The sequence below is a fragment of the Mycobacterium sp. NGS41 genome (assembly GCF_059812725.1).
Genome location: NZ_JCALDF010000003.1, coordinates 1 through 111,408, shown reverse-complemented (window position 1 = coordinate 111,408; position 111,408 = coordinate 1). Strand labels below are relative to the sequence as shown.

Annotated in this window: 114 protein-coding genes, 1 tRNA gene and 3 pseudogenes (1 of these 118 only partly in view); 54 read left to right on the top strand and 64 right to left on the bottom strand. The window is 66.5% G+C overall.

Features of this window, described 5'->3' with window-relative positions:
- The 3 genes from AC5Y21_RS04390 to AC5Y21_RS04380 all read left to right on the top strand — a co-directional run.
- On the top strand, nt 1-1,109 hold the 3' portion of the coding sequence (locus AC5Y21_RS04390; protein ID WP_499909788.1) for a lysylphosphatidylglycerol synthase domain-containing protein. 1,267 nt of this gene lie to the left of the window's left edge; the window shows 1,109 of its 2,376 coding nt (coding positions 1,268-2,376); the start codon falls outside the window, past its left edge; the stop codon is at nt 1,107-1,109.
- A gap of 445 nt (nt 1,110-1,554) precedes the next feature.
- Nucleotides 1,555-2,241 carry an envelope biogenesis lipoprotein LpqN gene (lpqN, locus tag AC5Y21_RS04385; protein WP_499909786.1) on the top strand — a complete coding sequence of 229 codons (687 nt, stop codon included), beginning with the start codon at nt 1,555-1,557 and terminating at the stop codon, nt 2,239-2,241.
- 78 nt (nt 2,242-2,319) lie between these two features.
- On the top strand, nt 2,320-2,811 hold the full coding sequence (locus AC5Y21_RS04380) for a hypothetical protein (protein ID WP_499909784.1): 492 nt from the start codon (nt 2,320-2,322) through the stop codon (nt 2,809-2,811).
- On the opposite strand, the gene AC5Y21_RS04375 is transcribed toward AC5Y21_RS04380, so the two are convergent.
- Genes AC5Y21_RS04375 through galT form a run of 4 tightly spaced genes read right to left on the bottom strand, consistent with a single transcriptional unit; the run spans nt 2,789 to nt 6,549 of the window.
- Nucleotides 2,789-3,544, bottom strand: coding sequence for a class I SAM-dependent methyltransferase (locus AC5Y21_RS04375; protein ID WP_499909782.1), 756 nt, complete (start codon nt 3,542-3,544; stop codon nt 2,789-2,791). The two genes, AC5Y21_RS04380 and AC5Y21_RS04375, sit on opposite strands and share 23 nt — an antisense overlap.
- Before the next feature lie 59 nt (nt 3,545-3,603).
- Nucleotides 3,604-4,359, bottom strand: a complete 756-nt coding sequence (locus AC5Y21_RS04370) for a Mut7-C RNAse domain-containing protein (RefSeq protein WP_499909780.1) — start codon at nt 4,357-4,359, stop codon at nt 3,604-3,606.
- Nucleotides 4,352-5,458: a galactokinase gene (locus AC5Y21_RS04365; protein ID WP_499909778.1), complete on the bottom strand. Its 1,107-nt coding sequence runs from the start codon at nt 5,456-5,458 to the stop codon at nt 4,352-4,354. The genes AC5Y21_RS04370 and AC5Y21_RS04365 overlap by 8 nt, the downstream gene beginning before the upstream one ends.
- Nucleotides 5,455-6,549: a galactose-1-phosphate uridylyltransferase gene (gene galT, locus AC5Y21_RS04360; protein ID WP_499910172.1), complete on the bottom strand. Its 1,095-nt coding sequence runs from the start codon at nt 6,547-6,549 to the stop codon at nt 5,455-5,457. Before galT ends, AC5Y21_RS04365 begins: the two co-directional genes overlap by 4 nt.
- A gap of 413 nt (nt 6,550-6,962) precedes the next feature.
- Here galT and AC5Y21_RS04355 point away from each other — a divergent pair, with 413 nt between their 5' ends.
- Nucleotides 6,963-8,477, top strand: coding sequence for a wax ester/triacylglycerol synthase domain-containing protein (locus AC5Y21_RS04355; RefSeq protein ID WP_499909777.1), 1,515 nt, complete (start codon nt 6,963-6,965; stop codon nt 8,475-8,477).
- A gap of 63 nt (nt 8,478-8,540) precedes the next feature.
- On the opposite strand, the gene AC5Y21_RS04350 is transcribed toward AC5Y21_RS04355, so the two are convergent.
- A complete protein-coding gene (locus AC5Y21_RS04350; RefSeq protein ID WP_499909775.1) occupies nt 8,541-8,996 on the bottom strand; it encodes a DUF5994 family protein in 456 nt (151 codons plus the stop codon).
- Between the two features lie 346 nt (nt 8,997-9,342).
- Nucleotides 9,343-9,546: a cold-shock protein gene (locus AC5Y21_RS04345; RefSeq protein ID WP_499910170.1), complete on the bottom strand. Its 204-nt coding sequence runs from the start codon at nt 9,544-9,546 to the stop codon at nt 9,343-9,345.
- Nucleotides 9,547-10,059: 513 nt separating this feature from the next.
- Between AC5Y21_RS04345 and AC5Y21_RS04340 the strand changes: the two genes are divergently transcribed.
- Complete coding sequence (locus AC5Y21_RS04340; RefSeq protein WP_499910169.1) at nt 10,060-10,524, top strand: DUF5994 family protein; 465 nt, start codon at nt 10,060-10,062, stop codon at nt 10,522-10,524.
- Between the two features lie 75 nt (nt 10,525-10,599).
- Here AC5Y21_RS04340 and AC5Y21_RS04335 read toward each other — a convergent pair whose 3' ends face one another.
- The gene (locus AC5Y21_RS04335) at nt 10,600-11,148 is read right to left on the bottom strand and encodes a hypothetical protein (protein WP_499909773.1); all 549 of its coding nucleotides are present in this window, start codon (nt 11,146-11,148) and stop codon (nt 10,600-10,602) included.
- Between the two features lie 60 nt (nt 11,149-11,208).
- Here AC5Y21_RS04335 and AC5Y21_RS04330 point away from each other — a divergent pair, with 60 nt between their 5' ends.
- Nucleotides 11,209-12,471 (top strand): cytochrome P450, encoded by a 1,263-nt coding sequence (locus tag AC5Y21_RS04330; protein ID WP_499909771.1) that lies wholly within the window; start codon nt 11,209-11,211, stop codon nt 12,469-12,471.
- A gap of 39 nt (nt 12,472-12,510) precedes the next feature.
- Nucleotides 12,511-13,677, top strand: coding sequence for an FAD-binding domain (locus tag AC5Y21_RS04325; protein ID WP_499909769.1), 1,167 nt, complete (start codon nt 12,511-12,513; stop codon nt 13,675-13,677).
- Nucleotides 13,678-13,695: 18 nt separating this feature from the next.
- Here AC5Y21_RS04325 and AC5Y21_RS04320 read toward each other — a convergent pair whose 3' ends face one another.
- Both AC5Y21_RS04320 and AC5Y21_RS04315 read right to left on the bottom strand, forming a co-directional pair.
- Complete coding sequence (locus AC5Y21_RS04320; RefSeq protein ID WP_499909768.1) at nt 13,696-15,069, bottom strand: cytochrome P450; 1,374 nt, start codon at nt 15,067-15,069, stop codon at nt 13,696-13,698.
- Between the two features lie 96 nt (nt 15,070-15,165).
- A complete protein-coding gene (locus AC5Y21_RS04315; protein ID WP_499909766.1) occupies nt 15,166-15,966 on the bottom strand; it encodes an adenylate/guanylate cyclase domain-containing protein in 801 nt (266 codons plus the stop codon).
- Between the two features lie 195 nt (nt 15,967-16,161).
- On the opposite strand from AC5Y21_RS04315, the gene AC5Y21_RS04310 reads away from it, so the two are divergent.
- Together AC5Y21_RS04310 and AC5Y21_RS04305 are read left to right on the top strand one after the other, a co-directional pair.
- Nucleotides 16,162-17,622: an HD domain-containing phosphohydrolase gene (locus tag AC5Y21_RS04310; protein WP_499910167.1), complete on the top strand. Its 1,461-nt coding sequence runs from the start codon at nt 16,162-16,164 to the stop codon at nt 17,620-17,622.
- Nucleotides 17,623-17,784: 162 nt separating this feature from the next.
- The gene (locus AC5Y21_RS04305) at nt 17,785-19,482 is read left to right on the top strand and encodes an ATP-binding cassette domain-containing protein (RefSeq protein ID WP_499909764.1); all 1,698 of its coding nucleotides are present in this window, start codon (nt 17,785-17,787) and stop codon (nt 19,480-19,482) included.
- A 66-nt stretch (nt 19,483-19,548) separates the two neighbouring features.
- Here AC5Y21_RS04305 and AC5Y21_RS04300 read toward each other — a convergent pair whose 3' ends face one another.
- Nucleotides 19,549-20,988 carry an amidase gene (locus tag AC5Y21_RS04300; RefSeq protein ID WP_499909762.1) on the bottom strand — a complete coding sequence of 480 codons (1,440 nt, stop codon included), beginning with the start codon at nt 20,986-20,988 and terminating at the stop codon, nt 19,549-19,551.
- A gap of 129 nt (nt 20,989-21,117) precedes the next feature.
- Here AC5Y21_RS04300 and AC5Y21_RS04295 point away from each other — a divergent pair, with 129 nt between their 5' ends.
- From AC5Y21_RS04295 to AC5Y21_RS04280, 4 genes are all read left to right on the top strand, one after another.
- Entirely contained in the window at nt 21,118-22,431 is a 1,314-nt protein-coding gene (locus AC5Y21_RS04295; RefSeq protein ID WP_499909761.1) for a hypothetical protein, read from the top strand.
- A gap of 78 nt (nt 22,432-22,509) precedes the next feature.
- Nucleotides 22,510-22,761 (top strand): DUF2510 domain-containing protein, encoded by a 252-nt coding sequence (locus tag AC5Y21_RS04290; RefSeq protein ID WP_499910165.1) that lies wholly within the window; start codon nt 22,510-22,512, stop codon nt 22,759-22,761.
- A 132-nt stretch (nt 22,762-22,893) separates the two neighbouring features.
- The gene (locus AC5Y21_RS04285; RefSeq protein ID WP_499909760.1) at nt 22,894-23,697 is read left to right on the top strand and encodes a mycofactocin-coupled SDR family oxidoreductase; all 804 of its coding nucleotides are present in this window, start codon (nt 22,894-22,896) and stop codon (nt 23,695-23,697) included.
- A gap of 126 nt (nt 23,698-23,823) precedes the next feature.
- The gene (locus AC5Y21_RS04280) at nt 23,824-24,024 is read left to right on the top strand and encodes a hypothetical protein (RefSeq protein ID WP_499909759.1); all 201 of its coding nucleotides are present in this window, start codon (nt 23,824-23,826) and stop codon (nt 24,022-24,024) included.
- A 4-nt stretch (nt 24,025-24,028) separates the two neighbouring features.
- Here the strand turns inward: AC5Y21_RS04280 and AC5Y21_RS04275 are convergent, their stop codons facing one another.
- Both AC5Y21_RS04275 and AC5Y21_RS04270 read right to left on the bottom strand, forming a co-directional pair.
- On the bottom strand, nt 24,029-24,454 hold the full coding sequence (locus AC5Y21_RS04275) for a DUF2784 domain-containing protein (RefSeq protein WP_499909757.1): 426 nt from the start codon (nt 24,452-24,454) through the stop codon (nt 24,029-24,031).
- Between the two features lie 187 nt (nt 24,455-24,641).
- Complete coding sequence (locus AC5Y21_RS04270; protein WP_499909755.1) at nt 24,642-25,004, bottom strand: hypothetical protein; 363 nt, start codon at nt 25,002-25,004, stop codon at nt 24,642-24,644.
- 179 nt (nt 25,005-25,183) lie between these two features.
- On the opposite strand from AC5Y21_RS04270, the gene AC5Y21_RS04265 reads away from it, so the two are divergent.
- Nucleotides 25,184-25,504: a CDGP domain-containing protein gene (locus tag AC5Y21_RS04265; protein ID WP_499909753.1), complete on the top strand. Its 321-nt coding sequence runs from the start codon at nt 25,184-25,186 to the stop codon at nt 25,502-25,504.
- 463 nt (nt 25,505-25,967) lie between these two features.
- Here AC5Y21_RS04265 and AC5Y21_RS04260 read toward each other — a convergent pair.
- Nucleotides 25,968-26,048: transfer RNA gene (locus AC5Y21_RS04260), tRNA-Tyr, on the bottom strand.
- An 81-nt stretch (nt 26,049-26,129) separates the two neighbouring features.
- Between AC5Y21_RS04260 and AC5Y21_RS04255 the strand changes: the two genes are divergently transcribed.
- The 3 genes from AC5Y21_RS04255 to AC5Y21_RS04245 all read left to right on the top strand — a co-directional run bounded on the left by AC5Y21_RS04255 (nt 26,130) and on the right by AC5Y21_RS04245 (nt 29,267).
- Nucleotides 26,130-26,621: a YajQ family cyclic di-GMP-binding protein gene (locus AC5Y21_RS04255; RefSeq protein WP_499909751.1), complete on the top strand. Its 492-nt coding sequence runs from the start codon at nt 26,130-26,132 to the stop codon at nt 26,619-26,621.
- 140 nt (nt 26,622-26,761) lie between these two features.
- On the top strand, nt 26,762-28,252 hold the full coding sequence (locus tag AC5Y21_RS04250) for a flavin-containing monooxygenase (RefSeq protein WP_499909749.1): 1,491 nt from the start codon (nt 26,762-26,764) through the stop codon (nt 28,250-28,252).
- Entirely contained in the window at nt 28,242-29,267 is a 1,026-nt protein-coding gene (locus AC5Y21_RS04245) for an NAD(P)H-dependent glycerol-3-phosphate dehydrogenase (RefSeq protein WP_499909747.1), read from the top strand. Before AC5Y21_RS04250 ends, AC5Y21_RS04245 begins: the two co-directional genes overlap by 11 nt.
- Nucleotides 29,268-29,270: 3 nt before the next feature.
- Here the strand turns inward: AC5Y21_RS04245 and AC5Y21_RS04240 are convergent, their stop codons facing one another.
- From AC5Y21_RS04240 to grcC1, 4 genes are all read right to left on the bottom strand, one after another.
- A complete protein-coding gene (locus tag AC5Y21_RS04240; protein WP_499909745.1) occupies nt 29,271-29,663 on the bottom strand; it encodes a type II toxin-antitoxin system HicB family antitoxin in 393 nt (130 codons plus the stop codon).
- 114 nt (nt 29,664-29,777) lie between these two features.
- Complete coding sequence (locus AC5Y21_RS04235; protein WP_499909743.1) at nt 29,778-30,038, bottom strand: helix-turn-helix transcriptional regulator; 261 nt, start codon at nt 30,036-30,038, stop codon at nt 29,778-29,780.
- A gap of 50 nt (nt 30,039-30,088) precedes the next feature.
- Nucleotides 30,089-30,946 (bottom strand): zinc metalloprotease HtpX, encoded by an 858-nt coding sequence (htpX, locus tag AC5Y21_RS04230; protein WP_499909741.1) that lies wholly within the window; start codon nt 30,944-30,946, stop codon nt 30,089-30,091.
- Between the two features lie 101 nt (nt 30,947-31,047).
- Entirely contained in the window at nt 31,048-32,055 is a 1,008-nt protein-coding gene (gene grcC1, locus AC5Y21_RS04225; protein WP_499909739.1) for a nonaprenyl/(2E,6E)-farnesyl/geranylgeranyl diphosphat synthase, read from the bottom strand.
- A 21-nt stretch (nt 32,056-32,076) separates the two neighbouring features.
- On the opposite strand from grcC1, the gene menJ reads away from it, so the two are divergent.
- The 3 genes from menJ (at nt 32,077) to AC5Y21_RS04210 (ending at nt 34,477) form a co-directional block, all read left to right on the top strand.
- A complete protein-coding gene (gene menJ, locus AC5Y21_RS04220; RefSeq protein ID WP_499909737.1) occupies nt 32,077-33,306 on the top strand; it encodes a menaquinone reductase MenJ in 1,230 nt (409 codons plus the stop codon).
- Nucleotides 33,307-33,431: 125 nt separating this feature from the next.
- Entirely contained in the window at nt 33,432-34,118 is a 687-nt protein-coding gene (locus AC5Y21_RS04215; protein WP_499909735.1) for a class I SAM-dependent methyltransferase, read from the top strand.
- Between the two features lie 23 nt (nt 34,119-34,141).
- On the top strand, nt 34,142-34,477 hold the full coding sequence (locus AC5Y21_RS04210; RefSeq protein ID WP_499909733.1) for a DUF732 domain-containing protein: 336 nt from the start codon (nt 34,142-34,144) through the stop codon (nt 34,475-34,477).
- Between the two features lie 25 nt (nt 34,478-34,502).
- On the opposite strand, the gene AC5Y21_RS04205 is transcribed toward AC5Y21_RS04210, so the two are convergent.
- The gene (locus AC5Y21_RS04205; protein ID WP_499909732.1) at nt 34,503-34,631 is read right to left on the bottom strand and encodes a hypothetical protein; all 129 of its coding nucleotides are present in this window, start codon (nt 34,629-34,631) and stop codon (nt 34,503-34,505) included.
- A gap of 59 nt (nt 34,632-34,690) precedes the next feature.
- On the opposite strand from AC5Y21_RS04205, the pseudogene AC5Y21_RS04200 reads away from it, so the two are divergent.
- Nucleotides 34,691-35,020: pseudogene (locus AC5Y21_RS04200) on the top strand (oxygenase MpaB family protein); the annotation flags it as partial.
- A 13-nt stretch (nt 35,021-35,033) separates the two neighbouring features.
- On the opposite strand, the gene AC5Y21_RS04195 reads toward AC5Y21_RS04200, so the two are convergent.
- From AC5Y21_RS04195 to menD, 4 genes are all read right to left on the bottom strand, one after another.
- Nucleotides 35,034-35,726, bottom strand: a complete 693-nt coding sequence (locus AC5Y21_RS04195; protein WP_499909730.1) for a demethylmenaquinone methyltransferase — start codon at nt 35,724-35,726, stop codon at nt 35,034-35,036.
- A gap of 205 nt (nt 35,727-35,931) precedes the next feature.
- Nucleotides 35,932-37,086 carry a glycosyltransferase family 4 protein gene (locus AC5Y21_RS04190; RefSeq protein ID WP_499909728.1) on the bottom strand — a complete coding sequence of 385 codons (1,155 nt, stop codon included), beginning with the start codon at nt 37,084-37,086 and terminating at the stop codon, nt 35,932-35,934.
- A 64-nt stretch (nt 37,087-37,150) separates the two neighbouring features.
- Nucleotides 37,151-37,675, bottom strand: a complete 525-nt coding sequence (locus tag AC5Y21_RS04185; RefSeq protein ID WP_499909726.1) for a DUF3592 domain-containing protein — start codon at nt 37,673-37,675, stop codon at nt 37,151-37,153.
- Between the two features lie 7 nt (nt 37,676-37,682).
- Complete coding sequence (gene menD, locus AC5Y21_RS04180; RefSeq protein WP_499909724.1) at nt 37,683-39,344, bottom strand: 2-succinyl-5-enolpyruvyl-6-hydroxy-3-cyclohexene-1-carboxylic-acid synthase; 1,662 nt, start codon at nt 39,342-39,344, stop codon at nt 37,683-37,685.
- Between the two features lie 227 nt (nt 39,345-39,571).
- On the opposite strand from menD, the gene AC5Y21_RS04175 reads away from it, so the two are divergent.
- Nucleotides 39,572-41,026 carry a serine/threonine-protein kinase gene (locus AC5Y21_RS04175; protein WP_499909722.1) on the top strand — a complete coding sequence of 485 codons (1,455 nt, stop codon included), beginning with the start codon at nt 39,572-39,574 and terminating at the stop codon, nt 41,024-41,026.
- Nucleotides 41,023-41,532 carry a hypothetical protein gene (locus AC5Y21_RS04170; protein WP_499909720.1) on the top strand — a complete coding sequence of 170 codons (510 nt, stop codon included), beginning with the start codon at nt 41,023-41,025 and terminating at the stop codon, nt 41,530-41,532. Before AC5Y21_RS04175 ends, AC5Y21_RS04170 begins: the two co-directional genes overlap by 4 nt.
- A 21-nt stretch (nt 41,533-41,553) precedes the next feature.
- Here the strand turns inward: AC5Y21_RS04170 and AC5Y21_RS04165 are convergent, their stop codons facing one another.
- The 3 genes from AC5Y21_RS04165 to AC5Y21_RS04155 all read right to left on the bottom strand — a co-directional run bounded on the left by AC5Y21_RS04165 (nt 41,554) and on the right by AC5Y21_RS04155 (nt 44,923).
- A complete protein-coding gene (locus tag AC5Y21_RS04165; RefSeq protein WP_499909718.1) occupies nt 41,554-42,342 on the bottom strand; it encodes an alpha/beta fold hydrolase in 789 nt (262 codons plus the stop codon).
- A complete protein-coding gene (locus AC5Y21_RS04160) occupies nt 42,339-43,256 on the bottom strand; it encodes an o-succinylbenzoate synthase (RefSeq protein ID WP_499910163.1) in 918 nt (305 codons plus the stop codon). Before AC5Y21_RS04160 ends, AC5Y21_RS04165 begins: the two co-directional genes overlap by 4 nt.
- A gap of 62 nt (nt 43,257-43,318) precedes the next feature.
- Nucleotides 43,319-44,923 carry an amidohydrolase gene (locus AC5Y21_RS04155; protein WP_499909716.1) on the bottom strand — a complete coding sequence of 535 codons (1,605 nt, stop codon included), beginning with the start codon at nt 44,921-44,923 and terminating at the stop codon, nt 43,319-43,321.
- Nucleotides 44,924-45,070: 147 nt separating this feature from the next.
- Between AC5Y21_RS04155 and fadD8 the strand changes: the two genes are divergently transcribed.
- From fadD8 to AC5Y21_RS04105, 10 genes are all read left to right on the top strand, one after another.
- Nucleotides 45,071-46,669 (top strand): fatty-acid--CoA ligase FadD8, encoded by a 1,599-nt coding sequence (fadD8, locus tag AC5Y21_RS04150; RefSeq protein WP_499909714.1) that lies wholly within the window; start codon nt 45,071-45,073, stop codon nt 46,667-46,669.
- A gap of 105 nt (nt 46,670-46,774) precedes the next feature.
- Complete coding sequence (locus AC5Y21_RS04145; RefSeq protein ID WP_499909712.1) at nt 46,775-47,242, top strand: nitroreductase family deazaflavin-dependent oxidoreductase; 468 nt, start codon at nt 46,775-46,777, stop codon at nt 47,240-47,242.
- Nucleotides 47,239-48,141 carry a 1,4-dihydroxy-2-naphthoyl-CoA synthase gene (locus AC5Y21_RS04140; protein ID WP_499909709.1) on the top strand — a complete coding sequence of 301 codons (903 nt, stop codon included), beginning with the start codon at nt 47,239-47,241 and terminating at the stop codon, nt 48,139-48,141. Before AC5Y21_RS04145 ends, AC5Y21_RS04140 begins: the two co-directional genes overlap by 4 nt.
- A gap of 99 nt (nt 48,142-48,240) precedes the next feature.
- Entirely contained in the window at nt 48,241-49,122 is an 882-nt protein-coding gene (locus AC5Y21_RS04135; RefSeq protein WP_499909707.1) for an SDR family oxidoreductase, read from the top strand.
- 57 nt (nt 49,123-49,179) lie between these two features.
- Nucleotides 49,180-49,587 carry a VOC family protein gene (locus tag AC5Y21_RS04130; protein ID WP_499909705.1) on the top strand — a complete coding sequence of 136 codons (408 nt, stop codon included), beginning with the start codon at nt 49,180-49,182 and terminating at the stop codon, nt 49,585-49,587.
- Nucleotides 49,588-49,684: 97 nt separating this feature from the next.
- Entirely contained in the window at nt 49,685-50,944 is a 1,260-nt protein-coding gene (locus tag AC5Y21_RS04125) for an inorganic phosphate transporter (protein ID WP_499909703.1), read from the top strand.
- A complete protein-coding gene (locus tag AC5Y21_RS04120) occupies nt 50,941-51,231 on the top strand; it encodes a hypothetical protein (RefSeq protein ID WP_499909701.1) in 291 nt (96 codons plus the stop codon). Before AC5Y21_RS04125 ends, AC5Y21_RS04120 begins: the two co-directional genes overlap by 4 nt.
- 54 nt (nt 51,232-51,285) lie before the next feature.
- Nucleotides 51,286-51,597, top strand: coding sequence for a DUF3349 domain-containing protein (locus AC5Y21_RS04115; protein WP_499909699.1), 312 nt, complete (start codon nt 51,286-51,288; stop codon nt 51,595-51,597).
- Between the two features lie 68 nt (nt 51,598-51,665).
- Entirely contained in the window at nt 51,666-52,739 is a 1,074-nt protein-coding gene (menE, locus tag AC5Y21_RS04110; protein WP_499910162.1) for an o-succinylbenzoate--CoA ligase, read from the top strand.
- Nucleotides 52,740-52,750: 11 nt separating this feature from the next.
- On the top strand, nt 52,751-54,103 hold the full coding sequence (locus tag AC5Y21_RS04105) for a hypothetical protein (RefSeq protein ID WP_499909697.1): 1,353 nt from the start codon (nt 52,751-52,753) through the stop codon (nt 54,101-54,103).
- A gap of 294 nt (nt 54,104-54,397) precedes the next feature.
- Here AC5Y21_RS04105 and AC5Y21_RS04100 read toward each other — a convergent pair whose 3' ends face one another.
- Nucleotides 54,398-55,060: a TIGR04282 family arsenosugar biosynthesis glycosyltransferase gene (locus tag AC5Y21_RS04100; protein ID WP_499909695.1), complete on the bottom strand. Its 663-nt coding sequence runs from the start codon at nt 55,058-55,060 to the stop codon at nt 54,398-54,400.
- Nucleotides 55,057-55,713 (bottom strand): glycosyltransferase family 2 protein, encoded by a 657-nt coding sequence (locus AC5Y21_RS04095; RefSeq protein ID WP_499909693.1) that lies wholly within the window; start codon nt 55,711-55,713, stop codon nt 55,057-55,059. The genes AC5Y21_RS04100 and AC5Y21_RS04095 overlap by 4 nt, the downstream gene beginning before the upstream one ends.
- 484 nt (nt 55,714-56,197) lie before the next feature.
- Here AC5Y21_RS04095 and AC5Y21_RS04090 point away from each other — a divergent pair.
- Both AC5Y21_RS04090 and AC5Y21_RS04085 read left to right on the top strand, forming a co-directional pair.
- Nucleotides 56,198-56,254: pseudogene (locus AC5Y21_RS04090) on the top strand (DUF4190 domain-containing protein); the annotation flags it as partial.
- 33 nt (nt 56,255-56,287) lie between these two features.
- A complete protein-coding gene (locus AC5Y21_RS04085; protein WP_499909691.1) occupies nt 56,288-56,668 on the top strand; it encodes an LppU/SCO3897 family protein in 381 nt (126 codons plus the stop codon).
- 25 nt (nt 56,669-56,693) lie between these two features.
- Here AC5Y21_RS04085 and AC5Y21_RS04080 read toward each other — a convergent pair whose 3' ends face one another.
- Entirely contained in the window at nt 56,694-58,649 is a 1,956-nt protein-coding gene (locus AC5Y21_RS04080; RefSeq protein WP_499909689.1) for a DUF7159 family protein, read from the bottom strand.
- Nucleotides 58,650-58,989: 340 nt separating this feature from the next.
- Between AC5Y21_RS04080 and AC5Y21_RS04075 the strand changes: the two genes are divergently transcribed.
- Nucleotides 58,990-60,612, top strand: a complete 1,623-nt coding sequence (locus tag AC5Y21_RS04075; protein ID WP_499910161.1) for a DUF7937 domain-containing protein — start codon at nt 58,990-58,992, stop codon at nt 60,610-60,612.
- Between the two features lie 8 nt (nt 60,613-60,620).
- Here AC5Y21_RS04075 and AC5Y21_RS04070 read toward each other — a convergent pair whose 3' ends face one another.
- Together AC5Y21_RS04070 and AC5Y21_RS04065 are read right to left on the bottom strand one after the other, a co-directional pair.
- On the bottom strand, nt 60,621-61,652 hold the full coding sequence (locus AC5Y21_RS04070) for an NAD-dependent epimerase/dehydratase family protein (protein WP_499909687.1): 1,032 nt from the start codon (nt 61,650-61,652) through the stop codon (nt 60,621-60,623).
- Nucleotides 61,649-62,434, bottom strand: a complete 786-nt coding sequence (locus tag AC5Y21_RS04065) for an S-methyl-5'-thioadenosine phosphorylase (RefSeq protein WP_499909685.1) — start codon at nt 62,432-62,434, stop codon at nt 61,649-61,651. The genes AC5Y21_RS04070 and AC5Y21_RS04065 overlap by 4 nt, the downstream gene beginning before the upstream one ends.
- Before the next feature lie 44 nt (nt 62,435-62,478).
- Between AC5Y21_RS04065 and AC5Y21_RS04060 the strand changes: the two genes are divergently transcribed.
- Both AC5Y21_RS04060 and fabH read left to right on the top strand, forming a co-directional pair.
- The gene (locus tag AC5Y21_RS04060) at nt 62,479-63,345 is read left to right on the top strand and encodes a 1,4-dihydroxy-2-naphthoate polyprenyltransferase (protein ID WP_499909683.1); all 867 of its coding nucleotides are present in this window, start codon (nt 62,479-62,481) and stop codon (nt 63,343-63,345) included.
- Nucleotides 63,346-63,467: 122 nt separating this feature from the next.
- Entirely contained in the window at nt 63,468-64,484 is a 1,017-nt protein-coding gene (gene fabH / locus AC5Y21_RS04055) for a beta-ketoacyl-ACP synthase III (RefSeq protein ID WP_499909681.1), read from the top strand.
- 1 nt (nt 64,485) lies between these two features.
- Here the strand turns inward: fabH and AC5Y21_RS04050 are convergent, their stop codons facing one another.
- Nucleotides 64,486-64,863, bottom strand: a complete 378-nt coding sequence (locus tag AC5Y21_RS04050) for a DUF4229 domain-containing protein (protein ID WP_499909679.1) — start codon at nt 64,861-64,863, stop codon at nt 64,486-64,488.
- 46 nt (nt 64,864-64,909) lie between these two features.
- Between AC5Y21_RS04050 and AC5Y21_RS04045 the strand changes: the two genes are divergently transcribed.
- Complete coding sequence (locus AC5Y21_RS04045; RefSeq protein WP_499909677.1) at nt 64,910-65,071, top strand: hypothetical protein; 162 nt, start codon at nt 64,910-64,912, stop codon at nt 65,069-65,071.
- Here AC5Y21_RS04045 and AC5Y21_RS04040 read toward each other — a convergent pair.
- The 7 genes from AC5Y21_RS04040 to hemL all read right to left on the bottom strand — a co-directional run bounded on the left by AC5Y21_RS04040 (nt 65,068) and on the right by hemL (nt 72,473).
- Complete coding sequence (locus AC5Y21_RS04040; protein ID WP_499909675.1) at nt 65,068-66,378, bottom strand: MinD/ParA family ATP-binding protein; 1,311 nt, start codon at nt 66,376-66,378, stop codon at nt 65,068-65,070. The two genes, AC5Y21_RS04045 and AC5Y21_RS04040, sit on opposite strands and share 4 nt — an antisense overlap.
- A 70-nt stretch (nt 66,379-66,448) precedes the next feature.
- Nucleotides 66,449-67,435, bottom strand: coding sequence for a c-type cytochrome biogenesis protein CcsB (gene ccsB, locus AC5Y21_RS04035; RefSeq protein WP_499909673.1), 987 nt, complete (start codon nt 67,433-67,435; stop codon nt 66,449-66,451).
- The gene (gene resB / locus AC5Y21_RS04030) at nt 67,432-69,048 is read right to left on the bottom strand and encodes a cytochrome c biogenesis protein ResB (protein ID WP_499909671.1); all 1,617 of its coding nucleotides are present in this window, start codon (nt 69,046-69,048) and stop codon (nt 67,432-67,434) included. Before resB ends, ccsB begins: the two co-directional genes overlap by 4 nt.
- A gap of 92 nt (nt 69,049-69,140) precedes the next feature.
- Nucleotides 69,141-69,929, bottom strand: a complete 789-nt coding sequence (locus AC5Y21_RS04025; protein WP_499909669.1) for a cytochrome c biogenesis CcdA family protein — start codon at nt 69,927-69,929, stop codon at nt 69,141-69,143.
- Nucleotides 69,926-70,537, bottom strand: a complete 612-nt coding sequence (locus AC5Y21_RS04020) for a TlpA disulfide reductase family protein (protein ID WP_499909667.1) — start codon at nt 70,535-70,537, stop codon at nt 69,926-69,928. Before AC5Y21_RS04020 ends, AC5Y21_RS04025 begins: the two co-directional genes overlap by 4 nt.
- On the bottom strand, nt 70,534-71,142 hold the full coding sequence (locus tag AC5Y21_RS04015) for a histidine phosphatase family protein (protein WP_499909665.1): 609 nt from the start codon (nt 71,140-71,142) through the stop codon (nt 70,534-70,536). The genes AC5Y21_RS04020 and AC5Y21_RS04015 overlap by 4 nt, the downstream gene beginning before the upstream one ends.
- Complete coding sequence (gene hemL / locus AC5Y21_RS04010) at nt 71,142-72,473, bottom strand: glutamate-1-semialdehyde 2,1-aminomutase (protein ID WP_499909663.1); 1,332 nt, start codon at nt 72,471-72,473, stop codon at nt 71,142-71,144. The genes AC5Y21_RS04015 and hemL overlap by 1 nt, the downstream gene beginning before the upstream one ends.
- 298 nt (nt 72,474-72,771) lie before the next feature.
- Here hemL and AC5Y21_RS04005 point away from each other — a divergent pair, with 298 nt between their 5' ends.
- From AC5Y21_RS04005 to AC5Y21_RS03995, 3 genes are read left to right on the top strand one after another with little or no spacing between them, the layout of a single operon-like run.
- Nucleotides 72,772-73,164: a nitroreductase family deazaflavin-dependent oxidoreductase gene (locus AC5Y21_RS04005; protein ID WP_499909661.1), complete on the top strand. Its 393-nt coding sequence runs from the start codon at nt 72,772-72,774 to the stop codon at nt 73,162-73,164.
- A complete protein-coding gene (locus tag AC5Y21_RS04000) occupies nt 73,164-74,336 on the top strand; it encodes an enolase C-terminal domain-like protein (protein WP_499909659.1) in 1,173 nt (390 codons plus the stop codon). The genes AC5Y21_RS04005 and AC5Y21_RS04000 overlap by 1 nt, the downstream gene beginning before the upstream one ends.
- On the top strand, nt 74,333-75,250 hold the full coding sequence (locus AC5Y21_RS03995; protein WP_499909657.1) for a ketopantoate reductase family protein: 918 nt from the start codon (nt 74,333-74,335) through the stop codon (nt 75,248-75,250). The genes AC5Y21_RS04000 and AC5Y21_RS03995 overlap by 4 nt, the downstream gene beginning before the upstream one ends.
- 237 nt (nt 75,251-75,487) lie before the next feature.
- Here AC5Y21_RS03995 and AC5Y21_RS03990 read toward each other — a convergent pair whose 3' ends face one another.
- The 4 genes and pseudogenes from AC5Y21_RS03990 to AC5Y21_RS03975 all read right to left on the bottom strand — a co-directional run bounded on the left by AC5Y21_RS03990 (nt 75,488) and on the right by AC5Y21_RS03975 (nt 80,333).
- Nucleotides 75,488-76,846, bottom strand: a complete 1,359-nt coding sequence (locus tag AC5Y21_RS03990) for an amino acid permease (RefSeq protein WP_499909655.1) — start codon at nt 76,844-76,846, stop codon at nt 75,488-75,490.
- Between the two features lie 55 nt (nt 76,847-76,901).
- A pseudogene (locus tag AC5Y21_RS03985) lies at nt 76,902-78,250 on the bottom strand (MFS transporter).
- 2 nt (nt 78,251-78,252) lie between these two features.
- Nucleotides 78,253-79,401 carry an LLM class flavin-dependent oxidoreductase gene (locus AC5Y21_RS03980; protein ID WP_499909653.1) on the bottom strand — a complete coding sequence of 383 codons (1,149 nt, stop codon included), beginning with the start codon at nt 79,399-79,401 and terminating at the stop codon, nt 78,253-78,255.
- Between the two features lie 191 nt (nt 79,402-79,592).
- Nucleotides 79,593-80,333, bottom strand: a complete 741-nt coding sequence (locus AC5Y21_RS03975; protein ID WP_499909651.1) for a class I SAM-dependent methyltransferase — start codon at nt 80,331-80,333, stop codon at nt 79,593-79,595.
- Between the two features lie 369 nt (nt 80,334-80,702).
- On the opposite strand from AC5Y21_RS03975, the gene AC5Y21_RS03970 reads away from it, so the two are divergent.
- Both AC5Y21_RS03970 and AC5Y21_RS03965 read left to right on the top strand, forming a co-directional pair.
- Nucleotides 80,703-81,590, top strand: a complete 888-nt coding sequence (locus AC5Y21_RS03970; RefSeq protein ID WP_499910159.1) for an alpha/beta hydrolase — start codon at nt 80,703-80,705, stop codon at nt 81,588-81,590.
- Between the two features lie 10 nt (nt 81,591-81,600).
- Nucleotides 81,601-83,799: an acyltransferase family protein gene (locus tag AC5Y21_RS03965; RefSeq protein WP_499909649.1), complete on the top strand. Its 2,199-nt coding sequence runs from the start codon at nt 81,601-81,603 to the stop codon at nt 83,797-83,799.
- A gap of 237 nt (nt 83,800-84,036) precedes the next feature.
- Here AC5Y21_RS03965 and AC5Y21_RS03960 read toward each other — a convergent pair whose 3' ends face one another.
- Complete coding sequence (locus AC5Y21_RS03960) at nt 84,037-84,729, bottom strand: Rv0518 family GDSL lipase (protein WP_499909647.1); 693 nt, start codon at nt 84,727-84,729, stop codon at nt 84,037-84,039.
- A 27-nt stretch (nt 84,730-84,756) separates the two neighbouring features.
- Nucleotides 84,757-86,004 carry an acyltransferase family protein gene (locus AC5Y21_RS03955; protein ID WP_499909645.1) on the bottom strand — a complete coding sequence of 416 codons (1,248 nt, stop codon included), beginning with the start codon at nt 86,002-86,004 and terminating at the stop codon, nt 84,757-84,759.
- Nucleotides 86,005-86,395: 391 nt separating this feature from the next.
- On the opposite strand from AC5Y21_RS03955, the gene AC5Y21_RS03950 reads away from it, so the two are divergent.
- Nucleotides 86,396-86,836, top strand: a complete 441-nt coding sequence (locus AC5Y21_RS03950; RefSeq protein ID WP_499909643.1) for an STAS domain-containing protein — start codon at nt 86,396-86,398, stop codon at nt 86,834-86,836.
- A 77-nt stretch (nt 86,837-86,913) separates the two neighbouring features.
- Here the strand turns inward: AC5Y21_RS03950 and AC5Y21_RS03945 are convergent, their stop codons facing one another.
- The 9 genes from AC5Y21_RS03945 to AC5Y21_RS03905 form a co-directional block, all read right to left on the bottom strand.
- On the bottom strand, nt 86,914-87,273 hold the full coding sequence (locus AC5Y21_RS03945; RefSeq protein ID WP_499910158.1) for a DUF5615 family PIN-like protein: 360 nt from the start codon (nt 87,271-87,273) through the stop codon (nt 86,914-86,916).
- A gap of 2 nt (nt 87,274-87,275) precedes the next feature.
- The gene (locus tag AC5Y21_RS03940; RefSeq protein ID WP_499909641.1) at nt 87,276-87,665 is read right to left on the bottom strand and encodes a hypothetical protein; all 390 of its coding nucleotides are present in this window, start codon (nt 87,663-87,665) and stop codon (nt 87,276-87,278) included.
- Nucleotides 87,666-87,725: 60 nt separating this feature from the next.
- Nucleotides 87,726-87,986 (bottom strand): hypothetical protein, encoded by a 261-nt coding sequence (locus AC5Y21_RS03935; protein ID WP_499910157.1) that lies wholly within the window; start codon nt 87,984-87,986, stop codon nt 87,726-87,728.
- On the bottom strand, nt 87,983-88,549 hold the full coding sequence (gene mce1N / locus AC5Y21_RS03930) for a transport-regulating membrane protein Mce1N (protein WP_499910155.1): 567 nt from the start codon (nt 88,547-88,549) through the stop codon (nt 87,983-87,985). Before mce1N ends, AC5Y21_RS03935 begins: the two co-directional genes overlap by 4 nt.
- A gap of 41 nt (nt 88,550-88,590) precedes the next feature.
- Nucleotides 88,591-89,571, bottom strand: coding sequence for a porphobilinogen synthase (gene hemB / locus AC5Y21_RS03925; RefSeq protein WP_499909639.1), 981 nt, complete (start codon nt 89,569-89,571; stop codon nt 88,591-88,593).
- Nucleotides 89,572-89,657: 86 nt separating this feature from the next.
- Nucleotides 89,658-91,352: a bifunctional uroporphyrinogen-III C-methyltransferase/uroporphyrinogen-III synthase gene (locus tag AC5Y21_RS03920; protein ID WP_499910154.1), complete on the bottom strand. Its 1,695-nt coding sequence runs from the start codon at nt 91,350-91,352 to the stop codon at nt 89,658-89,660.
- A 44-nt stretch (nt 91,353-91,396) separates the two neighbouring features.
- Nucleotides 91,397-92,344, bottom strand: coding sequence for a hydroxymethylbilane synthase (hemC, locus tag AC5Y21_RS03915; protein ID WP_499909637.1), 948 nt, complete (start codon nt 92,342-92,344; stop codon nt 91,397-91,399).
- Nucleotides 92,345-92,357: 13 nt separating this feature from the next.
- Entirely contained in the window at nt 92,358-93,764 is a 1,407-nt protein-coding gene (locus tag AC5Y21_RS03910) for a glutamyl-tRNA reductase (protein ID WP_499909635.1), read from the bottom strand.
- A gap of 112 nt (nt 93,765-93,876) precedes the next feature.
- Nucleotides 93,877-94,134: a glutaredoxin family protein gene (locus tag AC5Y21_RS03905; RefSeq protein WP_499909633.1), complete on the bottom strand. Its 258-nt coding sequence runs from the start codon at nt 94,132-94,134 to the stop codon at nt 93,877-93,879.
- Nucleotides 94,135-94,291: 157 nt separating this feature from the next.
- On the opposite strand from AC5Y21_RS03905, the gene AC5Y21_RS03900 reads away from it, so the two are divergent.
- The 3 genes from AC5Y21_RS03900 to AC5Y21_RS03890 are packed head-to-tail and all read left to right on the top strand — an operon-like array spanning nt 94,292 to nt 96,689.
- Nucleotides 94,292-95,203, top strand: coding sequence for an HAD family hydrolase (locus AC5Y21_RS03900; protein WP_499909631.1), 912 nt, complete (start codon nt 94,292-94,294; stop codon nt 95,201-95,203).
- A gap of 54 nt (nt 95,204-95,257) precedes the next feature.
- On the top strand, nt 95,258-95,770 hold the full coding sequence (locus AC5Y21_RS03895) for an FAS1-like dehydratase domain-containing protein (protein WP_499909630.1): 513 nt from the start codon (nt 95,258-95,260) through the stop codon (nt 95,768-95,770).
- A 10-nt stretch (nt 95,771-95,780) separates the two neighbouring features.
- Nucleotides 95,781-96,689 carry a cyclopropane mycolic acid synthase family methyltransferase gene (locus AC5Y21_RS03890; RefSeq protein ID WP_499909628.1) on the top strand — a complete coding sequence of 303 codons (909 nt, stop codon included), beginning with the start codon at nt 95,781-95,783 and terminating at the stop codon, nt 96,687-96,689.
- 49 nt (nt 96,690-96,738) lie between these two features.
- On the opposite strand, the gene AC5Y21_RS03885 is transcribed toward AC5Y21_RS03890, so the two are convergent.
- The 9 genes from AC5Y21_RS03885 to AC5Y21_RS03845 all read right to left on the bottom strand — a co-directional run bounded on the left by AC5Y21_RS03885 (nt 96,739) and on the right by AC5Y21_RS03845 (nt 104,254).
- Nucleotides 96,739-97,815, bottom strand: coding sequence for a lysophospholipid acyltransferase family protein (locus tag AC5Y21_RS03885; RefSeq protein ID WP_499910152.1), 1,077 nt, complete (start codon nt 97,813-97,815; stop codon nt 96,739-96,741).
- 6 nt (nt 97,816-97,821) lie between these two features.
- Nucleotides 97,822-98,937, bottom strand: a complete 1,116-nt coding sequence (locus tag AC5Y21_RS03880) for an SDR family oxidoreductase (RefSeq protein ID WP_499909626.1) — start codon at nt 98,935-98,937, stop codon at nt 97,822-97,824.
- Between the two features lie 68 nt (nt 98,938-99,005).
- Nucleotides 99,006-99,107 (bottom strand): 30S ribosomal protein bS22, encoded by a 102-nt coding sequence (locus AC5Y21_RS03875; RefSeq protein WP_003402602.1) that lies wholly within the window; start codon nt 99,105-99,107, stop codon nt 99,006-99,008.
- A gap of 179 nt (nt 99,108-99,286) precedes the next feature.
- Entirely contained in the window at nt 99,287-99,538 is a 252-nt protein-coding gene (locus AC5Y21_RS03870) for a cell division/environmental response transcriptional regulator (RefSeq protein ID WP_067239818.1), read from the bottom strand.
- A 139-nt stretch (nt 99,539-99,677) separates the two neighbouring features.
- Nucleotides 99,678-100,547 (bottom strand): pyrroline-5-carboxylate reductase, encoded by an 870-nt coding sequence (gene proC / locus AC5Y21_RS03865; RefSeq protein WP_499909624.1) that lies wholly within the window; start codon nt 100,545-100,547, stop codon nt 99,678-99,680.
- Between the two features lie 46 nt (nt 100,548-100,593).
- Complete coding sequence (locus AC5Y21_RS03860; RefSeq protein WP_499909622.1) at nt 100,594-101,409, bottom strand: thioesterase family protein; 816 nt, start codon at nt 101,407-101,409, stop codon at nt 100,594-100,596.
- A 14-nt stretch (nt 101,410-101,423) separates the two neighbouring features.
- Nucleotides 101,424-102,266 carry a sugar phosphate isomerase/epimerase family protein gene (locus AC5Y21_RS03855; RefSeq protein WP_499909620.1) on the bottom strand — a complete coding sequence of 281 codons (843 nt, stop codon included), beginning with the start codon at nt 102,264-102,266 and terminating at the stop codon, nt 101,424-101,426.
- Nucleotides 102,267-102,284: 18 nt separating this feature from the next.
- Nucleotides 102,285-103,238, bottom strand: a complete 954-nt coding sequence (locus AC5Y21_RS03850) for an Rv0497 family membrane protein (protein ID WP_499909618.1) — start codon at nt 103,236-103,238, stop codon at nt 102,285-102,287.
- Nucleotides 103,235-104,254: a Ppx/GppA family phosphatase gene (locus AC5Y21_RS03845; RefSeq protein WP_499909616.1), complete on the bottom strand. Its 1,020-nt coding sequence runs from the start codon at nt 104,252-104,254 to the stop codon at nt 103,235-103,237. Before AC5Y21_RS03845 ends, AC5Y21_RS03850 begins: the two co-directional genes overlap by 4 nt.
- Before the next feature lie 106 nt (nt 104,255-104,360).
- Between AC5Y21_RS03845 and AC5Y21_RS03840 the strand changes: the two genes are divergently transcribed.
- Nucleotides 104,361-105,131, top strand: coding sequence for a DUF3109 family protein (locus AC5Y21_RS03840; protein ID WP_499909614.1), 771 nt, complete (start codon nt 104,361-104,363; stop codon nt 105,129-105,131).
- An 18-nt stretch (nt 105,132-105,149) separates the two neighbouring features.
- Here AC5Y21_RS03840 and AC5Y21_RS03835 read toward each other — a convergent pair whose 3' ends face one another.
- Both AC5Y21_RS03835 and AC5Y21_RS03830 read right to left on the bottom strand, forming a co-directional pair.
- On the bottom strand, nt 105,150-106,085 hold the full coding sequence (locus tag AC5Y21_RS03835; protein ID WP_499909612.1) for a phosphatase PAP2 family protein: 936 nt from the start codon (nt 106,083-106,085) through the stop codon (nt 105,150-105,152).
- 55 nt (nt 106,086-106,140) lie between these two features.
- Complete coding sequence (locus AC5Y21_RS03830; protein WP_499909610.1) at nt 106,141-106,866, bottom strand: FadR/GntR family transcriptional regulator; 726 nt, start codon at nt 106,864-106,866, stop codon at nt 106,141-106,143.
- Nucleotides 106,867-107,035: 169 nt separating this feature from the next.
- On the opposite strand from AC5Y21_RS03830, the gene AC5Y21_RS03825 reads away from it, so the two are divergent.
- The 5 genes from AC5Y21_RS03825 to AC5Y21_RS03805 form a co-directional block, all read left to right on the top strand.
- Nucleotides 107,036-107,986, top strand: a complete 951-nt coding sequence (locus AC5Y21_RS03825) for a tocopherol cyclase family protein (protein WP_499909608.1) — start codon at nt 107,036-107,038, stop codon at nt 107,984-107,986.
- A complete protein-coding gene (locus tag AC5Y21_RS03820; protein ID WP_499909607.1) occupies nt 107,983-108,324 on the top strand; it encodes a hypothetical protein in 342 nt (113 codons plus the stop codon). Before AC5Y21_RS03825 ends, AC5Y21_RS03820 begins: the two co-directional genes overlap by 4 nt.
- Complete coding sequence (locus tag AC5Y21_RS03815; protein WP_499909605.1) at nt 108,321-110,192, top strand: GMC family oxidoreductase; 1,872 nt, start codon at nt 108,321-108,323, stop codon at nt 110,190-110,192. Before AC5Y21_RS03820 ends, AC5Y21_RS03815 begins: the two co-directional genes overlap by 4 nt.
- 69 nt (nt 110,193-110,261) lie before the next feature.
- Nucleotides 110,262-110,759: an NUDIX hydrolase gene (locus tag AC5Y21_RS03810; RefSeq protein ID WP_499909603.1), complete on the top strand. Its 498-nt coding sequence runs from the start codon at nt 110,262-110,264 to the stop codon at nt 110,757-110,759.
- Between the two features lie 88 nt (nt 110,760-110,847).
- Nucleotides 110,848-111,408, top strand: a 561-nt coding sequence (locus AC5Y21_RS03805; protein WP_499909601.1) for a DUF222 domain-containing protein, incomplete at its 3' end; no start/stop codon positions are given.

The following is a 111,408-nucleotide window of genomic DNA, read 5'->3' as shown; positions in this document are numbered from 1 at the left end:
CGGCGATCGACGTGTTCGGCAGGAACACCATCCTGACCGCCTCCCGTCGGCTCACCAAATCGGCTGTGCCGAAAAGGATCCGGGAATCAATTTCCGACGCGGGCACCGTCATCTCCAACACCCGAGCGGAAGTCAAGCGCCAATCGGGCGCCGACGAGATCAAGACCGAAACCATCACGCGGTTCACCCGCAGCCAGGTCATCCAACTGGTGCTGCTGGGAGCGCTGGTCTATGTGGCGTACCCATTCATCAGCACCGTGCCGACCTTCTTCTCCGAGCTGAGTAAAGCGAACTGGTGGTGGGCGCTGCTGGGCCTGGCGGTGTCAGCGTTGACCTATGTCGGTGCAGCGGGTGCGTTGTGGGCCTGTGCCGACGGCCTGGTGAGCTTCTGGAAGCTGTCAATCATGCAGATAGCCAACACTTTTGCGGCGACCACCACTCCGGCCGGGGTCGGCGGGCTCGCGCTCAGCACCCGGTTCCTGCAAAAGGGCGGTCTGAACACACTGCGCGCCACCGCGGCGGTCGCGCTGCAACAGTCGGTGCAGGTGATCGTTCACGTCGTGTTGCTCATCTTGTTCAGCACCGCCGCGGGCGCGTCCACCGACCTGCGGCATTTCGTCCCTGGCGCAACGGTTCTGTACCTGATTGCGGGCGTGACACTGGGCATTGTCGGCACCTTCCTGTTGGTGCCCAAACTGCGGCAATGGCTGGCGACGGCGGTACGGCCGAAGCTGCAGGAGGTGACGCAGGACCTGCTCGCACTCGCACGCGAGCCGAAGCGACTCGCTCTGATCCTGCTTGGTTGTGCGGGAACGACTCTCGGTGCGGCGCTGGCACTGTGGGCCAGCGTCGAAGCGTTCGGTGGCGGCACGACGTTCGTCACCGTCACCGTGGTGACGATGGTCGGCGGAACACTTGCCTCGGCCGCCCCGACGCCCGGCGGGGTCGGGGCGGTGGAGGCGGCGCTGATCGGTGGTCTGGCCGCCTTCGGCGTACCTGCGGCCGTCGGCGTGCCGTCGGTGCTGCTTTATCGGGTGCTCACCTGCTGGATACCGGTATTCGTCGGCTGGCCGGTCATGCGCTGGCTGACCCGCAACGAGATGATTTAAACGCTCGCTTTGTGTGAAATGGGCGCTTTCGGGCTGCACCAAAATTGGCGCGGTCCGCATCAAAACGGCGGTATCGCTGGCACGGCCCCACCGGTTAGGCGCGTGTTCACCGTAAGTCCCACTAGTCACAGCGGGTCCGCGTATGTCGGCCATATTGCGACAACCGTTGCACGGCAGCGCATTTGTCGCTGATAGCTGGACAAGAGGTCACATCCTCCCCCGCGGCATTCAAGTGCCGGGCGGAGCTGGCGACACACCGGCCTCCACACATTCCGCGACCTCCGGCGCACGGCTGAATGCGCCTATTTTGGAACCCCCCTTTTACACCTGCTCGGCGCCGGAATTAATTGCACGAGAATTGTAATAATGCCGCGCCGACTGTTGAGTTACTCTCAGTTCCGACCCGGCCAAGCAGGTGCCGGCTCCTTATTTGGAGATGCAATTGATGAAGTACTTCACGGCGGCTGTCGCGACTGTGGCGCTGAGTCTGATGCTTGCTGGTTGCGGTTCTGACAACAAGCCCGAAACGAAGACATCAACGTCCACATCCACGTCGACCTCGACGTCAACGACGACGGTAACCACGTCGGCAACCAGCACCGCACCGGCGGGCGCCAAGTACACCATCGCCGATTACGTCAGAGACAACAAAATTACCGAGACCCCGGTCCATCACGGCGATCCCGGCTCTCCCACCATCAACCTGCCGGTACCCGCGGGTTGGCAGTTGCTCAACGAAAGCGCCGACGCGCCCTACGGCGGCATCGTTTTCGGCCAGCCCGCGGAGCCCAACGACCCACCCACCATCGTGGCGCTCGTTGCCAAGCTCACCGGTAACGTCGACCAGGCCAAGATCATCGAATACGCCCCGGGCGAATTGCAGAATCTGCCGGGATACCAAGGCTCCGACACCGGACGCGCGTCCACCCTCAGCGGATTCCAGGCGTGGCAGCTGGGCGGAACCTACGAGAAGAACGGGAAGAAGCGGTCCATCGCGCAGAAGACTGTAGTAATTCCCAGCGGGGATGCGGTGTTCGTGCTGCAGTTGAACGCCGACTCCCTGGAAAGTGAACAAGGGCCGTTGATGGATGCCACCAACGTGATCGACGAACAAACGACGATCAGCCTTTGATCTAGCCGCAGGAGCGCCGCTTTTCGCCGAAGTTCCCAATCCCCTGCTACCGAAGCCGGTTGGCCTTACGGTGTGGGCATGGCAGAACAGTCGTATGCGATCGATGTCGGGCATCCACCGTCGGCTCTACTCCGTCTGGTCAACCCGATCCTGAGCGCGCTGCTGCGTACCCCGCTGGCGGGGCCGCTCGGCAAGCAGTTGATGGTGCTGAATTTCAGCGGACGAAAGACAGGCCGCCAGTTCACAATTCCGGTGAGCGCCCACGTGATCGACGGCGATCTCTACGCATTGGCCGGCGCGCCGTGGAAGCACAACTTCCGCGACGGCGCGCCTGCCCAGGTCGTCTACGACGGAAAGACCACCGCGATGCGCGGCGAACTCGTCCGTGACAGCGCCACGGTGCCCGGCCTTTACCTGAAGTGCGCGCAAGGCTACGGCGTCAAGCGTGCGCAGCGGATGATGGGATTGAAATTCCGCGAGCAACGGATACCGACGCTCAACGAATTCGCCGAGGCGATCGACCGGATGCAACTGGCAGCCATCCGGTTCACGCCGGCGCAGCAGGTTTGACGCACTCCATCAGGGCGAGGATGGGGTACTTGAGGAAATCGTCCCAATAGCCAGTCTGTTCGTCTGGGACAGGCGACAGTTCGGGCATGTGCACCGCGAATTCCCCGAAACCCACCTGCGCGAAAGCGGACTCGTAGGCCGCGATCGGAAGATAATAGTTTTTGATGTCCAGCGTTGAATCCTCAAGCAGCAGAGTAAAGTTGATCGGCGCACCATCGTATGCTCGGTCGCCGAGCGCCATTTCGAAGCCGTACTTGCGGTAGTCCGGCAGCGGGTTGAAGTCGTACACGCCGGGGTTGGTGGTTACGGTGACAAACCGACCGCCCTGCCGGACCCGGCTGGCCAGACCCCGGCACATTTGGGCGAGTTCGGCGCGGGAGCGTGCGTGCACTAGTACAAAGCCGCCGACCACGAGGTCGAATTCCGCTTGCTCGGCCACCGTTTGGGCGTCTTCGACGCGATATTCGATACCCAGTGGCTGAGCTGCTTCCTGCTCGCGAGCCAACTCGATCATCCGCTCGGAGATGTCGATTCCCACCACTGACGCCGCCCCGGCTTCACGCAGCATTCGGGTGAAATGGCCTTCGCCACAAGCGACGTCAAGCACTCTGCGGCCTCGGACATCGCCAATGAGCTTCAGGAAGGAGTAGCTCTCGATGCGCGAGCGCCAAGCCTGAGCTTTAGCCTGTTGATACTGCTCGGCGATGCGGCCTTGGTTGTAATCGGTGACCATGATGTGCCGGCTTTCGGTAGCGGACCTCGGCTGTGATCGTATTCGCGTCAGAGCCGAGATCAGAGCACATCGCGCAGTCGCTCGACGAAGCTGACCATCCTTGCGTGATGTGACCCGGCCCAGTAGATGCGCCCGCACCCTGAGCAGCGGCTGAAGTCCTGGTAGTAGCGGCGGGTCAGGGGCTCTAGCTGGTCGATCACCTCGTCTTTGGAGACGGCGGTCAGCGTGCCGTTGCACCGCAAGCATCGGGTGAACGGCGCCAACCGCTGCTTCAGGTCCAGTCGTCTGATCACCTCGAGCGCCTGCTGCTCGGGATGCTGAGAGTGCACAAACAGGCCATGCGTGATGGCCCTGCGCTTCAGCAGTCCGCGGTCGCGGGTCAGCAGGATCCGCTGCTCGGTCAGGCTGATATCGGCCAGGGTCGGGTCATCAGCATGGCTCGACCACCACACGTCGAGGCCGAGCACGCGCAGCAGCCGCGCGAGCCTGCCGAGGTTCACGTCGACGACGAACCGTGGATCGCGCAACGGTACCGGACGCAGGCGGGCCGTCGGCCCGATGTCCAGCGATTCGAACATCGGATAGGCAGCGATGCGGTCGCCGGCGCTCGGGCGGTGGCCGAAGCCTTGCGGGGATCCGTTTACCAGAATCAGGTCAACCTCGGTGTGCGGAATTCCCATCGCTTCCAACACATCCTTGACCGTCTGATGGCTCCGGAACGGGCGGCGCACCATGACACCGCGCGACTCGGGTGCCAGGAAGTCGTTGAGTTCGGCGTATGCCCGAACCTCCACATACGAGCCCGGCTCATTCACCGCACAGTCCCGCGCCCGCGGCTGCGCGGGTTCGGGTGATCACCGGCTGCTCAAACCCCGCATCACACACTGCCTGCCGCACTACCTCACCCACCACATCCGCTCGGTCGCGCGGCACCAGGGCGATCACACAGCCACCGAATCCGCCGCCGGTCATCCGCGCGCCCACAGCACCCGCGTGGACCGCGGTGTCGACAATCAGATCGATGTGTTCCGTAGTGATTTCGAAATCGTCACGCATGGATGTGTGCGAGGCGATCATGATGTGTCCGGCTTCGGTGAAGTCCGAATCACTCAGCGCGGCAACAAAATCGAGCACCCGCCGGTTCTCGGTCAGCACATGACGGGCACGACGGGCGTCGACGGGGTCGGTCACCGCAGCCAAGTTCGAGGGTCCGCGATCTTGAACCTCCCGCAGTGACGACGCCCCGAGATCGGCGGCCGCTCGCTCGCACGATGCGCGTCGAGCCGCATATTCGCCGCCGGCATGACGGTGGCGGGCCCGCGAGTCGATCAGCAGCAGCACAACACCACAACCGTCCGGATCGAACGCCACCGGCTGCACACTGAGGTCGCGGAAGTCGATCAGCATTGCCGTCGACGGCTCGGCGAACAACGAGGCCAGCTGGTCAAGCAAACCCGTTGGGGCGCCGACGTAGTCGTTTTCGGCACGCTGGGCGAGCCGCGCCTGTTCGATGAGGTCGATCCGGACACCGGCGGCCGACGCGATCGCGCCCAGCACAGCGCATTCCAGCGCAGCCGAGGAAGACAGGCCTGACCCCATCTCCACATCGCTGGTGATCGACATCGCGCCGCCGGAAACCGGGTAGCCGGCTTTACCCAGTGACCACATCACCCCGGCCACGTAGCCTGCCCAGCCGTCTATGCGGCTGGGGTCATCGGGAGCGGTGCCGAGCGCAATGCGCACCGCGTCGTTCGCGCGATCGCTGCGTACTGTGATCGCATCGCTGCGGTCGGGGGTGAAAGTCACCACGGTGCGTTGCGGTAGCGCGATCGGCAATGCGAACCCGAGGTTGTAGTCGGTGTGCTCGCCGATCAGGTTGATCCGCCCCGGAGCGGCGTATCGGATGCTCGTCATGGTCCGAGCTCCCCTAGCCGCTGAGCCACACTCTCGGGCGTGACGTCGCTGATGAACGCTTCCATCGCAGATTCGGAGGCCGCCAAATACTTCAGCTTGGTGGCGCTGCGTCGGATCGACATCAACTCGACGTGGAAATAGCCGTCGGCCTGGGCGCCGGTCGCGGCGAACTGGTGCAGCGCCGAAATATACGGCAGCGGACCAAAAGCGGGGGCATACATCCGGTCGAACCGCCTCAGCACGTCGAGATAGATCTGCGCGAATCCGTCCAACTCGTCGTCGTCCAAATCGATGAGGTTGTGCACGAACCTGTTTGGGTAGATGTGTACCTCGACGGGCCAGCGCGCCGCGAACGGCACGAACGCAGTGAAGTGCTCGGTGCGCGCCACAACGCGCCGGCCGTCGGCGATCTCGCGTGCCAACAGTTCGGCAAAGAGGTTGTCGCCGTGGCACAGTCGATGTTCACGCGCCCGCCCCAACATGGTCGCGGTTCGCGGCGTCAGATAGGGGTAACCGTAGATCTGTCCGTGCGGGTGAGTCAGCGTCACCCCTATTTCCTCGCCGCGGTTTTCGAAACAGAACACCTGCTCGATGCCCGGTGCGGCCATCAGGTCGGCAGTGCGGTGCCGCCACGCGTCGACGACCAACCGGGCCTGCGCCGGCTTCAAATCCGCGAACGACCCGGAGTGGTCGCTGGAAAAGCAGATCACCTCGCACCGGCCGCGGCCCGGGGCGGACACGAAGCCGTCACCGGCCGGCAGCGGGTTGGGCGCGGTTGCCGGTTCGAAGGCCCCGGACAAGCTCGGGAACCGGTTCTCGAAGACGACCACGTCGTAGTCGGGGGCGGGCACCTCGCTGGTAAGCCCGGTCGGACCGGGACACAGCGGGCACTGGTCGGCAGGCGGCTTGTAGGTGCGGTCTTGGCGCAACGCGGCGACGATCACCCACTGTCCCGTCGACCGGTCGAACCGCAACTGTGACTGGTCCGGGTCGCGCTCCGGCAGCGGCCTGCGGTCCGCGACCGGCGCTGGACAGTGCCCGGGCAACGCAAAGAACAGCAGGTCACGGCCATCGGCCAGCTTTGCCCGCATTGGTTCTTTCACGACGTCGAAGACTAGCTTGGCCGCCGCGACGCTACTGGAGTAACCATGTGATTTTTTAGCATACGAGAAAGGACCGGTTGCAGCGTTGACGGGCTCATCGTCCCCCGCACCGGCCGCCGAAGGCGTAGGCTCACCATGTCGGCGGTACTTCCTGCGTTATCGGTTTGTCGCGTCGTCGCCGATTCGAATACTTGGCGATCGGGTGAAGACGGGAGCGCCATGGTGACGTTAAGTGATGTCTGTTACCGCATCTGTTCATGCGCCAAGCGCAATGACACGTGATGACCCAATCTTGATGAGATTCAGAACTTTTGGACTAACACACATGAAACTATGAGGCGACCTTTGCCGAGCGGCAACTATCGTCCCGCACTGCCTGAAAACTGCGAGGCGGCAAGCCGATGATTACCCGTCTGTCTAAGCCCGACACGGCATCGCTGCATGCTGAGTCTTCGAAAACATCGGCGCATGCTGTCGCATTGATCATTCTCGAGGCGTCCGATCGGCTCACTCATGAGCGGCTCCATCAACTGATAACGGCATCGCTTCCGCAGCTGGCGCGCTTCCGCAGCCGACTGGTGGGCAAGCCACTCGGTTTGGGCCAGCCCGTGTGGGCGGAGATCGATGATTACGATCCGACTGCGCAAACTCATCGCGCAGCGGTTCGCCCTCCGGGCGGTCCGCGTGAGTTCTCTGCTCTGATCGCGCAGTTGAGCATGCAGCGTCGACCTCGACATCAACCGTTGTGGGAAGCCTGGAGCATCCAAGGGCTTGCCGGCGGGCGTTGGGCGTTGGCTATCAAGATGTCGCCCGTGCTGAGCGAGCGGAGCGACGCCGCGTTGTCCGTCTGGTCGAGTCTGCTGACCGAAGGTCCGTACGAGAAAGCGCCCGGCGAAACGCCAGCCGAGACGACCCTGGGCTCAGCACCGTCTGTTAGCGAGCTCGTCAGAGACTTGGTGGTCGAGATTGTCGAAATTCACGCCACAGGCGCATGGTTGATAGCCGGCGCTGCGGTAGGCGCCCTGCGGGCGTTTCGGCGTCGTGCGCGCAGCAACGACCGCCTCGACAGGGTTCCGTCAGCCGTGACGTCGATGACCAGGCCCGTGCCGCGGACTATGTTCAATGCACCCCTAACTCGGCGTCGGGCTTTGGCCTTTGCCTCAGTTTCAGGGACAGATGTGAACGCGGTCAGCACCGCCTTCGGGGGCAGCGCCGTGAATGTCTTGCTGGCTGCTTGTACGCTTTCTCTGCGCGCTTGGCTGCAGCATTACGACTCGGTACCAGCGGATCCTCTGCTGGTCCGGGTGCCGTTGTCGCCGCTGGCCCCTGGCCCGGTCACGGCCGCAAACCCGTTGATTATCGGACTACTTCGCCTTCCGGTGCAGCTCGACGATCCCGTACAGATTCTCACCAACCTCCATACCGCGACCGAAAGGCTGGCTACAGCCCGCAGGGAGGAACTCGAAACAGACGATGTGCTAACCGATTTCGCGACGCTGATGTCGCTGGCACGTGCTCGTGCCACCAACACGGCTACGCAGCCGTACGCCCGAAATGGACTGGGCGGATTGAACGCATCTAACTGCCACGGAAGTGTGTCGTACCAATCCGGCCTTTCCGGTAACACGGCGGACTTCTGTGCCGGCGCCAGAGTCGTCGGTACGCACACCGTCACGCCCCTACTGGAAGGGGGGTTCAGCATCACCTTTACCTCCCGCACGGATGTGATAGATCTGTGCCTGTGCGTTTGCCCCGACAATGTCCCCGGGGTCGACGACCTGGCCACCGGCATCGCCGACTCAATCAATCTACTGGTGGCCGCCGCACAAAAGTCCCCCCGCGGCCAAGGCCGTTCCGTGGTCACAGAGATGACATCACACGTCGAGAAACGCTCACATACCCGACGCTATCGGTGACGCTGAATGCCGATCCTGAACCATGCCAACACTATTCGACGACAACGACGCTGGTGGGGCTTCTCACGTTTGCGCTCTCGTCGCGAGTAGGCCGTTGACCGTCGAGGCGTCATCTCGAGTTGCCGCGGCCATCATGGCATCGTGTGCGCTTTTTGGATCGGACTCAGCGGGTATTACCAGCAGGACGATCCTGTCGCCGTTCACGCCGCATACTTCGATCGTGCTGACGGGTTGCCGGTAGTAGCCGGCGAGTCGCACCGCGGGCCGGTCACCCGACAGTCTTTTCGGGGCTTGCGCCCATTCGGCCAGGTTGTACATCACCTGGTCAATAGGGCCGAGCCGTACCGACAACACTGCCAACAGGTCCGGCAGTTCAGTTAGCAGGTCATTACTGTGCGGCCACCATGCCCCGTCGACATACCCAGTGGTAGGCGCCTTGGGCTTTAGCCGCAGACGTGGTGTGTGCTCCGGCCCTGACTGGTTGCTGCCAGCGGCAGTTCTGTCTCTTTGTGTCGTCATCTGACGCTCCTGTCCTCAGCCGCGAGTGGGCCAAAATCACATGGACGGCGGAATTACTCAGCGCCGCTTGGCCTTCGGCGTTTCGGCGACCCACGTTGCGGCCTCGGATTGGGCGCGCATAGTCGCACGTTTCTGTTTGAGCGTCTGACTGGACTTCTTGCTCAGAGCTTGTCGCGGGGAATTCTCGGACATCACCGACCCCTTACCTACGGGGCCTAGTTAGTCCCGGTTCCCCGAGCATACTCTCGTCGTTACGCATTGGCGGCCGTAAATGAAGCTCGCTGCGCCGAACGCAGTGTGGGCTGGCAGGACGCTGCCTGCCAGCCCACATTCGACAGTGAGGTCGCTAGACGGGGGTCACGCCGACCGCCTGAGGACCCTTAGTCCCTTGGCCAACGGCGAATTGAACCCGTTGGTTTTCATCGAGTGATCGGAAACCGCTCCCCTGGATTTCACTGTAGTGAACGAACAGATCTTCTGCGCCGTCATCAGGAGCGATGAACCCAAAGCCCTTTTCGCTGTTAAACCACTTCACAATTCCCTGTGCCATACCTTCAACTTCTCTCATTCTGAAAGGATGTATCAAACATCCCGGAGCGAGCCTAGCACGAGATTCGAGGCCTAACGTCATCGCGAGCGTCGGGTGCTGCTCAGCGCAATCCGCTTTGACGAGGCGGTTTTTCGGTCCACTCACCAGTGATGTCCGCAAAATGACGGCCGCCGAACTTCATTGTTTCGCTGCACCCCTAGCCCTCGCGGGTGTAACATCGATGGTGAACCGCGTCGTAACCAACGGTAATTCTCAGGCCGAGAGCTTCACCTGCGTCCGATCCGTTTCTCGATTCCCGGAATCATGTGCCGGGTCGAACGAGTGAAGGAATTGTCATGGATTTCAAGGAATCACGCGCTCACTACTGTGGACGAGATCGGTTCGTCTGATGGTGTTCTGCTCAAAGCCTTTGTCTTACTTTGATTTTCGTGCGACCCCGACTGCGCTGGACCCGACGGCGGACACACAGTGAACAACACGGTGCGCGGTCGACGTTTGGCCAGCCCCGTCAGGATGACTCTAGCGTTCGAACTGGGCGCCGATCTTGACGGAGCATGGTGGCCGCACACGGCGTCGTTGGGCGCCGAGCTTCCGGAGCTGACCGAATCCCTGTTTCCACGATTGGGTCGGCTCCTCGATATCAGCCTCAACTGGTCATCCTTGGCCGGTTCGCCTGATCTGGACGCGCTGTCTTGTCCGTTAATGGTGCGTCCGTGTCGACCGGTCAGCCAACGCATTATGACCATCGACGGCGCAAAAGCGCGGGCAACGCTCATTGTGATTCCCAGCCGGACGTCGGCCCCCTTGGCTGTAATGCTCTTGCGTCGAGCCGCCGGTAGGCACATTACTGCCGCAGAACAGATTAATGAACCTTTCCTCACTGCCGACCAAATTGTGCGCTCGGCAGCGGCCGAAGGTGCACGGTGCGCGCGACGCCTGCCGGAGTTGGATCTTAGCGCCATGGCACCAAAGGTTTAGTCGTAATCGTTCGCTACCAAGCAGCGCAACGTTTTCACCGCTTCTGACAAGCTGCGATTCGCGGAGGGTCTGGCGCTAGCCAGTCCAGCGGCAGGCTGACTGCTCGGTGCGCTCGGCATTGGCGAGCAGACGATCCTGTATCCGCGGCCACCAGAAGATTTCGACTGCGAAGAAGACGACGAAGACCCACGACACCGCAGCGAGCCGGGTGGACGCGGTCCAGGTGTCGATCACCGCGAGAACCAAAACCGCTGCACCGCAGAGCCATACCAGCCATCGGAGGCGGCGGGATTGGTCGCGGGCTGCGCGCAGCGCACCGACGTAAGCGACCGCCGCTGGGGCCAAACGGGGTTCGTCGATGCGAAGGCCACCCCGGACCGCGGCACTCACCGCGACACGCTCGGCCGGGCTGAGTTCGTCGGCCGCCGGCCATGCCTTGCTCATCCGCCGCGCCACCGTGATTCCGGTGAATACGCTGATCACCACGAACGCGACCAGCGCGCCGAGCAATACTCCGGACTCCGCGAATACCAATGCGGCAAGAAAGATACCGACCGGAACACCGACGCATATCGCCCGGGACACCGGACCGCCTCGCCATACCCACGCCGGAATCAGGAGCATGGTGCGATTGTTGCGTCAATTCGTAGCTGGAGTCGAGGCCCGCGGATCTACCATCCCTGTATGGCTCCCCCGAACCTGCCGCCGAGGTTCGACTTCACCGACCCCGACATCTATGCCCAGCGGTTGCCGGTCCAGGAGTTCGCGGAGCTGCGCGCTACGGCCCCGGTCTGGTGGAATGAGCAGCCGCTGGATCAAGGCGGGTTCGGCGACGGCGGCTACTGGGTGGTGAGCAAGCTCCGCGACGTGCGTGAGGTCTCGCTGCGTAGCGACGTCTTCTCGTCGGCCGAGAAGTCGATCGTGCCGCGCTATCGGGAAGATCAGGCGCAGGGCCAGATTGCGGCCGGGCGGGCGTCGATGATCATGATGGACGATCCCGAACACAGCCGGCTGCGCAAAATCGTCGCGCGCGGCTTCACGCCCCGCGCCGTCGAGCGGCTACGCGCCGACCTTGCCGAACGCGCCCGGAGGATCGCCAGACAAGCCGCAGCCGAGGGATCGGGCGACTTTGTCCGCCAGGTCGCCTGCGAATTGCCGCTGCAGGCGATCGCCGGACTGCTCGGCGTGCCGGCGGATGAGCGTGAAAAGCTGTTCGCCTGGTCCAACCAGATGATCGGCAGCGACGATCCAGAATTCGCCGACCACGACTCACTGACGTCGGCGGGCGAAATGATGTGGTATGCCATGCAATTGGCGGCCCGCAGAGCCGAAGATCCCACTCCCGGCGAGGATATTGTCACCACCCTGATGCACGCCGACGCCGACGGCCAACTCTCGGAAGCCGAATTCGGCATGTTCGTGGTCACGCTGGCCATCGCGGGCAACGAGACGAGCCGTAACTCGATCACCCAGGGCATGATGGCCTTCACCGACTACCCGGATCAGTGGGAGCTGTTCAAAGCGCAGCGACCGAAGACCGCGGCCGACGAGATCATCCGCTGGGCCACCCCGATTACGGCGTTCCAGCGCACGGCTCTGGCGGACACCGAGCTCGGCGGAGTGCGGATCAACAAAGGCCAGCGGGTGGTGATGTTTTACCGCTCGGCCAACTTCGACGAAGAGGTCTTCGAGGACCCGTTCACCTTCAACATCTTGCGCAGCCCCAATCCGCATGTTGGATTCGGCGGCACCGGAGCGCATTACTGCATCGGCGCCAACTTGGCGCGCATGACCGGCGACCTGATGTTCAACGCGATCGCCGACGAGATACCCGATCTGGCCCCGCTCGGAGCTCCCGAACGGCTGCGGTCCTCGTTCATCACCGGCATCAAACACTGGCAGGTCGACTACGGATCCGAGGCCGCAACGGCCACCTCCAAGCTGTAGGTAACTGCAGACTCGGTCTCGCCCCGGCAGAATCGACGTATGCGAATAGCAATCAGCGGCGCCGGTGTTGCCGGAGCTGCGCTGGCCCACTGGCTGCACCGCACCGGCCACACCCCGACGCTGATCGAGCAGGCACCTGAATTCCGCACCGGCGGCTACGTCATCGACTTCTGGGGCGTCGGTTACCAAGTGGCCAAACGGATGGGCATCGAGGGTCCGGTCCGCGAAGCCGGATATCAGATCGAACGCCTCCGCTCCGTCGGGTCCGGCGGGAAGGTCAAAGCGGACCTGAACGTCGCCGTCTTTCGCCGCATTTTCGGCGATGACTTCACCAGCCTGCCGCGCGGCGAATTGGCCGCCGAGATGTACGCCACCATCGAAAACAAGGTCGAAACGATCTTCGGCGACAGCATCGCCGCCGTCGACGAGCACGATGACGGCGTGCGTCTGACCTTCGAAAAGTGCCCGCCGCGCGATTTCGATTTGGCGATCGGCGCCGACGGTCTGCACTCCAACGTGCGTCGCATCGTCTTCGGCCCAGAGCGCAACTTCGAGCACTACCTTGGCTGCAAGGTCGCGGCTTTCGTGGTCGACGGTTACCGGCCGCGCGACGAGTTGGTATATGTCACCTACAACGTTCCCGGCCGACAGGTGGGGCGTTTCGCGCTGCGCGGCGGTCGCACAATGTTCTTGTTCATCTTCCGCGACCAGCATGAAAGCGCAGGAATGACGCCGAAGGAGCAGCTGCACAACCAGTTTCGCGACGCAGGCTGGGAATGCCCGGACATTCTGGCAGCACTCGACGACGTCGACGATCTCTACTTCGACGTCGTCAGCCAGATCCGCATGGAGCATTGGTCGCGCGGTCGGGTAGTGCTGGTCGGCGACGCGGCCGGGTGCATCTCGCTGCTCGGTGGTGAAGGCACCGGTCTGGCTATCACCGAGGCGTACGTGCTGGCGGGCGAACTCGCGAGCGCCGGAGACGACTACCGCCGCGCATTCGACGCCTATGAAGAGCGCCTGCATCCCTTCATCCGGACCAAGCAAACGAATGCGGCCAAGTACATTCCGTATTTCGCCACACGAACCCGGCTCGGCCTGTGGTTCCGCGACGTGGCGATGCGCGCGATGAACTTCTGGCCGCTCACAACGCTTTTCGCGGGCAGCATAGGCGATGACTTCGATTTACCCGACTACCGCATATAGGGCTTTTAGGACGGGTAACTACTGCGCCGGCGAATGGGTCATCGGCTGCGACGCCACGCGGACGTCCCTGATCGCGCGAACGCTGATACGAGCGCCGCGGTGCGGCACCAGAATGACGTGCTTGAGCCGCTGTTTTTCGTCGGCGGCAGTGGTGGTGCTCAGGTCGGCCCGACGCAAGATCTCACGCAGCACGACCCGCATCTCGACCATGGCGAACGTCGCACCCAGGCAGCGGCGGTGGCCTCCGCCGAACGGCAGCCAGGTGGTCGGGCTCAGGGTGGCGCCGAGCATTCGATCGGGGTCGAACCGGCCCGGATCGGGGTATAGGGCGGCGCTCGCGTGCACCAGCCCCATTGCCGGCACCACCATCGCCCGGGCCGGGAGCCGGTAGCCGGCAACGTCGACGGGCTCGGTCAGCACCCGGCCCACGTCGAACACCACCGGCCGAATCCGCAGCGTCTCTTTCGCAACAGCGTCGAGATACTCGTCGCCGGCTGGATCGCCGGCCGCGCTGGCCTCCGCCGCCCGCACGGCCTTGGCCAGGGTGGCCGGGTTGCGGGTGAGACGTTCCAGCGCCCACGACAGTGCAGTGGCCGTGGTGTCGTGGCCTGCCACCAGCAACGTCATCAGTTGATCACGCAGTTCGCGGTCGCTCATCGCGCGTCCGTCGTGGTCGTCGGCGCGTACCAGCATGGCCAGCGTGTCGGTGCGTGCGGCAAGGTCATGATCGGCGCGACGGTCGGCGATCTCGGCGTAGAGCAGTTCGTCGGCCGCTGCGATGCGCCCCCGTAGCGCCCGCCAGGGGCGGCGACGCAGCATTTCCGGACGGGCCAGTCCCAGCGTCTCCCACAGGCCAACTTTGAGCAGCCGCGGCATGATGTCGCGCAGCGCGGCCAGCCGGGCGGGGTCGGTCGCGCCGATGACGGTCCTCAGGATCACCTCAAGGGTGATTTCAGACATCTTCGGAGCCACCGCGAACCGCTCACCGACCGGCCACCCGGCGATGTTCGCCGCGGCGATCTCGGCCATCAGCTCGGTTTGGCGTGCCACGGCGTCGCGATGGAATGGTGGCAGCATCAGGCGGCGGCGGTCCCGATGAATATCGTCGTCGATCACCAGCAACGAAGTATCGCCGAGTAACGCCCCCAGCATGGTGTTGGCTTCGCCGGCGTGGAACACGCCGGGATCGCCGGCAAACACCGTCTTGATGTCCGCCGGATCAGTCAGATACACCAGGGTGCCGATGGACGCGATCCGCAGGGTGAAAACACTGCCGTAGCGTCGCTGGCAGGCGTCCACAAAAGGTGGTCCACGGCGCAACATCAGTGCCGCCTGCACCCAGCCGGGAAGTCGAGGTCCGGGAGGCAGTGCGGTCGGTACAGTTTCGCCCATTGACACCGATTCTACGACTGGTGTCAGCGGTACGCTGCCACGTCGTTAGCATGTCCCAAACGCGCAGTACGTCAACATCTTTCGCTGTCGCAGGTGTCAACTCGCGCATACCTGGCCCGCCGGAATGTCGACGACGAACGAGTCGACGGGCCGACTATGGCCGCGTAGGGTCAGGCGGCGCTGCAGCGTCTTCCCCATCAGCTCGTCGGCCACTCCTGCGGCAACCAGCAATTCACCGCCCGCGGCGTGCTGTTGCATCCGCGCCGAGACGTTGACCGCGTCGCCGAGAGCGGTGAAGTCGACGACCGCACCGCCGACGTTGCCGACATACGCGACGCCCGCATTGACCGCCACGCCCAACTCGAGCCAGGGGCCCTCGTCGCTGCCATACCCCACCGCTTCCAGCAGCTCCATCCCTGCCAAGACCGCGCGGCGACGGTACTGCGGACCGCTGATGCCCTGAACAAAGAACGCCATGATCTCGTCGCCGATGAGCTTGTCGATCACCGCGTCATGTCGCAGCAGGGTTCTCGTCGCAGCGATGTAGAACCGGTTGAGCAGCGCCGCGAAGTCCGCGGCAACGCCGCGCTGTCCCAAGGCAGTAGAGCCGCGCACGTCGGCGAACAGGACGGCGACGTCCACCTCCGCCCCACCCGGGGGCAGCGAATCGCAGCATCGACTGCACAGGTTGGGGTTCTTGCGTGACGGGCTGAACCCGGCGGCGGCGAAGACCCGTCCGGCCAGCCCGCCAAATGGGTTGTTACACACCTTGCATCGCGGCGCCGAGGGCAGATAGCGGAACACCCGTCGCGCCCTCACCAAAGAGCCGTGACCTTCGGTCAACAGCTTGTCCCACGGTTGCCGCGGAACCTCGCGCGGCATGTTTGCAGCAGTCATGAGGAAATAGTTGCGCCGTCCGCCGTCCAGGCGCATGGGGCATCCGCCTCAAAAACTGCGCAATCGACGACTTGTTCAGGCCAGAATTACATCGTGCCCACTACTCAGACGCTGCCCCGCTCGTCGAAAGGCCTGCGCAGAGCCGAGTTGCTGGCCGCGATATCGCTGGCGATCGACCTCGGTCTGGGCCAGCCGATGGAACACATGCTCCGGTCAGCACTGATCGCGACGCGTATCGCCGAACTGATGGAACTCGACGCGCAGCAGCAGGCCACGGTGTACTACGCCAATTTGCTGGGTTGGATCGGTTGTCACGCCGATTCACACGAGCTTTCGGCGCTCTTCGGCGATGACATCGCCTACCGGGCCGACACGTACACGGTGGACATGACCGGGCTGCCGTTTCTGCGTCTGATGGTTAGTCATGTCGGTCGTGGATTGCCGGGCTGGGAGCGCGGTATCCGCTCGGCCGCTTTTGTGCTCACGGCGCGAAATCAGGTTGCCAAGCTGATCCATTCGCATTGCAGTTCTGCCGGAGTGCTTTCCGATCGGATGGGTCTGGACCGTCAGGTCGGGGAGGCGCTGTCGTATATCTTCGAGCGCTGGGACGGCCGGGGGATGCCGAACGGTGCTCGCGGAGAGGGCATTCCGGTCGAGATCCACATCGTTCACCTCGCCGATGTCGTCGAGGTGCATCTTCGTACCGGAGGCGTCGAGGCGGCCGTCGACGTCGTCCGCTCCCGGCGGGGCACGCAGTTCAGTCCGGCCGTGGCCGAAGTGTTCGAGCGCGACGCCGCCGCGATTGTCGACGGGCTGCTCGAAATCGATGTCTGGGCTGCGGTATTGGCGCAGGCGCCGGACCGCGATCGTATTCTCGATGACGATGAGATCGATGAGTTATTAAGGGCCATTGCCGATTTCGTGGACCTGAAGTGCCCCTGCTCGCCAGGCTATTCGCGCGGTGTCGGAGACCTGGCAGCCGCCGCGGGCCGCCAACTGGGGATGCCGCCGGCTGATGTCACGCGCCTCTACCGCGCCGGCCTGGTGCACGGTCTCGGCAAGTTGGGGGTGTCGAACCAGATCTGGGAAAAGAAAGGGCCACTCACCACCGCGGAGTGGGAGCGGCTGCGGATGTATCCGTACCTGACCGGGCGGATATTGAGCCGGGTCGGCGGTCTGGGCACGGTGGCGTCGCTGGCGACCCAGCATGAGGAACGGGTCGACGGGTCCGGCTTTCCCCGAGGGCTCGCCGGTGCGGAGTTGAGCATGCCGGACCGGTTGCTGGCCGCGGCGGTGGCGTATCAGCAGCTGCTCGAGCCGAGTCCGGATCGGCCGGCCCTCGACGGCGGTGAGGCCGCGAGTCAATTGCGCCAAGAGGCACGCGCCGGGCGACTCGACGCCCAGGCGGTGGATGCCGTGTTGACGGCGGCCGGGCATCGGGCGTCGCGACGAACGCCTTGGTCGGCGGGACTGACCTCGCGGGAAGTCGAGGTGCTGCGGCTGGTAGCGCAGGGCCGGTCCAACCGCGAGATCGCTGCTGAGTTGGTCATCGCGGAGAAGACGGCGCGCAACCACGTCGAGCGTGTCTACACCAAGCTGGGTGTCAACAACCGCACGCAGGCGACCCTCGCGGCGATCGATCGCGGTCTGGCGTGAGTCGCGTGAGCTGCGTGAGCTGCGTAAGTTGCGTAAGTTGCGCGAGCAGACGCAAAAGTCCCTAAGACCAGTGGTTTTCGGGGGCTTTTGCGTCTGCTCACCCCCGTCAAGTTGAGGCAAACGCCTCATGCGACCACCACTCAGGCGATCGATGATCACGCCATGACCAAGCACGCTCAATCCCAGTCGTTATGCGATCCAACACCCAGCCGGCCCAGCACGCGCGGCGCCCGGGTCGATGCGATCAACGTGACCCGACATGTCGGCGGCCGCCAGATCCTGCACAACATGTCGCTGTCCGTCGAACCGGGCGAGTTGGTCGCCATCGCCGGCGGCAGCGGCGCGGGCAAGACCACCTTGCTGGAGATCCTCGCGGGCCTGTCGCCACCGTCGGCGGGCGAGGTTCGGCACGACGGCATCCGATGCGGTGCGCGAGTCAACAGCGAGTCCCGCATCGGCTATGTGCCCCAAGACGACATCATCCACCTCGAGATGCCGCTGCGACGCACGCTGCGCTACGCGGCGCGGCTGCGGCTGCCCGCAGGCACGTCAGCGGCCGAGGCGGATCGCACAGTCGAAGAAACGATGCGTGACCTTGATCTGGCTGACCGGGCCGACGTGCCCGTCCGTGCGCTTTCCGGCGGCCAGCGCAAGCGGGCCAGCATCGCGGTGGAGCTATTGACCCACCCGCACCTTTTCTTCCTCGACGAACCTACTTCCGGTCTCGATCCGTCGACTGCGTCCGACGTCATGCGTATGCTGCGCAGGCTGAGCCAACGCGGGGTCACGGTCGTCCTCACCACACACGAGCCGGCCGCCATTGACCAATGCGATCGGGTGGTATTCCTGGCCCGCGACGGCCACCTGACCTTCACCGGTAGCCCAACCGAAGCCCGGCATTACTTCGGCGTGCAGGATCTCAACGAGGTCTATGGCCGGCTGGCGGGTGAACACCCGCATTTCTGGGCGAAGCGTTTCACCGACAGCGATGCGCTTCCGAAATCCGTTGTGGCTCAGTCGCATATACCTGCTTGGCGGTCGGATGCCATGCGGGTGAGCGCAGTTCGGCAGTGGTGGCTGCTGTCTCGACGCAATGTCGATGTCCTGATCCGTAACCGGCTGACGCTGGCGGTGCTACTCGGCTCGCCGGTGCTGGTGACGGTGATGATGGCCACACTGTTCAAGCGCGGTGCATTCGATCCGCACAGCCCGGCCGATGTCGGCCCGGCTCAGATCGTGTTCTGGATCGCGTTCGCCGGCTTCTTCTTCGGCCTTACCTACGGTCTGCTCCAAATCGTCGGAGAGATGGCGGTTTTCCGGCGCGAGCGTTTGGCGGGACTCAGTGTGGGCGCATATGTGGCATCTAAGATCACGGCGCTACTTCCGGTGCTGGCCGCTGTGAGCGCGGTGCTACTCGGTGTGCTACGGCTGCTCGGTCGACTTCCCGACGCCGGATGGGATGTGTACGCAAGCCTTTTCGCGACGATCGTGATCGAGGCGACCTCGGCACTGGCCCTTGGCCTGCTCGCGTCGGCCGCGGTCTCCAATGCGGCGCAGGCCGCACTCGCCCTGCCGATGCTGTGCTTCCCCCAGGTCCTGTTTGGTGGCGCCATAGTTCCGGTTGATCAAATGGCCGCCCCGGGAAGGTTGATGAGCGTCGTCCTGTCGAACCGCCACGCGTTCGACGCATTGGGCCGCCAACTCGATCTCGGCCGCTACACGGCGACAGTGCCGGCCATGTCGGCCTATCGCGAAACCTTTCACGGTGGCGCCGGCGTCAGTCTGACCGCCCTCGCCGTGTTCGCCGTGGTGCTGACGCTGGCCACGGCCTGGGTACTGGACCGCCGGTCCTCCCGCTAGCTGCGCGAGCAGACGCAAAAGCCCCCAAAATCAACGATTTTGGGGTGCTTTTGCGTCTGTTCGCCGTCAGACAGCTCGGTCTGAGAACGGCCAGGGATGGGCCGATTCCAATTGTGCGGCAACGCGAATGAGAACATCTTCGCGGCCATAGGCCGCAGCGAGCTGGACGCCGATGGGCAGGCCTTCGCCATTGCGATACACAGGGAGGCTGATCGCCGGCTGGCCGCTCATGTTGAACGGGGGTGTGAACGCGGCGAACTCGCCACCGCGGCGCATCGGCGCCGTCGGATGCTCGGGATTGTTCTCGAATTCAGTGAGCGGCAAAGGAGGTTCGGCGACCGTGGGTGTCAGCAGCAGGTCCCAGCCGTCGGCCCACCACTGCTGCAGCGCACGCCGGAAGTTATAGACCGCGGCCTGGGCCACGGCATAGTCGATGGCGCTCACCTCCTGCGCCCGCTCGATGAGCGCCCAGTTCACCGGCTCGATGTCGTCGGCGGTCACCTCCCGGCCCAGCGTCTCGCTGAACCCGCGCGCCGCCATCGCCATCTGCGTAGTCCACAGCGCCATGAACTTCTGCTTCAGCGTCGTATCTGCCAGGGACTGCGGCCAAGCCGGCTCGACGATGTGCCCGAGGCCCTCCAGCATTGACGCCGCGGCGCGCACCGCAGAGACGCAGTCCTGATGCAGGAAGTCGCCGCGCGGATGGATGTCGAGCAGCCCGATGCGCAACCGGCCGGGATCGGCGCCGACCTCGTCGCGGTAAGGCCGTTGCGGCGGCGGGGCGATCACGCTGTCGCCGATGCCCGGACCACGTACCGCGTCGAGCAGGCCCGCCGTGTCGCGCACCGTGCGGCTGACACACAGTTCGACCCCCAACCCCACTTCGGCACGCGCCGGCCCTACCGTGATCCGTCCTTGGCTCGGCTTGAGCCCCACCAGCCCGCAGCAGGACGCGGGGATGCGGATGCTGCCGCCCCCGTCCGACGCGTTGGCGAATGGCACCATCCCTGCTGCCACCGCCGCGGCGGCGCCGCCACTTGACCCGCCTGGCGTGCGGTCCAGCGCCCACGGGTTGCGGGTCGGTCCCCAGGCCAACGGCTGAGTGGTCGGCAGGCTGCCCATCTCGGGGCTGTTCGTCCGCCCGGCGATCACCAGCCCGGCGGTCTTGAACCGGGCCACCAGCGTGGTGTCGGCGGTGTCGATCTTGCCCGCCTCTTTCAGCGCGATGTTGCCGTTCGAAAGGGTCTGGCCGGCGAAGCTTGTGTAGAGGTCTTTGAGCAGGAAGGGGACGCCGCGGAACGGGCCGTCGGGCAGGTGAGGATCGGCTGCGATCGAGCGGGCGTGGTCGAACCACTCGATGACCACGGCGTTCAATGACGGGTTCGACTGCTCGATCCGTTCGATCGCCGCCTCCAGCAACTCGCCGGGCGTCACCTGGCCCGTGGCCACCAGCGCCGCCTGATCCGTGGCGTCCATCCAGCGTGTCTCTTCGGCAAGCCCACTCATGGCTCTTGGTCTATCACGACGCAGAATGCTGGTTGCCGCCCGAGTCGCCGTGGTCAGTGAACGGCTTTAGGCTCCTTGTGCACAGGACTTTGCGGGGGATCGCTGATAAGTGTGAATAAACGGCTTGGTATGTCGACACGCAGAATCGCCGTGGTGGCGGCGTTCTGTTTAGCCGTCGCCCTATCCGCAGCCTGCTCGACTTCGAAGACGGTGTCCCCGCCTGCCGAAACACCCGGCACTTCGGTTTCGACAACCGCCGCCCGTCCGGTCGCCGCGCCGGCTCCCGCAACAAGCCCATTGGCGAAAGACTGGAAAAGCTACGGCGGTACGGTCTACTTCGGCTGTCCCGAGGGATTCTCGTCCGGCAAATCAGCGCTCGAAGATATTCGCCCCAAAATCTTCGATATCAAAACCGGGCAATTCGCAACGCCAGCCATCCCCACGGTGCCGCCCGGCGAGAATGTCACCGGTGCCATGTGTGCGCTGTCGAACGCGGTCGACGACATGAAGGTCGTCTATATCGCCACGACTGTTGCGGCAACCCCCGACAGCACCAAGACCACGGCGTACCTGTTCGACCTCAAATCGGACCACCCGTTGGCGACGAAAGAGCTGCAACCGCCGGCACCCGACCTCAAATTGACTGCACCAAAAGAATGGCGGCTGGGTGCGACCCTATCCGGTGTGGCATGGATCAACGCCTTCACCGATGGCAAAGGCGCTGCGTCGCCGCCCCGGACCGTTGTGGTGTCCAACAACGATCTTTCGATGGGATGGAATGACCCGCAGCCTGGCCGAGTTTGGCAGGATATTCTGGCGTTTCAACGGAATACGATGCCGGGCAAGACGTCGGGAGCGGAGCTGCGGCTACCGACAGGCGAAGCCGTATATCAGGACAACGACATAACGGCCGTCGAGGCCGAGCTGTCCGACGGGCCGGTCAAGCTGGTGAAGATTTCGCGGCAAGATCCCGCTAATCCTTCGGTCATCTCGACGATATTTTGGGACTTGAACACCAGATCCATCGTCAAGTTCGGCGATACCGACCGGATTTCGGGCAGCGGACTGGCGGTCACGTTGTCAGACGGGAGGTTATTCGTCGACGGCCGCGGCTCGGATAAGTCGCAGTTCGGCTTCGGGGTGTGGAATCTGCGCACGCAGCAGTGGGATTTGCTGAAGAGCAGAGACGAAGCCGGTAAATTGTCGATTTCCAAATTGGCCCTCTTCGGTGACCATCTCTATGTCACGTACGCCGGGGGGACGCTTTCAGTGCTCGGTCTGCCCGCCGCTAACGCGGTCGCGTCGACCTGGTCCGTCCGGCCTTTCGGACGGATATCGGGGTGGACGCTGGTGTGCCGCGGTGAGACACCCACAGGCGGCGAATGCCGGGAAATCGTGCTGGTCCAAGACGAGGACGGCCACTACCCGGGCCCATGGACCTAGGCACGACGGCGATTGACGGCCTTTGCCCTGCCGATTTTGCTGGGTGCGATTTCGAGCCACGGAGGTGACCTGATACTGATGGCGAGGTGGCACAGCCATAGCCACGGCAATTTCAGTTGGTGGAGTTCGCTTCTCCTCATCCTCGTCGTGGTGGTCACGCTTTACCTGGCGAGACGAAGGCAGCGCAGTTCGCGGTTTGGGCGGGATTCGGCCGGCTCCTGGCCGCAAACCGGTGCCACGCCTGGCTGGTATCCGGACCAAAACGATTCGTCACTGATGCGTTACTTCGACGGTCAGAACTGGACATCGCAGACACGACGTCGGGAGTAACGCCCCTCGATGACGACCGCGCCACTGCAATCTGGACACCTAAATAGCTTCCGCCGCAACTGGTTTCGCTAATAGGAAGTCACTAAGGTGTCCTGCCAGTCTCCCCAAGCCTGGCTGCTAACGTAGCCGTTTATGGGTGCCTTGGATGGACGCGTCGCCTTGATCACCGGTGGCGCTCGCGGGCAAGGCCGCGCACACGCGTTGGCACTGGCGGCCGAAGGGGCGGACATCGTCGTAGCCGATGCGCCCGGCCCGATGACGGATCTGACTTATCCGCTAGGCACCGAGGACGACCTCCGAGAGACGACGAAGCTGGTCGAGGAACTGGGCCGGCGCTGCTTGCCGATAACCCTCGACGTGCGGGACTCCGCTCAGGTTGGCGCCGCCCTCGAGCAGACGGTCAAGGACATGGGCAGCCTCGACATCGTGGTGGCCAACGCCGGCATCGTCAGCACCGGGCCGCTGGAGGAGGTCAGCGACCAGGTTTGGCGGCAGCTGGTCGACACCAACCTGACCGGCGTGTTTCACACCCTGCGGGCGGTCATTCCGGTGATGCGGCGGCAACGTTTCGGCAGGATCGTCGTGACATCGTCGATGGGCGGCCGGATGGGCATCCCAGACCTCGCGGCGTACAACGCCACCAAGTGGGGAATCATCGGGCTGGCCAAGTCCGTCGCCCTGGAGGTCGCCAAAGAGGGCATAACGGTCAACGTCATCTGTCCCACCACGACGCAGACACCGATGGTGCAGCCGTCGGGAGGCGACGACGTGCCCGACGACTTGGTGCGCCGCATGATGAAAGCCAACCCGATACCCCTGCCGTGGCTGCAACCCGAAGACGTCAGCCGCGGGGTTGTTTACCTGGTCACCGACCCCGGGGTCATCACCGGCAGCGTGTTAGAGGTCGGCCTCGGCGGTAGCGCCCGCATCCATTGACGGTGCGAACACGGTCGAGCTCCGGTATCGCAGGCGTTTTTACTTAGCGAATTCTCAGCAGATTCTTTGGCCCCGGATAGATCAGCTCAAAGGATCCTCAAAGTCGCCTGCCTCATGATCAATCTCATGATGAGTATGAGTGAGTCGATCTGCACCGACCAGCTAGAAGAGCTGATCCACAAGGTGTCGTTCTACGGCGTGGATGATATCCCCGCCGATCTGCTGACGTGCCTAGAAGAAATCGCCACCGATCTAGCCGAGGATGACGGCACAAGGCGGCGGGCGCGGCCGGGGTTCTGCTACCGACCTACGCTCCTGGCGGGCTAGTACTTCACCGTTTCGCACTGTCGTTACGCGCACCGGCTCTCTCACAACGCTCATCGTTCACCCCGCGGCTCACGGCCGACCTGCGACGCACCTGTCGCCCGAACACGATCCACGACACAGCGACGACCACGAACGCGGTCGCATCGACCGCGTCTGACCAGTCGGCTGGATAAATCACTCCGCTTATGTAGTGCGCGATAAAACCTTGCGGCGGCAGCGGCGCCATGCCGGCGTGCGTCCTGGCCCATCGCTCTAGCCACGTCAGGGGACAGTCGAAGTCCAGCGTCACGCTCAGGAACGCCCAGGCGACAGCGACTGCATGACAGATGATCGTCCAACGCCACCGCAACGCGAGGAACCCGCCGACCACCAAATAGGCGAGGAAGGCGAGATGCACCACGACGGTCGCAACCACTACGGCGAGATACACGAGCGTGCCGCCTAAGTCATTTCCTGATCAAAGTTTCTGTGTGACAACATATTTCCAGCTCGAGTGGCGGACGTGAGCACCCAGAGTGCGAGCCTTCCTCCGATTTGTTAAGGGTAAGCCCAGTTTGGCGCGGCAGCGCTGCCGGTCAACGCGCAGCAGCGGCTTCCTCAGCGAACGGCCGCCCGCATTACGTACCGGCTCCCGGTGGCACCGGGCACCAGCCCGGACCGCAGTTCATCCGAGGAATGCTTCCCTCGACGGTATCCGAGGTGTGCGCACCGTTGCCGTTGTCGATCCATCGACGATGCCAGTCGTGGCAGACGTTCATATCCCAGTCCAGGTCAGGTGGCAGCGTGGCGACCAGCCTCATCGAGCCGTCAGGGAACTGCTGGTACTTGTACGGCACGGGCAACGGCTCGCCGGGGCACCACGTTCCGTAGCCCTTGTCCGCTTGGGCAGTTCCCGTAGTCGGCCCAAATCCGGCCAGAGCCAGCCCGCCGCCGATCAGCGCTCCGGCGATCACCTTCTGCATGATGCGGTCGTGTGCCACTGTCGTGGTCCTTTGCTGCGTTGGCCACCGATCCCAACTTGCACTATCGCCGCAGCGGCTTGCGGTTTGCTTGCGGACGATTCCGCAACTGGTCCTGGTCCTGGGCTTTCGCACCGAAGAACGTATGTCAGCCTCGCTGCGATGCGATGATCGAAGTGCAGTATTCCAAGGGAGACGCAATGACTGCATTCAAGATCACGTTGCCGCTGCGCAGAGCCGCCTTCATTGCCAGCCTGGGCGTCGTACTGCTGTCCGGAGGACTGATCGCCGCGGCGCCGCCGGCCAACGCAGGATGCCTGTACGGAGGACCCGGTCTCAGCAAGTGCGACGGACCCGTCCAGCCTGACGGCACCTGGCAACGTTGCGTGGCATTTACCACCTTGGTGCCTAACGGCGCCAGTTCCTACCTAATGCCTGAGAGGCGCTGCGATTTGATGGGTCCTGGCCAGTACCCTTCGGATCTCGGCTTCGCTGACCCGCCGACACACATCGACGACTGAGCTTCGGCTTGGGCCAGGGCTACAAGTCGAAGGCTGCGGCGGAGAAGTGGCGTCAACGTGGTTCGTAGGCCAGAAACACTGCACTCGGCGAACGGCATCGTCCGGCTTGACTCCCATACCCACTAATCTCTGAGCAATTTGGGCCGGGGGGCACAGCAGAATCGAAATCCGTCTCGATCACATGAACGCTGTGAAACCAGTTCTCTGGACTCACCCCCGGCGGCGGGGGGTCCGTTCCGACGCAACGTGCGTAACCCCTCGATGCCACTGTCAGCGTGAGCAGACGACGCCCCCATCAGCACGGCCGGGGAAATGACCAGAACGGCGATGGCTACGCGGACAAACGCAGCGAGGCAAGCGAAACGCATGCTCATAAGCATCCAGCTATAACGACCGAAACGAAGCAAACTGGTGTGACGCGATTAGCCTAGGCTGCTCGGCATGCCTGACGCTGACCTGGCGGTGGCAGGTACAGGATTCGAACCTGTGAAGCTTTCGCGACGGATTTACAGTCCGCTCCCATTGGCCGCTCGGGCAACCTGCCGCCTAGCAGGTTACAACGAGCGGGTAGACAGAGCACAAACGGGCGTCACCCGAATCAAGGCCCTGAAGGAGGGAAGCATCAATGGCGGACTCATCGTTCGACATCGTCAGCAAGATCGATCGGCAAGAAGTCGACAACGCGCTCAACCAGGCCGCTAAAGAGCTGGCCACCCGCTTTGACTTCCGCGGCACCGACACCAAGATCGCGTGGAAGGGCGACGAGGCCGTCGAACTGACCTCGTCCACCGAGGAGCGCGTCAAGGCCGCCGTCGACGTCTTCAAGGAAAAGCTGATCCGCCGGGACATCTCGCTGAAGGCCTTCGACGCCGGCGAACCGCAGGCATCCGGCAAGACCTACAAGGTCACCGGCACCCTAAAACAGGGCATCAGCAGCGAGAACGCCAAGAAGATCACCAAGCTCATCCGCGACGACGGCCCCAAGACCGTCAAGACACAGATCCAGGGCGACGAGGTTCGAGTCACCAGCAAGAAGCGCGACGACCTGCAGGCCGTCATCGCGATGCTGAAAAAGGCGGACCTGGACGTGGCGCTGCAGTTCGTGAATTACCGGTAGCGACGACGAGCGTAACCGGGCTGCGAATCCGCCCGCTCATTTTCGCAGCCACGTCACGCTCGGCGACCAACAGGCGGTGGCCCGACCAACCGGTGGGTGCCTAGTCTGGTAACGATCCGAGTATCGAAGTGAGGTTTGCAATGACCCTGACTCCTCAGGAACCCGATTACTTCGACGTCGTCATCGTCGGCGCCGGCATCTCCGGCATCGGCGCGGCCTATCGGATCATCGAGCGCAACCCGCAACTGACCTACACCATCCTGGAACGGCGCGGGCAGATCGGCGGCACCTGGGATTTGTTCCGGTACCCGGGGGTGCGCTCCGACAGCAGCATTTTCACGCTGTCGTTTCCCTACGAGCCATGGCCCCGCAAGGAAGGCGTCGCTGACGGCGACCACATCCGCGAGTACCTGACCGCCACCGCGCGCAAACACGGCATCGACAGCCACATCCAGTTCGACAGCTACGTCCGCTCGGCGGACTGGGATTCCTCCACCGACACCTGGACGGTGACGCTTGAACAAAATGGCGTCCAGAAGCAATACCGCAGCCGGTTCGTCTTCTTCGGCAGCGGCTACTACAACTACGACGAGGGCTACACCCCGGACTTTCCCGGCATCGAGCAGTTCGGCGGCACCGTCGTACATCCGCAGCACTGGCCCGAGGACTTGGACTACGCCGGCAAGAAGATCGTGGTGATCGGCAGCGGAGCCACCGCGGTCACGCTGATCCCGTCGCTGGCGGAGCGAGGCGAAAAGGTGACCATGCTGCAGCGCTCGCCGACCTACATGATCTCGGCGTCCAAATACAGCCGAGTTGCGGCTGTCGCGCGTAAATTGTTGCCCCCCAAGGCATCTCACTTGGTTATTCGAGTGTGGGCCGCGTTGACCGAAGCCTTCATCTGGTTCTTGTCCCGCAAGACGCCGGGTTTCGTGAAGTGGCTGCTGCGACGCGTGGCGGTCAAAAACCTGCCCGACGGCTTCGACGTCGACAGGCACTTCAAGCCGCGGTACAACCCGTGGGACCAGCGGATGTGCCTGATCCCCGACGCCGACCTGTACACGACCATCGGCACAGGCCGCGCCAATGTGATCACCGATCAGATCGACCACTTCGACGCCACCGGTATCGCGCTGCAATCCGGTGACCACCTGGATGCCGACATCATCGTCACCGCGACGGGCCTGCATCTCCAAGCCCTTGGCGGCGCCACGGTCAGCCTGGACGGGGCGGAGATCAATCCCCGGGACCGCTTCGTCTATAAGGCCCACATGCTCGAAGACGTGCCCAACCTGTTCTGGTGTGTGGGCTATACGAACGCATCCTGGACGCTGCGCGCCGACATTACCGCGCGGGCGACGGCAAAGCTGCTGGCGCATATGGAATCTCACGGCTACACGCACGCCTATCCACACCTTGGCGATCAGCAGATGTCCGAAAAGCCATCGTGGGATATCCAGGCGAACTATGTGAAGCGGGCGCTGCATGCGCTGCCGAAGTCCGGCACCAAGCGGCCGTGGAATGTGCGGCAGAACTACTTCGCCGATGCCATCGACTACAAATTCGACCGCATCGAGGAGGCGATGGTGTTCGGCAGCGTTCGGCAATACGCTGAGCTCCATGGCAGCTGAGAAACGCGAACCCAAAGTCGTTGTCCTTGGTGGCGGTTCCTGGGGAACCACGGTGGCGTCAATCTGTGCGCGCCGCGGACCGACGCTGCAGTGGGTACGTTCCGAGGCCACTGCCAAGGACATCAACGAAAACCACCACAACTCCCGGTATCTGGGTAACGACGTCCAGTTGAGCGACACCCTGCGCGCCACCACCGACTTCGCCGAGGCCGCCAACTCCGCCGACGTCGTCGTGATGGGCGTGCCCTCACATGGCTTCCGCGGCGTGCTCACCGAGCTGGGCAAAGAATTGCGGCCCTGGGTGCCGGTGGTGTCACTGGTCAAAGGGCTCGAGCAGGGCACCAACATGCGGATGTCGCAGATCGTCGAGGAAGTGCTGCCCGGCCATCCGGCGGGCATCCTGGCCGGGCCCAACATCGCCCGCGAGGTGGCTGAGGGCTATGCGGCCGCAGCGGTACTGGCGATGCCCGATCAGCATTTGGCGACCCGGCTGTCGGGGTTGTTCCGGACCCGGCGATTTCGGGTGTACACCACCGACGACGTCGTCGGCGTCGAGATGGCCGGCGCGCTCAAGAACGTCTTCGCCATCTCCGTCGGGATGGGTTACGCGATGGGCATCGGCGAAAACACCCGCGCACTGATAATCGCCCGCTCGCTGCGCGAGATGACGAAGTTGGGCGTTGCGACGGGTGGGAACGCCGAAACCTTCCCCGGGCTTGCCGGTCTGGGCGACCTCATCGTCACCTGCACCAGCCAGCGCAGCCGCAACCGCCACGTAGGCGAGCAACTCGGTGCGGGCAAGCCGATCGACGAGATCATCGCCTCGATGAATCAGGTAGCCGAGGGCGTCAAAGCCGCCAGCGTGGTGATGGAGTTCGCCGACGAGTTCGGGCTGAACATGCCGATTGCGCGCGAAGTGGACGCCGTGATCAACCACGGCTCGACGGTTGAGCAAGCCTATCGCGGCCTGATCGCCGAAACCCCCGGTCACGAGGTGCACGGCGCGGGGTTCTAGTAGTTAATCGAAACCGAACGGCCCGTGACCGATTGGACGCTCCGCGAGCTTATGCACGATCCACTGATTCATCGAAACACCTTGCTCGACGGCTTCGGGTACGAGGCGAGCATGCAATGGAGATGATGTGCGCACGACAAACGTGCCGTTGTAGTTACGTTCGGCCAGCGGTACGGGCGGCGCCCCGCCCTCGGTCTTCAAGTCATCGACGTATTCGTCGACCGCCTGCTCGATGCCGGCAATCGCCGCGCGCACGCTGGGCCCATAGTGCGACAGCGACCGGAACTCGAGACAGACGCCCACGTATTCTTGGCGCTCAGGCGACCATTCCACGCGGTAGGTGTATTGGTTCACGCTTGGTGCGGTAACACGTTCACCATTGACCCCGCCAGTCACACGACGGCGGGACCAATCGGTCGCAAACCGATAGCACCGGCGATATCAAGTTTTAGCAGCGGTGCATTGTTCCGCCAGCGCTCGGCTCAGGCGGCCCGCAGAATTGGCAAACGTTCAGTCGACGTCGATGCTGATGTGCAACCGCTTGCCGCACACGTGGGCCAGCCGCGCCAGCTCGTCGACGCGCGGCGCCTCAGCCCCACTCTCCCAGGCGGCCACCACGTCCTGGCTCGTGCCGAGTGCAGTCGCCAGCTCGGCCTGGGTCATATCCGCACCGACACGCGTCTCGAACACCAGATCCGACAGGTCCAATGACAGTCCGGCCTCATGGATATCCATCGATTCAATTTCCGCCATTGGAATCACAGCTCTCATAAGTTGCCGCCGAATATTAATTCCAATGTAAAGCCCGCAGGGACACCGGGCTACCCGCGCGCCATCGCCTCCAGGCGGCGGATGCGGTCTTCGATCGGCGGGTGCGTGGAGAACAGCGACCCGATCCGCTCGCCGGCACGGAATGGGTTGGCGATCATCAGGTGCGCCTGGCTGGCCAGCTGCGGCTCGGGCGGCAGGGGGGCCAGCTGCACGCCACCGGAGATCTTGCGCAGCGCCGACGCCAAGGCCAGCGGATCGCCGGTCAGCACGGCACCCGACTCGTCGGCCTGATACTCCCGCGATCGCGACACCGCCATCCGCACCACCATCGCCGCGATGGGACCTAACAACGAGACCACCAGCAGGGCAAAGGGATTGTCGCCATCGTCACGGTCGTTGCCGCCGAAGAACATCGCTATGTAGGACAACGCTGTGATCACCGAAGCCATGGCTCCGGCGACGCAGGAAATGAGGATGTCGCGGTTGTAGACGTGCGACAGCTCGTGGCCCAGCACGGCGCGCAGCTCGCGCTCGTCGAGGATCTGCAGGATGCCGGTGGTGCAGCACACCGCGGCGTTGCGCGGGTTGCGTCCCGTGGCGAACGCGTTGGGCGCATTGGTATCGCTGATGTACAGCCGGGGCATCGGCTGGTGTGCACTGGTAGCCAACTCACGCACGATGCGATACATCACCGGCGCCTGCAGCTCGGAAACCGGCTGCGCGTGCATCGCCCGCAGCGCCAGCTTGTCGCTGTTGAAATAGGTGTAGGCGTTGCAGCCGATCGCGAACAGCACTGCCAGCCACATGGCCGTTCTGCCGAACAGCGAGCCGACCAAGACGATCAACGCGGACATACCGACCAGCAGGGCAAAGGTCTTCGCCCTGTTGGCATGGGGATGCCAGGTCATCTTTGCGTGTCCTCCTACGAACACCTGGGATTTTGCGGTCTTCAGCTAATCCAACGCCCGAGATGACCCGCTAGGTTCCGCGATGTCAGGCAACCGGCCCGTTAGCCGTGCCGATTGACCGTGTAGTCAACCAGCGCTTCCAGCGCGTGCCGGCCGGGGACGTCCGGCAGCAGGTCCAGCTCATGGCGCGCCTTCGCCGCATATCGAGCCAGCTCCTCTTTGGCCTTGGCCATGCCCGGCGACGCCCGCAACAAGGTCAGCGCCTCGAGAACCTCCGCGTCATCGTCGACTGGCCCGGACAGCAGCGAACGCAGCCGCTCGCCGTCGGGCCCGGTTTCGGCCAGCGCATAGAGCATCGGCAGGGTATGCACCCCTTCGCGGACATCGGTGCCGGGCAACTTCCCGGACTCGTGGGAGTCGCTGTCGATGTCGATGATGTCGTCGGAGATCTGAAACGCGGTGCCCACAAAGCCGCCAAGCCGGCTCAGCCGTTCAACCTGTTCGTCGTCGGCGCTGGAGAACATGCCCCCGAATTTGCCGGCCGCGGCGATCAGGCAGGCCGTCTTCTCGTACACCACCTTCAGATAGTGCTCGACCGAATCGACCCCTTCGGCCACCCCGCGGGTCTCCCGCATCTGCCCGGTCACCAGCTGAGCGAAGGTGTCGGCGACGATCCGCACCGCTTCGGGCCCCAGCCGCGATACCAGCCGCGATGCCGTGGCCAGCAGGTAATCGCCGGCCAGAATGGCGACGTTGTTGCCCCACCGCACGTTCGCGGTCGGCGTGCCCCGGCGGACCTCCGCCTCGTCCATCACGTCGTCGTGGTACAGCGTGGCCAGGTGGATCATCTCGATGACCGCGCCGGCGAGCGTCACCTCCCACGCCTCCGGATTAGGCCCGGTCTGCGCAGCCAGCACGGTGAACAACGGCCGGAACCGTTTGCCGCCGGCCTTGAACAGGTGCAGCAGCGAATCGATCATTACCTCGTCGGCGCTGCGCAGCTCGGTGTCCATGAGCTCCTCGATCCGCGCCACCGCGTCGCGGACAGTCGCGGCGAAAACGGCATCGCCGAAGTCAACGCCTGCCACCACCGTCGCCGGAGTCCTCACCCGACCAAACATACTGGTGACATGGAGAGGGCAGCGACCAGAGCCGACCTGGTGGTCGTGGGCGCCGGACCGGCCGGCTCGGCGGCCGCCGCCTGGGCCGCGCGGGCGGGCAGCGACGTGCTGGTCATCGACTCGGCCAGCTTCCCTCGGGACAAGGCCTGCGGTGACGGGCTGACCCCGCGTGCGGTCGCCGAGCTGGAACTGCTGGGCCTGGGCGACTGGCTGAATGGCCGCATCCGGCATCGCGGCTTGCGAATGAGCGGATTCGGCGGCGAGCTGGACGTCGAATGGCCCGGCCCGTCGTTCCCGTCGTACAGCAGCGCGGTGGCCCGCGTGGAACTGGACGACCGGATCCGCAAGGTCGCCGAGGATTCCGGCGCGCGCATGCTGCTGGGGACCAAGGCGGTCGCGGTGCACCATGACTCGTCGCGGCGGGTCGTCTCGCTGACCTTGGCTGACGGTACTGAGGTGGGTTGTCGGCAGTTGATCGTCGCCGACGGCGCCCGGTCTTCGCTGGGCCGAAAGCTGGGCCGGCGATGGCACCAGGAGACGGTCTACGGCGTCGCGGCGCGCGGCTACCTGGCCACCCCGCGCGGCGACGAGCCCTGGCTGACCTCACATCTGGAGCTGCGCTCCCCTGACGGCGCGGTGCTGCCTGGCTACGGCTGGATTTTTCCGCTGGGCAACGGCGAGGTGAACATCGGCGTCGGAGCGCTGTCGACGACCAAACGACAAGCCGACCTGGCGCTGCGGCCGCTGATCTCCTATTACACCGACCTGCGCCGCCAAGAGTGGGGTTTCACCGGCCAGCCGCGGGCGGTGTCGTCGGCGCTGCTGCCGATGGGCGGCGCGGTGTCCGGAGTGGCGGGGCCGAACTGGATGTTGATCGGCGACGCGGCCGCCTGCGTCAACCCCCTCAACGGCGAGGGCATCGACTACGGCCTGGAGACCGGGCGGCTGGCCGTCGAGCTGCTGGGCTCGCGCGACCTGTCGCAAGTCTGGCCGTCGCTGCTGCAGCACCACTACGCCCGGGGATTCTCGGTGGCCCGCAGGCTGGCGTTGTTGCTGACCTTCCAGCGGTTCCTGCCCGCGACCGGTCCCATCGCGATGCGCTCCACCAGGCTGATGACGATCGCCGTGCGGGTGATGGCCAACCTGGTCACCGACGACGACGCCGACTGGGTGGCCCGAGTGTGGCGGAGCGGCGGCCGGGCGTCACGGCTGATCGACCGCCGACCACCCTTCAGCTGAGCCGGCGAGAGGGATCCCGAGCAGACGCAAAATCGCCTCAGAACGGCCATTTTTGGGCGATTTTACGTCTGCTCGCCGGTATCAAGGCAGTTGACATATATCAGGCTGGTTGATATAGAAGATGCATGACTGAACTCGACTTCGAATTCGAAACCGCATATCGCGGCGAATCCGCGCGACTCGGCGAGGGCGTGCGACCGCCGTGGAGCCTGGGCGAACCACAGCCCGAACTGGCCGCGCTGATCGAGCAGGGCAAATTTCACGGCGACGTCCTCGATGCGGGCTGCGGGGAAGGTGCTATTTCGCTGGCACTGGCCGAACGAGGGCACTCCACCGTGGGCCTGGACATGTCGCCCACCGCCATCGAGCTGGCCCGCCGCGAAGCACAGCAGCGTGGCTTGACCAACGCGACCTTCCAGGTGGCAGATATCAGCGATTTCACCACCTACCCGGCGGGGTCGGCGGGACGGTTCAACACCATCGTGGACAGCACTCTGTTCCACTCCATGCCGGTCGAGCTGCGCGACGGTTACCAGCAGTCGATCGTCCGCGCGGCGGCGCCGGGGGCGTCCTACTTTGTGCTGGTCTTCGACAAGGCGGCCGTATCTGAAGGTCCGATCAACGCGGTCACCGAGGAAGAGCTGCGCGGGGTGGTCGCCAAGTACTGGGTCATCGACGAAATTAGGCCGGCCCGGCTGCACTCCAAGTTCTCCGCCGAGCCCGGCGGCATGCCGCCGATGTTCGATATTCGCGAAGAGGCGAACGGCTTCAGCTCCATCGGCGGATGGCTGCTAACCGCCCACCTGGGCTGATATTGGCGTGTATAGTCCCGCTAATGAAGCGCATGAGGCTGGCTACCATCGGTGCCACGGCGGCCGCTGCGATCGCGCTGGCCGCACCGGCACAGGCTGACGACTACGACGCCCCGTTCAACGCCCAGCTCCACCAGTACGGCATCTACGGCCCGCAGGACTACAACGCCTGGTTGGCCAAGATCAGCTGTGACCGGATGGACAGGGGCGTGGACACTGACGCGTACAAGTCGGCCACGTTCATCCAACGTAACCTGCCGCTACACACCACCCAGGGCCAGGCGTTCCAGTTCCTGGGTGCGGCTGTCGACCACTACTGCCCCGAACACGTGAACGCCTTGCAGGCGGTCGGGCGCTAAGACTGTCTCACCCCTGGCCGGTCATTTAGCGGTTCGGCCAGCGCGTATCGAGAATGTCCAGCGCATTGGGCAGTCCCTTCCGGTAGCGGGCTTTGTCCACCGCTTTGATGGGCGCCCACCACGGGGCCTGGAACAGCTTGACGATCTGGACCATCCGACCCACGTAACCCGATGCGTCCAGCACGCCGTTCGCGGCGTAGCGACCGCCTTCGTTACTGGAACACCGCGTGCGAGCGCATTCACATCGACGACGCCGTTCGCGACTATCTCAACGCATTGGTCGACCTGAAGATGATCAACCCGCTGTTGGGGATGATGTTCGGCCCGCTGCTGAGATTTCTGACGATCGGGTCACTGGCACCGATATTCCGCGAAGCGATGGGCTACGAGTGGACCGAAGTGGACCGTCGGCGCTACGAACACCTTTTCCTGTTCGTATCGTTCGTCAACCGGTTTCTGCCCAGGTTCATCCGGTACGGCGGCAGCTACCTGCTGATCGGTGACGTGCGCCGGCGAATCCGCCGTGGGAAATCGCTGATTTGAGCGTTTCGAGCAGCTAACGCTGCGCCTTGTAGGCGGCGTGCAATGCCACGATGCCGCCGGTCAAATTGCGCCAGCGCACCGCCGACCACCCGGCCCGCGAGATTTGGCGGGCCAGCGTCGGCTGGTCGGGCCAGGCTCTGATCGACTCCGCCAGGTAGACGTAAGCCTCGGGATTGCTCGACACCGCACGGGCCACCCGCGGCAGCGCCTGCATCAGATATTCCTTGTAGGCGGTCGCGAACACCGGGTTGGTCGGGGTGGAGAACTCGCACACCACCAGCCGACCGCCCGGCCGGGTGACCCGAGCCATCTCGCGCAGCGCCTTTTCGTGATCGACGACGTTGCGGAGCCCGAAGCTGATGGTGACGGCGTCGAATACGCCGTCACCGAATGGCAGCATGGTGGCATCGCCGGCGACCTTCGGCACGCTTCGCGCCGCACCTGCCGCGAGCATTCCGACCGAGAAATCCGCCGCGACACACCACGCTCCCGATTTCCGCAGCTCCACCGTGGACACCGCGGTCCCCGCGGCCAGATCCAGCACCTTCTTCCCCGGCCCGATCGGCAACGCGGCTCGGGTGGCTCGCCGCCAGTACCGATCCTGACCCAGCGAGACCACGGTGTTGGTCAGGTCATACCGGCGGGCGACGCCGTCGAACATCGAAGCGACGTCCCGAGGGTCTTTGTCCAGGTCCGCGCGACTCACGGTGCAGACGCTACCTTGGCCAGGCGGGAGCGCGGTGGCGCGGGGCTTTGCGCGTGAATCCTGAGCTCTGGGTGTGAATCCTGGGCTTCGCGTGTGCAGCCTGGGCGGAAAACTACGCCGGTTCCCGCCCCATATTCACAGCGAACGCCGCCAATGCACACTCAAAGCCCTCAGTACACACCGAACTGCGTCTTCGCACCTTCAGCTAAGCGGACTGGCGCCACGAAAGCCGTATCCGCGCGGCCGGTGACATCACCGCGCGGTAGTGATCCAGCAGCTCGTCGCAGATGACCGGCCAGCTGCGTCCGAGCATGCTGCGCCGCGCGGCATGCGCATAGCGCCGCCTCTCGGCGATCAGTTGATCCACAGCGGCGGGCAGTCGCGCCTCAAACTCGTTGACTCCCAACAACAGTCCAGTGCGGCGGGGGACGACGAGATCGCGTGGTCCGCCGGCGTCGGGGGCGATCACCGGCAGCCCCGACGCCAGCGCTTCCTGCACGACTTGACCAAACGTCTCGTGCTCACCGGTGTGCACGAAGACGTCCATGCTGGCATACGCCGCAGCGAGCTCCTCACCGTAGAGTGCGCCAGTGAAAACCGCTGTGGGCATTGCTGATTGCAGCTTGTCTCGGTCGATGCCGTCGCCGACGACGACGATCTGCACCGTGTCTCGGGCGGCCAGCACCGCCAACCGCTCAACGTGTTTCTCCGGCGCCAGCCGGCCCACAAAGCCGACGATCGGCTTAGCCTCCGGCGACCAGCGTCGCCTGACCGACTCGTCTCGCGCAGACGGAGCGAACCGAAGCACATCGATCCCGCGAGCCCATCGATAGACCCGCGGAACACTGTGGGCGAGGAGCGATTCCATCGTCGCGCTAGACGGTGCCAGAGTGCGGTCGGCGAGGCGGTGCAGGTGGCGGAACCATGCCCACGCCGCCCGTGCCGTCTGGGATCTCAGGGGAATGCCGTAACTCGCCGCGAAACCCGGCACGTCGGTTTGGTACACCGCCACCGTCGGCACCCCCAGCCGGCGAGCCGCGCGCAGCCCGCCGTAACCGAGCAGCGCCGGCGACGCCAGATGCACCACGTCGGGATCGAATCCGCGTAGCACACTGAGCATTCGCGGCGTGGGCACACCGAGCGGCAGGGTGGTCACCTTCGGGAACATCCGCGCTGGTGCCCGATGTACTCGGACCCCGTCGTGAACGCGTTCCGCACGGGGTTCACCCGGCGGGTTGTCGGGCGCGATGACGAGGGCTTCGTGTCCCGTTCGGCGCAGATGCTCAAGTATCCGCACCACTGAGTTGCTGACACCGTTGACGTTCGGAAGGAACGACTCGGCGACGATTGCAACGCGCACTCCACCACTGTGGCGGCGTCAGCTGTCGACGAGATTGCCGATGGACGTACGGGACGCGAACTCTCTAGCTTGATTCGCCGGGTGCGCTCTTCGACTTTTCCCGAGGGTCCAGTCGCCTGTCCAGCAAGGCCAGCACGACCAGCGCGGCCGTCGCGGCCAGCCAGGACAGCACGGCGATGGACCCCGCCGGGATGATGGCCAGTCCGGCGTTGCGGTGCTGCACCCGGACCAGGTTCGGGTCGTTCTTGTTGTATTCGACGTAAATCCGCATACCCGTGGCCAATTCGGACGGATACAGCACACCGAGCTCGGGCCGGTAGGTGACGCGGTCGGGTGTGACGAACTCGATGGTGGAGCGTCGCGGACCGGCGCTGAGCACTTCCGCTTGTGCCACACCCATATTGCGGTCGATCGCCAGGTCGTTGCGCCACGCGCCGGCCACCAGCAGCATCGACTGTAGGGTGACCAGACCGACCACGATCAGGATCGCGATCCGTGCCCACCGCAGCACGATCCGCGGCCGGGTCTTCGGCGGATCATCGGTGCGGCCGTGAATCAGGGTGCGCAGCAACCGTTTCGGCGATATCACAGGTCCCTCATAGCGCGGCCTTGATGGCGGCGTGTAGCCCGCGCAGTGAGGACCGGTCAGCCTTGACTTCCAGCACCCGCATACCGGGAGCGGATTCGTCGAGGGCCGCTGCCAGCTCGTCGACCTCGATCTGTCTGCTCTCAACGTGGTACGCGCGGCACAACGCACCCACGTCGACGTCGTGCGGGGTACCGAAAATCCGCGACGACACGTCGGAGAACCTGGGGTCGCCCTGCTCGAGCAGCTCGAAGATGCCACCGCCGTTGTCGTTGGACACCACGATCGTCAGGTGCGCAGGTGTCGGTTCGGTGGGGCCGATCAGCAGCCCGGAGCTGTCGTGGACGAAGGTCAGATCGCCGATCAGCGCCACGGTGCGTGGCGCGCTGCCGGAGCTTCCGGTCCGCTCGTGGGACCCCTCATATGCCAGAGCCGCCCCTATCGCGGTGGACACGGTGCCGTCGATGCCCGCCACGCCGCGGTTGGACCGCACCAGCACGCCGTCGGTGGACAAGCCCACCAGCGCCGCATCGCGGACCGGGTTCGACGCCCCCAACACCAGCTGATCGCCGGGCCGAAGCGCGTCGGCCACCGCCGCCGCAACGTGCAGCCCGGTGGTCAGCGGGTGCGCGGCGAGTTGGCTCCGCACCGCCGTGATCGCGTGCTGATGCATCTCCGCGCAGCGACGCAGCCACGCCGGGTTTGGTGACCCGGTGGTGACCGCCCGCGTGCCGGTGGCCTGTGAGTTGCCCGAGACATCCGGCCAGCGTGGCCCGGTGGTCAGCGCATACACGGGCACTTTGGGGTCGGCCAGCAGCGCCGATACCGGACGGTGCAGCGTCGGGCGGCCCAGCATGATCACCTGTTTGGGGCGCAGCAGCGTCAGCGCCAGCGGGTGCAGCGGGTTAGGCCCCGGCGGCGCCGTCGGCTCGGCGACGGTGGGCAATTCGGCCAGGTTGGGGTGCACGCCCGCGCCGTGCCCGGCGATGACGACGGTGTCGGCCGACAGGTCGATATCCAGGGGCTGGTCGAAGGTGACCGGCGGCGTGTGCGTCCACGGCTTGCCGCCCGGCCGGCCCGGCGGGGTGAGCGAGCCGCGGGGTTCCGGATCCGGCACCAGCGGTTCGCGCAGCGGAATGTCGAAGTGCACGGGACCGGCGTTGGCGGACCGGGCGCCGGTGGCGGCTACCAGGACCCGGCAGGTCGCCGATCGCCAGGTGGCGTTGAGGGAATCCAGCCGTTCGGGCGCGTCCTCCGCCAGACCCAGGCTGATGGTGGCGCGAACCTGGGTGCCGAAGTAGCCCAGCTGTTCCATGGTCTGGTTGGCCCCGGTACCGAGCAATTCGTAGGGCCGGTTGGCCGACAACACGATCAGCGGCACCCGCGCGTAGTTGGCCTCTACGACCGCCGGGCCTAGGTTGGCCACGGCGGTGCCCGACGTCATCGCGACACAGACCGGCGCACCGGCGGCGATTGCCAGCCCGATGGCCAGATAGCCCGCGGTGCGTTCGTCGATGCGAACGTGCAAGCGGATCCGGCCTGACCGGTCGGCATCCTGCAGCGCGAATGCCAGCGGGGCGTTGCGTGAGCCGGGGCACAGCACCACGTCGCGGACGCCGCCGCGGATCAGCTCGTCGACGACGACGCGGGCTTGTGTCGTCGAGGGGTTCACCACTACAGGTTGTCACAACCGCGACGGCGGCCGGCAACAGCGCCACATCAGTCACACCAGCCACGGCAACGGCGTCGAGTCTGCGGTAGTGGCGCCGACGCTGCGATGAAAGCATCGGGACGACGCCATGGCTAGCCCTGGACGCAGACTCGGTGCGATTCGAAGCCGGCGAGTAGCTCAGCGAACGATGCGGCAACCACGGCGGGGCACTCAGTAGGATTCGCTGCATGCCGCTTGAGAACGGTGCCGTCTTCGCTGGCTACACCATTCGGCGTCTGCTCGGTTCCGGCGGGATTGGAGAGGTCTATCTGGCCCAACATCCCAGGCTGCCGCGGCTGGACGCGCTGAAGATCCTGCCCGCCTCGCTGACCGGAGACACCGACTACCGGCAGCGCTTCAATCGGGAGGCCGACCTGGCGGCCACGCTGTGGCATCCGAACATCGTCGGACTGCACGATCGCGGTGAGTTCGACGGCCAGCTGTGGATCACCATGGACTACGTGGACGGCACCGACGCCGCCCACGCGGTGAGCGCGGCCAACGGTTTGGCCGAGCCGGACGTCGTTGAGATCGTCACGGCCGTCGCTGATGCTCTCGACTATGCTCATCAACGCAACCTGGTGCATCGCGACGTCAAGCCGGCCAACATCCTGCTGACGCACTCCGCCGCTGACCGGCGCCGAATCTTGTTGGCCGACTTCGGCATTGCCCGCCAAGCCGATGACGTCAGCGGGCTGACGGCGACCAACGTCACGGTCGGCTCGATCGCCTACGCGGCGCCCGAGCAGCTGATGGGCCAGCCGATCGATGGACGAGCGGACCAATACGCATTGGCCGCCACCGCTTTTCACTTGCTGGCCGGCGTGCCACCCTACGAGCATTCCAATGCGGCGGTGATCATCGGCAAGCACCTGACGGCACCGCCGCCGCTACTGGCGGAACGCCGCCCACAGTTGGCGCGACTAGATCCTGTGTTATCGAAAGCCCTCGCAAAAGATCCCGCGCAACGCTATCCACGCTGCCTCGACTTCGCGCAGGCGCTCGGTGCGGCGATCGCCGACACAGCGGCTCACGCTCAGCCAACTCAGGCCGCCATTGCCTGGCCGCCTGCCGAACCGGCCACCCAGGTTGCACCCCCGTGGTCACCGCCTATGCCGCCGCTGCCCTACTGGCCAGAGCCCGAACACCGACGGGGGCACAGAGTCTCGGCAATCTTGGTGCCGCTGATTCTAATGGTGCTGCTAGTCGGCGCCGTCGGCTTCGCGGTGACGCAGGTTCTGCGACCGAGCCCGCAACCTTCCACGGGCGCGCCACAATGGCAACCGTATGTCGACTACGCGAAGCAGTTCACCGTGTTGTTCATCAGCATCAACCCGCAGTCAGTCGACAGCGACATCCAGCGCATCCTCGACGGATCGACCGGCGAATTTCACGACGATTTCGCCAAACGCAGCGACAGCTTCAAGGAGGCGATCCGGCAGATGCAAACGGCGACGAAAGGAACGATCAAAAGCGCTGCCCTAGAGTCGATTAGCGGTTCGACGGCCCACGTGCTGGTCGCCGCGACGGCGACGCCGAGCAAAAACGGCTCCTCGCCAGAACCGAGACAGTGGCGGATGAGTGTGCAGGTCGAAAGAATCGGCGACAGCTACAAGGTCTCGAAAGTGGAGTTCGTGGCATGAGCGCGAGACGCGTGGCGTGGTGGCTGCTCGTTGTTGCGCTCACCGTCGCGACGCTGGCCGCGACATCGGTGGGCGGCGGACAGCTGCTGGTCAAGAGCCGCCAGCCGCCGCCGGTGGTGGCTGACCAGCCCGCCGCCCGTCAGGAGGCGACCCAGGCCGCGACCGCCGGAACCGTCAAGGTACTGAGCTATTCGCCCGACACCATTGACCAAGATTTCGACGCCGCATATGCGGTGCTCACCGGCGACTTTCTCAGCTATTACCGGAAGTTCACCAGCGAGATAGTCAAGCCCGCCGCGCAGCAGAAAGGGCTTAAGACCACCGCTGAGGTCAAACGCGCCGGAGTTGAAACGTTGACACGCGACGCGGCGGCGATCCTCGTGTTCGTCAACCAAACGACGGTCAGCAAGGAACAACCAACACCAGCAATGACCACGAGCTCGGTGCGGGTAGGCCTGCAAAAGGTGCACGGAAGCTGGCTCATCAGCCGCTTTGACGCCATCTGAGCGACGCTCCGGCAGTCGGAGTCAGCCCTTCACACTGGCGAAGAACTGCAGCGCCGCGGCGTTGACGGTCTCTGGCCGCTCGAAGAACCCGAGATGACCGGTGTCGGGGATCTGCAGGTAGCGGCCGCCGGGCATGGCGTCGGCGACCTCGCGCCCCAGGTGAGGCGGGGTTACCACGTCGTCGGCGAAGCCGATCACCAGGGCAGGCGTTGAGATGCTGCCGTAGGCGGGCAATCGATTCGTCGTTGGAGAGACGTCAAGTTGGCAACGCGATCCCGGTGTGGGTTTGACCGGCCACATGGTGAACATCGCAATCCAGTCGGCGATGGCGTTGTCGTCGTTGAGGGTCTTGGGCGAAAAGTTTTCCAGCAAGCGAGTTTTCGCGTCGTACTTGGGCGGCAGCAGCGTGCCGGAGTCATAGAGCTCGCCCTCGGCGTCGTGAAAGAACTGGCGGGTGCGGTCCATGCGACCGCGGGTGGCCATCAGCACCGCCGCAGTCACCAGCTCCGGCCGGGCCAGCATGAGCTCCTGGGCAATGAACGAGCCCATTGACACCCCGACGATGCGCGCCGGGGCGACGCCCAGGGATTCGATCAGCGCCGCGGTATCGGCGACCATGGTCTGCGTGGTGAAACCCTCGGCGTTCTCGGTGGCGCCGACCCCGCGGTTGTCGAAGGTGATACAGCGGTATCCCGCCGCCAGGAATGCCGGGACCTGATGCAGATGCCAAGTGCGTCCGGGGCCGCCGTGGCCGGCGATGAAGACAACCGGCTCGCCGGTCCCCTTGTCGTCATAAGCCAGGTTGATCACCCGAACGACGGTACAAGCAGCGGATAGCAGGCCTTAACCCGGTCAATCCACCATTGCCGTCGCTGCGTTGGGGCGGCCAGTGCCTGCAGCCGCGCCGGGTCGGGCACAACACGCCGCACCGGCAGGTTGCCGTCGACGGGGATTGCGACGTCGGCCACGTCTTCCATGAACAAGCCGCCGGTGCCCAGGCCGCAGGCATGGCTGAGCTCTGGCAGGGCCGCGGCGGCGGCCAGCCCGCCGGCGATGCCGACCGCCGAATCCAGCGCACTGGACACCACGACCGGAATGTCGATCTGCGCGGCGATATCGCGCAGAGCCGAAACACCGCCCAGCGGAGCGACTTTCAGCACCGCGACGTCGGCAGCACCGGCGCGGACCACGGCCAGCGGGTCGTCGGCCTTGCGGATGCTTTCGTCGGCGGCGACCGGCACGTCGACCCGCCTGCGCAGCTCGGCGAGCTCTGGCACGGTGGCGCAGGGTTGCTCGAGGTATTCCAGCGGCCCGTCGGCGGTCAGGGCGGCGGCGGCTTCGACTGCCTCCTCAATGCTCCAGCCGCCGTTGGCGTCTACCCGCACGGTCGGAATCAATTCCCGCACCGCGTTGACCCGGTCGACGTCATCGGCCAGCCGTTGTCCCGGCTCGGCGACCTTCACCTTGGCGGTGCGGGCGCCGGGAAACTGGGCCAGCACCTCGGTCACCTGGCTGGCGGCGACCGCGGGCACGGTGGCGTTGATCGGGATACGGTCGCGGCGCGGCTGCGGCAGCTCGCGATAGCCGGCCTCGATTCCGGCGGCCAGCCAGTGTGCGGCCTCGGCAGGTCCATACTCGACAAAGGCCCCGAACTCGCCCCATCCGGCCGGGCCGTCGATCAGCGCGACTTCCCGGGTGGTGATGCCGCGAAACCGCACCCGCATCGGCAACGCGACCACATGCAGTCGGTCCAAAAGGTCCCGAAGCGCCGGCAAAAAAGGTCGAGTCACTGGCCGTAGACCCGGCTCCCCGCCAGATACGTGGCGCGCACCTCCAGATCGGCGATCTGCTCCGGCGGCACCGCACGCGGATCGGCCGAGAGCACCACCAGGTCCGCATACTTGCCGACCTCAAGCGAGCCGATGATGTCGTCGGCGAACAGCTGCCAGGCCGCGTCGATGGTCTGCGCGCGGATCGCCTGCTCGACCGTCAACCGCTCTTCGGGCGCCAGGACCCGCCCGCTCGGCGCTATGCGCGTGGCGGCCACGCTGATGTTGCGCAGCGGCTCCTCCGGTGTGACCGGCGGGTCGTTGTGCAGCGAGATACGCATTCCGGTGGCAACCGCGGTTCGCGCTGGCATCCAACGGGATCCACGCTCAGGTCCGAACAACCCGTCGACGATGATGTCGCCCCAGTAGTGGATCTGGTCGACGAAAATGCTGCAGGTGACGCCGAGGGCGTGGGCGCGCTCCAATTGCTCCGGCCGGATGGCGCCCACGTGCTCGAGCCGTAGTCGGTGGTCTTGGCGCGGATGCTGACGCAGCGCCTCCTCGTAGACGTCGAGGATGGTGTCGACGCCGGCGTCGCCCTGTACGTGACACGCCATCGGCCAGCCCAGCGGGAAGTAGGCGCCGACGATTTCGTGCAGTTGTTCGGCGGTGTAGTTGGCGCATCCGCAGGAGCCGGGCCGTATGCCGCTGATGCGGGTGGCTTCGGTGTCCAGGTAGGGAAACGACAGCGCGATGTTGCCGATCCACGGCGAGCCGTCCACCCAGATCTTGATGCCGACCTGACGCAGCATGTCGTCGCCCTGGCCGGGGGTGGCGTCGGTGGACATCTGCGGGTTGGAGATCTCGTAGGTGCGCAGCCGCACCGTCAGCCGGTCGCTCAATTGCTCGACCATTGGCCGAAAGCCGGGGTCGAACGCCATCTCCGAGCAGGTGGTCAGGCCGGCCCGGTTGAGTCGGGCGCATTCGGCGAGCAGCATCCGCGGATAGTCAGTGGGCTGGATGGCACCCGCCAACAGCGGGAACACCGCGCCGGTCTCCTCGGCGGTGCCATCCAGCTCACCGTGTGCGTCGCGGCCGAACTTGGCTCCCTTGGGGTCGGGGGTGTCGCGGGTCAATCCGGCGCGCCGGGCCGCATGTGAGTTGAAAAAGGCCTTGTGTCCGGAGTTGTGCATGATCACCAGCGGCCCGTCCGGCGCGACCTCGTCGAGCCAGGCCAGCGTCGGCTGCGGAAGCCCGCTCTGCAGCAGCGGGTCCCAACCGTTGAGGTAAGCGCCGTCGGGTCCGCGCTGCGCAACCTCGCGATGCACCGCAGCGACGACGTCGTCCGCGCTGCGCAAGGTCACCGGCCGGATGTCGACTAGCCGGTCGGACAGCGCGATGGCCTCCATCAGCGGATGACCGTGTGCCTCAATGAAACCCGGCATGACACAGCCGTCACCAATGTCGATGGTCTGGGTGCCGGTGCCGGCGAACGCATCGATTTCCGACCGGTCGCCGACGGCGATGATCCGGCCGTCGGCGACGGCGAGCGCTTCGGCGGTGGGCTGCGCTTCATCGACGGTCAATACGGTTCCGGTGAAGACGACATCTGCCTGGGTCATCAGTCGAACCTACAAGGCGCCGAGCGTGGACCCTAGGTACGCGAACTGCCTCGAATTCGTGTCACTCACGCTCGACGGCTACGTGCGGAAATGCTCCCGACCCGGGGTGTGGCCGCGCCGAACTGCAACACGTTCTAGTCTTGCCACATGGATGAGCTGCTGCGTAACCCGACCCACAACGGCCACCTGCTGCTGGGCGCGCTCAAACGCCATAAGAACAAGCCGGTGCTGTTCCTCGGCGACACCACCCTGACCGGTGGCCAGCTGGCCGAGCGGATCAGCCAGTACATCCAGGCGTTCGAGGCACTGGGCGCCGGGACCGGGGTCGCGGTCGGTCTGCTGTCGCTCAACCGCCCCGAAGTCTTGATGATCATCGGCGCCGGACAGGCCCGGGGCTATCGGCGCACCGCCCTGCACCCGCTGGGCTCGCTGGACGATCACGCCTATGTGCTCAACGACGCCGGCATCAGCTCGCTGATCATCGACCCCAACCCGATGTTCGTCGAGCGGGCGCTGGGGCTGTTGGAGAAGGTGAGCTCACTCACGCAGATCCTCACCATCGGGCCGGTGCCCGAGGCGTTGCGAGGTGTGGCAGTCGATCTGTCCGCCGAAGCCGCCAAGTACGAACCGCAGCCGCTGGTGGCCGCCGACCTGCCACCGGATCAGGTCATCGGCCTGACCTACACCGGCGGAACCACCGGAAAGCCCAAGGGCGTGATGGGCACCGCGCAGTCGATCTCCAGCATGACGATGATTCAACTCTCCGAATGGGAATGGCCGGAGCAGCCGCGGTTTCTCATGATCACGCCGCTGTCGCATGCCGGCGCGGCCTATTTCGTGCCGACGCTGATCAAGGGCGGCGAGATGTATGTGCTGCCCAAGTTCGACCCGGGCGAAGTGCTGAAAACCATTGAGGAGAAGCGCATTACTGCCACGTTCGTGGTGCCGTCGATGCTCTATGCGCTGATGGACCACCCGGATTCGCGGACCCGGGACCTGTCGTCGCTGGAGACGGTGTATTACGGCGCGTCGGCGATCAACCCGGTGCGGCTGGCCGAGGCCATCAGCCGGTTCGGCAAGATCTTCGCCCAGAACTACGGGCAATCCGAGGCGCCGATGGCGATCACGTATCTGGCCAAGGGCGATCACGACGAAAAGCGGCTGACCTCGTGCGGCCGTCCGACGCTGTTCGCGCGCGTCGCACTGCTGGGCGAGGACGGCAAGCCAGTACCCCAGGGGGAGCCGGGCGAAATCTGTGTCAGCGGACCACTATTGGCCGGCGGCTACTGGAACCTGCCGGAAGCGACGGCTGAGACGTTTAAAGACGGCTGGCTGCACACCGGCGATATGGCCCGCGAGGACGAGGACGGTTTCTACTACATCGTCGACCGGGTCAAGGACATGATCGTCACCGGCGGCTTCAACGTGTTCCCTCGCGAGGTCGAAGACGTCGTGGCCGAGCATCCCGCGGTAGCGCAGGTGTGCGTGGTCGGGGCGCCGGACGACAAGTGGGGCGAGGCCGTCACCGCGGTGGTGGTGCTGCGATCCGACGCGGCCCGTGACGACGCCGCGATCGAGGCGATGACCGCAGACATCCAGGCCGCGGTCAAGGATCGCAAGGGGTCGGTGCAGTCGCCCAAGCGGGTGGTCATCGTCGACTCGCTGCCGCTGACTGGGCTGGGCAAGCCGGACAAGAAGGCCGTGCGGGCGCGGTTCTGGGAAGGCGCCGGCCGCGCCGTCGGCTAGGCCTTGCCGTCGAGTGTGACGCTGCAGTCACGTTCGCGGCCCAGCGTGACTGTGCTGTCACGCTCGGCGGCTCAACGCGCCGACCGGCTGACTACTGTGACAGGCATGGCAAACGCTGACGGGCCGAAGCCGTCCCTCAAGCCACCCTGGTGGCTCAAGCCGGCGAACAAGGTCTTCATCCAACTGACGCGCCTTGGCATGAGCTTCGGGGGTGAAAGCCCGGTGGTGTTGACCGTGCTTGGCCGTAAGTCCGGGACGCCGCGGTCGACGCCGGTGACGCCGATGACTGTGGACGGCAAGCGGTACGTCGTCGGCGGCTTCCCGGGGGCGGACTGGGTGCAAAACGTCAGGGCCGCAGGCGAAGTCACACTCAGGCGCGGCCGCAACCAAGACCGGGTGCGGATGGTGGAGTTGTCCGCCGACGACGCGCGACCGTTCCTGCGAGCCTTCCCGACCGAGGTCCCCACCGGCGTCGGCTTCATGAAGCGGACGGGCTTGGTCAAGGAGGGTCGCCCCGACGAGTTCGAGGCATTGGCCGGCATCTGCCCCGTCTTCCGGATGGACCCGCTGTGAGTGACAGCCCCTTCGATCCGGCGGCGTGGCGTCCCGTCGACGGATTCGACGGCCTGACCGACATCACCTATCACCGCCACGTCGACGATGCCACCGTGCGAGTGGCATTCAACCGACCCGAAGTGCGCAACGCGTTTCGCCCGCACACCGTCGACGAGCTCTACCGCGTGCTCGACCACGCCCGGATGTCCCCCGACGTGGGAGTGGTGCTGCTGACCGGCAACGGGCCGTCCCCGAAGGACGGCGGCTGGGCGTTCTGCTCCGGCGGCGATCAGCGCATTCGCGGGCGCTCCGGCTATCAATACGCTTCCGGTGAGACCGGTGACACCGTCGATCAGGCACGCGCCGGCCGGTTGCACATCCTCGAAGTGCAGCGACTGATCCGCTTCATGCCCAAGGTGGTGATCTGCCTGGTCAACGGCTGGGCGGCCGGCGGCGGGCACAGCCTGCACGTGGTGTGCGACCTCACCCTGGCCAGCCGTGAGCACGCCCGCTTCAAGCAGACCGACGCCGACGTCGGCAGTTTCGACGGCGGTTACGGCAGCGCCTACCTGGCGCGGCAGGTGGGCCAGAAGTTCGCCCGCGAGATCTTCTTCCTGGGCCGCGCGTATACCGCCGAGCAGATGCACCAGATGGGCGCGGTCAACGAAGTCGTCGACCACGCCGAGCTGGAGCGCGTCGGTGTGCAGTGGGCGGCGGAGATCAACGCCAAATCGCCTCAGGCCCAACGGATGCTGAAGTATGCGTTCAATCTGCTGGACGACGGGCTGGTGGGCCAGCAGCTGTTCGCCGGAGAGGCCACCCGGCTCGCATATATGACCGACGAGGCCGTAGAGGGCCGCGACGCGTTCCTGGAGAAGCGTCCGCCGGACTGGAGCCCGTTCCCGCGCTACTTCTAAGGACTCCGTCGAGATCGACGCCAGCGCGTGAATGTACGAATAGAGCGCACGCTAACGTCGATCTCGGTGATCCTGCCCGCTCCTCCTAGACTGCCCACGATGAGCAAGAGTCCGCTTCGCCGGTTCACCGAACAGATCGTGCTGGCCAGCATGCGGCCGCCGGCCGCGCCGCAACTGATCAGCAATCGACCCGCGATCAGACCGGTCGACCTCGACGGCAAGCGCATCCTGCTCACCGGCGCGTCGTCGGGCATCGGCGAGGCTGCGGCCGAACAATTCGCTCGTCACGGCGCCACCGTGGTTGCCGTGGCCCGCCGCCGGGATTTGCTGGACGCGGTCGCGGACCGGATCACAGCGGCAAGTGGCACGGCGCTGTCGATGCCCTGCGACATCTCGGACCTGGACGCCGTCGATGCGCTCGTCGCCGAGGTCGAAGAGCGCATCGGCGGGGTGGACATTCTGATCAACAACGCCGGCCGGTCCATCCGCCGTCCGCTGGCCGAGTCGCTGGAGCGCTGGCACGACGTCGAGCGGACCATGGTGCTCAACTACTACTCGCCGCTGCGGCTGATCCGCGGGCTGGCACCGGGCATGCTCGAGCGCGGCGACGGCCACATCATCAACGTCGCGACGTGGGGCGTGCTGTCCGAAGCCTCGCCGCTGTTCTCGGTGTACAACGCGTCCAAGGCCGCACTGTCAGCGGTGAGCCGGATCATCGAGACCGAATGGGGTCAACAGGGTGTGCATTCGACGACCCTCTACTACCCGCTGGTGGCCACGCCGATGATCGCGCCGACCAAGGCCTACGAGGGAATGCCCGCGCTCACGTCGCAGGAGGCCGCCGAGTGGATGATCACCGCGGCCCGCACGCGGCCGGTGCACATCGCCCCGCGCATGGCGCTGGCAGCCAAGGCGCTCAACACCGTCGGCCCCCGCTGGGTCAATGCGCTGATGGAGCGCCGCGCGGGCCAGTCCGGCTAGGTCGACGGCCGCAGCCGCGCGTACCGACCTGACGTCAGACGTGGTAGACACGAGGTCATGGAGATCCTGGCCAGCCGGATGCTTTTTCGGCCGGCGGATTACCAGCGGTCGCTGAGCTTTTACCGCGACCAGATCGGTCTGGCGATCGCGCGTGAATACGGCGGCGGCACAGTCTTTTTCGCTGGCCAGTCTTTGCTGGAGCTGGCCGGTTACGGTAACCCGGACCACTCCCGGGGCCCTTTCCCGGGCGCCCTCTGGTTACAGGTTCGCGACGTACGCGCGACCCAGGCCGAACTGGAAAATCGCGGGGTGCCGATCGCCCGCGAGGCGCGTCGCGAACCGTGGGGTCTGCACGAGATGCACGTGACCGACCCCGACGGCATCACCCTGATATTCGTCGAGGTGCCTGGCGATCACCCGCTGCGCCGGGACACCCGCGGCGACCTTGGGAAAACAGCCGGTTAACTCCGAAGTAACATCTGGCGACGACTGAAGGTATACCCGCGATTCACCTCTTGGCGCATTCGACAATCGAATCCTCCGACCACCAGAATCAGGCGCTGTGAACATCGAACTGTTCCTCTTGCTCATCGTCGTGATCACTGCATTGGCGTTCGACTTCACCAACGGCTTCCATGACACGGGCAACGCGATGGCGACGTCCATCGCCAGCGGCGCGCTGGCGCCCAAGGCAGCGGTCGCCCTGTCCGCGGTGCTCAACCTGGTGGGCGCCTTCTTGTCCACCGCAGTCGCGGCGACGATCGCCAAGGGCCTGATCGACGCCAACCTGGTAACGCTGGAGCTGGTGTTTGCCGGCCTGGTCGGCGGCATCGTGTGGAACCTTTTGACCTGGCTGCTCGGTATCCCGTCGAGTTCCTCGCACGCCTTGATCGGGGGCATCGTCGGCGCCACCATCGCTGCCGTCGGCGGGCACGGGGTGATCTGGAAGGGCGTGGTGTCCAAGGCCATCGTCCCGGCCGTGGTGTCCGCGCTGCTGGCGATTGCTGTCGGGGCGGCGGCGACGTGGCTGGTGTACCGGATCACCCGCGGCGTCCCGGAAAAGCGCACCTCCGGCGGGTTCCGGCGGGGCCAGATCGGCTCGGCGTCGCTGGTCTCGCTGGCACATGGCACCAACGACGCACAGAAGACGATGGGCATCATCTTCCTTGCGCTGATGTCGTACGGCGCCGTCAGCAAGACGGCCGTCACCCCGCCGCTGTGGGTCATCGTGAGCTGCGCGCTGGCCATGGCTACCGGCACCTACCTGGGTGGCTGGCGGATCATCCGCACCCTGGGCAAGGGACTGGTCGAGATTCAGTCGCCGCAAGGCATGGCCGCCGAATCGTCGTCGGCCGCAGTGATTCTGCTGTCCGCGCACTTCGGCTACGCGCTGTCCACCACGCAGGTCTGCACCGGTTCGGTGCTGGGCAGCGGGCTGGGCAAGCCGGGCGGCGAGGTGCGCTGGGGGGTGGCCGGCCGGATGGCGACCGCGTGGCTGGTCACGCTTCCGCTGGCCGGGCTGGTCGGAGCGGTGACCTATTGGATCGTGCACCTCATCGGCGGGTACCCGGGCGCGATCGTCGGCTTCTCGCTGCTGGCAGCGATCTCCCTCACTATCTACGTGCGCTCGCGCAAGGTGAAGGTCGACCACCACAACGTCAACGCCGAATGGGAAGGCAGCCTGACGGCCGGGCTCGAAGAGTCGGCCGAGACGCCCGACCGGCCACAGGCACCCGATACGGGCCCTAAGCCGGGCGCGCCCGCGCCCCACTACGGCTCCGACTCTGACGACGACGCGCTTCCCGCGCGGACCGCATCATGAGCGCCTGGTTCAACTACCAGGCCACGCTCAAGATCCTGATTTTTAGCATGTTGGCCGGCGCGGCACTGCCCGCGCTTTTCGCGCTCGGGGTGCGCCTGCAGGCCATCGGCGCCGGCGCGATCGGCCTCGGTGCGGCCACACCGAAGCGCAACCCGGTCCTGATCGCGATCGCGTGGCTGATCTACGCGCTAGTCATCGCGATCGTCATCCTCGGCGTGCTCTATATCGCCCGAGATTTCGTTGCCCATCACACTGGGTATCACTTCCTGGGTGCCGATCCCAAGTAGCATCGAGTCAACGTCCAGCAGGATTGCCGAGCCAACGCGCGGAGTTGTCACAGCGTGAACCGATTCCTCACCTCGATCGTCTCGTGGCTGCGCGCGGGGTATCCCGAGGGCATTCCGCCGACGGACTCCTTCGCCGTGCTCGCGTTGCTGGCCCGCCGCTTGACCAACGACGAAGTCAAGTTGGTGACCAACGAACTGATGCAGCGCGGTGAATTCGACCATATCGACATCGGTGTGGTGATCACCCAATTCACCGACGAACTGCCGTCGCCGGCAGACATCGACCGCGTCCGAACCCGGTTGGCAGCCAAGGGCTGGCCGTTCGATGACGCCCGCGACGCCCCCGACAACGGAGAACGCGCATAGCCGTCCTGCGTGCGCTGAGCGTCCCACCGGGCGATGCCGCCCACTCGCTGTTGCCCGCGCTGGAACGGGTGCTCGACGGCCGTGATCCCGCGCTGATCCCGGTGGCGTACCGGGACGAACCCTCTCCCGCGCTGCGAGTCGGAGACGACATCGACGACGACGTGGCCGTCGTGGTGACGACGTCGGGAACCACCGGCACTCCGAAGGGCGCACTGCTCACCGCTGCGGCACTCACTGCCAGCGCGTCGGCCACCCACGATCGGCTCGGCGGCCCGGGCAGCTGGCTACTGGCCGTGCCGCCGCATCACATCGCCGGGGTGCAGGTGCTGGTACGCAGCGTGCTCGCCGGTACCACGCCCGTCGAGCTGGACGTTTCGGGCGGTTTCGACATCGCTGAATTGCCCACGGCGGTACGGCGGTTGGGCTCCGGAAGGCGATACACCTCGCTGGTCGCCACCCAGTTGGCCAAGGCGCTCACCGACGCTGCGGCAGCAGCAGCGCTGGCCGAATTGGACGCCGTGCTGATCGGCGGTGGACCGTTGCCGCGGCCCATCCTCGACGCCGCCGCGGCCGCCGGCATCGCGGTGGTGCACACCTACGGAATGAGCGAAACCGCGGGCGGCTGCGTGTACGACGGTGTCCCCCTGTCCGGGGTGCGGGTACGGGTGGCTGCCGATGGCCGCGTCGGGCTCGGCGGCGCCACGCTGGCCAAGGGCTACCGCAACCCGGTCGATCCCGATCCGTTCGCCGAGCCGGGCTGGTTCCGCACCGACGACCTTGGCGCGCTGGATGATTCGGGCGTGCTAACCGTGCTGGGTCGCGCCGACGACGCGATCAGCACCGGCGGTCTAACCGTGCTGCCCGAGCTTGTCGAGGCCGCACTATGCAGCCACCCCGCCGTCAGCGACTGTGTGGTCTTCGGACTCCCGGACGACCGGCTGGGCCAGCGGGTGGTCGCCGCGGTGGTGGTGCGTGACGGGTGCGGGGCGCCGACGCTGGACGTGTTGCGCGAGCATGTTGTGCGCACGCTGGACGTCACCGCCGCACCTCGTGAGCTGCACGTCGTCGACGCGCTGCCGCGCCGCGGCATCGGCAAGGTGGACCGGGCCGCGTTGGCGCGCCGGTTCGCGGGCGAACAATAAGCTGGTCGACCGTGAGGGTGGCGCGCCGGGAAGTGGTCGCGGTAGCGGCCGCGGCGGTTCTGGTGGCCGCCGCGGTCGTTCTGCCGCGGATGCACCTGGGCGTCGACCCGCGTCGCGATACCGGCCTGGAGCGGTTCGCCACGCGGGCCGGCGCCGCGCCGATCTTCGGCTATTGGGATGCCCATGTCGGCTGGGGCACCGCACCGGCAATCCTGATCGCGCTGGCCACCGTGCTGTGGGGAACGCTTGTCGCACAGCGGCTTTCGTGGCGGACGCTGACGCTGTGCAGCTGGGCCACGGCCGCCGCGTGGGCGTTTGCGCTGGCGATGATCGACGGCTGGCAGCGCGGCTTCGCCGGCCGGCTGACCACCCGCGACGAATACCTGTCGCAGGTGCCCGGCATCGTCGACATCCCCGCTACAGTGCGCACGTTCGCGAGCCGGATCGTCGACTTCCAGCCGAACTCCTGGGTCACTCACGTCTCGGGGCATCCACCGGGTGCGCTGCTGACGTTCGTCTGGCTGGACCGCATCGGCCTGCACGGCGGCGCCTGGGCCGGACTGCTGTGTCTGCTGGTCGGCTCCAGCGCCGCGGCGGCGGCGGTGATCGCCATCCGTGCGCTGGCCGACGAGCAGACCGCGCGACGGGCCGCGCCGTTCGTCGCGGTGGCGCCCACAGCGATCTGGGTCGCGGTCTCGGCCGACGGGTACTTCGCCGGAATCGCGGCGTGGGGTATCGCACTGTTGGCATTGGCGGTGCACGGCACGGTGCGGTACCCCGCTTTGGCGGCCGTCGGGGCGGGTCTGCTGGTCGGCTGGGGTGTGTTTGTCAGTTACGGCCTGCTGTTGATTGGGCTTCCGGCATTGGCGGTGCTCATCTCGGCCGGCGACTGGCGCAGGTCGCTGCGGGCGGTCGTCCCGGCCTCGCTGGCCGCTGTGGCCGTGGCGGTCGCGTTTGCTGTCGCGGGATTCTATTGGTTCGACGGCTATACCCTTGTGCAGCAACGCTATTGGCAGGGCATCGCGAAGGATCGCCCGTTTCAGTACTGGTGGTGGGCCAACCTGGCGTGCGTGGTGTGCGCGATCGGGCTGGGCAGCGTCGCGGGAATCAGTCGGGTATTCGATAAGGCCGCCATCTGTCGACGATCCGGTTTTCACCTGTTGCTGCTTGCGATGCTGGCCGCGATCGTCTGCGCCGACTTGAGCATGCTGAGCAAGGCCGAGACCGAGCGAATCTGGCTGCCCTTCACCATCTGGCTCACCGCCGCGCCCGCACTGCTGCCGGTGCGATCGCATCGGATGTGGCTGGGGCTCAACGCCGCTGGGGCGCTGCTTGTGAACAGCGTCATCTTCACCAACTGGTAGGTGGAAGTGGGGCCGAGCAGACGCAAAAACCCCCGGAAACGGCCGTTTTCGGGGGTTTTTGCGTCTGCTCGGCCACTCGCGCGTGCGTTGACGGCTTTGGTTGTGAGCGTCGGGCTTTGGTTGTGAACGTACGGCTTTGGTTGTGCATCGTGGGCGAGAACCAGCCAACTTTTCCGCCCTACAGTCACACCCAAAGCCGTCAATGCACACTCGACGCCGTCAATGCACACTCAACTGGTATGCGGCGAAACGGCTCGCGGGGCAACGCAAAAGCCGTTTACGTCTGCTCGCGCGTCAAAGCCCGGCCGCGCGGGTGGCTCGCGCGAAACGACTGCCGGGTGCGCAGGCATCACGAACGACGGCGACATCGTCGACGACATCGAAGTCCGCCAGCTGTTGCACCGATGACACGTCAATACCGCTGTCGCGCAATGCTTTCAATGTGAGCGCGCCGGTGTCGGGCCGAGACATGGGGACACCACGCAAGCATTCCGCCAACGAAGGCCTACCTACCCCCAGCACCCACCAGCCGCCGTCGCGCGCCAACCCGAGCACGGCCGGAGTCCGCAGCAGCCGGCGCGCGCAACCGGTCAGCAGATCGGCGGTGACCTGCGGAGTGTCCATGCCGATTTGCAGCACCGGCATTCCGTCAGCCGCATCGACGTGCGCGTTGACGAGCCGGTCGGCGAAGCCGTCGCCGCGCTGCTCGATCACCGTAAATGGCTCGAGCCGGCGACGCAGCTCGGCGGCCCGTGCAGCAGCATCCACGTCGCCGGTCAGCGCCACCACCCGCGCGGCCACCGGCGCACCCTCGACCGCGTCCAGCGTGTCCAGCAACGCGGCGGCGGCGATATCGGCGGCGACCCGATCACCAACCGTCGCGGCTAGCCGGGTCTTGGCGCGGCCGGGCTCCGGTGCTTTGGCGACCACCAGCAGGGTCACCGGCACGCCGCTCACGAAATCACCTTCCAGAAGTCCAGGATCGCCATCACGCTGCCCCGCAGCGAACCGCTGACCTTGGACTTGCCCCCTGTCCTCGGGCCATAGCTGATGTCGAGCTCCACCACTCGCCAGCCGGCGGCCGCAGCCCGAACCAGCAGTTCCAACGGATACCCCGACCGTCGATCGACGACGCCGAGGCTCAGCAGATCCGCCCGCCGGACTACCCGCATCGGCGCGATGTCATGCACCGGCAGGCCGTGCCGAGTGCGCAGCCGCCAGCTCATCACCACGGTGCCCACTCTTGCGACCCACGGCCAATGCAGCCCGGGCACCGGTCGGCGCCGACCGGTCACCAGATCGGCGCCACGGTCCAGTTCGGCGACCAGCCGGGGCAGGTCACCGGCATCCATCGAACCGTCGGCATCGATGACCGCCACGATCGGCGTCGTCGCCGCGACCACGCCCGCATGCACCGCCGCGCCATACCCCGGCCTCGATTCTGCGACCACCTCGGCGCCGTGGCGTCGGGCGACCCCGGAGGTGTCGTCGGTGCTGTTGTTGTCGACCACCAGCGCCCGATAGCCGGCTGGAACGGCGGCCAGCACCGCCGGTAGCGACTCCTCCTCGTTGAGGCAGGGCAGCACCACCGTCACCGCGTCATCCGGCATGGGAACCGACAATATCCCGGTGGCAATGCGGGGCCGGCATCTTCGGGGCCGCCCCCGGAAATCGATTTGCTGCGCTGAGCGCGAGAAGAGCGCAATTTTTGTACTCCCGCCGCGCCTCCTCCCCATAGCTGTGGTTAACTGTGCCCAAAAGCGAAGCGGCGGAACGCCTGACCGCCGTTACCCGAGGGGGGCATGCGAGTGCATCAAGCGCCTGACCACACGCGTGCCGGTCGCCTCGGCGCAGGGGGCTGTTGCCAGAGGATTTGACGACCCCGCCATATCCAGTTGACGCAGACGCAGCACCCCGAGCACAGGAAGCACCGATGCAACCCTTCGACGACCACCCGACACAGGCAGCCTCATTCCAGTCACCGCAATATCCACCACCGGCTCCAGGCCCCTACCCGGCGTATCCGATGACCCGGCCGACCAACACGATGGCCATCGTGGCGTTGGTGACCTCGCTGATCGTGGCTCCACTGGGATCATCTTCGGACACATTTCGCTCTCTCAGATCAAGCGCACCGGCGAGGACGGCCGGGGCCTCGCGATAGCGGGCACCGCGATCGGATATGTGGGAACCGTTTTGGGCGCCCTCAGCCTGGTCTTTTTCCTGGTGGTCATGGGCGCTATGTCCAGCGCGGTCCACCGGGCCGGCAGTGGCCACCGCTACACCGCGCCGACGACCACTTACTCCACGATCGGCGTTCCGGACTCCTCGGCGCAGGCGATCAAGAACGCGGACGTCGGCGACTGCATCAGGCGGGTGTCAGGTGCGAGGAGAAGCGACGGCACCATGGACGTGACGGTCTATCCCGCCAGCTGTGGGTCGAGTACAGCCACCGACAAAGTCGTCAAGCGCACCACCAGCCCCGCGAATTGCACTGGCGGCCAATGGGTCCAAACGAAGGCCTATTCGCCGCCGGTCGTCCTCTGTCTGTCCAAGCTGCGGTAGGCGACCGACGCCCGAAGGCGAGCCCTCAGCTGTTGCCCGGGAACTTGGGGAACTGCGGCTTGGGCTGCTGCGGCACCTGCGGCTTGGGCTGCGGCGCCACGGTGGGGATCTGCGGCGCCTGAGTCTTCGGCGGCGCGACGGTCGGCTGCTGCGTCTGGGTCTTCGGCGGCGCCACAGTCGGCTGCTGCGTGCTCGGTGCCACCGTCGTTTGCTTCGGCGCCGGAGCCTCCGTCGTTTGCTGCGTGCTTGGCGGCTGCACGCTGGTCGTCTGCGGCACCTGTGAGGTTGGCGGCTTGCTCGTAGACGGAGCCGACGGTGTGCCCGAGGGTGTCGTCTGCGTGCCTGACGGTGCCGACGGCGTGCTGGACGGTGCCGACGGCGTGCCGGATGGCGTCAACGGCACCAGCGGCTTGGTCGACGGGGTCGGCGGTGTCGACATCGTCGGCGGCGTCGTGCTCACCAACGGCTGCTTGGTCGGTGTCGACGGACTCGATACCGCCGATGACGATGGTGTGGACGACGTGCCTATGGGAGTCGGCGGCTTGAAGGGCGGCGGCACGAAGATCGGTGGCGGCCGCCAACCCGGGAACGGGATGAAGATCGGGACCGGGATCGGCAGCCTCGGGTCGGGCACGAAACCGGGGACCGGCGCCGTCGCGGACGGCGCCGACGGCGCGGACTGTATCGGCGTGACCGGCGCCCCGCCGCCCGCACCGGTACTCGGCGCCATGAGCTGCGGCGGAATGTAGCCGTTGTTGTCCGGAATGACGCCGCCCTGATACCCGGCGTTGGGCGTATCGGCCGGGGGCGCTGGCACCGGGGCCTGCTGCTGCGTGGGCAACAGCGGCATGAACTTCCCCGGGGCGGCGTTCTGATGTCCCACCACCGGCTGCGAAGCCGCCGTCGGCCGCACAGAGACCGCCACCGCGACGGCCAGCGACGCCAACCCGATCACCGCGAACGCCACCACAGCGTTGCCGATCAGCACCGACCCTCGGCTGAGCTTCGCCGGCTCGCCCTCTTCTTCCTCGTCCTCGACGAATTCGTCGCCGTACTCGTCTTCGAACGGAAGCAGCTCGTGGTCGTCGGCCATCGAGTACGCCAACTGCGGTTCCTCGCCAGCCGCAGCGGCGCTGGCAGCCGCGGGGGTGTACGCCGTCGCATCCCCGCCGTACTGCGGCGAGATCATCGCCGTCGCGTCGTCGCTGTACTGCGGCGACATCATCGCCGTCGCATCTCCGCCGTACTGCGGTGCCATCGCGGTCGCATCCGCGCCGTACTGCGGAGCCATCGCCGTCGCGTCCCCGGCCAGCGCAGCCGATCGGCCCATCGTCGGCGGCAAAGCCGACATCGCCGCACCACGGGCCAGCGCAAACGTGGGGTCCTCGGGAACCGACACCCGCATCGTCGCGTCCCGAAGCTGGTCAGCAACATGGGACGTCAGCTCGGACGACGAGCCCACCAGGTAGACATCGCGCACCCCGCCGGCCTGGTCGCCCAGCCGGGCCATCATGGTGTCCAGGGCGCCGGTCGCGTCGTCTCCGGCAAACGGACCGGCGGCCAGCACCGTCGGCGGCGAATCCGGGTCACCGACCGTCGCCGCCGGCGCCAGCAGCGTCGCGGCCTCATCGCCGACCAGCAGCACCGCAGAGTCTCGCGGCCCCGCGGCGCGCATCAGAGCCGTCGCGGCCTGCTGCTCTCCCAACACGATGACGTTCTGCACCCCGGAGTGCTCCAACGCCTGCCGCAGCCGATCCGAATTGGGACCGTCTGACCAGCACAAACGGGTGGCGACTAGCCGGTGGTTCTCGTCAGCCAGCAACCGATTGGTGCCGACGACGGTTTCGGTCAATCGCTGGATCGGGTTGTCGGACAGATCAACGACGGATTGGTCGATGACGCCGCCACCGTCCGCGCCTGACCCGACAAGTGCCAAGCGGGCAACCCGGTCTGCGACCGCCACCCCCAACACGACGTCCATCGCGGCTCTCCTTCGCCTGGCCACCCCGCAACCAGCAATGCTCCAGCATCATTACACTGCGGTACCGTCGGCAGTATCCAACATCGGGATTAGATTCGCCTATGAACGCAGCGTAACCAGGTTTGCACAGCCTTCCCACAGCCTTGGACGGGCACCGCAGAGCAACGTTTGCGGATTTGTCGGTTCCCAGCCCCTGCCGCGTCGTCCGATCGGAGAATATGGTCTCAAGAGAGCATCCGCCCCACGGGGTGTGCTCCGCGCCGACAGTAACCATCCGCGACCACCGGGGGGCCTCGTGAGCCAGAGCAGCGACGAAACGCCTACCGGCCCCATCCGCGGGATGGCTCCGGCCGCGCCCACGTCGCCGGCGCCGGCCGCCCCGGGCGTCACGTCCGCCGACCCGACGCGGCGGCGGAGCCCCGTCCGTAGCCTGGCCGCCGCCCTCCTGCTCGTCGTCGCGCCGTTCCTGCCCTGGAACCTGTACTTCGGCGTCGGAGTCCCGAACAGCAAGCTTGTGCTGTTTGCGCTCGTAGGGGTTGCGACGCTGCTGTCGCTCGTGGCGATCGTCGTCCCGGCGGCCCGGTTGCGACTCCTGCTGAACGTCCCCTATTGGCTGCTGGTGCTCGGTTTCGTCGGCTACGACGTGTTCCAAACAGTCCGGTTCGGCGGCAGCGTGCACGTGGCGGGCGGGGTCGGCCCGGGGGCGTGGCTGGGGACGGCCGGCTCGGTGCTGAGCGCGCAACCGCTGATCGCCGGCGCGGCCACGCACGACGAGCACGCTAGTGGTTGGCCGCGGGCCGCCAAGGTCATCGGCTACGCGTCGATGATCGGTGCGACGCTCAGCACGGCGTTCAATCTCTTCTGGCGGATTCGGTTCGCCTTGCATGACATGTCCGGTGCCGGCTTCGGCAAGCAGAACATCGCGGTGATCGCAACCGCGACGGTGTACGGCCTGGTGGCTTTGATAGCGGTCCTCATCGCGTCCAGGTGGCTGGTCAGGAGCGCGAAGCCATCCCAGCTGGCGACGGTCGCGCTGGGGTCGTCGACGCTGCTGGCCGGGATTGTGGTGTGGTTCCTTCCGGTCGGCCGCGACATCGACGCCTTTCACGGCATAGCGCAGAACACGTCGACGGCGGGAGTCGGTTTCGAGGGTTTTCTGGCGTGGGCCATCGGCGCGGCGATCTTCGCGCCGCGGGTATTGCCGGGCTACCGCAAGGGCCCGCCCGGCGACGAAATCGCCTGGCGGACAGCGGCCCGACAGGGCTTGACGCTGATCCTGGTGTGGGGCCTGGGGTCGGTGCTGATGAGACTGACCGACCTCGCGGTAGCCGTGTCGTTGAACTATCCGTACTCCCGCTACGACACCCTGACGCTGGCCGGATTCGACCTGATCACCGCGGTGCTGGCGATCTGGCTGCGAGCCAAGCTTTCCAATAGTTCCGCCTCGGCGAGACTGACCATGTCGCTGTGTGGGTTGCTCGTCACCTTCACCGTCGCTCGCGTCGTGGTGGGCGTCGTGCTGGCGCCGCGGTTCCTGGAGCCCCCGGGTGGCGGCGCATGGAACAACCCGGTCTACGGAAACAACCTCGCCCAGCAGATCAGCAGCACCTTCGACGTGGCTCTGTGTGGGCTGGCCGTCGGGATCCTCATCGCGCTCAGAATCGCCGCTCAGCTCAGCGGTCGACGGCTACGCCGCCGCCGACGGCGCGTCCCCGTGCATTCGGCCAGGCGAGCCGCCCCGGGAGCGCCTCCCCCGCCATCTTCTGCGGAGACGACCCGCATCCCGGCCGGAGGCCACGGCCCCGGTGGGCAACCGGGCACCGGCCCGGTGCCGCAGCTGGCCGGCTCCGGCGGCCCACGGATATTCCGTGGGGACGACTCGGCCACCCAGCAGATATCGCTGCGACCACCCGCGCAGCGACCTACGCCCAAGATCTACCGTCCGCCGCAAGACTCGGGCTAAAGCCCCGCTCAGCGCAGCGGCGCAAACGCGAACTCGCGCAGGCCGTCGCATGGATCCACCGCCGCGCGAAAACCCAGCACCTCGGCGGCCCGGCTGGGATCGGCGACGATATGGCGCACGTCGCCGCTGCGGTATTCACCAGTGATGACCGGCGACACGGGGCCGCCGCGGGCCTCGCACAATGCGTTGGCCACATCCAGGATGGAAATCGGCCGCCCCGAACAGACGTTGACCGCGGTAAAGCCGTCAACGTCTGCTCGGACCGCCGCGAGATTGGCTTCGGCCACGTCGTCGACGTGCACGAAGTCGCGCATCTGACCACCGTCTTCGAAAACCTTTGGCGGCTTGCCGGTTTCGAGCGCCGAGCGGAAGATCGCCGCCACTCCGGAGTACGGGGTGTCGCGCGGCATGCCGGGGCCGTAGACGTTGTGATAGCGCAACGCCACCACCGAACCGCCGGTCGCCTCCGACCACGCCAGCGCGTAATGCTCCTGCGCGGTCTTGCTCGCCGCGTACAGGCTGCGCGGGCGCAGCGGGGCGTCCTCGTCGACCAGCCGCCAGGCGACCGGCGCGCCGCACATCGGGCAGCGGTGCTCGAAGACTCCGGCGTCGAGGTCGGCGCGCCGCCGAGGCAACGGATCGACCGGCCCGTGTTCTGGGCAGGCGTAGTTGCCCTGCCCGTAGACCACCATCGACGACCCCAGCACCAGACGCCGCACCCCGGCCGCGAACATCTGCGCCAGCAGCACCGTGGTGGCGAAATCGTTGTGGCCGCCGTAGGCGGGGGCGTCGGCGGCGTCTACGCCGGCACCTACCATCGCGGCCTGGTGACAGACCAGGTCCACGCCGGCCAGGAGCGCCTTGAGGGCGTCGGCGTCGCGGATGTCGACTTGCCGGCATTGCGGCGGCAGCACCGGATGTGTTCCGTGCGCGGCGGGTAGCAGCGCGTCGACGGCGATCACGTCGTGACCAGCCGCCCGCAACGCGGCATCCACCCGGGAGCCGATGAAACCTGCGGCGCCGGTGAGCAATACCCTCATGGCAGCTCTATCGGCAACGTGACGCCGGTATGCGCCAGGCAGTGCGTGCAGGCGTTCTCGTCGTCGACCCGACCGATCGCTTCCTTTACCAACTTTTTGAACGGCTCCATGTTTCGCTGGAATTGGGCGAACACGTCGACGGCTTTGACGCCTTCGCCGGCAGTGACGCCAGCATCCAGATCTGTCACCAAAGCGATTGCCGCATAGCATATTTCGAGTTCACGGGCGAGTACCGCCTCCGGGTAGCCGGTCATGTTGACCAGGCTGAAGCCCGCGCTGGCGAACCACCGGCTTTCGGCGCGGGTGGAAAACCGCGGCCCCTGGATCACCACCATGGTGCCGCCGTCGAACACACCGGGTATGCCGGTGGCTCCAATAATCGAGGCCCGCAGCGCCGGGCAGTAGGGATCGGCGAAGTCGACGTGGATGGCGCCGGAGTCGAAATAGGTGTCCGCGCGGCCGGTGGTCCGGTCGACCAGCTGGTCTGGAACCACCACGACACCGGGGCCGAATTCGGGTTTCAGGCTGCCGACCGCACAGGGTGCGAAAACCCGCCGCACACCGAGCGCGCGCAGGGCCCACATATTGGCCCGATACGGCACGGTGTGCGCCGAGTATTCGTGGTTGGCGCCGTGCCGGGGCAGGAATGCCACTTCGTGGTGGTCAATGAAGCCGATCGTGATCGGGCCGCTGGGTTTGCCATAGGGGGTGTCCGGATACACGGTGCGTTCGTCGGACCCGAGGAAGGTGTAGAAACCGCTGCCGCCGATCACTCCGAGCATGTGCCCATTGTGGTGCATGGGGCAGGATGCCTTACTTTGCCTTGGTGGCCACTTTCACGCAGTGGATCTCCGGGGCACGGCCGCGCACGCTGCCCAACGCAGTCGCACCCATCGTCGCGGGCACCGGCGCCGCGGCCTGGCTGCACGCCGCGGTGTGGTGGAAAGCGCTGCTGGCGCTGGTTGTCGCGGTGGGTCTGATCATCGGGGTCAACTACGCCAACGACTACTCCGACGGCATCCGCGGCACCGACGACAACCGGGCCGGGCCGGTGCGGCTGGTGGGTTCGCGGCTGGCGACGCCGCGCGCGGTGCTGGGCGCCGCGATCGTAGGTCTGACGGTCGGCGCGGTGGCCGGGCTGGTATTGGCGCTGATCACCGCGCCCTGGCTGATCGCGGTCGGCGCAGCCTGCATCGCTGGGGCGTGGCTGTACACCGGCGGGTCTCGGCCGTACGGCTATGCGGGTTTCGGCGAGCTCGCGGTATTCGTGTTCTTCGGCCTGGTCGCGGCGCTGGGCACGCAGTACACCCAGGCGTTACGAGTGGACTGGGTGGGGTTGGTACTGGCGGTGGCTACCGGGGCGTTGTCGTCGTCGGTGCTGGTGGCCAACAATCTGCGGGATATCCCCACCGATGCGCAGTCGCAGAAGTTGACCCTGGCCGTCCGCCTGGGAGATGCCCGCACCCGGGTGCTGTACCAGGCATTGCTGGCGACCGCCGGAGTCCTGACGCTGGTGCTGATGGCCGCGACGCCGTGGTGTGCCGTGGGTTTGGTGGCCGCGCCACTGGCCCTGCGTGCCGCTGGGCCGGTGCGCTCCGGCCGCACTGGTCCGGAGTTGATCCCGGTGCTGCGCGACACCGGGCTGGCGATGGTGGTCTGGGCGATTGCGGTAGCAACGGCCCTGGCTTTTTAGGGTGAGCAGACGCAAAAGCACCCCAAATCGGTGATTTTGGGGTGCTTCTGCGTCTGCTCGCCAGCACGTGTCTACAGTCGATTAAGGCCGGGGGGTCAGACAACCAGCAAACGAGGTCGGGTATGACGGAGATCGCCACCACCAGCGGCGCCAAGAGCATCGGCATGCTCAGCGTCGGGGCGTACCGACCTGAGCGGGTGGTCACCAATGAGGAGATCTGCCAGAACATCGACTCGTCCGACGAATGGATTTACTCCCGCACCGGGATCAAAACCCGCCGCTTTGCCGCCGACGACGAATCCGCCGCTTCCATGGCCGCTGAGGCGTGTCGGCGGGCACTGTCGAACGCCTCTCTCGAAGCAACCGACATTAACGGCGTGATCCTCACCACCAACACCCATTTCCTGCAGACCCCGCCGGCCGCTCCAATGGTCGCAGCGGCCTTGGGCGCCAAGGATATTCTCGGGTTCGATCTCTCCGCCGGGTGCGCGGGATTCGGGTACGCGCTCGGCGTCGCAGCCGACATGATCCGTGGCGGGGGCGCCGACAAGATGCTGGTGGTCGGCACGGAGAAACTGTCCCCCACCATCGACATGTACGACCGCGGCAACTGCTTCATCTTCGCCGACGGCGCGGCGGCAGTGGTGGTGGGCGAAACACCGTTCCAGGGCATTGGACCGACCGTTGCGGGTAGCGACGGGGAACAGGCCAACGCCATACGCCAGGACATCGACTGGATCACGTTTGCGCAGAACCCAAGTGGCCCACGCCCATTCGTGCGGCTGGAAGGTCCCGCGGTGTTCCGCTGGGCGGCGTTCAAGATGGGTGATGTCGGGCGCAGGGCACTGGACGCGGCCGGGGTCGGACCCGATCAGATCGACGTGTTCGTACCTCATCAAGCCAACAGCCGGATCAACGAACTGCTGGTCAAGAATCTGCAGTTGCGGCCGGACGTGATCGTCGCCAACGACATCGAGCAAGCCGGAAACACTTCGGCGGCGTCCGTTCCGTTGGCCATGGCCGAACTACTGGCGACGGGTGCAGCCAAGCCAGGCGATCTGGCCCTGCTGATCGGCTACGGCGCGGGCTTGAGCTATGCCGCGCAGGTAGTCAGGATGCCACTGCACAGCGACGCGTAGCTCACTGCTCGTCGGTGGGCTCCTCGTCGATGGGCTCCTCGTCGATGGGTTCCTCGTCGGGCAGCGCCTCACCGCGCAACCGCGCCCGCAACTTTTCCCGTTCCGCGCGCCGGCGCTCGCCGGTGACGGCAAGCGCCGCGGTGGCGCGCCGGCGCAGCGGGCTGAACACCCAGATACCCAACGGCATCGCGATGATCAGCGCGAACAGCGCCGCAACGGCGATCGGGAATTGAGTGACCCCCAGCAACCGCGCCACCCCGTAAATCGCAGCGCCGACTACCACCACCAAGAGCAGCCGGGCCGTCGCATACAGGACGACATCACGGACTGCCCGATCCCCACTGGTCCCAGTGGTATTGCCGCTCGGCCCTTTTGACACAGCCCGAGCCTACGGCGCGGGTATATTCGCTCCAAGGAGGTGTTGAGTGCTGTACCTGCTCCTGGTCCTGGTTTTGGGGACGCTGATCTACTTCGGCTGGCGCGCGGCGCGGGCACAGGCCACCCGGCCGAAGACTCGCGTCATCGGACCCGACGACGATCCCGACTTCTTGTGGCGGTTAGGCCACGGGGACAACAACCCGCGTTAGGCGAAGCCCGGGTTCGGCCGCTGATCGCCGGGGAAACCATCGGCTACAACGGCTGCCAGTTCGGTGAGCGCTTCGCGGGTCTGCCGCCGCAGCCGGGACAGATCCACCTCGGCGCCCTCCTCGAGATGTGGGTCGAAAGGCACCAGTCGCACCGCGCGGCAGCGCCGTGAGAAGTGGTCGACCACCTTTTGCATGTCAACATTGCCCGACCGGGGCCGCACCGCGTTGATCACCGCGACCGACGAGCGCACCAGGTCTTCGTGGCCATGCGCGTCCAGCCAGTCCAATGTCGCCGACGCGCTGCGCGCCCCGTCGATGGAGCCCGAGCTGACCACGATCAGGGCATCGGATTTGGCCAGCACCGCCGACATGGCCGAGTGCAGCAGTCCGGTGCCGCAGTCGGTGATCACCAGGCCGTAGAAGCGCTCCAGGATGTCCAGGGTGCGCGAGTAGTCCTCGGCGCTGAACGCGTCCGACACGGCCGGATCGCTCTCGGACGCCAGCACTTCCAGCCCACTGGGCCCCCGGGAGGTGTAACGGAAGACATCGCTGTAGCGCTCGATGGTTCCGGCGTCGTGCAGCAACTGCCGCACGGTCGCCGTCGTCTCCAACGGAATCTTCTGGCTCAGCGTCCCGCGGTCCGGGTTGGCGTCCACGGCCACCACCCGATCGCCGCGGATGGAGGCCAGCGTGGCGCCCAGCGTCGCGGCGATCGTGGTCTTGCCGACACCACCCTTCAGTGACAGCACCGCGATTCGGTAGCAGCCCCGCAACGGCCGATTCACCTGGGCCACCAGATCGTTGTGCCGGGCGGCCCGGGGGCTCTCTCCCACGTTGATCAGCTGCCCGGACATGACGTAGAGCAGGCGGCGCCAGCCCTCCGTCGGCGGTGGTTTGACCGGTCGCAACAGCATGCCGGTGGACAGCTCCGGGTACGGCGTGTGCGGCACCGCTTCCGGGCGATGCGGGGCATCCACGCGAGCGTGGGGCGCTTCACCCGGGCCGGTGTAGTAGCCGCCGAATCCCGGTTCGATGGGCCGGATGCCGGTCGCCGGAGCGGAGTCCCACGGCGGCAACCCGGCGGGCGCGGTGGGCGGAACCACGCCGCGCGGGTCGACTCCACCACGCCGCGGCTCGGTACGGAAACCGGCGAAGGCGCGGGTTGGGGGCTCGCTGCCGGCTGGGGAGTGCGGGTCGGAGGGCGGCTCGCCTTGGTACGGCGGTATTTCCGTGGTCGGATGATCCACCGCGCTGCGGCCACCCTGGCCGGAGGGCGCCCCCACGCCCGTCGTTGGATGCTCGGACACGTGCCCTGCCCCCTTCTCGGCCGCTTGGCCTGTTGATTGAGTCGAAGCCGGTTCGACTGCTGACGATCGGTCAGCCCACGCCCGCATAGGAATGCAGACCTACAGTCACCAGGTTAACGAAGAACAGGTTGAAGACCATCGCGACGAACCCCACGAGGTTGATCCAGGCCGCCTTCCTGTCCCGCCATCCGGCCGTTGACCTGGCATGCAGGTACGCCGCGTAGACCACCCACGCAATGAACGAAACGGTCTCCTTGGGGTCCCAGCCCCAGTACCTGCCCCACGCTTGCTCGGCCCAGATGGCGCCGAAGATCACTCCGAAACCGAACACCGGGAACGCGAAGATCGTGGTGCGGTAGGCGACCCGGTCCAGCGTCTGCGGGTCGGGGAACCGCTGCACCACCCGGGCCAGCGCGCCCTCGGCGCCGTCCGGGCCGGGCTCCCCCAGCGGCGATGTGCGCAGCAGGAACAGGATGCTGGCGATGCCGGCGACCAGGAACACCCCCGAACCGAGGCTGACGACCGACACGTGAATGGGCAGCCAGTAGGACTGCAACGCGGGCATCACGGGCGCGGCATTGGCGTAGAGCCAGCGTCCGGAAACCGTGAGCAGGATCAGCACCGGTACCAGCAGAAAGACCCACAGCGGGCGGTACTGCGGGCGGCGCAACACGATCGCTCCGGCGACCAGGCCGCTGAAGCAGGTCAGGTTGATGAACTCGTACATGTTGCCCCACGGCACCCGCATGGTGGCGGCGCCGCGCAGCACGATGCAGGCGAACAGCAGCCCGATGCCGAGGTAGACCACGGCCAGCCCGGCCCGCCCGACGCGTTCGTCGAACGGCCGCTGCGGATCGTCCACCACGACGCCGGGAGTAGAGCTGTCGGCGGTAACAGCGCCGGCCAGCACCCGGGCGCGGGTGTCGACACGGCGGCCGCCGACGTAGGCCAGCTCGAACGCCATCAGCAGCAGCGCGACCACCAGCGCGACCACCGCCGAGGTGAACGCCCAGTCGGAATACCTGGACAAACCGATATTGACGTGCACGGTGTTCATTTGGCGCCCACCTCAGAACTCCTTTTGGCGGTCGTTTCGGCCGGGCTATCGTTCGCGTCAGCCTCGGTGCCTTCGGCCCGTCCCAGCCCGGCCAGTAGCCGCTCGGTCAGCCGCTCGAACTCGTCGCCCCAGCCGGAGTTGTCGGTGCGTGCCAGGCCGCCCAGCTCGACGTTCACCGTACCGGGGGCCTCGTCACCGGCGGGCGTCAGCCGAACCCAGACCCGCCGCCGTCGTACCAGCAGCGACACCAAGAGTCCGGCCATCATCGTGACGGCGAAAACCAGCACCCAGGTCTGACCTGGGTCGTGCGAGACCTGCAGGTTGACGAACGGCACGGCGCCGTCGAAGCGGACCGTGGTGCCGGCGCCCGGGCCCTGGTCGATGCGGACCTGCTCCCCGGCGCGCAGGTTCACCCGCTTTTCCTTGATCAGCCGGCCCTGCTCGATCAGCCGCGGGTCCAGGGTGAACAGCGACTGCGGCCGCCCGGTGTCCAGCCCGGTGTCGCCGCGGTAGATGTCGATGGCCACCGCCGGGTCGTTGAGCGCCGGGAACCGCGACGACAGCAGGGTCCCGTCGAGCTGCTCGGTCGGCGCCAGCAGGCCCTGGATCGCGATTTCGTGTTGGCGGCGCTCCTCGGCGGTGGGATAGCTGCCGCCCGGCGGGTCGATGCGAGCCACGCCCGACGACAGCAGCGTCTGCGGGTTGTCGGGTCGCCATTGCACGGTTGACGTGCGGGTTTGCCCGTTCGGGAAGGTCACCGTGAAGGTGGGCGCGTAGCCGTGGCCCTGCAGGTAGACCCGGTCGCCGCCGATCCGCAGCGGATGGTTGACCTCCAGCCGGTAGGGCCGCCAGGTGTTCGCCGACAGGTCCTGGCCCGCTTGATAGACGATGTCCGCAGCGAACGAGGTGGCCTGCCCGGACTGCAGGTAGTTTGCCGCGAAGTCGTTGACCCTGATGCAGATCGGGTGCAGCGACGTGCCGTCGACGGTATTGCCGGCGCGGAACGAGTCGAACGCGGCGGGCGACGCCGAGCAGACGCCGGGGCCGCCATCGGCGATGACGATCACGTTGCCCTCGTAGCCGAACAGCTTGCCGACGGCCACCGCGACCAGCAGGCCCAGCAGCGAGAAGTGGAACAGCAAGTTGCCGAATTCGCGCAGATAGCCCTTCTCGGCCGACACTTCCAGGATGTCGCCCTGGTGTCGGGTGGTCGTGCGCCAGCCGCGCAGTCGGCCCGCGATGGTGTCGGCCATTTCTTGCGGCTCGCCAACGGCCTGGGCAGTGGCGTGCTTGGGGAGGCGGGCCAGGTTGCGCGGGGCGGCCACCGGGGTGGCGCGCAGGCCGCGGGCCTGCTCGATCATCCGCGGGGTGAGGCAGCCGACGAGGGACACGAACAGCAGCACGTAGATGGCGGTGAACCAGAAGCTGGAGAACACGTTGAAGACCTGCAGCTCGTTGAGCCACGGTCCGATCACCGGGTGGGCCCTCAGGTAGTCGTCGACCTTGCCGGCGTTGAGGCTGCGTTGCGGCAACAGTGCACCGGGTATCGCACCGAGCGCCAGCAGGAACAGCAGCACCAGCGCGGTGCCCATCGACGTCAGCGACCGCCACATGTTGCGGGCTTTCCCCGCGAGCAGACGCAAAAGCCCCCAAAATGGGCCATTTTGGGGTGCTTTTGCGTCTGCTCGCGCCACTACTCGGGCCATCAAATCGGCAACCTCACGTCGGACACGAAGGCGTCGCGGAGCCAGGAGATGAAGTCGTTCCACACCCCGGTGACCAGCGCGGCGCCGACCGCGATCAGCAGCGCGCCGCCGAATATCTGGATCGCCCTGGTGTGGCGGCGCAGCCAGCCCAGCCCGGCGACGGCCCCGGCCGAGCCGAACGCCAGCAGCATGAACGGGATGCCAAGCCCCAGGCAATAGGCGATCACCAGCGCGATCCCGCGCGCCAGGTTGGCGCCGTCGGTGGCCGACGCGACGGTGATCACTCCGGTCAGCGTCGGCCCCAGGCACGGCGTCCAGCCCAGCGCGAACACCGCGCCCAGCAGTGGCGCCCCGGCTACCGTCGTCACCTGCCGCGGGCTGAACCGGGCCGATCGCTGCAAGGCGGGGATGAAGCCGAGGAACACCAGCCCCATCACGATGGTCAGCACCCCGCCCACTCGCTGCAGCAGCACCTGGTTGGTGATTAGCGTGGACGTCATACCCAGGACGGCGACGGTGCCGAGCACGAACACCGTGGTGAAGCCGGCCACGAACAGCGCCGCCGACCCCGCGACCCGCCATCGGGCGGCCGGTGGGGCTTTGACGGCACCGTTGGTCGGTTCATCGTCGGTTCCGGCCACCCCGACAATGCCCGCCAGGTACGACAGGTAGCCAGGCACCAGCGGCACCACGCACGGCGACGCGAACGACACCAGCCCCGCCAGGGCGGACACCGCCACCGCCACCAACAGCGGGCCGGTCGCGGCGATCGACGTGAAACCGCTCATTTCCGGTCGGCCCCGGACGCTTCGGCAGCCACTCGCTGCACGACCGGCTGCAGATCCTCGGCCAACAATTCGCGCAGGAACACCGCCGCGACCCGATGCTCACGGTCCAGCACCAGTGTGGAGGGGATGACGGTGGTGGGGAACTTGCCGCCGAAGGCGATCAGGGTGCGCATTTCCGGGTCATAGATCGACGGGAAGGTGACGTGGCGGTCGTTGACGAAGTCCTCTGCGGCCTGGCGGTTGTTGTCGCGGACATCGACGCCCAGGAAAGACGCCCCGGAGCCGCGAGTGGCGTCATACACCCGTTGCAGCTGGGTGACCTCGCTCCGGCAGGGCCCGCACCACTGCCCCCACACATTGATCACGACGACGCGGCCGGCGAACACGGCGTCGTTCAGCGAGACGGTGCGCGCCGGATCCGCCAGGTCCGGGCCCGAAAGCGGTCCGGGATGCCCCCGGCTGGCGGGCGGGTCGTGGAAGATGTCGGTCTTGCCGCCGGGCGAGACGAATTCGAAGGTGCCGCCCTGCGCGACCGCGTCGCGCCCGGCACAGCCGGCCACCAGAGATGCCGCCAAAACCCCGGCGATCGCCAGCCGCCGGATGGTCATGGCGCCGCGGGCTCGGAGTACTTGACGCCGGCCAGCCGGTCGCCGTCGTAGACCAGCGTGGTCACCGACGCCAGCCCACATTCCCGGCGCCGCGGGTCGTGCCAGAGCCGCTTGCCGGTCAGATGCAGCCGCACCGTCCACACTGGCAGCTGGTGGCTGACGCACACCACTTCATGCCCGGCGCCGCGGGCGCGTGCCTTGTCCACCGCCGTCGCCATCCGGGCCGCGATCTCGGTGTAGGGCTCCCCCCACGACGGTCTGAACGGATTGCGCAGCTGCCACCAGAACCGAGGGTCGCGCCAGGCGCCGTCACCCGGGCCGACCCGACGGCCTTCGAAGAAGTTGGCCGATTCAATCAGGTCGGGGTCCGTGTCCACCGGCACGCGGTGGCGGCCGGCGATGGGTTCCGCGGTCTCCTGGGCGCGCTGCAGCGGGGAGGCGATGACCGCGACGACGTCGCGGCCGGCCAGGAAGTCGGCGACGGCGGCCGCCTGTGCGCGGCCCCGCTCGGAGAGGTGGAACCCGGGCAGCCGTCCGTAGAGCACGCCGGTGGGGTTGTACACCTCGCCGTGCCGGATCAAGTGGACCCGGGTTTGTTCGGCCATCAGGATTCCCGCTCTTTTGAGGCGGCAGCTGCTGCCTTGGCCGCGGCGGGCAAGGCGTCGGCGATCCGGTCGAACGCGCTGTCGTCGAGAGCGGCCGAAACGAACCACGCCTCGAAGGCACTGCACGGCGGGTAGACGCCCGCGCCCAGCAGGGTGTGGAAGAACGGGGCGTAGCGCCACGTTTGGCTGGCCCGCGCGGACGCGAAGTCGGTCACCGGCGCATCGCTGAAGAACACGCTCAGCATGTTGCCGCCGCGCGGAATCTGGTGCGGCACACCGGCATCCGTCAGCGCTTCGGTCAGCAGCCCGGCCAGCCGGTCGGCGTTGCGGTCCAGCGCGCGGTAGACCGCATCGTCGGCGGCGCGCAGTGTGGCCAGCCCGGCGGCCATCGCCACCGGGTTACCCGAGAGGGTGCCGGCTTGGTACACCGGCCCCAGCGGCGCCAGTCGCTCCATCACTTCGGCCCGTCCACCGAACGCGGCGGCCGGCAGCCCGCCGCTCATCACCTTGCCGAAGGTGAACAGGTCGGCGGCCACCGGATCGATTCCGTACCAACCACTTCGGCTGACCCGGAAGCCCGTCATCACCTCGTCGACGATCAGCAGCGCGCCGTGTTCTGCGGTGATGTCCCGCAGCGCGGCGTTGTAGCCCGGCGCGGGTGGGACGACGCCCATGTTGCCCGGGCTGGCTTCGGTGATCACCGCCGCGAGCTCGCCGCCGAACCGGGCGAATGTCTGCCGCACCGCGTCGATGTCGTTGTAGGGCAACACAATCGTGTCGGCCGCAGTGGCCCCGGTGACCCCTGGCGAGGACGGCAATCCAAGGGTGGCCACGCCCGAGCCGGCGTCGGCGAGCAGCGCGTCCACGTGGCCGTGGTAGCACCCGGAGAACTTGACGATCTTGGCGCGGCCAGTGAACCCGCGGGCCAGCCGGACCGCGCTCATGGTGGCCTCGGTGCCGGAGTTCACCAGCCGTATCCGCTCGACCGGCGCCACCCGGCCGATGATCTCGGCCGCCAGCTCGGTCTCGGCCGGCGTCGGCGCCCCGAAAGACAAGCCGTTGGACGCCACCTTTGCGACGGCGTCGACCACGGCCGGGTGGGCGTGCCCGAGGATCATCGGCCCCCACGAGCAGACCAGGTCGACATAGCGGTTGCCGTCGGCGTCGGTCAGCCAGCAGCCGTGCGCCTCGGTGATGAAGCGCGGCGTGCCGCCCACCGCGGTGAAGGCCCGCACCGGAGAGTTCACCCCGCCGGGGATGACCTTGCAGGCGTCCTCGAACAGCTGCGCCGAGGAGCGCACGCTCGCGATCGCCTGGTCGGTGCTACCCATGCCGACCAGTGTCCCAGCCTCGGCAGATCGCTCAACTACAGGGTGTAGAAGTTGACCGGCGAGGGTCACATTTCGCCCCGCCCAGTGGCCATAGCGGATTGTCGTACTGTGCGGTGATGGACACGGACAAACCCCGCGACGGGTACAGCCTAAGTTGGCCGACCGGCCGCGCGGCGACCGCCGTCGGGTGGGTGATGGTTGCCGGCGTCCACGCTGACCACGTCGCTCGTGCTGTCACCGGTCGAGTGGCGAGGCCGCGGGTTGAAGTGGGCGGGGGCCGACGAGTTGGATGGGTGGCATGCGATTTCCCCAACGACTCGCCCGGTTCAACCGGTACGTAACCAATCCCATTCAGCGGCTGTGGGCCGGCTGGCTACCGGCCTACGGCATCATCGAGCATGTCGGGCGCCGCTCCGGAAAGACTTACCGCACACCGGTTAATGCGTTCACCACCAGCGTCGACGGCAAGCCCGGCGTGGCGGTCCCGCTGGCCTACGGCCCTGACCGCGACTGGCTGAAAAACCTCAAGGCGGCCGGCAGCGGCAAGATACGCCGCAACGGCAAGACGATCGGCATCGCCAACCCGAACATCGTCAGCAGGGACGCCGCGGCGGCCCATGTGACCCGCGGGCGCGCGGTCTTCGCCAAGCTGCCGTGGGAAGAGGCGGTGCTGTTCACCAAGATCGGGTGATGCGGATCACCGCGATCCGGGAGCGACCGGTCCGGCTGCAAGGTAGAGCCGGCGAAATGCCGGCGAATGCATTGGTCAACTTCGGCAGTCACACCGTGTCGCTGGTGGCACTGATCGCCGAGCGGGACGGCAAACGGGTGGTCGGGGTGGCCTTCGACTCGATCGGCCGATTCGCGCAGAGCGGCATTCTGCGCGACCGGATGATCCCTCGCGTCCTCGCCGCGCCGCCGGAAACCCTGCTGGACGACGCCGACCGGATCGACCCGGCAGCCGTCTCGGCGTGCGCGCTGGCCGACGAGAAGCCCGGCGGCCACGGCGACCGGGCCGCCGCCACCGCGGCCCTGGAACTGGCGTGCTGGGACCTCAACGCCAAACTCGACGACGAACCGGCTTACGCGACCATCGCGCGTCACTTCGGACGTAAGCCGGCCGCCTCTGTGGCCGTATATGCGGCCGGCGGCTACTACTACCCCGGTCGGGGGCGGCACAGCCTGCGCGACGAGATGCGCGGCTACCTCGATGCGGGCTACGACGCGGTCAAGATGAAAATCGGCGGCGCGCCGCTGGACGACGATCTGGCCCGAATCGAGGCCGTCGTCGACGTGGTCGGTGACGCGGGACGGGTCGCGGTCGACGCCAATGGCCGGTTCGACGGGCCGGCGGCCACGCAGTGGGCGGCGGCCCTGGCCCGCTACGGCCTGCGCTGGTACGAAGAGCCAGGCGACCCACTGGATTTCGAGCTGAACCGCGCGGTGACGGCCTGCTACGACGGAGCTGTCGCCACCGGCGAAAACCTCTTCTCGGTGCCCGACGTGACCAATCTGGTTCGATACGGGGGTATGCGGCCAGGGCGTGACATCTTTCAGATGGACGCCGGCCTGAGCTACGGGCTGACCGAGTATGTGCGGATGCTCGAGGTGCTCGAGGCGCACGGCTTCGACCGCCGGTCCGCCTTTCCGCACGGCGGCCATCTGATCAATCTGCACATTGCGCTCGGTCTGGGCCTGGGTGGGTGCGAGTCCTATCCGGGCGTGTTCCAGCCCTTCGGCGGCTATTCCGACGGCTGCATAGTGGCCGACGGACGGATCACCCCGACGGACGCGCCGGGCTTCGGGCTGGAGCCAAAGGCCGGTCTGGCCGAGCTGATCACCGAGTTAGGATCGGGCACATGAAGATCGCGGTAATCGGCTGTGGTGCAATGGGTTCCATTTATGCCGCCAGGCTCGCCGCCGCGGGCAACGACGTGCTGGCCATCGACAGTTACCAGCCCAGCATCGAGCAGATCGCCCACCACGGGCTGCGGGTCACCGGCCCCGGCTACGACCAGACGGTCCCGCTGCGCGCCGCTACCACCGCGCCGTCGGAAGCCATGGACCTGATCGTGCTCGCCGTCAAGGCCGCCGACGTGACAACCGGTGCGCAACAAGCGCTTCCGATGCTCGGCGCGAACACGCCGGTACTGACCATCCAGAACGGTCTGGGATCGGCGGAGACGGTCGCCCGCATCGTCGGGGACCAGCGGGTGGCGGTCGGGATCGCCAGCGGGTTCGGCGCGGCGCGCGTCGCTCCCGGGCATGTGCATCACAACGCCATGCGGGCAATGCGTTTCGGCGCCTACTCGTCGCTACCGTTCGCGACGGTCGAGTCAATCGCACAAGCCTGGACGCAAGCCGGGTTCGACGCCGCCGCGGTCACCGACATCGCAGCCATGCAATGGGAGAAGCTGATCTGCAATGTCGCCTACAGCGCGCCGTGCGCGCTGACCGGCATGACGGTCGGACAGGTGATGGACGATCCGGAGATGGGACCGGTCAGCCGGGCAGCGGCGACGGAGGCCTGGACCGTCACCCGAGCGTCTGGAATCGCGGTTGCCGTAACCGATCCCGTCGCGCATGTCCGGGCTTTTGGCGCCGGAATGCCCGACGCGAAGCCGTCGGCGCTGCTCGACCATGAGGCACGCCGGGTCAGCGAAATCGACGTCATCAACGGCGCCGTCCCGCGCCAAGGGGCACGCGTCGACGTCGAAGCGCCGGTGAACGCGACGCTGACCGCCGTGATCAAGGCGATCGAACGGCAGTGGACTTAGCGTGAGGCACCCTCGAGCAAACGGGCTGTTTCAAAATTGGCGTCGCGGCTGGGGGATGTGGCGAGACCGGTTGGCCGCGCATTTCTCATGAGTCCCATCTGTCACCGAAAGTCCGGCGTCTGCCATTTTGTCCACCTTCAAGCGACAACCGTTGCACGGCAAAATGATTTGTCGCTTGGAGTGACTGGTGTGTCCAACGGTGTACCGAGCCACCTTTGAAACAGCCCGCAACAGCCCTTAATTCGACCCCGAATCAGGAAGTTTGTGTCTACTCGGCATCACGAAGTACACCCCGACCACCACCGCCCACGACAGCAGGCTGAGCCAAAGCTGGCTGCGGGCGGCGTGGTCGAACGCCATCTGCACCAGCACAGCCACGATTCCGGCGAGAGTGAGGATCGACAGCACCGGAAAGAACCACATCTTCACCCGCAGCTGCTCTTCAGCTGTCTTGCGGCGCAACACAATTTGGGACAGCGCGATCAGCAAGTAGACGAACAGGATGATGGCGCCGGAAGAGTTGAGCAGGAAGAGAAACACGGTGCCCGGCGCCAGCCAGGCCATGAGCACGCACAAGAAGCCCACCACCGACGAGCAGATGATGGCGACGTGCGGGACGCCGCGCGGGCTGATTTTGACCAGCTGCGAAGGCGCTTCGTGACGTTCGGCGAGGACGAACAGCATGCGCGACGCGGTGTAGAGGCCTGAGTTCAGACAGGACAGCACCGCGGTCAGCACTACCGCGTTCATGATCTGATCGGCCCCGGGAATGCCCATGTGCTTGAGGGCCGCAACATACGGCGATGCGCCGAGTTCTACCGAATTCCACGGCAGAACCACCACAAGCAGAAAGACCGAACCGACGAAAAAGATCGCGATGCGCGCGACGACGGAGTTGGTGGCTCGCTGCACCGCGCGCTCGGGATCCCGGCTTTCGGCGGCGGCGATGGTCACCACTTCGGCGCCGACCATCGAGAAGATCACCACCACGATGGCGGCGAAGACGGCCCACACGCCTTTGGCGAAGAAGCCGCCATGGGAGTGCAGGTTGGAAAAGTCGAGGTGCCGGCCCGGCCACCAACCGAGGGCGAAAGCCGTGCCGAGGCCGAGAAAGATCACGATGGTCGCGACTTTGATGCCGGCGAACCAGAATTCGAACTCGCCGAACGATGACACCGAGAACAGGTTGGTCGCGGTCATCAGCAGCATCAGACACAGCGAGGACAGCCACAGCGGCGCCGGAAACCAGTAGTTGAGAACTTTCCCGCCGGCGACCGCCTCGAAGCCGACCACGATCACCCAGAAGTACCAGTACAGCCAGCCGACCGAGAACCCCGCCCAGCCGCCGAGGGCCCTTGTCGCGTAGTCGGCGAACGATCCGGTAGACGGGTTGGCGCAGGCCATCTCGCCCAGCATCCGCATCACCAGCACGATCAGCAGACCGCAGATCGCATACGTCAAGAACGCCGCCGGCCCGGTGTCGCGGATCACCACGCCGGATCCGACGAACAATCCGGCGCCGATGACACCGCCGATCGCGATCATGTTGAGCTGCCGCTGCGACAACCCATGGCGCAGTTGCGTTGTGCTAGCCACGGTTAACCACAGCACATCGGCGGGCGGGGCACCAACCGGGCCGCGCCGACCAGGTTCAGAGATGCAGATCCTGCTCACGGATCAGCGCCGTGGCGAGCACGCTGATCACCGCCGTGCCAACTAAATAGCCACAAGCCAGCCACGGCGCTCCCCCGACCGACGCGATCAGCGCGGTGAGGATCATCGGGGTGATGCCGGACGCATATACCCCGGAAAACTGGTAAACGAACGACAAACCGGTGTAGCGGATACCGGTGGGACAGAGCGCCGAGTACAGCGTGCCCTGAGCGCCGTAGAAAAGCGCGTGCACCACACCGAAGACCACGATCATGGCCAGCCCGAACCAGACGAGGTTCCTGGTGCCGAACAAGGCGAATGCCGGAAAGGCCGCGGCGCCATAGCAAGCCACGCCGACCAGATACACCCGTCGCGCGCCGAAGCGGTCGGTCAATGCGCCCGAAACCGCACCGCCATCAGCAGAGCGGCGACGGTCACCACCCCCAGGACTGACACCCGGTTCAAGCCGAGCGCGCCGGTCGCGTAACTGATGGCGAAAACACCCCAAATGTTGAATGCCGAACCCTCGGCCCAGCGTGACAGCAATCCCAGCAGGGTGTTACGCCTGGCGCGCGGTTCGCGGATGATCTCGCGAAACGGCACCGTGGATGTGGCCTCGAGGTCTCGCAACTGGCGAAACGCCGGGGTTTCTTCGACCCGCAGCCGCACCAGGATCCCAATCACGACCAAGGCCAGGCTCAGCAGAAAACCGATTCGCCAGCCGTACGCGAGAAATCGGGCCTGACCCAACACGATCTGCAAGATCGCGAATACACCTGTCCCTAAAGCCAACCCGAGCGCCAGCCCGACCTGAGGGATCGCACCGAAACGACCGCGCCGATCCCCGGGGCTGTGTTCGACGGCCAACAGGACCGCGCCGGCCCATTCGCCGCCCAGCGCGAAGCCCTGCAGCACGCGCAGCGCCAACAACAGCACCGGAGCCCACGCTCCGATCTGCGCGGCGGTGGGCAACACCCCGATCAGCGCCGTCGCGCCGCCCATGATCAGCATGGTCAGGGCCAGGCTGCGCTTGCGGCCGATCCGGTCGCCGATGTGGCCGAACACCAGGCCGCCGATCGGCCGCATGACGAACCCGACCGCGAACGTCGCGAAGGCCAACAGCGTGCCCACCAGCGAGCTCGCGTCGGGAAAGAACACCTTGTTGAACACCAAACCGGCCGCGGTCGCGTACAGGAAAAAGTCGTACCACTCCACGGTGGTGCCCAGCAGGCTCGCGGCGACGACGACACGCAGGCGCCTTCGCTGTTCGGCGCCGGACTCCTCGACAACGGCAGGTGCTGTCGTAACGCCCGCGTCGGTCGGTGACGCGGGCAACGCGGTAGCCATGCCTAGTGCGCCGAGGCGACTGCGAACGGTGTGGCCGCAGCCGATCGCGATAGGGGACGGTTGGGATTGCGCCACAGCCTGAGACGCTCCAGCAGCGGCAGGACGCCCTCGCCGAACCAGTAGGCCTCTTCCAAATGTGGATATCCGGAGAGGATGAAGTGGTTGATGCCCAGTTCGGCGTATTCGGCCAGCCGCTCAGCGACCTCGGCGTGCGACCCAACCAGAGCGGTACCCGCCCCGCCGCGCACCAGGCCCACCCCGGCCCACAGGTTGGGCGCAATCACAAGCCTGCTGCTGCTGCCGTCGTGCAACTTCCGCATCCGGCGCTGGCCTTCAGATTCGCTACGCGCCAGGCTGGCTTGCACCCGCTCGACATCCGCCGGGTCGACAGCGGCCAGCAGCCGCTCGGCTTCGGCCCACGCCTGTTCTGAGGTGTCTCGGGTGATCACGTGAATTCGCAAGCCGAATTGGACAATTCGCCCGGCTCGGCTGGCCAGCCCACGAATCCAGTCGAGCTTCTCGGCGACCGCCGCCACCGGCTCGCCCCAGGTGAGATAGACATCGGAGTACTCGGCCGCCACCGGGCCGGCGGCTGCCGAGGATCCGCCGAAGAATACCGGCGGCACGGGGTCGGGTGGGTTGTTCAGCAACGCACCTTCGACGCGAACGTGGTCTCCGTCGAACGTCACCGGCTCGCGGGAGGTCCAGAGCCGGCGCACCACGTGCAAGAACTCGGCGGTCCTGGCGTAGCGCGACTGCTTGTCGAGGAAGTCGCCATAGGCCTGCTGCTCATGCGGTTCACCCCCGGTCACGACATTGAGCAGCAGCCGGCCCTGCGAGTGCCGTTGAAAGGTGCCGGCCATCTGCGCCGCCAGCGTGGGGCTGAGCAACCCGGGACGGAACGCGACCAGGAATTTCAGCGTCTCGGTGGCCTCGATCAGCATCGCCGTCGTCAGCCAGGCGTCCTCGCACCACAATCCGGTTGGGGTGAGCACGGCCTCGAATCCGTTGTCCTCGGCGGCCGCGCAAATCTGGTGCAGGTACCGCAGCGTCGCGGGCCGATCGCCATGCATCGCCGTCCCGTGCCCACCCGCCACCAGGTTGCGCGAATCCCCGTAGGTCGGCAGAAACCAGTGAAATGCCAAAGTCATCCCCGCATCGTGCGGGACGGCGGCCAGCAGCGCGAGGGTTGAAAACTGGGAGATTGGATCTGTGGGAGGCCGACCTGGCCGCGGCCGGCAACAGCGCTCGAGCGTGACGCCAGCGTCACTCTCGAGCCCCAACGTGACGCCAACGTCACGTTGGGGGTGGGGCGCCTCTAAGAAAAGCGCCCGGGCGGACCTCAGTCCAAACGGGTCGCCACCACCGACCACACCGGTATGTGCACCCGGTAGTCGTCGAGCAGCGGGTTAAGCACCTCCAGCTGTTGCTGCAGCGGTTGCATCTTCTGCAGCGCCTCACGCTGAGCGCCAACCGTCGCGGTCATGGCGGCGAACGTCTCAGGCCCGAAGCGGGCCTGGTAGGTGCTGGGCCCCAGGTAATCCACTCGCCATCCGCCGGCACCGAGCACCCGCTCGAAGTTGTCGGCCGGTATGCCCGCCCATTGAATGCCGTTCACGTTGTGGGGGCCGAATTCGAACATGAACAGCCGCGCACCAGGTTTGGTGGCGCGGTGCAGCGCTTGCGCGTACCGGGTCTGCACGGCCTCGTCGTCCAGGAATACGTGATAGAAGGCGCTGTCGACCACGGTGTCGAAGCGGCCCTCGAATCCGTCCAGCTTCGTGGCGTCGGCCACCTGGAAGTCGACCTGCACCCCGGCCCGCTCGGCGTTACGCTTGGCCCGCGCGATCGCGGTGGGCGAACCGTCCACGCCGGTAGCCGAATAACCCTGCGACGCATAGTGAATCGCGTGATAGCCGGGACCGGTCCCCGGGTCGAGCACCTCGCCGCGGATCGCTCCGAAGGCCACCAACTGCTGGACCACCGGTTGCGGCCCGCCAATGTCCCACGGGATCAGCCCATCGGTCTTCTCTGCTTCGCCGTACAACGGTTCGAAACCCGCAACGGCCACGTCACTGGTCATGGTTGTGCTCGCTTCCTGTTAAATTTGAGAACGCTACCGTTCACTATCTGAAGTCAGCGTAACCGCGCCGCGAAGGAAACGCAAGCGTCTACTAACGGGCGGTTTCCGCTCGCATTCACCACCGCTGGCGGCGCGCGGCCGACATCGCGGGCTTACGATTTGCCCTCCTTTCAGCGACAAATTGGCAACGCGCCCAAGGGTTCCCGTTGATACCTCCTGGGTTGTCGCGCGGAGGCCGGCAGAAGCCAATGTGGCGGATGTGACTGGACGCCGACTGCCGGCGTATGTCACGTCTCCGTGACCGCGATATCACAAACCCCTTCCAATCGCGGCGTGGCAGTAGCGGTGAACCCCGGTCGGCGCGGCATCATGACCCTCGTGCCTGACCTGAACCGCCGTGCGGTGCTGCGTATAGGCGCCGGTGCCAGCGCTGGAGCGGTTGGCGTGTGGGCTTTGGGCGCCCTGCTGGATCCGCTCGAGCCGCAAGCGGCGCCGCTAGCCCCCGCACCCTTCGAGCCCGCAATTGCGGGCAGCACCCAGTCGAACAGGCTCACTGGCTCGTTCATCTCGCAAGCCCGCGGCGGCGTCAAGACCAACTGGGTGATCGTCCTGCCGCCGGGCCACAGTGGCGTCAATGGTCAAACCTCCGCGCTGCGTCCGGTGATCACCCTGCACGGCAAGGACGGCAACGCGGGTCAGATGCTCGAACTCGGCGTGGAGGACGCGCTGGCCCGACTGGTCAAGGAGGGCAAGCCGCCGTTCGCCGTGGTAGGCGTCGACGGCGGTAGTGATTGCTACTGGCACAAACGGGCTTCGGGCGAAGACTCCGGCACGATGGTCCTCGACGAGCTGCTACCGATGCTGTCGTCGATGGGCATGGACACCTCCCGAGTGGCCTTCATGGGCTGGTCCATGGGCGGGTACGGGGCGCTGCTCCTGGGTTCGCGGCTGGGCCCGGCCCGCGTCGCCGGGATCTGCGCGATCAGCCCCGCGCTGTACACGTCGTTCGACGACAGCGCCCCCGGGGCATTCGACAGCGAGGATGACTGGGCGCAACACAATGTCAACGGGCGTCCGGCGCTGAACTCGATTCCGTTACGGGTGGACTGCGGCACCTTCGACCGCTTTTATCCGGCCGTTCGTGCGTTCGTCAACCAACTGAAAAAGCCTCCGGCGGGCAGCTTCTCGATAGGCGGGCACGACGTGGAGTACTGGCGCAGGCAGCTGCCGAGCGAGCTGACCTGGATGGCGACCTGATCAGGCAGACATGACGATCCATCAGGCAGCGACCACCCGACGCCCCCGCACCGCGGAGCGGCGACCGGAACGCAGCGCTTTCCGTCCGGATATCGAGGGCTTGCGCGCCGTGGCTGTCATTGCCGTCGTCCTGTACCACGCGGGCATCCCCGGCGTCACCGGCGGCTACATCGGCGTCGATGTCTTTTTCGTCATCTCCGGCTTCCTCATCACCGGCCTGCTCTGGCGCGAGGTGACCACCACCGACACCGTCGGGCTGGGCCGCTTCTATGCCGCGCGTGCCCGGCGCCTGCTGCCGGCGGCGGCCACGGTGGGCGTCGCCACGGCGGTCGCCGCCGCCGCGGTGCTGCCGCCGTTGCAGGCTCGCAGCGTCTTGGTGGACGGCATCGCCAGTGCCCTGTATGTCGGCAACTACCGGTTCGCCGTGCAGGGCACCGACTACCTCGGCGCCCAAGGCTCCGGCCTGCTTTCGCCGTTCCAGCACTACTGGTCGCTGGGCGTGGAGGAACAGTTCTACCTGTTGTGGCCGGCGTTGATCATCGGCACCGCCTGGCTGGTACGGCGTAACTCGCGTTTTCGGGCCACTGGATCCGCAGCGACGCCGTATGCGGTGGTGCTCGGGCTGGTCGGTGCGGCGTCGCTGACAGCTGCCGTGCTGTGGACCCGCACCGCCCCGCCCTGGGCATTCTTTTCGCTGCCCACCCGCGCCTGGGAGCTGGCCGCGGGCGGGCTGGTGGCCCTCTCGATCCGGCAGTGGCGCCGGCTGCCGCTGCCGTCGGCCGCGATCGTCGGATGGGGTGGGCTGGCGCTGCTCCTGCTGACCGGCATCCAGCTGGGTCCCGACACCCCGTACCCCGGAACCGCGGCGCTGCTGCCGGTGCTGGGCACCGCCCTGGTCATCGGCGGCGGCTGTGTCACCGGCGGCATGGGCGTCGGCCGGCTGCTGTGCAAGCCCGCGATGCGGGCCGTGGGCCGGGTGTCGTACTCGTGGTACCTGTGGCACTGGCCGGTACTGCTGCTGATGCCGCCGCTGCTAGGCGTGCCCGCGGGCCTGCCGGTCAGGCTGACCGCGATCGTCATCTCCGCGGGACTCGCGGTGCTCACCATGCACCTCGTCGAAAACCCCGGCCGGTTCGCCGCTGCCCTGCGCAGCTCGGCCAAGGCCAGCCTGGCCGTGGCCACGGCGACCAGCGCGACCGCGGCGTGCGCTTGCCTGCTGCTGCTGACGGTGGTACCGGTGCCGGTGGGAAGCGGACCGGCCGCCGTCACGGCCAGCATCACCACACTGACCCCCATGGCGGCTCCGGCCGCCGATCCGCACGCGAGCCAGCCGATCAGCCCTCAGGAAGCGGCCGTCCGGGACGCCTTCGCGCAGGCACGCCGAGCGATCGCGGCGGCGGCCGGGTTGGGCGCAGTCCCGTCGAACCTGGACCCGTCGCTGACCCGCGCGGCGGGCGACAAGGCGGCCGTATTCGTCAACGGCTGCCTGCGTTCCTGGCGTGACGTCGGGCAAGCCGAATGCGCGACGGGTGACACCGCCTCGCCGACCACCGTGGCCCTGATCGGCGACTCGCATGCCGCCATGTGGGACCCGGCCCTCCAGCAGGTGGCCGAACAGCGGCACGGGCGGCTGGAGACGATGACCAAGGTGACCTGTCCGCTGCAGAACCTGCACATCGTCAGCCCCTACCTGGGCCGTGAGTACACCGAGTGCGAACAGTGGCGCGGCCAGGTCATGTCCCGCCTGACGGCCGAACATCCCCGGTTGGTGGTGCTGAGCATGAGCCGGCGCTATCACGCGGACTTCGGCTTCGCGGCCTACGACCCCGCCTGGATCGACACCTTGACCCGCACGGTGGCCAAACTGCGCGGCACGGGCGCCACCATACTGGTGCTCGGGCCGGTCGCCGACCCCCAGTCGTCCGTACCCACCTGCCTGTCCGGTCACCTTGACGACGCCACCGCATGCGCGCCGGCGCGTTCGGCCGCGGTCAACGGCGACGGCATCGCCGCGGAGCAAACGGCGACCACCACCGCCGGCGGCCACTACGCGGATCTGACCGACCTGTTCTGCACGCCCGACCGCTGCCCGGTGATCGTCGGCAACAACCTCGTGTTCCGCGACGACAACCACGTCACGACCCAATACGCACAACTACTGGCACCTGTAATCGGCGCGTTGGCCGACCGCGCCCTGACCGACACGTGAACTTCTCGGCGAAGTCGAGCGTCATAAGAGTTTGAAAGGTCTATGGAGGTTCAAGATGACACTATTGCTGGTCTGCATTTCGGCGGCCGCGCCGGTTGCCGGGCTCGGCTTGGTGGAACTCCAGGCCCGCCTGGAGCGCTGGGACTACGAACGCCACCTCAACGACTGACCGCCTGTCTTTGAGTGTTGGTCCCTCGAAAAACCTTGTGCCACTGACCCTTTGATGCGACCGCCGACTCACGTACGCAACTGCATACCAATGAGCGGTGCGATCTTGTCGGCAAGATACGCATGCCCGGCGTCGTTGGGGTGCACGCCATCCGCACCGATCAGGTCGGGCCGGTCGACGAACCAGCGCTCAACGATCGGATCGACGAAGGCCGCCCCCGCGACTCGGGCCGCTTGGTTGAGCACGTCGCGGATCTGCAGGACGGGGACGGGCACGTCGGCCGTCGGCCACGGCGGGCCGATCACCAGAAACTTCGCCGACGGCGCAAATCGGCGCGCCAGATCGAAGGTGTCTCGGGTCCGGTCGGCGAGCAGACCGACGTTGACCCCCTGGTCATTGCGGGAGCCGAAGAACACCACCAGCACATCTCTGGGTTTGACGGCCCGCGCGGTCAGGTCCTCGAAGATGCTGCCCTGGTCGCCGGGCACGCCGTAGCCGGCTTTGCCCTCGGCTGCCACATCGGGTGCGATCCGGACACCTCGACCGGCCAGCGTCTGCCACGCGCGGGCGGTCCAGGCGTTGCGGCCCTGGCCGCCCTCGTCGGTGCCGGTGGTATAGGAGTCACCGACAACCGCGACGTGATTCAGCCGGAAATCCTCGCTCAGTGGCTGGTAGGCCCGCTGCCGCAGCGGGTGTGAGGGGGATCCGAGCGTGCCGGCCATAACAGCCAGGCCGGCAACGAGCGCGACCAGACGGCTCACAGGATTACTCGTATGTCCGGTCAATCGTCACACCGCGCGCGCCGGAACTGCTTCCAGCTCATCGTCGATCTCATCCAGCGTGGGTTCGTCCGGCTCGGCGGGCTCAGCGACCGTCGGGCGGCCGGGCTCGTGGCCCGCGGGCGTGGCGGGGGCGTCGACCATCCTGCGCATCCAGCGCCGGGCGGGCTCCTCGACCACGTGATACAGCAGGATCGAGAGAGCCACGGCGATCGTGAGCAGGCCGAAGATGTTCCACTTCCACGGGTTGTCCGACTGCCACGGCTGGAGGTGGAAATTCACCACCGCCCATGTCCACGAGGTGTGTACCAGCTCGTGCACCATGTACAGGCAGAACGAGATCTCCCCGCCGTAGACCAGCACCCGCGTCGACAGCAGCCTGGGCAGGCTGCCCACGCCGATGGCCAGCGTTATCACCAGCGGAACGAACAGCAGGTCGACCACCCCGCTGCTGTCGTAAACGCCGGTTATCGGATGCGCCTTGAGCAGGTAGAGGATGCCGACGATCGCGACGACCAGCAGCAAGGACAGGTATCCGGCGATACGGCGGCCGCGATCGGTCGGCCGCAATCTGCGCACGGCGGCACAGGCCAGCGCTCCTGCGGCGAACTGCGTCACGATCCGCGGCAGCCAGCTCCACGGCGTGTAGAACACCCCGCTGGACAGCAACAGCACCACCGGCGGCAGCGACGCCGCGACAGCCAGCAATATCAGGCCGCGCGCCCGCGTCGCATGCTGGATCCGCCAGATCATCAGCACCAGCAGTCCGAAGAGCAGGTAGGCCAGCCATTCGGCACTGATCGACCAGGCCGGCCCATCCCAGCTGGATAGGTCGAAGAACGGCTGAAACCAGAGCTGGACCAGCAGAACCTGCCGCACATAACTGATCGCGGTGAGGCGACCGACGTCGGGCGACGGCGTGTGACCGACGTGCAGGGTGAGGATCACCCATGCGGCGGCCAGGTGCAGGGTGACCAGGTACACCGGCCATACCCGGGCCAGCCGCAGCCACAGGAAGTGCACGGTGGACCGCAACGACCAGGACGGTCCCATGCGGTCGAGATAGTTGTAGGTCAGCACGAAGCCGCTGAGGATGAAGAAAAGGTCGACGCCTTGCGCACCGCAGTTGAGCACCGGCGCCAGGTTCTCGCGGAGATCCGGCGACACATCGGCCACCATCGGCCGGAAGTGAAACAGCACCACCCACACCGAGGCGACGATGCGGAGCCCGGTCAGGGCCTTGATCTCGCCCTTCAACTCTCCGGGGCCTCTGCGGTGCGCACGCTGTTCTTTCCGTCTGGACTCTGCTGTTCGGTTCGCCTTCTAGGTCGGCTGACCGGGCGGTTTCGCCCTCTCAGAGGCCCTATGACGGAGCCCTGACACGGGGATCGGGGAGCGCCCCGACCAGTCCACCGGCAGCCAAAGCAGCCTAACAGCGTGATCGCCGTGTCGCGTGCAAGGACCGCGCCGGAACGTCGTTTCGCGCTCCGCAAGCGCCCCAGCAGTCACTTCTTTAGCAAAGAGTTAGACAGGGCTGTCGGTCTCCTTAGGTTTGGCGAGGAACGTAGACACCGGTTTGGTCAGCGCTGAGCGAGCCGGATGCGGGCTAAAACGGGGCTCGCAGAACGCCAGGGGAATGGGGCTGCACATGACTGAGGTGTTGAAGGCGATGAACCGACGACAGAACTCCACCATTGACTGCGGTGGCGCTCAGGTTCGCGCTTACAGTCACCACCTGGCGACGGTGGTAACCGTCCGGGGCGAGATCGACGTCGTCAACGTCGACCGGGTCAAAGCGCACGTTCGGCAGTTTGTCCTAGACACGAACCCGGTGGTGCTCGACCTCAGCGAGATGGACTGCTTCGCTCCGGTGGGTATCGGATTCCTGTGCATGCTCGACGACGACTGGCGCACCGCCGGGGTGGAGTGGATGCTGGTTGCGAGCCCAGCGGTGATCGAGGTGCTGGGGGACGGCGGCCGGGGGTTGTTCCCAATTACCCGCTCGGTGCACGGGGCGCTTCGCAACTTGGCCGACGACATCGTCAGGCGCCGTCAGATGGTGCTGTCGCTCATCGGGAAGAGCGCTTAGCGGCTGAGTGCGCCCGGCCCAGGCCGTCAGCAAGCGCAGCGCCATCGCGACAAGGACCTGCTCAAGGCGTCTAGCCTTTACTGAGACGCAACAGTCGGTCGCTTCAAGTAGATGACCCGGTCGTCAAGCGATTGTTGGGCAACATCTTTCACGGCCGTGATCAGTGCTGCGAAGCCCGCCGGCTGGCGTGAGTACCGCGACGAGAGCGCGATCAGCAGACCGTGATGGTGACGGCCAGCGGCGCTGTGTTCGGCCGCCAAGTGGGTGAAATCGCCGACATTTTCGGTCAACATCGCATAGCCCTGCTTGACCGCTGCAACGAACACATCCCAGTCTGCACAGCCGGCGAAGCCAAGGTCCGATACGGTCGTCGCCTCGATGCCTTCTGCATACAGCGCAGCCGCCAACCTGGCCGGGTACATCTCGTCCAACAACACCTTCACCGTGAGCTGGCAGCGGACGTCTCGTCCCGATGCAGTTCGATTCGCGCCTGAATCTCCTCTGGGTATGCGGCGCGGTAAACCAATGCCGCGTCGACTTGCGCGCGCATGATGGCTCTGTCTGCAATCAAGTCCGCAGCCGGGTCGTCGACGGACCCCAGTTCGTCGATCCACATCACGATTTCCCACACGTCCGGCCCACCGATCACTCCGGCCCGCCGACCGGTCGGCCCATCGCGAAAAGTGATCATCGGATGCTCGTCGCGGCGCGATCCCTCCTCGGCATAGCGACGCAACCGGTCAGACAGCGTTTCGCCAGCAGCACGCGCCCGAAGGCGCAGCCGCTCAGCAAGCCGGTCATCAAGACGAACTGACACATTCACTGACATGTTTACGTTGTAGCACAGTGTCAACGTTCTTGGCTTCGACGCCGTAACCGCCGTTCGCTCTCAGCTACCAAACGACCGCTGACGCCTGTCGCGCAACAGTGCGGCCACCCCGAGCACTGCCAGCACTCCCGCGATGATGGCCAACAGCATCGTCAGCAACAGCAGCTGCGGGTCGTAGACCAACGCCGTGGTGGCCGGCTGCCCGTCGGCGATCGGCGCGATGCTCACCATGTGTCGCGAATGCAACCAGCTCACGGCCGCGCCCCACACCGCGGCGCAGGCCAGGCCGATCGCCACAATCGCCCGGAAGCGGCCCATCACCGTGGTGGCCACGAATCGTTTTCCTCGTCGACGTCGTCGTCAAGCACGTCGATCTCGGGGATCTCGGTCGGACCGACTCGCTCCTGGACCAGTGGAGTGAGCGCCGCCCGCAGTTGACGATGGCGCCGCGCCCAGGCCTGCGCGGTACGGCCTTCGGTCAGCTTCAGCCCGATGCCGACCCGTCCCCGCGGTACCCCGGCCAATTCACCGAGCGCCCGCGCCGACTGCCACTTCGCCAGGTCTTTCCCCGAAGCGACGGAATGCTCGGGCTCGGGAAAGACCCTGACGATCTCGGAAACGAGGATGGTTTCGGTGCCCGAGCGCAGCGCGTCCTCGGTGAGCTCGACCGAGGTGTGGATGCGCGCCGCCACCACCTGCAATCCCACGAACAGCGACACCATTACCAGAAAAATCGCCGGAATCAGCAGGTGCACCCGGACGTGGCTGGACACCTGCACCAGAATCAACGACAGCGCGGAAAGCGGGCCTGCCAGCACCCACCACCAGCTGGCGCCCGGTTCCTGGAACAACCGCTTGGGGTCGGTGTCTCGTGCCGGTGTCATCTGAAACCCCATCCCGTGATTGTTACCCGCCGGTGGGCCTGTCAGGAAAGCCAACCCGCCGCATCGGCGGCCCAGTAGGTGAGCACGATGTCGGCCCCGGCGCGCCGGATGCTGGTCAGCGATTCCAGCGCGGCGGCCCGCTCGTCGATCCAGTTGTTCGCGGCCGCAGCGCAAATCATCGCGTACTCCCCCGACACCTGGTACGCCGCCACCGGGACCGGGGAGATGCCGGCCGCTGCCGCCACTATGTCCAAGTACCCCAAAGCGGGCTTGATCATCACGATGTCGGCGCCCTCGTCGAGGTCCAGTTCGATCTCGCGCAGCGCCTCGCGGATGTTGCCCGGCTCCTGCTGGTAGGTGCGCCGGTCGCCGGACAGGCTGGAGTTAACCGCCTCGCGGAACGGGCCGTAGAACGCCGAGGCGAACTTCGCGGCATAGGCCAGGATCACCACATCGCTGTAGCCGGCGGCATCCAACCCGTCCCGGATGGCGCCCACCTGGCCGTCCATCATCCCGCTCGGCCCCACCACATGGGCGCCCGATTCCGCTTGTGCCACAGCCAATTCCACGTACCGCGCCACGGTAGCATCGTTGTCGACGCGGCCCGACTCGTCGAGCACGCCGCAGTGCCCGTGGTCGGTGAACTCGTCCAGGCAGGTGTCGGCCATCAACACGGTGGCATCGCCGAGGTCCTTGCTCAGGTCGCGCAGCGCGACGTTGAGGATGCCGTCGGGATCGGTGCCGGCGGACCCGGTCGCATCCTTGTCCGCCTCGCGGGGCACACCGAACAGCATCAGCCCGCCGACGCCGGCGCTGACGGCGTCGGCCGCGGCGCTGCGCAATGAATCGCGGGTGTGCTGCTGCACTCCAGGCATCGAGGCGATCGGTCGCGGTTCGTCGATGTCGGCGACGAACATCGGCAGCACCAAATGCCTTGGCTCCAAAGAGGTTTGCGCTACCAGGCGACGCATCGCCGGGTTGGAGCGAAGCCGGCGCGGACGCTGCCGCGGATACATGCTCATTCGCGGCCGCGAGCGTGCACAGAATGCCAGCCCTGACGGCGTGTCAGTGTACAAACACGCACGCTCGCCAGCCGCGGGTTGGCCATTTAGCGCCTGCGGCTCTTCTTGCGTGGCGGTGGCAGCGCGCCCTCGGCGCGCAACCGAGCTGCGTGTTCGGCCAGCGCGTCGACCAGCGGACCCACCGCGGCGGTGTCGGGCTGGACGTCCACCCGCAGGCCGAACTCGGCTGCCGTCTCGGCGGTCTTGGGGCCGATGCAGGCGATGATGGTGCGTGCGTGCGGCTTGCCCGCGATGCCGACCAGGTTGCGCACCGTCGAGCTCGACGTGAAGCACACCGCGTCGAAGCCGCCCGTCTTGATCATTTCGCGGGTGGTCGCCGGCGGCGGCGCGGCGCGCACCGTCCGGTAGGCGGTGACGTCCTCGATCTCCCAGCCACGCTCGCGCAGACCCTCGGCCAGCGTCTCGGTGGCGATGTCGGCGCGCGGCAGCAACACCCGGTTCACCGGGTCGAAAACGCTGTCATAGGGCGGAAATTCGTCGAGCAGGCCAATCGAGGACTGCTCCCCGGCCGGCACCAGCTCGGGACTGATCCCGAAGGCCCGGACCCGGTCGGCCGTCGACTCGCCGACACAGGCGATCTTCACCCCGGAGAACGCGCGGGCGTCCAGACCGAACTCGCCGAACTTCTCCCACACCGCGCGCACGGCGTTGGTGGAGGTGAACACCACCCATTGGAAACGGCCGTCGACCAGGCCCTTGACGGCGCGCTCCATCTGAGCGGGACTGCGCGGGGGCTCGACGGCGATGGTCGGCACCTCGATGGGCAGCGCGCCGTACGACGTCAGCCGCTCGCTCATCTCGCCGGCCTGGTCCTTGGTGCGCGGCACCAGCACGGTCCAGCCGTACAGTGCGCGGCTCTCCCACCAGTTCATCTTCGCCCGGCTGGCCACCGTCTTGCCGATGGTCACCACCAGCGGCCCGCTCTGCGGATCCGCGCCGGTTGCCTGGGCCGGCCCGGTGTCGCTGCCGCTCAGCACGGCCGGGTCGGTCAATCCCAGCAGTGTGGTCTCGACCGACCTTTGCTGGCAGGTGGTGCCGTGCGCGGTCACCACGCAGGGAGTGGTCTCGGCCAGCTCGTGCTCGATCAGGGTGCGGGCGGCGTCGGCCAGATGCGACGCGGTGGCCTGCAGGATCAGCGGCCCGGGTGCGGCGGCCAAAGCGTCCCAATCCACATGTGGGTCGCGCACGTCGGCAACGGTGTGCGAGGACCCCAGCGGCAGCCCCGCGTAGGTCGGGACCGCGCTGGTGGCGGCCAGGCCGGGGATGATCTCGATGTGCAGGTGGGTGCGCGCGACGGCGTTCACCTCGGTGATGACCGCATCCACCGACAGCGGGTCACCCGCCACCAGCCGCACCACGTCGGCGCCGGTACGGGCCTCGGCGGTCAACGTCTTGGCGACTTCGGCGGGATCACCCAGCGCCGGACGGATGTCCGGGGCGCCGGGCACGGGGGCCGGCGAGGCTGACGCGGCCTTCTCGGCCGCGGAGTGCTTTTCAGCGGCGCTGTCGGCAGGCGGCGGGTCGGCGGGCGCCGGACCTGACACGGGCGGTAGGTCCTTGCCGATCAGCGCGAGGACCGCCTCGGGCACGTCGGGGTCGGTGAACACCAGGGCGGCATTCGCCAGCACCGTGGCGGCCCGCGTGGTCAGCAGGCCTGGGTCGCCCGGACCAGAGCCCACGAACGTGATGCGGCCCGGTCTCGGCTTACGCCCTCGCGTCATCATTGTCGCTCCCACGTCGTCTTTCTGTCGTCTTTGTAAAGTCTTTAACTTCCTCGCGCGGGGTCTTGCCGCGCTTGATCCATCAGCTCCCGCGCACCCAGTTCGAACAGCTCCGCGGCGACCGAGAGCCCCAGCTCCCGTGCCCGACCGGTACTGCCGATGCCGGACGCGCGGATCACGTCGGATCCGTCCAGCGCCGCTACGCAGCCGCGCAGCGACAGCTCGTCGAAGACGCGGCCGTCCTCATCGATGGACTCGACCACTTCGGCGATCGCGCCCACCGGTGCGGAGCAACCCGCCTCCAGTTCGGCGAGCAAGGCACGCTCCGCGGTGACCGCCGCGCGCGTATCGGCGTCGTCCAACTCCGCCAGCACTGCCGCCAGCCCGAGATCACCGGCGCGGCACTCGACCGCGAGCGCGCCTTGGGCCGGTGCCGGCAGCATTTGCACCGGCTCCAGCGTCTCGGTGACATCACCGAGGCGACCCAGCCGGGCGAGCCCGGCCCGGGCTACCACGATGGCGTCAAGATCACCACTGCTTACCCTGTTCAACCTGGTATCTAGGTTGCCTCTTAGGGGGCGGATTTCCAAACCGAGACCCAATGCTCTAAGCTGCGCGGCCCGCCGGGGGGATGAGGTCCCCACCAGCGAACCTACCGGCAACTCCCCCAGGGTCAGCCCGTCGCGGGCTACCAGCGCGTCGCGTGGGTCGTTGCGCGGCGGTATCGCGGCGATCGTGAACCTCGGATCCTCCGCGGTCGGCAAATCCTTGTGCGAGTGCACCGCCGCGTCCACCCGGCCCTCCTGCATGGCCTCACGCAACGCGGTGGTGAAGACACCCACGCCGAGGTTTTCGATCGGAGCCGACGAGCGGTCGCCCGCGGTGGTGATGGTCACCAACTCGGCGGGGTGGCCGTTGGCGATCAATGCGTCCCTGACAACGGCGGCCTGGGTAGTGGCCAGCAGGCTGCCCCGGGTGCCTATCCGGATCACGTGCGCCAATCGGTTACTCGGCGGACTTCTTCGGACTGCCCGGAATCCCGCGCGGGTGGGTGCCTACGTCGAATCCGCTTGATACAACTGGTAATTCGCCAGCGGTGGCCACGGCGTCGACAGCCGTCTGATCCAGTTCGAAAAGCTCGCGCAGCGCCTCGGCATAGCTGTCGCCGCCAGGAGCACTGGCGAGCTGCTTGATCCGCACCGTGGGTGCGTGCAGCAGTTTGTCCACCACGCGGCGCACCGTGCGGGCCACCTCTTCGCGCTCGGCGCTTTCCAGCCCGGGCAGGCGGTTGTCCAGGCGCAACAACTCCGCCTCGACCACGTCGGCGGCCCGCTGTCGCAGCGCTGTAACCGTGGGGGTGACCTCGGCCATCCGCTGACCCGCCAGGTAGGCCGCGACCTCGGCAGCCACGATGTGACGGGCGGCGTCGACATCGGCGGCCGCGGCATGGGCCGACGGTTCATGTTGCACACGGTCCACATCGACGACCCAGACGCCGGGCAGTCCGGCCGCCGCCGGGTCGACATCGCGCGGCATGCCCAAGTCGCAGATCACCAGCGGATGGGCCGTTTCTTCGAGTTCGCTGCGGTGCGCGGCGGCCAGCGCGTGATGCACATCGGCCAGCGAAACCACGGGGCTCACCGCGCCGGTACAGCTGACCACGACGTCGGCGCCGGCCAGCGCGTCGGGCAGGCGGTCGAGAGTCAGCGCATCGGCCGGCGCGCCCGCCTCGCGAATCTTGCGGACCAGCCGCTGCGCCCGGGACTGCGACCGGTTGAGCACCTGGATGCGCCCGATGCCGGCCCGGGTCAGGTGTGCCGCCGACAGCGCGCCCATCGCCCCGGCGCCGATCACGACGGCGGTCTTGCCGCCCAGCCCGCCCAGCTGGCGCTCGGCCATACCGAGGGCCACCGACACCACCGACGCGCCGGCGGCGTCGATGGCGGTTTCGGAGTGCACCCGCTTCCCCACCGAAAGCGCCCGCTGGGCCAGCTCGTGCAGTACCCGGCCGACGGTCCGGTTGGCCTCGGCCGCGGCGTAGGCGCGGCGCACCTGGCCAAGGACCTGCTGCTCGCCAACCACCGCCGAGTCCAGGCCACTGGATACGGCGAACAGATGCTCGACGGCGGCTTCGCTATAGCGGACGTAGGCGTATTTGGTGAGGTCACCCATCGACATGCCGGAGTGATCGGACAGCACCTGCCCGATCACCGACAGCCCGGCGTGGAAGGCCTCCACCACGGCATATACCTCGACCCGGTTGCACGTCGACAACACCATTGCCTCGGTGACCAGCGGGGACTGCAGCACCCGGTCGACGATCTTGACCTGATCGGATTCGTCGATGCTGAGTTGTTCCAGGACGGAGACCGGCGCACTGCGGTGCGAAACCCCGAAAAGCAAGATGCTCACGGCAGCATCACCTGGCCAGCCCCTTTGCTTCCTCCAGTACTGAACTGATGTCTACGGTAATGGTTCACCGCGTGGGCTACCAAATGTCGGACCATGTCCACTCACGGCACGATCATCGGGCGAGATCGCCCCGTAGCCGGGCCTCGTCGATCTCCCAGTAGCTGTGCTCACGGCCGTCCAGCAGTATCACCGGCAGCCGGTCGCCGAACTCGGCCCGCAGGCCGGGATTGCCCGCCGACGCGACGGCGTCCACGTCGATGACCGACACCCCGAAGTCCAGCTCGGCGGCCAGCTCGCGCAACCGGGTGTGCACGCGCGCGCAGATCGCGCACCCGTCGCGAGTCAGCAGCTCCACTTGCGGCCGGTTCACGGCTACCAGTTTGGCAGCCTGCGCGACGCCGACCGTGACACTGGCGTCACAGTCGGTTCCGAACGTGACTGTGCCGTCAGGTTCGGCAATGCCGGATAGGGTTGATATCGATCACCACGGCGGCCACTTGGCGGGCACGCGATTAGGAGGTTTGGCGATGGCTTCCTCTAATTCGGGCTCTCATTCGGACAGCGCAGACCCAGGCGTTGATCTGGGGTCGCTGGCCAACAACGCAAGCGCCGAACGTGCGCTGCGCGATCTGGAGACCGCTCCGGAGGAGACTCGCCCGCAGCCGCCAATCGACCTGACCGCCGCCGCATTCTTCGATGTGGACAACACTTTGGTGCAGGGCTCGTCGCTGGTGCACTTCGCCCGCGGGCTGGCCGCTCGCAAGTACTTCACCTACAACGATGTGCTCGGCTTCGTCTACGCACAGGCGAAGTACCAGGTGCTCGGCAAGGAGTTGAGCGGCGACGTCTCCGCCGGGCGCCGCAAGGCGCTCACCTTTATCGAGGGCCGACCGGTCGCCGAGCTGGTGGCGCTGGGCGAGGAGATCTACGACGAGATCATCGCCGACAAGATCTGGCCCGGTACCCGGGAACTCACACAGATGCACCTCGATGCGGGCCAGCAGGTGTGGCTGATCACCGCCACGCCATACGAGCTGGCAGTGACGATCGCGCGCCGGCTTGGCCTGACCGGCGCGCTGGGCACCGTCGCCGAGTCGATCGACGGGGTGTTCACCGGCAGGTTGGTCGGCGATCTTTTGCACGGCACCGGAAAGGCCCACGCGGTGCGCTCGCTGGCCATCCGCGAAGGGCTCAACCTGAAACGGTGCACCGCCTACTCCGACAGCTACAACGACGTGCCGATGCTGTCGCTGGTGGGGACCGCCGTCGCCATCAACCCCGACACCCGCCTGCGCGGCCTCGCCCGCGAACGCGGCTGGGAGGTCCGCGATTTTCGGACCGCGCGCAAGGCCGCCAAGATAGGTGTGCCGTCGGCCCTGGCGCTGGGTGCGGCCGGGGGCGCGCTGGCGGCATTGGCGTCAAGACGGCAATCGCACTGATAAGCTGCGCCGCTGAGCACCAATTTCGAGATTTGAGCGGAGAACGGCAGCGGTATGACACTTCCCGAGGGCACCGAAGGAATCATCGGCAGTCATTACCGGGCACCGGACCACTTCGAGGTGGGACGCGAAAAGATTCGGGAGTTCGCGGTTGCGGTGAAGGACGACCACCCAGCGCACTTCACCGAGACCGACGCAGCCGAGGCTGGCTACCCGGAACTAGTAGCCCCGCTGACGTTCCTGGCGGTAGCCGGGCGGCGCGTACAGTTGGAGATCTTCACCAAGTTCAGCGTTCCGATCAATATCGCCCGGGTCATCCACCGTGACCAGAAATTCAAGTTTCACCGGCCGATCCTGGCCCAGGACAAATTGTACTTCGACACCTACCTAGACTCGGTGATCGAATCCCACGGCACCGTGCTCGCGGAAATTCGCAGCGAAGTCACAGATGTCAATGGGAAACCGGTGGTCACCAGCGTCGTCACGATGCTAGGGGAAGCCGCACACCAAGACGCGCGCGCTGAAGAAACCGTCGCCGCAATTGCATCAATATCAGCTGGAAAGTAGGTCCGAATCAATGACGTCACAGGGAGAGACGGGTGGCACACAACTAAAGCCACCGGTAGAGGATGTCCAGTCCCATTACGACCGATCGAACGAATTCTTCAAGTTATGGCTCGACCCGTCGATGACTTACAGCTGCGCCTACTTCGAAGAACGTCCCAATATGACGCTTGAAGAGGCTCAGTTCGCCAAGCGCAAGCTCGCGCTGGACAAGCTCAATCTCGAGCCCGGCATGACACTGCTCGACATCGGCAGTGGCTGGGGTTCGACCATGCGCCACGCCGTCGAGCACTACGACGTCAACGTCATCGGCCTGACGCTGAGCGAGAACCAGTTGGCGCACTGCGAGGAAAAGTTTGCTGAGATGGACAGCCCTCGGCGAAAAGAGGTTCGCCTGCAGGGCTGGGAGCTGTTCGACGAGCCGGTGGACCGCATCGTGTCACTCGGGGCTTTCGAGCACTTCGCCGACGGAGCGGGTGACGCCGGGTACGAGCGCTACGCGACCTTCTTCAAGAAGTACTACAGTCTGCTGCCCGACGACGGCCGGATGTTGCTGCACTCGATCGTGGTGCCCACCGCCGAAGAGGGTAAGGCGATGGGCCTCAAGACAACGATGAGCCTGCTGCGCTTCATCAGCTTTATCTTGAAGGAGATCTACCCTGGCGGGAAGTTGCCCCAGGTCGAGCAGGTCGACCGCTACTCGACCGAGGCGGGTTTCAAAATTGAGCGCCACCACTTCATCGGGAAGAACTACGTCCAAACCTTGAATACTTGGGCCGACAGTCTGGAAGCGCACAAGGACGAGGCCATCGCGTTGAAGGGCCAGGAGATGTACGACATCTTCATGCGCTACCTGCGCGGCTGCTCTGATCTGTTCCGCGACGGCTACACCAACGTCTGCCAGTTCACCCTGGTCAAGTAACTATCACGCAAACGGCCCCGCTGCCCAACGGCTGCGGGGCGTTTGTTGCTCAGCCGAAGAAGATGTTGCGGCGGCCGGCCAGCAGCCGGTACAGCGTCTGCTGGATCGTCTCGCGCACCTGGTCGGTCAGCTCGAAAGTGACCATCGGGTCGTCGGCGTCGGTGGCCGCATAGTCGGCGGTGTGGATCGGCTCACCGAATGCGATGCGCCATTTCGACGGCAACGGCACCAGGCCGGCCGGGCCGGCCAATGGGAACAGCGGCGTCACCGGGAAATACGGCAGGCCGAACAGCCGCGCCAGCAGCTTGACATCGGCCAGCATCGGGTAGATCTCCTCCGAGCCGATGATCGAGCAGGGCACGATCGGCGCCTTGGTTCGCAGCGCCGCGGACACGAAGCCGCCGCGACCGAACCGCTGCAACCGGTAGCGGTCCTCGAAGCGCTTGCCCAGCCCCTTGTAGCCCTCCGGGAATACAGCGGTGAGCTCGCCGGACGCGAGTAACCGGTGCGCGTCGGTGGTGCAGGCCATGGTGTGGCCCGCTTTCCGGGCGGTCTCGCCGATCACCGGTAGGTCGAACACCATGTCGGCGGCCAGCAGCCGCAGGTCCCGATGCGCTGGATGCTCGTCGTGAACCGCCACCGACAGCATCAACCCGTCGAACGGCAGTACCCCGGCGTGATTTGCCACCACCAGCGCTGCGCCCTCAGCGGGTAGGTTCTCGACGCCGCTGACTTCCACCCGGAACCACGACTTGAAGAAGAACCTCAGCAAGGGCCGAACGATCGCGTCGTTGAAGTGCGGGTCGAACCCGAATTCGTCGACGGTGTACTCGCCGGTGATCCGCTGGCGGAAGAAGCCGGCGACCGCCGCGACGCGCTGAGCGGCCTCGTTCAGCGGAGCTTCACCGGTTTGCGAAGTTCCGGCGGTTCGCCGGTGCTCGTCGATTTCGCGGACCACCGCGGCGAGTTGCTCGGCCGATGCCCGACCGCGCGGATCGGCCAGCAACGAGGGATGCGCACGGGACGCCTCGGCCCGCTGATCCGCTCGTCTGCGCGCCGCTACCCGACCTCGATTGCTATGCAGTGGAATGACATTCGCTCTGGTCTCACCCGCCACGTTATCTATCCAAATCTATTTGACGTCGACCCATGGAATTGGATTTCGGCTGGCCCAGCGCTGCGCCAACGCGATGGCACGACCCTCCAAAGAGCGTACCCGATCAGGGTCGATTATGGGAGTCAAGCTGCGGCCGCGAATATAATCGTCGAAAGCCTCGGCCGTCGTCCATTTTGGCTGATATCCGAGCTCGGCACGCATCCTGGTGGTGTCCATCACCCTGCCGTAGCTCAGGTAGTCGAACTGCTCGCGATTGATCTCCGTGTAACGATTAGCACGCCTTAGCGAATCGAGAACCCAGACGCCGAATCCCGGTACTGGCAACGGAATTCGGCCGGCTCGCCGGATCGCCTGCGACAGCATGATGACCCCGTCGGCCCCGATGTTGAACGTGCCGGCCTTGCCCGCCATCGCCGCGCGCTCCAGCGCGCCCAACGCATCCTGCTCGTGCAGTAACTGCAATCGCGCATCGCGGCCGAACATGGTCGGGACCAGTGGGCCGGCCAGATACCGCGACAATGTGGTGTCCATCGCGGGGCCAATCATGTTGGCCAGCCGCAGAATTGTCACCGCTATATCGGGCCGGCGCCGGCCGAGGCCGCGCACATAACCCTCGATATCGAGGCTGTCCTTGGCAAAACCCTCGCGGAAGGGGCGACGGCTGGTGCTGTTCTCGGTGAACATCACCGGATCCTTTGTGCTCGACCCGTAAACCTCAGAGGTCGACTTCAGCACGACACGGCGTACCGAGGGCGCTTTCTGACAGGCTGCGAACAGCTGCATTGCGCCCATCACGTTGAGTTCCTTGAGGGCAGCGCTGCCGCCGGAGCGCGGCGCGTACGACGCCGCGGCCGCGTGCACCACGGTGTCGACGTCGCCGTTTCTAATCACCTTGGCGATAAATGGATTACGAATGTCGGCGCGAACGAACTCGGCCCGGCCCATGCGGCGCAGCATGTCTTTGCTCGGCGCGATCGCGTCCACCGCGATGACACCGTTGATCAGAGGATTCTGCGCGAGCCGGGCGGTCAGGTAGCCACCCAGAAACCGGCACGCGCCGGTAACCAGTACGACTTTGGGGTAGTGCACGGTGTCGTTGGCGCCGCCACCGTCCCCGTTCGACGAATCCACCCGAACAGCCTAGCCGCCGCGAGAAACAGCGGCGTTACGGTCGGATGACGGTCCGCGCGGGTTTGGGCCTATTTGCCGAGTTTTCTACGCTGCACCCGGGTGCGACGCAGCAGCTTGCGGTGCTTTTTCTTCGACATGCGCTTGCGCCGCTTCTTGATTACTGAACCCATGAACTCCGCTATCTGACCCGTGACCGTCTGAAAGAATTACCCGGTCACTTTACCCGGCGGGTCGCGCGGAACACCAAACCGGCAGCCAGTTCGCGACGCGCGGTGCCGCAGCCGGCGCCGCTCGGCGTCTTGAGATCACGCGGTCAGCGCGCGCAGGCTAACCGTGGGCTAGCCAGCGTCTATCCAGCGTCAAAGTACGACGTCTCCAGCATGTCGTGGACGGCCTTGGCGTGCACCCGGAACGACCGCCCGACCCGAACCGCGGGCAGCTCGCCGTTGTGCACCAACCGGTACACCGTCATCTTGGAGACCCGCATCAGCGCCGCCACCTCGGCCACGGTGAGAAATTGCGTCCTGGCCTGCTGACCGTCGACGGAACCGGTGTCCCGCGCCGATTTCCCGCCAGCCGATGGCCCGTTCGTAGACGTCATCGCAACCCAATCGTGTCAGGCACGCGCATCCCAGCGGCTTCCCCTCCGCTGGCACCAACACGTGCTTACACAGAGGAGAATAGCGGGACTAGTGGGGTTACTGGTACTGGTGGGGGATAATCAATTGAAAATTGTTGAATTATTCCGATGTAATTCTTAGCTGCTCAGACCGTGTTTTGGCGGCCTGAACGGCGGCGTCGACAGCCGCCCGCAAACCGAGGCGTTCGAGTTCCCGCAGCGCAGCGGCGGTGGTTCCGCCGGGCGAGGTAACCGTCGCCCGCAGTTGCGCCGCCGTGGTGTCCGTCTGCATTCCCAGCGGCTCGCCGTCGGCCTTCCGCCGGTCCTGATCCATCCGCTCCAGCAGCATCGCCGCCGATCCCGCCATCGTCTGGGCGGTCAGGTCGGCGGCTACCTGACGGCCCAGGCCCGCCGCGACTCCGGCGTCTACCAGGGCCTCGACCAGCAAGAAGAAATACGCGGGACCTGACCCGGAAACCGCGGTCACGGCGTCCAGCTGCGCCTCGGGCACGGTCAGCACGCCGCCGACGGCGTCGAACAGCGCGGATACCTCCTCGAGCTGCTCAGACGTGACGAAGCGGCCCTTGGCCAGCGCGGTTACCCCGGCGGCCACCAATGCGGCCGCGTTGGGCATGGCCCGGACCACCGGTGTCCCGGCCGGCAGCTTGGATTCGAAGTACGAAATCGAGATGCCGGCCGCCACGGTGACGAACACCTGCTCGACGCCGTCGTTCTCGGCTGCGGCGCGGGCCACGTCGCCCAGCACCGCCTCGACGTCGGCCGGCTTCACCGAGACGACGACGAACGTCGCGTTCTCGACCGCCTCGGTCACCGACGTCACCAGCACCGAATAGGTGTCCGCCAAGTATTTGGCGCGATCGGGCATCCGCTCGGCCACCACCAGGTCTTTGACCTGTCGCCCCGCTCGCAGCAGGCCCGACAGCAGTGCCTCGCCGATGTTGCCGCCACCGATGATCGCGATTCTTGCCATGCCGGAAAGCATCCCAGACAGCCGGGTCCAGCCGTGCGACCGGGCTTTACCGTGCCGGGGGCACCATCGCCAGCTGGCGTGCTTGCACCACCAGGCGGCCCGTGTGGTCGACGACGATGTGGTCCTCGTCGAACCAGTCCTGGCCGATCTCTACGCAGGTGGCGATGATTCGCAGCCAGCCATCGGACGGCAGGCACCGAAGAAAGGCGGTGAGCTGAACCGTGGGTGCCCAGCCGGTGCGGTCCACCGCGAAAGTGACCGGCGCCGACAGATCGCCGCACATGAGCGCGAACAGGGCGTCCGGGGCGACGTCACGAGGACGCGCCCACATCTGGATCACCGGCGGCCGTCCCGCCGGACCGTCCGGGACCGGCTCCAGCGTCGTCAGCAGCGGCCGGACGTCGCAGCCCTCACCCAGGTGCACCAGCCCGGCCAGCGGGTGGCCCGGCCCGATCGGGGCGACGTCCGCGGGCGGTTCGGGTGCCATCAGATCCACCACCGGGTTGGCCGACAACAACGGCGCACGCAGATGCTCCGGCTCGCCCAGGGTCACCACGGCGTGCACCGCCGTGCGGTCGCCCTGGGTCAGCTCGACGTCGACCACGCTGATCCGCCGGCCACGCTTGCGGATCGAGGTGACCAACTCCATCGGCCCCGGATCGGGCGCCCACAAGAAGTTGGCCGACACGGCGACCGGTTGCCCGTCTCCGCCGTGGGCGGTGCGGGCGGCGTTGGCGCACAGCGCCACCATCGCACCTCCGTGCACCTTCGGCCCGATGGTCCAATGCTTGTTCAGCTCGGCCTCGAACAGGCCCGGGCCGACCTCCCGCAGCGTCATTGCGGTGGTGAATAACGCGTTCATGGTCTCCCGGGTTGTCAACGCAGCAGGTGGGTGCGGGCGAACTGCAGGGACTCGGCCAGCATGTCTTCGCGCTCATTGGCCGAACGCGCGCTCGAGGTCGACACCTCGAGCACGACATGGCCGGCGAAGTCGCCGGCGGCCAGCATCTGGCACACCTCGTAGGTGGGTTGGGTGCCGCGCCCGGGCACCAGATGCTCGTCGGCAGGCAGGCCGCTGCCGTCGCACAAGTGCAGGTGCACCAGCCCCGGGCCCATCCGGCGGGCCATCTCCAGCGCGTCGCTGCCCGCGGTCGAGGTATGCGACAGGTCCAGGGTGTAGTGCGCGTGGTCGCCGTCCAGCGGGTCGTAGGACGGCGCGAACGCCGAAATCGCCGGACCCGGACCGCCGCCACGCCTGCGCATCCGTTCCCGCGTCTGGTCGGTACCGAAAAACCGGTCCGCCCGGAACGGGAACATGTTCTCCACGGCCACCATCACATCGCCGGATGCTTCCAGGGCGGCGACCTGTTCGCGAAATCCCTCGGCGTAGCGCCGTTGCCAGCGGAACGGCGGATGCACGACGACGGTTTGGGCGCCCAGTTGCTCGGCGGCCTTCACGCTGCGTTCCAGCTTGTTGATCGGGTTGGAGCCCCACACCCGCTGCGAGATCAGCAGGCAGGGAGCGTGCACCGAAAGCACCGGCATGTGGTAGCGCTGCGACAGCTTGCCGACGGCATCGATGTCCTGGCTGACCGACTCGCTCCACACCATCAGCTCGACCCCGTCGTAGCCGAGGCTGGCGGCATACTCGAATGCGGCCTCGGCCCTTAATGGGTAGACCGAGGCCGTCGACAAGCCGACTTTGATTGCTGGGCGCACAGTTTTTTCTGGTGACCCCTAGCCCGTTTGCAGGGAGAGCACCAGCGGTCCCCAGGTGATCAGCGCGCCGACCGCAACCGCGATCAACGTGCTGGCGATGTCCTCGGTCTTGCGAACCACCCGCACGCCCACCACCAGCCCGAGGATGACCAGCACGGACAGCACCAGCGTCACGATGCTGTTCCATCGCCACAGCTGGTCGAAGGCGATGAACAGCCCGGCGCCGAACGCCACGGCCAGGATCGACTGCAGGACAACGAGGCTGCCGTGTCCCAGCGCTGCGAGTCTGCCGTGCGACCGCCGGGTTTCGTGGGCGTCCTCGAACTCATCGCCGAACTCCGTGGTCAGCGATTCTTGGTCTGTTGTGCCCTCGTGAGCGTCGTCGCTACGCCGTCGAGCCAGCTCATCGGCCAGGGTCTGGCCGCCGAACAGCGTCCCCTCCGGAGCCTGCAGGTAGGAGCGCACGTACGCGGAGTCGTCGTCGGCCGGTTCGACGTCGCTGACCTCGGAGTCCATCACGTCCACCGACATGTCGCCGTAATGCCCGACCGGATCCGGGCTCATGCCCTCCGCGCCGGATCGCCGCACCACGGCGTCGTCCCCGGGTTCCTCGTCCTCGTCGCCGTGGGGCAGCGGTCGCGGGTAGGCGCTGCGTTCCGGCCCGCTGCGCTTGGTCTGCGGCGGCGACTTGGGCCAGCGCGGTTCGGGCTCGGACCAGTACACGCCGTCTTCGGAAACGTCTTCTTCGGAAACGGTGGCTGCTTCGGAGACCTCGACTCCCGAGTGCTCGTCATCGATGATCGGAATCTCACCGGTCAGCTCGGCGACCGATACCGCGTCGCTGTCGCCGCGCCGACGTCGCCGCCGCCGGGTGACTGCCGGGGCGCCGAGTGTGCCGTTCCTGGCCAGCAGTTCGGCCACCGAGATCGGCCGAATTTCGGAATCAGGGTTCTCGGATTCTGGTCCGGTCATGGTTTGTCGCCTCTCGATCGGCTTGCCGCGTTCCGATCACCTACCTGACCTCCAGCATCCCGCACCCACGTCTCCACGAGGCCGGTTCCGTCGGCTTCGCTGTCGAGTTTGCGCAGGATCAGACCTTCCCGCAGCGCCCACGGGCAGATATCCACCGTTTCCATCGACAGCGCACGCATGCTCGCCTCCGCCACCAGAGCGCCCGCCACGATCTGCGGCGCCCGCTCGGCGCTCACTCCCTCCAGTTCGGCACGGTCAACCGCCGCCATCCTAGAGATAAACGCGATGAGTTGCCGCAGGCCGTTGGCGGTCAGCGTGCGCTTCACCCGCGGTCCGGCGGCCGACGGCGCCGCCCCGGTGAGCCGCGCCAACGAGCGGAACGTCTTCGAGGTTGCTACGGCCAAGTCGGGCGGACCGGCTTCCAGGACGGCCGCACTGGCCTCGGCCAGCTCGGCGTCCAGCCAGTCACGCAGCATCGCCACCCGCCGCCGGCCGGGCGGATCGTCGGGCAGCCAATCGCGGGTCAGCCGGCCGGCGCCCAGGGGCAGCGACATCGCGACCTCTGGCTCCTCGTCGACGCCGCTGGACAGTTCCAGCGATCCGCCGCCGATGTCGAGGTTGATGATCCGTCCGGCGCTCCACCCGTACCAGCGGCGCACCGCAAGGAAGGTCAGCCGGGATTCGTCCACCCCGGTCAGCACCTGCAGTTTGACGCCGGCTTCTTTGCGCACCCGGGCCAGCACGTCGTCGGAGTTCTCGGCGTCTCGTACCGCCGACGTAGCAAAGGCCATCAGCTCCGAGCACCCGGAGCTGACCGCGATCTTGGCGAACTCGTCGATTGTGGAGACCAGCTTGTCGGCCCCGCGCTTGGTGATCTTGCCCGAGCTGTCGGTCGCCTCGGAGAGCCGCAGCGTCGCCTTGGTCGAACTCATCGGCGTCGGGTGTCCGCCGCGGTGGGCATCTACCACCAGCAGATGCACCGTGTTGCTACCCACGTCGAGCACGCCCAATCGCACGGAATAAACCTAGTCGGATGACGGCGTGGGTGGCTGAGCGGCCCGTCTGCGCGCCGCGCGTTTAGCGGACCCTCGCGGGCGTGAATCGTGGTCTACCGTTGAATCCGTGGCTCCCGGACAAGAGGTTGAATTGGATTTCGCCCGTGAGTGGGTGGAGTTCTACGACCCGGACAATCCCGAGCACCTGATCGCGGCCGACCTCACCTGGTTGCTGTCGCGCTGGACGTGTGTCTTCGGCACGCCCGCCTGTCAGGGCACCGTGGCGCGCCGGCCGGACGACGGGTGTTGCTCACACGGCGCGTTCCTGTGCGACGACGACGACCGCGCGCGGCTGGACGATGCGGTGCAGAAGCTGACCGACGACGACTGGCAGTTCCGCGAAAAAGGCTTGGGCCGCAAGGGATACCTGGAACTCGACGAGCACGATGGAGAACCCCAGTACCGCACCCGCAAGCACAAGCAAGCGTGCATTTTCCTCAACCGGCCCGGGTTTCGCGGCGGCGCCGGCTGCGCACTGCACAGCAAAGCTCTCAAGCTGGGCGTGGCGCCACTGACGATGAAACCCGACGTCTGCTGGCAGTTGCCGATCCGGCGCAGCCAGGAGTGGGTCACCCGGCCCGACGGCAGCGAGATCCTCAAGACCACGGTCACCGAATACGATCGCCGCGGCTGGGGCTCCGGCGGCGCTGACCTGCACTGGTATTGCACCGGCGATCCGGCCGCCCATATCGGCAAGAAGCAGGTCTGGGAGAGTCTGGCCGACGAGCTCACCGAGCTGCTCGGCGAAAAGGCGTACGCCGAGCTGGCGGCGATGTGCAAGCGCCGCAGCAAGTTAGGCCTCGTCGCGGTGCACCCCGCGACCCGCATCGCCGAGTAGCGCGCTCCCTGGGCGCGTTCAGCCGGCCCGTTCGTCATCGGATTCGGTCTGGCTCGTGCGGGTTCGACGCGAGCTTTCCCACCAGTGCCCGACCGACACCACGCCCGCTGCCCATGCGGTGCCCAGGAACAAGCCACCCACCACATCGCTCACGTAGTGCACGCCGAGATAGATCCGCGAGAGCCCGACTGCGCCAGTCAGGCCGATCGCGACGGTCCACACCGCCACCTGCTGAGTCCATTGGGTGACGAGGTAGCGGGTCAGCATCCAGGCGGACAGCAACGCGACTACCGCCATGCCTGCGGTGTGGCCGGAGGGAAAGGAAAATCCCTTCGCGGTGATCACGGCGAAGGGTATGGGTGGGCGTTCGCGGACCACCAGAACTTTGGCCGTAAGTACCACGACCAGGATCCCGATCGCGCCGACCAGAGCCAGGACTACCGGCAACCAGGATTTGCGCCGCGCCCCGACCACCGAGCTGATCAGGATGGTCAGCACACCCAGCCCGACCGGACCACTCGCCGTCGTGACGATCAGCAGTGCCGTGGTCAACCACGCGTCACGGTGGGTTCCCAGCCACTCGGCGGTCGGCCGGTCAATCCCGGCGATGCCGTCGCCCTCCAGCACGTCGTCCAGAACTTCGGTGAAACCGTCGGCCAATGCCACGACCACGGCCAGCTCGGCCAGCAGCAAAAGCCCTGCGCCTCGGTATCCCCGCGACCATTCCCTGGCTTCGACCTGTTCGGTTGACCAGTCCCGCACGCGGCGGACCACCGGCGCATCCCACACGCGACGGACCCAGGAAGCATCGCGCACGCGGGCCCACAGGGTTTCCCCCAGGTGTGGACGCCGAGCGACCCAAACCGCCGCGGCCACCAGCAGTATCAGCAACACCACCACGCCGAAGCTGACTGGGCCGAAACTTGCCGCACCGGATCCGGTTGGCCACGTCATGTCAGGAATCCAACCAGGAATAGTTCACTTGCGCGGGCCGGTTTGCGTCCGGCAGCTAATCGCGGTGGTCGGCCTGGTTGTAGGACTGCACCATGCGCAGCGCGCTGGCGCGCAGGTATGCCTCAACCGTCGCGGCGGCTGCCGCCGCGTCGCCGGCCAGCACCGCCTCGGTGATGGCCCGCAGATCGGCAACCACCGGTTCGGGATCGTTGTAGGCCCCGGTGAGCTGGTGTTCGCGGCCGCCGAAGGCGTGCTCGACCCATCGGTACAGCAACCCCAGGGCGCGGTTGCGGGTGCTGTGGATGAGCACCCGGAAGTAGGCCAGGTCGGCGGCCTGCCGCGCCTCGGCGGTGTCGGCCTTCCGCACTTCGTCGAGCGCGGCGGGTAAGGCGTCGGCGTCGTCGGGCAGGCTGCGTTCGGCCGCCAATCGGCCGATCAACGGGCCCAGAGCGGCGCGGATCTCGAGTAGCTCGACGAGGAACTCGGGCCCCAGTTTGCGCACCAGCGCCTCGACCACCGCGGGATGAGTGAGGCCTTCGGGGTTGCAGACCACGTTGCCGCTGCCGTGCTTGGCCTCGATCAGCCCCATCTGCTGCAACCGGGCCAATCCCTGCCGCAGCGAGGTGCGGTTGACGTTGAGCTGTTCGGCCAGCTCTCGCTCGGGCGGCAGCGTCGAACCCGGCGGAAAGGCCCCGTCCAGGATGGCGTCCGCGATCGAGGCAGCGATCTGCTCGTCGACCCGCTGCCGATCCGGTGGCTGCAAAAGACTTGACTGGTTCATTGGCTCAACCAATATAGTATGGGAGCGACAGTACAGCTGAACCGACACGCGCGCGGGGGCCGTAGCGGCAGTTCGACTCTGCGTTCAGGGCGACGAATCGGGCGATTCGCGCGCCGTGAGCGCAGGCTCGGCGCCCTGGACGCAGAGTCGACTCCGAAGGTGGCAGCAAATGGACGACGAATTGCGATCGGCCGCCGCGCCGCGCTGGCGCGGCCGGCCCGGTCGTCTGGAGGTCTGGTATGCCACCCTGTCGGATCCGCTGACCCGCGCCGGACTGTGGGTGCACTGCGAGACGGTCGCTCCCCTGTCCGGCGCTCCCTACGCGCACGGCTGGGTGACCTGGTTTCCCGCCGACGGCCCTCCGTGCACCGAGCGGTTCGGGCCCGAGCCGGTCCAGCCGGCGATCGGTGCGGCATGGTTCGACGCCGCCGACGCGCGGGTGGCGGCCGAACAGCTGAGCGGACGCGCCGGCTCAATCAGCTGGGAGCTGTCCTGGAAGGACGCCGGCGCGCCGCTGTGGACGTTCCCGCGCGTGGCATGGGAGCGCGAGCTGCTGCCCGGCGCCCAGGTGGTCGTCGCGCCCACCGCCGACTTCAGCGGCTCACTCACCGTCGGCGAAACCACCCACCGCGTCGACGGCTGGCGCGGCAACGTCGCCCACATCTACGGGCACGGCAACGCGAGGCGCTGGGGCTGGGTCCACGCCGACCTCGGCGGCGGCGACGTCCTGGAGGCGGTTACCGCGGTGTCCCACAAGCCGGGGCTGCGCAGGCTGGCGCCGATGGCGTTCGTTCGCTTCCGGATCGACGGAAAAGACTGGCCCGCAAGCACTTTCCCGTCGCTGCGGATGCGGACGACCCTCGGCCTGCAGCACTGGCAGCTAGAGGGACGCATCGGCGGCCGCACCGTGCTCATCCGCGTCGACCAGCCCCCCGACCGCTGCGTCAGCCTCGGATACACCGACCCCGACGGGGGCAAAGCGGTGTGCACCAACACCGAGCAGGCCGACATCCACGTCGAAATCGACGACCGGAATTGGTCGGTGCTGGGCACCGGGCACGCCGAAGTGGGCCTGCGCGGTGCTCAAGCGCCCGTCGTCAACGAAAGGACACCTTCGTGAGTTTTCTGCTCGATCCGCCGCTGCTGTTCGCTTCCGGAGTGCTCATCGAGCGCGGCCTGCCCGAGGACCGCCGCGACGTGGCCGAAGCCGCCACCCTCGGCGTCTTCTTCGCCGGATCGTTCGGGCTGTACAACAACGTGCCCGGGCTGGGGTTCCTGTGGCGGCCGTTCCGCGCGCAGAACGGACGCGACTTCATGTGGAACAGCGGCGTTTTCGGCGTCGACACGGAAAAGGCCGACTGGCCGCTGCACGCGGCTGCCGGCGGCATCTTCGCGACGTATCCGTTCTTCATCAAGCTGGGGCGGGGGCTCGGGCGCAGGCTCGGGCAACGGGTGTGAGCCGGCTGGCAGATCGGGCCAGCGCGTCGTTCGGCGCGGCTCTGCTACCGCAGGAGTTCGGAGGCCCGCCGCCCGCCGAACTCGTCCAGCGTCTCGACCGCTACCTCACCCGCATGCCGGCGTTCTCGCGATGGGCGGTACACGCCGGTCTGCTGTCGCTGGCGGCGGCAAGCTACCTGACCACCGGCCGGTCGCTGTCGAGGCTCGGGCCCGCCGAACGCGAACGCGTGCTGGGCCGCCTCGCCGCGCTGAACCCCGATGCCGGTGCGGCGCTCGAGGCGATGAAGGTGATCGTGCTGCTGGCTAACGGCGCGGATATTTATGCGCCGGAACTGCTGTCGCGTGCCGCCGAGCACGATGCGGCCCGGCCCGACGCGGTCTTAAACGTCACCAGATCGGCCGACAGCGCCTCCGTCATCCGTGCCGACGTGGTGGTGGTCGGCTCCGGCGCCGGTGGCGCGATGGTGGCCCGCACCCTGGCCCGGGCCGGCTTCGGCGTCGTCGTGCTCGAAGAGGGCCGGCGCTGGACCGTCGAGGAGTTCCGGACCGCCCACCCGATCGACCGCTACGCCGGCCTGTACCGCGGAGCCGGAGCGACCGTCGCGCTGGGCCGTCCATCGGTGGTGTTGCCGATCGGCCGCGCCGTGGGCGGCACGACCGTCGTCAATTCCGGCACCTGCTTCCGGCCGCCGCTGGCCGTGCAACGACGCTGGCGCGACGAGTTCGGCCTCGGCCTGGCCGACCCCGACCGGCTGGCCGACCGACTCGACGAGGTCGAGCGCACGCTGCAGGTCGCGCCGGTGCCGCTGCAGATCATGGGCCGCAACGGCCGCCTGCTGCTCGACGCCGCCGACACGCTGGGGTGGCAGGCCTCCCCCATTCCGCGCAATGCGCCGGGTTGCGACGGCTGCTGCCAGTGCGCGATCGGCTGCCCCAACAACGCCAAGTTCGGCGTGCACCTCAACGCGCTGCCGCAGGCCTGCGCGGCCGGCGCCCAGATCGTCTCCGAGGCGCGCGTCGAACGGGTGTTGCACCAACACGGACGCGCTCGCGGCGTGCGTGCCCGCCGGCCTGACGGCACCGCGCTCGACGTGCTCGCCGACCAGGTTGTCATTGCTTCGGGCGCCACTGAGACGCCGGGTTTGGTGCGGCGCAGTGGCCTTGGCGCGCATCCGCGGCTCGGCCGTAACCTTTCGCTGCATCCCGCGACCATGCTCGCCGGACGCTTCGAGGAGGACGTCTACGCGTGGCGCGGTGTGCTGCAAAGCGCCGCGGTGCACGAGTTTCACGAGTCCGACGGCGTGCTGATCGAGGCGACGTCCACGCCACCGGGCATGGGGTCGATGGTCTTCCCCGGCTACGGCGCCGAGCTGCTCGGCTGGCTGGACCGAGCCCATCACGTCGCGACGTTCGGCGCGATGGTCGCCGACCAGGGCGTCGGCTCGGTGCTGTCGGCACGCGGTGAAACGGTGATGCGCTACAACATCGCCCGGGCCGACATCGCCAAGCTGATGGTCGCGCTGCAGGCCATGGGCCGCCTGCTCTTTGCGGCCGGGGCGGTGGAGGTGCTCACCGGTCTGCCGGGTGCCAAGACGGTGACGTCGCTGGCCGAGCTGCAGGATGTGCTGGGCCGCAGCGACCCGAGGAGCCTGCACCTGGCCGCCTTCCATCCGACGGGCACCGCCGCCGCCGGCGCCGACGCTCAGCTCTGTCCGGTCGACGAGAGCGGGCGGCTGCGCGGTGTCGACGGCGTGTGGGTGGCCGACGCGTCGATCGTGCCGAGCAGCCCGGCGGTGAACCCGCAGGTGTCGATCATGGCGCTGGCGCTGGGCGTGGCGGATGAGATCGTCGGCGCGGCGTCAGTGTGAATTGAGTGACGCCGCCTCGGCGTGCTGCGTCGCACGTTGCACAGTCGGCGCCTGTGTTAGGAACGGTAAGTGCCGGTTCCGGATTTCATCGTTGAGCTACGACGCGCGGTCGGCAATGCGCCGCTGTGGTTAGCCGGCGTTACGGCCGTCACGGTCCGCGACCGACGGGTGCTGCTGGTCAAGCGCTCGGACAACGGCGCGTGGACGGCCGTCACCGGGATCGTCGAGCCTGGCGAGAATCCGGCGGATTGTGCCGTTCGCGAAGTGAGCGAAGAAACCGGGATCACCGCGCAGGCTGTCCGACTCGCATGGGTGCACGTGACCCGCCCGACTGTGCACGCCAACGGTGATCACGCCCAGTATCTGGATCACGTTTTCCGGATGCGGTGGCTATCCGGGGAGCCGTTTGCGGCCGACGACGAGAGCACCGAGGCGGCGTGGTTCGACCTCGACAGGCTCCCCCCGATGACAGCGGACATGCGTCGGCGTATCGCGTTGGGCGCGAGCGACGACGCCAGGACCGTTTTCGATGCGAACGGTTCGCTGCCGGCCGATCCGCCGAACTAGCCCTCAGCTCGTCGATTTCGCTGTCGGCCTTGTTGTGCCTCACGTCAAGCTTCGCGCAGTGTCAGTAGCGTCTTGTATACTCGAACACATGTTCGAAGGAGCGATTGTCCGGTCGCAAGCCTCTAGCGTCGCCGAGGGCGATGAGGCCGTGGACGAGATCGGGCTGCGCACACCGACCCCGGAATCTCGGTCGTGGGTGCAGCGGGTGGCGGCGGCGTCACGGGCGGAGAACCGGGCCGCCGCGGCACAGTTGGTGGCCATCGGGGAGTTGTTCGCCTACCGGCTTTCCCAGAGTGCGGAGACCGAGGACTGGGCGATCGACACGATGGAGGCGGTGGCCGCCGAGGTGGGCGCGGGGTTGCGGATCAGCCAGGGCATGGCGGCCAGCCGGATCCGCTATGCGCGGGCCATGCGCGAGCAACTGCCGGCGACCGCGGCGGTATTTATCGCCGGCGATATCGATTACCGCGCGTTTCAGACCATCGTGTATCGCACCGACCTGATCACCGACCCCCAGATCTTGGCCCGCGTCGATGAGCTGGTCGCGGCCAATGTGACCCGCTGGCCCTCCATGACCCAGGCCCGGCTGTCGGGCAAGGTCGATGCCATCGTGGCCCGCGTCGATGCCGATGCGGTGCGCCGGCGCACC

Bases quoted from the DNA above. Each gene is read 5' to 3' on its own strand.
- AC5Y21_RS04300 (WP_499909762.1), bottom strand. From the start codon at position 20,988: ATGAGTGGGCTTGCCGAAGAGACACGCTGGATGGACGCCACGGATCAG.
- AC5Y21_RS04160 (WP_499910163.1), bottom strand. From the start codon at position 43,256: ATGCGGGTGCGGTTTCGCGGCATCACCACCCGGGAAGTCGCGCTGATC.
- AC5Y21_RS03825 (WP_499909608.1), top strand. From the start codon at position 107,036: ATGGACGACGAATTGCGATCGGCCGCCGCGCCGCGCTGGCGCGGCCGG.
- AC5Y21_RS04355 (WP_499909777.1), top strand. From the start codon at position 6,963: ATGATTACCCGTCTGTCTAAGCCCGACACGGCATCGCTGCATGCTGAG.
- AC5Y21_RS04245 (WP_499909747.1), top strand. From the start codon at position 28,242: ATGGCAGCTGAGAAACGCGAACCCAAAGTCGTTGTCCTTGGTGGCGGT.
- AC5Y21_RS04365 (WP_499909778.1), bottom strand. From the start codon at position 5,458: ATGACGAGCATCCGATACGCCGCTCCGGGGCGGATCAACCTGATCGGC.
- AC5Y21_RS04120 (WP_499909701.1), top strand. From the start codon at position 50,941: ATGAGCGCCTGGTTCAACTACCAGGCCACGCTCAAGATCCTGATTTTT.
- AC5Y21_RS04170 (WP_499909720.1), top strand. From the start codon at position 41,023: ATGAGCGCGAGACGCGTGGCGTGGTGGCTGCTCGTTGTTGCGCTCACC.
- AC5Y21_RS04005 (WP_499909661.1), top strand. From the start codon at position 72,772: ATGCGATTTCCCCAACGACTCGCCCGGTTCAACCGGTACGTAACCAAT.
- AC5Y21_RS04095 (WP_499909693.1), bottom strand. From the start codon at position 55,713: ATGCCGGATGACGCGGTGACGGTGGTGCTGCCCTGCCTCAACGAGGAG.
- fadD8 (WP_499909714.1), top strand. From the start codon at position 45,071: ATGGATGAGCTGCTGCGTAACCCGACCCACAACGGCCACCTGCTGCTG.
- AC5Y21_RS04285 (WP_499909760.1), top strand. From the start codon at position 22,894: ATGGGTGCCTTGGATGGACGCGTCGCCTTGATCACCGGTGGCGCTCGC.
- AC5Y21_RS03950 (WP_499909643.1), top strand. From the start codon at position 86,396: ATGACTGAGGTGTTGAAGGCGATGAACCGACGACAGAACTCCACCATT.
- htpX (WP_499909741.1), bottom strand. From the start codon at position 30,946: ATGACCTGGCATCCCCATGCCAACAGGGCGAAGACCTTTGCCCTGCTG.
- AC5Y21_RS04210 (WP_499909733.1), top strand. From the start codon at position 34,142: ATGAAGCGCATGAGGCTGGCTACCATCGGTGCCACGGCGGCCGCTGCG.
- AC5Y21_RS03970 (WP_499910159.1), top strand. From the start codon at position 80,703: ATGACCCTCGTGCCTGACCTGAACCGCCGTGCGGTGCTGCGTATAGGC.
- AC5Y21_RS03900 (WP_499909631.1), top strand. From the start codon at position 94,292: ATGGCTTCCTCTAATTCGGGCTCTCATTCGGACAGCGCAGACCCAGGC.
- AC5Y21_RS04255 (WP_499909751.1), top strand. From the start codon at position 26,130: ATGGCGGACTCATCGTTCGACATCGTCAGCAAGATCGATCGGCAAGAA.
- AC5Y21_RS04375 (WP_499909782.1), bottom strand. From the start codon at position 3,544: ATGGTCACCGATTACAACCAAGGCCGCATCGCCGAGCAGTATCAACAG.
- AC5Y21_RS04330 (WP_499909771.1), top strand. From the start codon at position 11,209: ATGGCTCCCCCGAACCTGCCGCCGAGGTTCGACTTCACCGACCCCGAC.
- AC5Y21_RS03995 (WP_499909657.1), top strand. From the start codon at position 74,333: ATGAAGATCGCGGTAATCGGCTGTGGTGCAATGGGTTCCATTTATGCC.
- mce1N (WP_499910155.1), bottom strand. From the start codon at position 88,549: ATGACACCGGCACGAGACACCGACCCCAAGCGGTTGTTCCAGGAACCG.
- AC5Y21_RS04215 (WP_499909735.1), top strand. From the start codon at position 33,432: ATGACTGAACTCGACTTCGAATTCGAAACCGCATATCGCGGCGAATCC.
- AC5Y21_RS03850 (WP_499909618.1), bottom strand. From the start codon at position 103,238: ATGACCGGACCAGAATCCGAGAACCCTGATTCCGAAATTCGGCCGATC.
- AC5Y21_RS04280 (WP_499909759.1), top strand. From the start codon at position 23,824: ATGATGAGTATGAGTGAGTCGATCTGCACCGACCAGCTAGAAGAGCTG.
- AC5Y21_RS03870 (WP_067239818.1), bottom strand. From the start codon at position 99,538: ATGACGTCTACGAACGGGCCATCGGCTGGCGGGAAATCGGCGCGGGAC.
- AC5Y21_RS04265 (WP_499909753.1), top strand. From the start codon at position 25,184: ATGACTGCATTCAAGATCACGTTGCCGCTGCGCAGAGCCGCCTTCATT.
- AC5Y21_RS04145 (WP_499909712.1), top strand. From the start codon at position 46,775: ATGGCAAACGCTGACGGGCCGAAGCCGTCCCTCAAGCCACCCTGGTGG.
- AC5Y21_RS04290 (WP_499910165.1), top strand. From the start codon at position 22,510: ATGGCGAGGTGGCACAGCCATAGCCACGGCAATTTCAGTTGGTGGAGT.
- AC5Y21_RS04155 (WP_499909716.1), bottom strand. From the start codon at position 44,923: ATGACCCAGGCAGATGTCGTCTTCACCGGAACCGTATTGACCGTCGAT.
- AC5Y21_RS04310 (WP_499910167.1), top strand. From the start codon at position 16,162: ATGGAACACATGCTCCGGTCAGCACTGATCGCGACGCGTATCGCCGAA.
- AC5Y21_RS03895 (WP_499909630.1), top strand. From the start codon at position 95,258: ATGACACTTCCCGAGGGCACCGAAGGAATCATCGGCAGTCATTACCGG.
- AC5Y21_RS03920 (WP_499910154.1), bottom strand. From the start codon at position 91,352: ATGACGCGAGGGCGTAAGCCGAGACCGGGCCGCATCACGTTCGTGGGC.
- AC5Y21_RS04250 (WP_499909749.1), top strand. From the start codon at position 26,762: ATGACCCTGACTCCTCAGGAACCCGATTACTTCGACGTCGTCATCGTC.
- AC5Y21_RS03940 (WP_499909641.1), bottom strand. From the start codon at position 87,665: ATGTCAGTGAATGTGTCAGTTCGTCTTGATGACCGGCTTGCTGAGCGG.
- AC5Y21_RS04065 (WP_499909685.1), bottom strand. From the start codon at position 62,434: ATGCTCGGAGTGATCGGCGGCAGCGGTTTCTACACCTTCCTCGGGTCC.
- AC5Y21_RS04075 (WP_499910161.1), top strand. From the start codon at position 58,990: ATGGCTCCGGCCGCGCCCACGTCGCCGGCGCCGGCCGCCCCGGGCGTC.
- AC5Y21_RS04080 (WP_499909689.1), bottom strand. From the start codon at position 58,649: ATGGACGTCGTGTTGGGGGTGGCGGTCGCAGACCGGGTTGCCCGCTTG.
- AC5Y21_RS03980 (WP_499909653.1), bottom strand. From the start codon at position 79,401: ATGACTTTGGCATTTCACTGGTTTCTGCCGACCTACGGGGATTCGCGC.
- AC5Y21_RS04205 (WP_499909732.1), bottom strand. From the start codon at position 34,631: ATGGTCCAGATCGTCAAGCTGTTCCAGGCCCCGTGGTGGGCGCCCATC.
- AC5Y21_RS03860 (WP_499909622.1), bottom strand. From the start codon at position 101,409: ATGAACGCGTTATTCACCACCGCAATGACGCTGCGGGAGGTCGGCCCG.
- lpqN (WP_499909786.1), top strand. From the start codon at position 1,555: ATGAAGTACTTCACGGCGGCTGTCGCGACTGTGGCGCTGAGTCTGATG.
- galT (WP_499910172.1), bottom strand. From the start codon at position 6,549: ATGCGGGCAAAGCTGGCCGATGGCCGTGACCTGCTGTTCTTTGCGTTG.
- AC5Y21_RS03890 (WP_499909628.1), top strand. From the start codon at position 95,781: ATGACGTCACAGGGAGAGACGGGTGGCACACAACTAAAGCCACCGGTA.
- AC5Y21_RS04380 (WP_499909784.1), top strand. From the start codon at position 2,320: ATGGCAGAACAGTCGTATGCGATCGATGTCGGGCATCCACCGTCGGCT.
- ccsB (WP_499909673.1), bottom strand. From the start codon at position 67,435: ATGAACACCGTGCACGTCAATATCGGTTTGTCCAGGTATTCCGACTGG.
- AC5Y21_RS04350 (WP_499909775.1), bottom strand. From the start codon at position 8,996: ATGACGACACAAAGAGACAGAACTGCCGCTGGCAGCAACCAGTCAGGG.
- AC5Y21_RS03875 (WP_003402602.1), bottom strand. From the start codon at position 99,107: ATGGGTTCAGTAATCAAGAAGCGGCGCAAGCGCATGTCGAAGAAAAAG.
- AC5Y21_RS04175 (WP_499909722.1), top strand. From the start codon at position 39,572: ATGCCGCTTGAGAACGGTGCCGTCTTCGCTGGCTACACCATTCGGCGT.
- fabH (WP_499909681.1), top strand. From the start codon at position 63,468: ATGACGGAGATCGCCACCACCAGCGGCGCCAAGAGCATCGGCATGCTC.
- AC5Y21_RS04020 (WP_499909667.1), bottom strand. From the start codon at position 70,537: ATGACCATCCGGCGGCTGGCGATCGCCGGGGTTTTGGCGGCATCTCTG.
- AC5Y21_RS04335 (WP_499909773.1), bottom strand. From the start codon at position 11,148: ATGCTCCTGATTCCGGCGTGGGTATGGCGAGGCGGTCCGGTGTCCCGG.
- AC5Y21_RS04295 (WP_499909761.1), top strand. From the start codon at position 21,118: ATGTCGACACGCAGAATCGCCGTGGTGGCGGCGTTCTGTTTAGCCGTC.
- AC5Y21_RS04015 (WP_499909665.1), bottom strand. From the start codon at position 71,142: ATGGCCGAACAAACCCGGGTCCACTTGATCCGGCACGGCGAGGTGTAC.
- AC5Y21_RS03830 (WP_499909610.1), bottom strand. From the start codon at position 106,866: ATGAACCAGTCAAGTCTTTTGCAGCCACCGGATCGGCAGCGGGTCGAC.
- AC5Y21_RS04235 (WP_499909743.1), bottom strand. From the start codon at position 30,038: ATGAGAGCTGTGATTCCAATGGCGGAAATTGAATCGATGGATATCCAT.
- AC5Y21_RS04130 (WP_499909705.1), top strand. From the start codon at position 49,180: ATGGAGATCCTGGCCAGCCGGATGCTTTTTCGGCCGGCGGATTACCAG.
- AC5Y21_RS04325 (WP_499909769.1), top strand. From the start codon at position 12,511: ATGCGAATAGCAATCAGCGGCGCCGGTGTTGCCGGAGCTGCGCTGGCC.
- AC5Y21_RS03975 (WP_499909651.1), bottom strand. From the start codon at position 80,333: ATGACCAGTGACGTGGCCGTTGCGGGTTTCGAACCGTTGTACGGCGAA.
- menJ (WP_499909737.1), top strand. From the start codon at position 32,077: ATGGAGAGGGCAGCGACCAGAGCCGACCTGGTGGTCGTGGGCGCCGGA.
- AC5Y21_RS04070 (WP_499909687.1), bottom strand. From the start codon at position 61,652: ATGAGGGTATTGCTCACCGGCGCCGCAGGTTTCATCGGCTCCCGGGTG.
- hemL (WP_499909663.1), bottom strand. From the start codon at position 72,473: ATGGGTAGCACCGACCAGGCGATCGCGAGCGTGCGCTCCTCGGCGCAG.
- resB (WP_499909671.1), bottom strand. From the start codon at position 69,048: ATGTGGCGGTCGCTGACGTCGATGGGCACCGCGCTGGTGCTGCTGTTC.
- hemB (WP_499909639.1), bottom strand. From the start codon at position 89,571: ATGAGCATGTATCCGCGGCAGCGTCCGCGCCGGCTTCGCTCCAACCCG.
- AC5Y21_RS03835 (WP_499909612.1), bottom strand. From the start codon at position 106,085: ATGACGTGGCCAACCGGATCCGGTGCGGCAAGTTTCGGCCCAGTCAGC.
- AC5Y21_RS04320 (WP_499909768.1), bottom strand. From the start codon at position 15,069: ATGGGCGAAACTGTACCGACCGCACTGCCTCCCGGACCTCGACTTCCC.
- AC5Y21_RS04315 (WP_499909766.1), bottom strand. From the start codon at position 15,966: ATGACTGCTGCAAACATGCCGCGCGAGGTTCCGCGGCAACCGTGGGAC.
- proC (WP_499909624.1), bottom strand. From the start codon at position 100,547: ATGGCAAGAATCGCGATCATCGGTGGCGGCAACATCGGCGAGGCACTG.
- AC5Y21_RS04305 (WP_499909764.1), top strand. From the start codon at position 17,785: ATGACCAAGCACGCTCAATCCCAGTCGTTATGCGATCCAACACCCAGC.
- AC5Y21_RS04135 (WP_499909707.1), top strand. From the start codon at position 48,241: ATGAGCAAGAGTCCGCTTCGCCGGTTCACCGAACAGATCGTGCTGGCC.
- AC5Y21_RS04340 (WP_499910169.1), top strand. From the start codon at position 10,060: ATGACTCTAGCGTTCGAACTGGGCGCCGATCTTGACGGAGCATGGTGG.
- AC5Y21_RS04000 (WP_499909659.1), top strand. From the start codon at position 73,164: ATGCGGATCACCGCGATCCGGGAGCGACCGGTCCGGCTGCAAGGTAGA.
- AC5Y21_RS03965 (WP_499909649.1), top strand. From the start codon at position 81,601: ATGACGATCCATCAGGCAGCGACCACCCGACGCCCCCGCACCGCGGAG.
- AC5Y21_RS04345 (WP_499910170.1), bottom strand. From the start codon at position 9,546: ATGGCACAGGGAATTGTGAAGTGGTTTAACAGCGAAAAGGGCTTTGGG.
- AC5Y21_RS04025 (WP_499909669.1), bottom strand. From the start codon at position 69,929: ATGAGCGGTTTCACGTCGATCGCCGCGACCGGCCCGCTGTTGGTGGCG.